At 70.3% G+C, this 112913-nt stretch carries 109 protein-coding genes and 1 tRNA gene (2 of these 110 running past the window's edge); 67 read left to right on the top strand and 43 right to left on the bottom strand.

What is annotated here, in order from left to right:
• A protein-coding gene (locus tag A4R43_RS29070) for a glycosyltransferase family 39 protein (protein WP_162788640.1) crosses the window boundary here: on the top strand, positions 1-1519 show its 3' portion. Its footprint begins 131 nt before the window's first position; the window shows 1519 of its 1650 coding nt (coding positions 132-1650); the start codon falls outside the window, past its left edge; its stop codon occupies positions 1517-1519.
• A gap of 10 nt (positions 1520-1529) precedes the next feature.
• On the opposite strand, the gene A4R43_RS29065 is transcribed toward A4R43_RS29070, so the two are convergent.
• From A4R43_RS29065 to A4R43_RS29050, 4 genes are read right to left on the bottom strand one after another with little or no spacing between them, the layout of a single operon-like run.
• Positions 1530-2735 carry a hypothetical protein gene (locus tag A4R43_RS29065; protein WP_113695205.1) on the bottom strand — a complete coding sequence of 402 codons (1206 nt, stop codon included), beginning with the start codon at positions 2733-2735 and terminating at the stop codon, positions 1530-1532.
• Between the two features lie 53 nt (positions 2736-2788).
• Positions 2789-3922, bottom strand: a complete 1134-nt coding sequence (locus A4R43_RS29060; protein ID WP_113695204.1) for an acyltransferase family protein — start codon at positions 3920-3922, stop codon at positions 2789-2791.
• The gene (locus A4R43_RS29055; RefSeq protein WP_113695203.1) at positions 3919-4806 is read right to left on the bottom strand and encodes a hypothetical protein; all 888 of its coding nucleotides are present in this window, start codon (positions 4804-4806) and stop codon (positions 3919-3921) included. Before A4R43_RS29055 ends, A4R43_RS29060 begins: the two co-directional genes overlap by 4 nt.
• Entirely contained in the window at positions 4803-5423 is a 621-nt protein-coding gene (locus A4R43_RS29050; RefSeq protein WP_113695202.1) for a hypothetical protein, read from the bottom strand. Before A4R43_RS29050 ends, A4R43_RS29055 begins: the two co-directional genes overlap by 4 nt.
• A 91-nt stretch (positions 5424-5514) precedes the next feature.
• On the opposite strand from A4R43_RS29050, the gene msrA reads away from it, so the two are divergent.
• Entirely contained in the window at positions 5515-6132 is a 618-nt protein-coding gene (gene msrA / locus A4R43_RS29045; RefSeq protein WP_113695201.1) for a peptide-methionine (S)-S-oxide reductase MsrA, read from the top strand.
• A 4-nt stretch (positions 6133-6136) separates the two neighbouring features.
• Here the strand turns inward: msrA and A4R43_RS29040 are convergent, their stop codons facing one another.
• Positions 6137-7507, bottom strand: coding sequence for a M28 family metallopeptidase (locus tag A4R43_RS29040; protein WP_113695200.1), 1371 nt, complete (start codon positions 7505-7507; stop codon positions 6137-6139).
• A 221-nt stretch (positions 7508-7728) separates the two neighbouring features.
• Here A4R43_RS29040 and A4R43_RS29035 point away from each other — a divergent pair, with 221 nt between their 5' ends.
• The 3 genes from A4R43_RS29035 (at position 7729) to A4R43_RS29025 (ending at position 9135) form a co-directional block, all read left to right on the top strand.
• Complete coding sequence (locus tag A4R43_RS29035) at positions 7729-8337, top strand: hypothetical protein (RefSeq protein WP_113695199.1); 609 nt, start codon at positions 7729-7731, stop codon at positions 8335-8337.
• Positions 8338-8408: 71 nt separating this feature from the next.
• Positions 8409-8702, top strand: a complete 294-nt coding sequence (locus A4R43_RS29030; RefSeq protein ID WP_113695198.1) for a YiaA/YiaB family inner membrane protein — start codon at positions 8409-8411, stop codon at positions 8700-8702.
• 22 nt (positions 8703-8724) lie between these two features.
• On the top strand, positions 8725-9135 hold the full coding sequence (locus A4R43_RS29025) for an Imm7 family immunity protein (protein WP_113695197.1): 411 nt from the start codon (positions 8725-8727) through the stop codon (positions 9133-9135).
• A gap of 61 nt (positions 9136-9196) precedes the next feature.
• Here the strand turns inward: A4R43_RS29025 and A4R43_RS29020 are convergent, their stop codons facing one another.
• Positions 9197-9790 carry a lytic polysaccharide monooxygenase auxiliary activity family 9 protein gene (locus tag A4R43_RS29020; RefSeq protein ID WP_113695196.1) on the bottom strand — a complete coding sequence of 198 codons (594 nt, stop codon included), beginning with the start codon at positions 9788-9790 and terminating at the stop codon, positions 9197-9199.
• Positions 9791-10390: 600 nt separating this feature from the next.
• Positions 10391-10463 (bottom strand) — tRNA-Gly (locus tag A4R43_RS29015).
• A 187-nt stretch (positions 10464-10650) separates the two neighbouring features.
• On the opposite strand from A4R43_RS29015, the gene A4R43_RS29010 reads away from it, so the two are divergent.
• The 3 genes from A4R43_RS29010 (at position 10651) to A4R43_RS29000 (ending at position 13472) form a co-directional block, all read left to right on the top strand.
• On the top strand, positions 10651-12096 hold the full coding sequence (locus A4R43_RS29010) for a sigma-70 family RNA polymerase sigma factor (protein ID WP_113695195.1): 1446 nt from the start codon (positions 10651-10653) through the stop codon (positions 12094-12096).
• 80 nt (positions 12097-12176) lie between these two features.
• The gene (locus A4R43_RS29005) at positions 12177-12617 is read left to right on the top strand and encodes a DUF983 domain-containing protein (RefSeq protein ID WP_113695194.1); all 441 of its coding nucleotides are present in this window, start codon (positions 12177-12179) and stop codon (positions 12615-12617) included.
• Between the two features lie 3 nt (positions 12618-12620).
• A complete protein-coding gene (locus A4R43_RS29000) occupies positions 12621-13472 on the top strand; it encodes a DNA-formamidopyrimidine glycosylase family protein (protein WP_113695193.1) in 852 nt (283 codons plus the stop codon).
• Here A4R43_RS29000 and A4R43_RS28995 read toward each other — a convergent pair.
• Positions 13465-14550, bottom strand: coding sequence for a serine hydrolase domain-containing protein (locus A4R43_RS28995; protein ID WP_113695192.1), 1086 nt, complete (start codon positions 14548-14550; stop codon positions 13465-13467). The genes A4R43_RS29000 and A4R43_RS28995 overlap by 8 nt on opposite strands.
• A gap of 161 nt (positions 14551-14711) precedes the next feature.
• Here A4R43_RS28995 and A4R43_RS28990 point away from each other — a divergent pair, with 161 nt between their 5' ends.
• The 10 genes from A4R43_RS28990 to A4R43_RS28945 all read left to right on the top strand — a co-directional run bounded on the left by A4R43_RS28990 (position 14712) and on the right by A4R43_RS28945 (position 25232).
• Entirely contained in the window at positions 14712-16076 is a 1365-nt protein-coding gene (locus A4R43_RS28990) for a sensor histidine kinase (protein ID WP_113697967.1), read from the top strand.
• A gap of 19 nt (positions 16077-16095) precedes the next feature.
• On the top strand, positions 16096-16935 hold the full coding sequence (locus A4R43_RS28985; protein ID WP_113695191.1) for a S49 family peptidase: 840 nt from the start codon (positions 16096-16098) through the stop codon (positions 16933-16935).
• A gap of 195 nt (positions 16936-17130) precedes the next feature.
• On the top strand, positions 17131-18543 hold the full coding sequence (locus tag A4R43_RS28980; protein ID WP_113695190.1) for a glycoside hydrolase family 16 protein: 1413 nt from the start codon (positions 17131-17133) through the stop codon (positions 18541-18543).
• Positions 18544-18628: 85 nt separating this feature from the next.
• Positions 18629-19459: a LytR/AlgR family response regulator transcription factor gene (locus A4R43_RS28975; RefSeq protein ID WP_162788639.1), complete on the top strand. Its 831-nt coding sequence runs from the start codon at positions 18629-18631 to the stop codon at positions 19457-19459.
• Positions 19460-19461: 2 nt separating this feature from the next.
• On the top strand, positions 19462-19989 hold the full coding sequence (locus A4R43_RS28970) for a hypothetical protein (RefSeq protein WP_113695189.1): 528 nt from the start codon (positions 19462-19464) through the stop codon (positions 19987-19989).
• 30 nt (positions 19990-20019) lie between these two features.
• Positions 20020-21810: a sodium/solute symporter gene (locus tag A4R43_RS28965; RefSeq protein ID WP_113695188.1), complete on the top strand. Its 1791-nt coding sequence runs from the start codon at positions 20020-20022 to the stop codon at positions 21808-21810.
• A gap of 104 nt (positions 21811-21914) precedes the next feature.
• A complete protein-coding gene (locus tag A4R43_RS28960) occupies positions 21915-22256 on the top strand; it encodes a DUF485 domain-containing protein (protein WP_236808347.1) in 342 nt (113 codons plus the stop codon).
• On the top strand, positions 22253-23854 hold the full coding sequence (locus A4R43_RS28955) for a solute symporter family protein (RefSeq protein ID WP_113695186.1): 1602 nt from the start codon (positions 22253-22255) through the stop codon (positions 23852-23854). The genes A4R43_RS28960 and A4R43_RS28955 overlap by 4 nt, the downstream gene beginning before the upstream one ends.
• Positions 23855-23916: 62 nt before the next feature.
• Positions 23917-24252, top strand: coding sequence for a rhodanese-like domain-containing protein (locus tag A4R43_RS28950; RefSeq protein WP_162788638.1), 336 nt, complete (start codon positions 23917-23919; stop codon positions 24250-24252).
• Positions 24253-24332: 80 nt separating this feature from the next.
• Entirely contained in the window at positions 24333-25232 is a 900-nt protein-coding gene (locus A4R43_RS28945; RefSeq protein WP_113695184.1) for a DUF4328 domain-containing protein, read from the top strand.
• Here the strand turns inward: A4R43_RS28945 and A4R43_RS28940 are convergent.
• Positions 25216-26394 carry a cytochrome P450 gene (locus tag A4R43_RS28940; protein WP_113695183.1) on the bottom strand — a complete coding sequence of 393 codons (1179 nt, stop codon included), beginning with the start codon at positions 26392-26394 and terminating at the stop codon, positions 25216-25218. The genes A4R43_RS28945 and A4R43_RS28940 overlap by 17 nt on opposite strands.
• A gap of 54 nt (positions 26395-26448) precedes the next feature.
• Here A4R43_RS28940 and A4R43_RS28935 point away from each other — a divergent pair, with 54 nt between their 5' ends.
• The 4 genes from A4R43_RS28935 (at position 26449) to A4R43_RS28920 (ending at position 29245) form a co-directional block, all read left to right on the top strand.
• Positions 26449-27330 carry a DUF5926 family protein gene (locus A4R43_RS28935; protein WP_113695182.1) on the top strand — a complete coding sequence of 294 codons (882 nt, stop codon included), beginning with the start codon at positions 26449-26451 and terminating at the stop codon, positions 27328-27330.
• Positions 27331-27678, top strand: a complete 348-nt coding sequence (locus A4R43_RS28930; protein ID WP_113695181.1) for a DUF952 domain-containing protein — start codon at positions 27331-27333, stop codon at positions 27676-27678. It begins immediately after the preceding gene.
• 212 nt (positions 27679-27890) lie between these two features.
• The gene (locus A4R43_RS28925; protein WP_113695180.1) at positions 27891-28403 is read left to right on the top strand and encodes a SigE family RNA polymerase sigma factor; all 513 of its coding nucleotides are present in this window, start codon (positions 27891-27893) and stop codon (positions 28401-28403) included.
• Positions 28400-29245, top strand: a complete 846-nt coding sequence (locus A4R43_RS28920) for a hypothetical protein (protein ID WP_113695179.1) — start codon at positions 28400-28402, stop codon at positions 29243-29245. Before A4R43_RS28925 ends, A4R43_RS28920 begins: the two co-directional genes overlap by 4 nt.
• A gap of 55 nt (positions 29246-29300) precedes the next feature.
• On the opposite strand, the gene A4R43_RS28915 is transcribed toward A4R43_RS28920, so the two are convergent.
• Together A4R43_RS28915 and A4R43_RS28910 are read right to left on the bottom strand one after the other, a co-directional pair.
• A complete protein-coding gene (locus tag A4R43_RS28915) occupies positions 29301-29852 on the bottom strand; it encodes a ferritin (protein ID WP_113695178.1) in 552 nt (183 codons plus the stop codon).
• A 139-nt stretch (positions 29853-29991) separates the two neighbouring features.
• The gene (locus A4R43_RS28910; protein WP_113697965.1) at positions 29992-31179 is read right to left on the bottom strand and encodes an arginine deiminase; all 1188 of its coding nucleotides are present in this window, start codon (positions 31177-31179) and stop codon (positions 29992-29994) included.
• A gap of 145 nt (positions 31180-31324) precedes the next feature.
• Here A4R43_RS28910 and A4R43_RS28905 point away from each other — a divergent pair, with 145 nt between their 5' ends.
• Together A4R43_RS28905 and A4R43_RS28900 are read left to right on the top strand one after the other, a co-directional pair.
• A complete protein-coding gene (locus A4R43_RS28905) occupies positions 31325-31876 on the top strand; it encodes a DM13 domain-containing protein (RefSeq protein WP_113695177.1) in 552 nt (183 codons plus the stop codon).
• A 106-nt stretch (positions 31877-31982) separates the two neighbouring features.
• Positions 31983-32735 (top strand): DUF899 family protein, encoded by a 753-nt coding sequence (locus tag A4R43_RS28900; protein WP_113695176.1) that lies wholly within the window; start codon positions 31983-31985, stop codon positions 32733-32735.
• On the opposite strand, the gene A4R43_RS28895 is transcribed toward A4R43_RS28900, so the two are convergent.
• Positions 32732-33532 (bottom strand): CPBP family intramembrane glutamic endopeptidase, encoded by an 801-nt coding sequence (locus A4R43_RS28895; protein ID WP_113695175.1) that lies wholly within the window; start codon positions 33530-33532, stop codon positions 32732-32734. The genes A4R43_RS28900 and A4R43_RS28895 overlap by 4 nt on opposite strands.
• 37 nt (positions 33533-33569) lie before the next feature.
• On the opposite strand from A4R43_RS28895, the gene A4R43_RS28890 reads away from it, so the two are divergent.
• Positions 33570-34031 (top strand): PPOX class F420-dependent oxidoreductase, encoded by a 462-nt coding sequence (locus tag A4R43_RS28890; RefSeq protein WP_113697964.1) that lies wholly within the window; start codon positions 33570-33572, stop codon positions 34029-34031.
• Here A4R43_RS28890 and A4R43_RS28885 read toward each other — a convergent pair.
• Together A4R43_RS28885 and A4R43_RS28880 are read right to left on the bottom strand one after the other, a co-directional pair.
• Positions 34028-34816 (bottom strand): DUF2470 domain-containing protein, encoded by a 789-nt coding sequence (locus A4R43_RS28885; RefSeq protein ID WP_113695174.1) that lies wholly within the window; start codon positions 34814-34816, stop codon positions 34028-34030. The two genes, A4R43_RS28890 and A4R43_RS28885, sit on opposite strands and share 4 nt — an antisense overlap.
• Before the next feature lie 59 nt (positions 34817-34875).
• Entirely contained in the window at positions 34876-36048 is a 1173-nt protein-coding gene (locus A4R43_RS28880; protein WP_113695173.1) for a homogentisate 1,2-dioxygenase, read from the bottom strand.
• Between the two features lie 93 nt (positions 36049-36141).
• On the opposite strand from A4R43_RS28880, the gene A4R43_RS28875 reads away from it, so the two are divergent.
• The gene (locus tag A4R43_RS28875; protein ID WP_265737443.1) at positions 36142-36996 is read left to right on the top strand and encodes a hypothetical protein; all 855 of its coding nucleotides are present in this window, start codon (positions 36142-36144) and stop codon (positions 36994-36996) included.
• A 7-nt stretch (positions 36997-37003) separates the two neighbouring features.
• The gene (locus tag A4R43_RS28870) at positions 37004-37630 is read left to right on the top strand and encodes an IclR family transcriptional regulator (protein WP_113695172.1); all 627 of its coding nucleotides are present in this window, start codon (positions 37004-37006) and stop codon (positions 37628-37630) included.
• Here A4R43_RS28870 and A4R43_RS28865 read toward each other — a convergent pair.
• Entirely contained in the window at positions 37611-38195 is a 585-nt protein-coding gene (locus A4R43_RS28865) for a DUF998 domain-containing protein (protein ID WP_113697962.1), read from the bottom strand. The two genes, A4R43_RS28870 and A4R43_RS28865, sit on opposite strands and share 20 nt — an antisense overlap.
• 134 nt (positions 38196-38329) lie before the next feature.
• Positions 38330-38929, bottom strand: a complete 600-nt coding sequence (locus A4R43_RS28860; RefSeq protein WP_113695171.1) for a TMEM165/GDT1 family protein — start codon at positions 38927-38929, stop codon at positions 38330-38332.
• 149 nt (positions 38930-39078) lie between these two features.
• Here A4R43_RS28860 and cutA point away from each other — a divergent pair, with 149 nt between their 5' ends.
• The 5 genes from cutA to A4R43_RS28835 all read left to right on the top strand — a co-directional run bounded on the left by cutA (position 39079) and on the right by A4R43_RS28835 (position 46938).
• Positions 39079-39399, top strand: coding sequence for a divalent-cation tolerance protein CutA (gene cutA, locus A4R43_RS28855; RefSeq protein ID WP_113695170.1), 321 nt, complete (start codon positions 39079-39081; stop codon positions 39397-39399).
• A 75-nt stretch (positions 39400-39474) separates the two neighbouring features.
• Entirely contained in the window at positions 39475-40965 is a 1491-nt protein-coding gene (locus A4R43_RS28850; RefSeq protein WP_113695169.1) for a cytochrome ubiquinol oxidase subunit I, read from the top strand.
• Between the two features lie 552 nt (positions 40966-41517).
• On the top strand, positions 41518-42525 hold the full coding sequence (gene cydB / locus A4R43_RS28845; RefSeq protein ID WP_113695168.1) for a cytochrome d ubiquinol oxidase subunit II: 1008 nt from the start codon (positions 41518-41520) through the stop codon (positions 42523-42525).
• Positions 42522-45791 (top strand): thiol reductant ABC exporter subunit CydD, encoded by a 3270-nt coding sequence (cydD, locus tag A4R43_RS28840; RefSeq protein WP_113695167.1) that lies wholly within the window; start codon positions 42522-42524, stop codon positions 45789-45791. The genes cydB and cydD overlap by 4 nt, the downstream gene beginning before the upstream one ends.
• 13 nt (positions 45792-45804) lie before the next feature.
• Positions 45805-46938, top strand: a complete 1134-nt coding sequence (locus tag A4R43_RS28835; protein ID WP_113697961.1) for a GAF domain-containing sensor histidine kinase — start codon at positions 45805-45807, stop codon at positions 46936-46938.
• On the opposite strand, the gene A4R43_RS28830 is transcribed toward A4R43_RS28835, so the two are convergent.
• The 6 genes from A4R43_RS28830 to A4R43_RS28805 all read right to left on the bottom strand — a co-directional run bounded on the left by A4R43_RS28830 (position 46935) and on the right by A4R43_RS28805 (position 52782).
• Positions 46935-47564, bottom strand: coding sequence for a response regulator (locus A4R43_RS28830; RefSeq protein WP_113695166.1), 630 nt, complete (start codon positions 47562-47564; stop codon positions 46935-46937). The two genes, A4R43_RS28835 and A4R43_RS28830, sit on opposite strands and share 4 nt — an antisense overlap.
• Positions 47565-47612: 48 nt before the next feature.
• Entirely contained in the window at positions 47613-48563 is a 951-nt protein-coding gene (locus A4R43_RS28825) for a hypothetical protein (protein ID WP_113695165.1), read from the bottom strand.
• Positions 48556-50535: a hypothetical protein gene (locus tag A4R43_RS28820; protein WP_162788636.1), complete on the bottom strand. Its 1980-nt coding sequence runs from the start codon at positions 50533-50535 to the stop codon at positions 48556-48558. The genes A4R43_RS28825 and A4R43_RS28820 overlap by 8 nt, the downstream gene beginning before the upstream one ends.
• Complete coding sequence (locus A4R43_RS28815) at positions 50528-51244, bottom strand: nucleotidyl cyclase domain-containing protein (RefSeq protein WP_113695163.1); 717 nt, start codon at positions 51242-51244, stop codon at positions 50528-50530. Before A4R43_RS28815 ends, A4R43_RS28820 begins: the two co-directional genes overlap by 8 nt.
• Before the next feature lie 106 nt (positions 51245-51350).
• Positions 51351-52043, bottom strand: a complete 693-nt coding sequence (locus A4R43_RS28810) for a Crp/Fnr family transcriptional regulator (protein WP_113695162.1) — start codon at positions 52041-52043, stop codon at positions 51351-51353.
• 94 nt (positions 52044-52137) lie between these two features.
• Entirely contained in the window at positions 52138-52782 is a 645-nt protein-coding gene (locus tag A4R43_RS28805) for a DUF4328 domain-containing protein (protein WP_113695161.1), read from the bottom strand.
• A 157-nt stretch (positions 52783-52939) separates the two neighbouring features.
• On the opposite strand from A4R43_RS28805, the gene A4R43_RS28800 reads away from it, so the two are divergent.
• Complete coding sequence (locus tag A4R43_RS28800) at positions 52940-55603, top strand: AAA family ATPase (protein ID WP_113695160.1); 2664 nt, start codon at positions 52940-52942, stop codon at positions 55601-55603.
• Here A4R43_RS28800 and A4R43_RS28795 read toward each other — a convergent pair.
• The gene (locus A4R43_RS28795) at positions 55600-55917 is read right to left on the bottom strand and encodes a nucleotide pyrophosphohydrolase (protein ID WP_113697960.1); all 318 of its coding nucleotides are present in this window, start codon (positions 55915-55917) and stop codon (positions 55600-55602) included. The genes A4R43_RS28800 and A4R43_RS28795 overlap by 4 nt on opposite strands.
• A gap of 104 nt (positions 55918-56021) precedes the next feature.
• Between A4R43_RS28795 and A4R43_RS28790 the strand changes: the two genes are divergently transcribed.
• From A4R43_RS28790 to A4R43_RS28775, 4 genes are read left to right on the top strand one after another with little or no spacing between them, the layout of a single operon-like run.
• A complete protein-coding gene (locus A4R43_RS28790) occupies positions 56022-56501 on the top strand; it encodes an excalibur calcium-binding domain-containing protein (protein WP_113695159.1) in 480 nt (159 codons plus the stop codon).
• Between the two features lies 1 nt (position 56502).
• On the top strand, positions 56503-57222 hold the full coding sequence (locus tag A4R43_RS28785; RefSeq protein WP_113695158.1) for a class F sortase: 720 nt from the start codon (positions 56503-56505) through the stop codon (positions 57220-57222).
• 43 nt (positions 57223-57265) lie between these two features.
• A complete protein-coding gene (locus tag A4R43_RS28780; RefSeq protein ID WP_113695157.1) occupies positions 57266-58408 on the top strand; it encodes a hypothetical protein in 1143 nt (380 codons plus the stop codon).
• Between the two features lie 19 nt (positions 58409-58427).
• Positions 58428-59897, top strand: a complete 1470-nt coding sequence (locus A4R43_RS28775; RefSeq protein WP_162788635.1) for a hypothetical protein — start codon at positions 58428-58430, stop codon at positions 59895-59897.
• Between the two features lie 3 nt (positions 59898-59900).
• On the opposite strand, the gene A4R43_RS44470 is transcribed toward A4R43_RS28775, so the two are convergent.
• From A4R43_RS44470 to A4R43_RS28765, 3 genes are all read right to left on the bottom strand, one after another.
• On the bottom strand, positions 59901-60035 hold the full coding sequence (locus A4R43_RS44470; RefSeq protein ID WP_257791780.1) for a hypothetical protein: 135 nt from the start codon (positions 60033-60035) through the stop codon (positions 59901-59903).
• A 662-nt stretch (positions 60036-60697) separates the two neighbouring features.
• Positions 60698-61630: a type I pantothenate kinase gene (gene coaA, locus A4R43_RS28770; RefSeq protein ID WP_113695155.1), complete on the bottom strand. Its 933-nt coding sequence runs from the start codon at positions 61628-61630 to the stop codon at positions 60698-60700.
• Between the two features lie 139 nt (positions 61631-61769).
• A complete protein-coding gene (locus A4R43_RS28765; protein WP_113697959.1) occupies positions 61770-62396 on the bottom strand; it encodes a macro domain-containing protein in 627 nt (208 codons plus the stop codon).
• Positions 62397-62482: 86 nt separating this feature from the next.
• Here A4R43_RS28765 and pheA point away from each other — a divergent pair, with 86 nt between their 5' ends.
• Positions 62483-63391: a prephenate dehydratase gene (gene pheA, locus A4R43_RS28760; protein WP_113695154.1), complete on the top strand. Its 909-nt coding sequence runs from the start codon at positions 62483-62485 to the stop codon at positions 63389-63391.
• The gene (locus tag A4R43_RS28755) at positions 63388-64002 is read left to right on the top strand and encodes a histidine phosphatase family protein (protein WP_113695153.1); all 615 of its coding nucleotides are present in this window, start codon (positions 63388-63390) and stop codon (positions 64000-64002) included. Before pheA ends, A4R43_RS28755 begins: the two co-directional genes overlap by 4 nt.
• Positions 64003-64005: 3 nt before the next feature.
• Here the strand turns inward: A4R43_RS28755 and tenA are convergent, their stop codons facing one another.
• The gene (gene tenA / locus A4R43_RS28750; RefSeq protein ID WP_113695152.1) at positions 64006-64689 is read right to left on the bottom strand and encodes a thiaminase II; all 684 of its coding nucleotides are present in this window, start codon (positions 64687-64689) and stop codon (positions 64006-64008) included.
• Between the two features lie 81 nt (positions 64690-64770).
• Here tenA and A4R43_RS28745 point away from each other — a divergent pair, with 81 nt between their 5' ends.
• Entirely contained in the window at positions 64771-65406 is a 636-nt protein-coding gene (locus tag A4R43_RS28745) for a DUF4232 domain-containing protein (RefSeq protein WP_113695151.1), read from the top strand.
• A 3-nt stretch (positions 65407-65409) separates the two neighbouring features.
• Here the strand turns inward: A4R43_RS28745 and A4R43_RS28740 are convergent, their stop codons facing one another.
• The 7 genes from A4R43_RS28740 to A4R43_RS28710 all read right to left on the bottom strand — a co-directional run bounded on the left by A4R43_RS28740 (position 65410) and on the right by A4R43_RS28710 (position 71816).
• Positions 65410-65817, bottom strand: coding sequence for a hypothetical protein (locus tag A4R43_RS28740; RefSeq protein ID WP_113695150.1), 408 nt, complete (start codon positions 65815-65817; stop codon positions 65410-65412).
• 68 nt (positions 65818-65885) lie between these two features.
• A complete protein-coding gene (locus A4R43_RS28735) occupies positions 65886-67124 on the bottom strand; it encodes a DUF2252 domain-containing protein (protein WP_113697958.1) in 1239 nt (412 codons plus the stop codon).
• A gap of 109 nt (positions 67125-67233) precedes the next feature.
• A complete protein-coding gene (locus A4R43_RS28730; protein ID WP_113695149.1) occupies positions 67234-68829 on the bottom strand; it encodes an alkaline phosphatase D family protein in 1596 nt (531 codons plus the stop codon).
• Complete coding sequence (locus A4R43_RS28725; RefSeq protein WP_113695148.1) at positions 68826-69776, bottom strand: SDR family NAD(P)-dependent oxidoreductase; 951 nt, start codon at positions 69774-69776, stop codon at positions 68826-68828. The genes A4R43_RS28730 and A4R43_RS28725 overlap by 4 nt, the downstream gene beginning before the upstream one ends.
• Positions 69777-69820: 44 nt before the next feature.
• The gene (locus tag A4R43_RS28720) at positions 69821-70291 is read right to left on the bottom strand and encodes a YkvA family protein (RefSeq protein ID WP_113695147.1); all 471 of its coding nucleotides are present in this window, start codon (positions 70289-70291) and stop codon (positions 69821-69823) included.
• A gap of 77 nt (positions 70292-70368) precedes the next feature.
• Positions 70369-70719, bottom strand: a complete 351-nt coding sequence (locus tag A4R43_RS28715; protein WP_113695146.1) for a metallopeptidase family protein — start codon at positions 70717-70719, stop codon at positions 70369-70371.
• Entirely contained in the window at positions 70719-71816 is a 1098-nt protein-coding gene (locus A4R43_RS28710) for a septum formation family protein (protein WP_113695145.1), read from the bottom strand. The genes A4R43_RS28715 and A4R43_RS28710 overlap by 1 nt, the downstream gene beginning before the upstream one ends.
• Before the next feature lie 97 nt (positions 71817-71913).
• Here A4R43_RS28710 and A4R43_RS28705 point away from each other — a divergent pair, with 97 nt between their 5' ends.
• From A4R43_RS28705 to A4R43_RS28675, 7 genes are all read left to right on the top strand, one after another.
• Positions 71914-72522 (top strand): hypothetical protein, encoded by a 609-nt coding sequence (locus A4R43_RS28705; RefSeq protein WP_113695144.1) that lies wholly within the window; start codon positions 71914-71916, stop codon positions 72520-72522.
• A gap of 1 nt (position 72523) precedes the next feature.
• Complete coding sequence (locus A4R43_RS28700) at positions 72524-73687, top strand: glutathionylspermidine synthase family protein (RefSeq protein ID WP_113695143.1); 1164 nt, start codon at positions 72524-72526, stop codon at positions 73685-73687.
• A 64-nt stretch (positions 73688-73751) separates the two neighbouring features.
• Positions 73752-74204: a DUF350 domain-containing protein gene (locus A4R43_RS28695; RefSeq protein WP_113695142.1), complete on the top strand. Its 453-nt coding sequence runs from the start codon at positions 73752-73754 to the stop codon at positions 74202-74204.
• Between the two features lie 201 nt (positions 74205-74405).
• Entirely contained in the window at positions 74406-75335 is a 930-nt protein-coding gene (locus A4R43_RS28690) for a haloalkane dehalogenase (RefSeq protein ID WP_113695141.1), read from the top strand.
• Positions 75328-76593 carry a serine--tRNA ligase gene (gene serS, locus A4R43_RS28685; protein WP_113695140.1) on the top strand — a complete coding sequence of 422 codons (1266 nt, stop codon included), beginning with the start codon at positions 75328-75330 and terminating at the stop codon, positions 76591-76593. Before A4R43_RS28690 ends, serS begins: the two co-directional genes overlap by 8 nt.
• A 48-nt stretch (positions 76594-76641) precedes the next feature.
• Positions 76642-77604, top strand: a complete 963-nt coding sequence (locus A4R43_RS28680; RefSeq protein WP_113695139.1) for a DUF3558 family protein — start codon at positions 76642-76644, stop codon at positions 77602-77604.
• Positions 77601-78548, top strand: a complete 948-nt coding sequence (locus A4R43_RS28675) for a DUF3558 family protein (protein WP_162788634.1) — start codon at positions 77601-77603, stop codon at positions 78546-78548. Before A4R43_RS28680 ends, A4R43_RS28675 begins: the two co-directional genes overlap by 4 nt.
• Before the next feature lie 24 nt (positions 78549-78572).
• Here the strand turns inward: A4R43_RS28675 and lhgO are convergent, their stop codons facing one another.
• Positions 78573-79754 carry an L-2-hydroxyglutarate oxidase gene (gene lhgO, locus A4R43_RS28670; RefSeq protein ID WP_113695137.1) on the bottom strand — a complete coding sequence of 394 codons (1182 nt, stop codon included), beginning with the start codon at positions 79752-79754 and terminating at the stop codon, positions 78573-78575.
• A gap of 78 nt (positions 79755-79832) precedes the next feature.
• Here lhgO and A4R43_RS28665 point away from each other — a divergent pair, with 78 nt between their 5' ends.
• Positions 79833-80435 carry a TetR/AcrR family transcriptional regulator gene (locus tag A4R43_RS28665; RefSeq protein ID WP_113695136.1) on the top strand — a complete coding sequence of 201 codons (603 nt, stop codon included), beginning with the start codon at positions 79833-79835 and terminating at the stop codon, positions 80433-80435.
• The gene (locus A4R43_RS28660) at positions 80432-80938 is read left to right on the top strand and encodes a nuclear transport factor 2 family protein (protein ID WP_113695135.1); all 507 of its coding nucleotides are present in this window, start codon (positions 80432-80434) and stop codon (positions 80936-80938) included. Before A4R43_RS28665 ends, A4R43_RS28660 begins: the two co-directional genes overlap by 4 nt.
• On the opposite strand, the gene A4R43_RS28655 is transcribed toward A4R43_RS28660, so the two are convergent.
• From A4R43_RS28655 to A4R43_RS28645, 3 genes are all read right to left on the bottom strand, one after another.
• Positions 80901-83981, bottom strand: coding sequence for an AfsR/SARP family transcriptional regulator (locus A4R43_RS28655; RefSeq protein ID WP_113697957.1), 3081 nt, complete (start codon positions 83979-83981; stop codon positions 80901-80903). The two genes, A4R43_RS28660 and A4R43_RS28655, sit on opposite strands and share 38 nt — an antisense overlap.
• An 83-nt stretch (positions 83982-84064) precedes the next feature.
• Positions 84065-84697: a DUF4360 domain-containing protein gene (locus A4R43_RS28650; RefSeq protein ID WP_113695134.1), complete on the bottom strand. Its 633-nt coding sequence runs from the start codon at positions 84695-84697 to the stop codon at positions 84065-84067.
• A 160-nt stretch (positions 84698-84857) separates the two neighbouring features.
• Positions 84858-85487, bottom strand: a complete 630-nt coding sequence (locus tag A4R43_RS28645; RefSeq protein ID WP_113695133.1) for a DUF4360 domain-containing protein — start codon at positions 85485-85487, stop codon at positions 84858-84860.
• Positions 85488-85926: 439 nt separating this feature from the next.
• Here A4R43_RS28645 and A4R43_RS28640 point away from each other — a divergent pair, with 439 nt between their 5' ends.
• The 8 genes from A4R43_RS28640 (at position 85927) to A4R43_RS28605 (ending at position 96875) form a co-directional block, all read left to right on the top strand.
• On the top strand, positions 85927-87066 hold the full coding sequence (locus A4R43_RS28640; RefSeq protein WP_113695132.1) for a DegT/DnrJ/EryC1/StrS family aminotransferase: 1140 nt from the start codon (positions 85927-85929) through the stop codon (positions 87064-87066).
• Positions 87067-87103: 37 nt separating this feature from the next.
• The gene (locus A4R43_RS28635) at positions 87104-88051 is read left to right on the top strand and encodes an NAD-dependent epimerase/dehydratase family protein (RefSeq protein WP_113695131.1); all 948 of its coding nucleotides are present in this window, start codon (positions 87104-87106) and stop codon (positions 88049-88051) included.
• 38 nt (positions 88052-88089) lie between these two features.
• Positions 88090-89292, top strand: coding sequence for a glycosyltransferase family 4 protein (locus A4R43_RS28630; RefSeq protein WP_113695130.1), 1203 nt, complete (start codon positions 88090-88092; stop codon positions 89290-89292).
• On the top strand, positions 89292-89942 hold the full coding sequence (locus tag A4R43_RS28625) for an acyltransferase (RefSeq protein WP_113695129.1): 651 nt from the start codon (positions 89292-89294) through the stop codon (positions 89940-89942). Before A4R43_RS28630 ends, A4R43_RS28625 begins: the two co-directional genes overlap by 1 nt.
• An 85-nt stretch (positions 89943-90027) precedes the next feature.
• A complete protein-coding gene (locus A4R43_RS28620; protein WP_236808345.1) occupies positions 90028-94704 on the top strand; it encodes a DUF7507 domain-containing protein in 4677 nt (1558 codons plus the stop codon).
• Positions 94705-94786: 82 nt separating this feature from the next.
• A complete protein-coding gene (locus A4R43_RS43455) occupies positions 94787-95731 on the top strand; it encodes a hypothetical protein (RefSeq protein WP_205215103.1) in 945 nt (314 codons plus the stop codon).
• On the top strand, positions 95728-96153 hold the full coding sequence (locus A4R43_RS28610) for a hypothetical protein (RefSeq protein WP_113695127.1): 426 nt from the start codon (positions 95728-95730) through the stop codon (positions 96151-96153). The genes A4R43_RS43455 and A4R43_RS28610 overlap by 4 nt, the downstream gene beginning before the upstream one ends.
• Positions 96150-96875, top strand: a complete 726-nt coding sequence (locus tag A4R43_RS28605; RefSeq protein WP_113695126.1) for a hypothetical protein — start codon at positions 96150-96152, stop codon at positions 96873-96875. Before A4R43_RS28610 ends, A4R43_RS28605 begins: the two co-directional genes overlap by 4 nt.
• 41 nt (positions 96876-96916) lie before the next feature.
• On the opposite strand, the gene A4R43_RS28600 is transcribed toward A4R43_RS28605, so the two are convergent.
• Positions 96917-97303 (bottom strand): hypothetical protein, encoded by a 387-nt coding sequence (locus A4R43_RS28600; RefSeq protein ID WP_162788633.1) that lies wholly within the window; start codon positions 97301-97303, stop codon positions 96917-96919.
• Positions 97304-97502: 199 nt separating this feature from the next.
• Between A4R43_RS28600 and A4R43_RS28595 the strand changes: the two genes are divergently transcribed.
• Together A4R43_RS28595 and A4R43_RS28590 are read left to right on the top strand one after the other, a co-directional pair.
• A complete protein-coding gene (locus A4R43_RS28595) occupies positions 97503-99320 on the top strand; it encodes a hypothetical protein (protein ID WP_162788632.1) in 1818 nt (605 codons plus the stop codon).
• 2 nt (positions 99321-99322) lie between these two features.
• Positions 99323-99652, top strand: coding sequence for a hypothetical protein (locus A4R43_RS28590; protein WP_113695123.1), 330 nt, complete (start codon positions 99323-99325; stop codon positions 99650-99652).
• 64 nt (positions 99653-99716) lie between these two features.
• Here the strand turns inward: A4R43_RS28590 and A4R43_RS28585 are convergent, their stop codons facing one another.
• Positions 99717-100679, bottom strand: coding sequence for a Gfo/Idh/MocA family protein (locus A4R43_RS28585; protein WP_113695122.1), 963 nt, complete (start codon positions 100677-100679; stop codon positions 99717-99719).
• Positions 100676-101782 (bottom strand): DegT/DnrJ/EryC1/StrS family aminotransferase, encoded by a 1107-nt coding sequence (locus tag A4R43_RS28580; protein WP_113697956.1) that lies wholly within the window; start codon positions 101780-101782, stop codon positions 100676-100678. The genes A4R43_RS28585 and A4R43_RS28580 overlap by 4 nt, the downstream gene beginning before the upstream one ends.
• Before the next feature lie 209 nt (positions 101783-101991).
• Between A4R43_RS28580 and A4R43_RS28575 the strand changes: the two genes are divergently transcribed.
• The 8 genes from A4R43_RS28575 (at position 101992) to A4R43_RS28540 (ending at position 109344) form a co-directional block, all read left to right on the top strand.
• A complete protein-coding gene (locus tag A4R43_RS28575; RefSeq protein WP_113695121.1) occupies positions 101992-103062 on the top strand; it encodes an ATP-grasp domain-containing protein in 1071 nt (356 codons plus the stop codon).
• A complete protein-coding gene (locus A4R43_RS28570) occupies positions 103041-103625 on the top strand; it encodes an HAD family hydrolase (protein WP_113695120.1) in 585 nt (194 codons plus the stop codon). The genes A4R43_RS28575 and A4R43_RS28570 overlap by 22 nt, the downstream gene beginning before the upstream one ends.
• A 66-nt stretch (positions 103626-103691) precedes the next feature.
• Positions 103692-103931 (top strand): acyl carrier protein, encoded by a 240-nt coding sequence (locus tag A4R43_RS28565; RefSeq protein WP_113695119.1) that lies wholly within the window; start codon positions 103692-103694, stop codon positions 103929-103931.
• Complete coding sequence (locus A4R43_RS28560; RefSeq protein WP_113695118.1) at positions 103928-104662, top strand: SDR family NAD(P)-dependent oxidoreductase; 735 nt, start codon at positions 103928-103930, stop codon at positions 104660-104662. Before A4R43_RS28565 ends, A4R43_RS28560 begins: the two co-directional genes overlap by 4 nt.
• Positions 104659-106056: an AMP-binding protein gene (locus A4R43_RS28555; protein WP_113695117.1), complete on the top strand. Its 1398-nt coding sequence runs from the start codon at positions 104659-104661 to the stop codon at positions 106054-106056. The genes A4R43_RS28560 and A4R43_RS28555 overlap by 4 nt, the downstream gene beginning before the upstream one ends.
• On the top strand, positions 106053-107105 hold the full coding sequence (locus tag A4R43_RS28550; RefSeq protein WP_113695116.1) for a LuxE/PaaK family acyltransferase: 1053 nt from the start codon (positions 106053-106055) through the stop codon (positions 107103-107105). The genes A4R43_RS28555 and A4R43_RS28550 overlap by 4 nt, the downstream gene beginning before the upstream one ends.
• Positions 107102-108343: an acyl-CoA reductase gene (locus tag A4R43_RS28545; RefSeq protein WP_113695115.1), complete on the top strand. Its 1242-nt coding sequence runs from the start codon at positions 107102-107104 to the stop codon at positions 108341-108343. The genes A4R43_RS28550 and A4R43_RS28545 overlap by 4 nt, the downstream gene beginning before the upstream one ends.
• Positions 108344-108372: 29 nt before the next feature.
• Positions 108373-109344 (top strand): lysylphosphatidylglycerol synthase transmembrane domain-containing protein, encoded by a 972-nt coding sequence (locus tag A4R43_RS28540; RefSeq protein WP_113695114.1) that lies wholly within the window; start codon positions 108373-108375, stop codon positions 109342-109344.
• Positions 109345-109996: 652 nt separating this feature from the next.
• Here A4R43_RS28540 and A4R43_RS28535 read toward each other — a convergent pair.
• Positions 109997-111919, bottom strand: coding sequence for a DUF6541 family protein (locus A4R43_RS28535; RefSeq protein ID WP_236808341.1), 1923 nt, complete (start codon positions 111917-111919; stop codon positions 109997-109999).
• Between the two features lie 110 nt (positions 111920-112029).
• Positions 112030-112913 carry the final stretch of a DUF6541 family protein gene (locus tag A4R43_RS28530; RefSeq protein ID WP_236808339.1) on the bottom strand. It continues 1057 nt past the right edge of the window, so only the last 884 of its 1941 coding nucleotides appear in the window; its start codon lies beyond the right edge, outside the window; it ends in the stop codon at positions 112030-112032.

The following is a 112913-nucleotide window of genomic DNA, read 5'->3' as shown; positions in this document are numbered from 1 at the left end:
TGACATCGCCGACGGCTTCGGCCCGGTGCTGCAGCCGGGCGGTGATCGGGTGGAGGGTTTCTCGAACCCGGCCTGGCTGGCTTTGTTGATCTTCGGCAAACTGCTCGGCGTTTTCGACACCGGTTCGCTGTTCGGCGTTCCGGACTACGTGTTCTTCCCGAAACTGCTGGGGCTGCTCGCCACCGCGGGTGTGCTCGCCGCGCTGCACCACGCGGCGAAGGGCTTCAGCAAGCGGCCGGGCCCGCTCACCTTCGGCGCCGGGGCGCTGCTCGCGCTTGTCCCGTCGTACGTGATGTGGGCGGTGTCCGGGCTGGAGAACTCGCTCTACGCGCTGGCGGTCTGCTGGCTCATGGCGCTCGTCCTGCGTGCGGTGCCGCGCAACGAGCTGACCCGCGCGCGGCTCGCGGTGGCCGCCGGGCTGCTGGCCGCGCTCGCCGCGCTGACCCGGCCGGACGGCGCGCTGTACGTGGTGGCGTACCCGTTGGCGCTGCTGATGTTCGTGCGCCGGTACCGGGTGCCGGACGTGCTGCGCGCCGGTGCGGTGTCGGTGGCCGTGTTCGCCGTGCCGTACGGCGGTTACCTGGTCTGGCGGTACCTGGAGTTCGGCAGGCTCGTGCCGAACACCGCGATCGCGAAGGGGCAGGAGTTCCCGGGGCTGGAGACCTTCGCCCTCGCCGGTGACCTGCTGGCCTACGCCGGGGCGTGGCTGTCGCTGGTGCTGGCCGCGGGCGTCGGCGTGCTGCTGGCGAAGGGGTCGGCGCGGCGGGACGTGCTGGCCGTGCTGCTGGTGTTCCTCGGGCTGGCGGCGGTGGTGTTCTCCGTGCTCGGCCCGGAGCCGGGCGGCGAACTCCGGTTCGCCACGCCGTTCTGGCCCATCGCCGCGCTGCTGGTGGTGTTCGTGCTCGCCGAGGTGAGCGCGTTCGTGCGCGGGATCCGCCGGGTGGCGGTGATCGCGGTTGTGGTGGTCGCCGCGCTGCCCACCTTCGCCGCCTTCGCCGAGTCCACCCGCGACCACGTCGAGTCGCCGATCGTGCCCGCGTGCCTGGTCGCCGACCGCTACGGCCGGGTGTTCAACGGGTACGCGGACGTGCTCGGCCTCCGCGACGGCACGCTGCTCGTGCCGGACGTCGGCGGCACCGCGCTGACCAGCAGGCTGCGCGTGGTCGACCTGGTCGGCCTGACGCACGCGCGCATCGCCGACCTGGCCGGGGCCGGGGAGCACGGCCAGCTGCGGGACTACCTGTTCGACGAGGTGAAGCCGACCTTCGTGCACTCGCACGAGCCGTGGTCGCAGATCAGCGGCATCACCGCCGACGCGCGCCTCGACCGCGACTACTTCCCGCTGTACGAAGGCGGTCCGAAGGGCGACTGGGTCCGCAAGGACGCCGTGCCGTCGATGGCCAAGCTGCAGGAACTCCGCGACTACGCCGAGGTGGTGACCAGCCGGGTCAACCGCGAGCGCCACGCCGAGCCGCGTGCTGCCTGCGGTGACCGGCTGCGGCCCGGCCAGACACCGTGAACAGCGCCGGTCAGTCGGGCGGCAGGGCGGCTTCGACCTTGGCGAGCGTGCCCTTGAGCCGCTCACCCAGCGCGAACTGCTGCTTGTCGAAACCCTGCGAGACCCAGACCGCGACGGCGAGATTGTCCGAGGTGTACCAGGTCGCGTTCATCCGGCCGACCGTGTTCGAGCCGGCGAGCGCGCTCTTGCCCGGCGGCATGCCCAGGTTGAGCTGGGTGAAGCCGGTGTCGGCGGCCGCCTTGCGCAGCTCGTCCGCGATGTTCTTGGCGCCCTCCGGTGAACCCGCGGGCACCACCATCACCAGGTACCCGTCGGTGCCGTCGGAGCTGGACCGGTAGACCACCTCGCTGGCGCCGTTCTGCTTGAACATGTTCGCCGTCTCCGGCGCGTACAGCTTCAGCTCGGTGCCCCTGTCCACGGGCATCGTCGAGTTGTTCGCGTTCTGCGTGCCGGGCAGCTCGGGCAGCCGCTGCTCGAGCGGCAGATTCGCGGGTGGTGGCGGCAGCTGCTCGCTCGACTGCGCGGGAGCCGACGGCGGCGGGGCGGCGGTGCTGGCCGCGGGCTCGTCCTTCGACAGCAACCACACCCCACCGGCCAGCAGGCCACCGGCGAGCAGCACCCCGAGCGCGAGGAACAGCCAGGTCGAGCCGGTGCGCCGCGGGCTGTGGTCGTCCTGGGCGTAGTCCGGGGGCGGCGGCGGATCGGTCCAGCTGCGCTGCGCTTCGGTGGCGTACGGCCGGGTCGGCTGGTGGGCGGCCACCGGCGAGAGCACGCTGCGCCCGCGCGAGAGCCCGCGCGGCGGCACCGCCATCGACTCGGTGGCGCGCTGGTCGGCCGGGCTCGGCGCGGTGGTCGGGCGGTCACCGGCCAGCAGCGCCGCCGCGTTCGGCGGCTGCTTGTGGTCGGGATTGCCCAGCGGCAGCGTCGGCCTGCTCTCCACCACCTTGGGCGCCGGGCGGGCTTCGCCGACCGCGTTCGGCGGCGGCTTGACCTGGCCCGCGGGCATCGGCTGGCCGGCCACCGGGATCCGGGGCAGCACCGCCGTCTCCTGCATCGCCGGATCGGTCTCGCGGCGCGGCGCGGCCACCGGGGAGGTCGAACCACCGCCCGACGCCGCGGCCAGCAGCTCGTCACGCATCTTGCGGTGCTGGGCGGGGGTCAGGCTGCCGTCGGCCAGCTTGGCGTCGAGCAGCCGCAGCTCTTCCTGCCAGCCCATCGCATGCTCCATGGTCGGTCTGTTCGGCGGGACCAGTGTGCCCTATCGGGAGATTACCGGTCGCTGGATCGGGTGAATTCCGTCTTGCGCGCCGCCCGCCGGGCCTCCCAGCGGCGGAAACCCCGCGCCAGGGGCCGTTCGACGAACCGGTGCAGCAGTTCCGTTGTGATCGCGAGCACAATAAGGCCGATGCCGAGCGCGGGCCAGAAGCCGAGCGGATCGGCCAGCAGGTTCAGCGTGCCCAGCACCACCGCGAAGTGCAGCAGGTAGACCGCGTAGGTGCGGTCCGCCAGCACCTTGATCACCCGCGACCGCGCGATCCGGCCGTTCGCCCTGGTGCACAGCAGCAGGAGCAGCAGGATCAACACGAGCGTGCGGACGTAGGCCGGTCCGTCCGGCGTTCCGCTCCAGGTGGCCGCCGCCCGCGCGGCGAGCCACAGGTGCACCAGCCCGAGCGCGATCGCGGGCAGCGGGGCGAGCCGCTTGCCGCGCACCAGCATCACCAGTTGCCCGAGGAACAGCACCGGCAGGAACGACGCGATGATCCGAAGGCTCGCCGGACCGCCTTCGGTGGGGTTGTTGGTGACCGAGATCAGCACCGAGACCAGCGCCGCCCCGATCGCCGGCGGCAGCCACGGCCATCGGCGCAGCAGCGGGATGGTCGCCGCCGCGAGCAGGTAGAACACCACCTGCACGGTCAGCGTCCAGGTGACCGCGAGCAGCGTGGACGCGTCCGCCACGCTGTAGTTGAGCAGGCCGAGGTTGAGCAGCAGGTCGCCGAACTCCGGCGGGTGGTTCACGCCGAGCACCCCGGTCAGCGCCAGCACCCAGGCCAACAGGATCGCCACCCACAGCGCCGGGAACAGCCGGACCGCCCGGCGCGCGAGGAACTGCCCGGGCGCCTCGCGGGTGCTGACGTGCGTCACCACCACCCCGCTGATCACCAGGAACGTGCCGACGCCGACGAAGCCGAGCAGCTCGTTGAGGTGCAGCGACTCGACCACGCCGCCCTCGATCAGGTCCGCCAGCCAGAAGTCGTCCGAGCCGCGCATCTTCGCCCAGCCCGCGACGTGGTTGTAGAGCACCGCGACCGAGCAGATCACGCGCAGCACGTCGAGCCCGTGCATGTAGTGCGAGCCGCGGGCGGGCGCACCGGCGGGAGCCGGTCGCTCGGCGGTCTGGGTCACACCGCCTCCTTGGTGCGCTGGAACAACAGCCGGGAACCGCGGTGCCCGGCCTCGGCGAGCAGTCCGACGCCCACCGCGGCCACCAGGATCCCGGCCGGGTGGGGGAGCAGGCCGGCCAGCGGGTGGCCGACCGCGGCGTAGAGCGGGACCAGCCACCACACCCGCTCGGCGAGCCAGCGGGGCACGGGGTTCGCCGCGATCCGGTCCGCGGTGGGCCCGGCCAGCAGGAAGGCCACCGCACCCAGCAGCATCGCGTAGGTCGCGGCCAGCGGGTACCACCAGCCGTCCAGTTCGGGCACCACCCGGTCGGCGATCGAGACCACCGCGAGCGCGGCGGCGATCAGCAGCCCGCACCCCCACGCGGGCAGCAGCCCGGCCCGGTTGGCGTGCAGCAGCTGACCGGCCACGAACAGCGGGAAGAAGGCGGCCGCGGCGGACAGGTCGGGCACGAAGTCGGCCAGCGCGACGGCGTTCAGCGCGAGCACCAGTTGCGCCAGCTGCCCGGTCCATCGGTACCGCGCCGGGAGCAGCGCGGTGCCCCTGGCCAGCAGGAACCCGGCGAGGGCGAGCACCGGGACCCAGCCGAGCGGCACCAGCCCGGCGGTCGGCGGCAGCAGGTGCGCGACCACCACCAGCACGGCCAGCGGGTACAGCTCACCGGGCGCGCGCCCGGCCGCCGCCGCGTACCCGGCGGCGACCAGCAGCAGCATCAACCCGAGCGGCCCGAAGTCCTCGCCGAGGCCGAGCGGGCGCGCGATCCACTCCCTGGTCACGTCGAGCACGGCGAAGCGCTGGTCGTGCCGGTCGGCCCACTGCCCGAAGAGATAGCCGTACGCGGTGAGCACGGCCGCGCTCGCGGACAGCAGCACGACCGGGGTCCTCATCGCGGTTCCCCGGCGGGGAAGGCCTCGGTCTGCTCGCCGAGCAGCGAGCCGAAGGCCTGGTCGATCTTCTCGCCGAGGACGCCCGCCTCACCGCTGGCGTCGATGCGCAGCACGTCACGGCCGCGGACGTAGTGGGCGTGGTAGGAGACGGTCGGGGCGTCGGGTGCCTCGCTGAACCGGCGGACGGTCACCCCGGCCGGTGCCGGGTCGACGCGCTGGTGCCCGCCGGCGGCGTAGATGCCGTCGAGCGCTTCCTTGGTTTTCTCCGGTTCGGCGTCGTCGCGCGAAGTGAACCGGCTGAGCAGCAGGTTCACCCCGTTCTCGCGGGTCATCCGCAGATGCGCGGCGGCGACGCCGGTGGCCACCAGCTCGTCGAGTTCCTCCTGGCTGAACAGCTGGTAGGAGACCAGCGCGGAGATCCGGCTGGCACGGTCGATCAGCAGGTCGCCGGGCGGGGTGACCAGCGGCAGCGGCGGCGGGCCCGGCCGTCGCGGTTCGGGGTCGGCCAGCGCGGTGGGCTGGACCTCGCGGTCCGGGTTCGCGCCACTGCCCCAAGCCAGCCAGGCGGCCGTGGGCGGGATCGCGAGTACGGCGAGGAGCGCGGCCGTGACGACCACGCTGCGTTTCCCTCCCCGGTTACCCATAGTGGCTCACATGGTGCGTGATCACTGGTCCGGGGGCCGGGGCAGGGGTGCGTACAGTGGACGCATGTCGCTTCCCGGACGCGCCGAACCCCTGGTCACCCCCGATTTCCACGCGGTGTTCCCGGACCGCCGGATCAAGCCGCCGTTTCCCGAAGGCCTGCGCGCCGCGGTGTTCGGCATGGGCTGCTTCTGGGGTGCCGAGCGGTTGTTCTGGCAGACCTCCGGCGTGTACTCGACCGCGGTCGGCTACGCGGGCGGCGAAACCCCGAACCCGACGTACGAAGAGGTGTGCAGCGGGCTGACCGGGCACGCCGAAGTCGTGCTGGTGGTCTTCGACCCGGCGCGGGTCTCGTACGGGCAGCTGCTGAAGGTCTTCTGGGAAGGCCACGACCCGACGCAGGGCATGCGGCAGGGCAACGACGTCGGCACGCAGTACCGCTCGGCGGCCTACTTCGCGGACGACTCGCAGCGCGCCGAGATCGAGTCGTCGCGCGCGAGCTTCCAGCCCGCTTTGACCGCGGCTGGCCACGGCGCCATCACCACCGAAGTCGCCCCGCTGGGCGCGTTCTACTACGCCGAGGACTACCACCAGCAATACCTGCACAAGGTTCCGAACGGCTACTGCGGCCTGGGCGGCACGGGCGTCTCCTGCCCGATCGGCCTCGGCGTCGCCGACAGCTGACCGCTCACTCCCGCCGGAGGAGGTCGTAGGCGGCGGCGCCGATCAGTTCCAGCGAAACCTGCAGCCGCTCCAGGCTGACGTTGTCGGCGATGGTGTCCTCCGGCGTGTGGTAGGTCGGCTCGAGCGCCGCCGGGCCGGTTTCGCCGCGCCAGCTGAAGTTGCCCGAGGCGATGCCCCGCTCGAAGAACGGCACGTGGTCGCTGGAGCCGCGTGCCACCGGGCCCTGCACACGCGGGTCGTAGCCGAGGCGCTGCGCGGCCGCGCCGACGGCCTGCGTGACCGCGTTGTCGGCCCCGTCCACCGAAAGCAGCCAGTACACCGTCGCCGGGTCGTAGCTGGTGGCGACCATGTCGTTCTGGAAGCAGCCCGCGATCCGCCGCGCTTCGGCGTCGGGCAGGTTGTTGACGTAGTACCGGCTGCCGATCAGCCCGTACTCCTCCGAACCCCACAGCGCGAAGCGCACCGCCTTGCGCGTGGGCAGGTACCGCAGCACGCGGGCGAGTTCGAGGCACAGCACGGTGCCGCTGCCGTCGTCGTTCGCGCCGGGCGAGCCGGGCACGCTGTCGTAGTGCGCGCTGATCATGACCACGCCCTGGTCGCCGCCGGGCACCGTGGCCGGCCGCTCGGCGAGCACGTTGTACGAGGTCAGGTTCGTGTAGTGGTCCGACGACACCTCGAGCCGCGTGGTGCCCGACCGCAGCCGGTCGCGCAGCTTTTCGGCCTGCACCTGCGCCACGCCGAGCACCGGGATCCCTACCGGGGCGGGCAGCGTCGGGGAGAACGCCGAGAGCTTGCGGTCGGCGCTCGCGCTCAGCCGCCCGATCAGCACCGCGGCCGCCCCGCGTTGCGCGGCGAGCTGGTAGGCGTTGGCGTCGTTCGTGATGCCCGCGTAGAAGACGATCTTGCCGGTGACGTCGGCGGGGAAGCTGTCCGCCGCGCCACTGCCGACGTCGACCACCTCGCCGGAGAAGGTGGTGTTCTGCGCGCCCTGCGGTGACGAGCCGGTCTGCCAGTTCTCGTCACCGATCCGGATCCGCCCGAGGAACTTGTCGGCGATCGGGAACGGCTGCACGGTCACCTGGTACCGCAGTTTCCGCAGCGTGCTCGCGATGTGGTCGCGGGCCTTCAGCTCACCGGGGGTGCCCGCGATGCGCGGGCCGATCTGGTCGCTGAGCACCTTGAGGTGCTCGAGCGCGCGCTGCGCGCGGACCCTGGCGACCACCGGGTAGTCGCCGAAGGCCAGGTCCGGCTTGGCGGCCGCGCCGGGGCGCTGCCTGCCCGCCGCCGCGGCGGTCGCGGGGTTCAGCCCGATGGCGGCGGCACCGGCCAGCGCCACCGCGCCCGTCATCACGTCGCGACGTCGAATCCCAGCCATGTGCGTACCCCATCGGTCGGATGTTTCCCCAGCATTGGCCGAACCTTATGAAACCGGTCGAAATCCGGACAACCGCCGAACGTCGGCATACGCCGCTCGCCCGAGCGCGGCCCGAGGTGCGCTCGTGGCTGTTCGAACCCGGTAAATCCGCAGCTTGAGGGGCATTTTTCGAACATATGTTCTATACTGGAGGCAGTCGCGCGGGAGAGCTGGAGGGCGCTGTGGCCTATGTAACCTTGCCCACCTTCGTCAGCTGCAGCAGCAGTGCGGGCGCCAAGCGCGCCACGCTGGTGCGGCGGCAACGGCGGATGTACGACAACCCGGAGCCGTCCGGCTTCGACTTCTACCGGCGGGCCGCGGCGGCGATCCGCACCGGCCGGGAGGCCGACATGGATGCCACCGCGATGGACATCCTGGTCGCGAACGCCACGCCGCGTTCGGCACCGCACTACCGCGCGGTCGCCGACGGCTGGCTGCGGTACCTCGGCCGCCGGAAACCCGCCGTGCTGAACGTCGGGCGAGCACGCTGGCGCTGCGGCGCGCTGGAGGTCGGCATCACCCCGCAGTTCGGCCTGCGCTCGGCCGCCGGGGACCACGCCGTGCACCTGTACTTCAAGGAAGAGCCGCTCACCCGGGACGCCGCACACCTGGCGCTGCGCCTGATGGAGTTGCGGATGAAGGACCTGCTGCCCAGCGGCGGCGCCCCCTTGGTCCTCGACGTCCGGCGGTCGAAGGCGTACACGCTGGGCCGCCGGGACCGGGACCGCCTGGACCACTGGATCCGCAGCGAAGCCGCCGCCTTCCTCGCCCTCTGGGAACCGGTCGCCTGACCCGAGCTGTGACCCTGTCTTGAGTAGCCGTACTCAAGACAGGGTCGCGGCGTTCACCGACGCTTCGGGGTATGAGCAAACCGGTGTCTTCCTCGTCCCCGACCACGGGGGCGTTTTTCGCGCAGGCGGCCATCTCGTTCGGCTCGGCGGTGCTGGCCGTCGGGCTGGGGGTGGCGTTCCTCCCGGTGGATCCGTGGATCAGGGCCTTTCTCGGCGTCGCCATGCTCTACGCGATCACGTCCGCGTTCACCCTCGCCAAGGTGGTCCGCGACCGCCAGGAGGACAGCTACCTCCTCAGCCGCGTCGACCAGGCGCGCCTGGACAAGCTGCTGGCCGGGCACGACCCCTTCAAGGAGCCGGCGTGACCGCGGGAATTAGGCTTCGGCCATGTTCGAATACCACGGGTGGGTGACGATCCAGGTCAGTGCGGACGGCGACGAACCGGACGGGCTGCTGGACCGTGCGGTCGACCGCGTGGGGCGGGTGGTGCGCGAGTTCGGCAACGCCCAGCTGGTGGACCTGCGCTACGCCAACGACGTGCCGGTGCTGCACCTCGGCGGGGTGCTGAAGCGGCCGAGCACGGTGGGCGCCTCGCTGCTGCACCTGTTCATCCGCGTGGGGGAGCTGGCGCCGGCCTCCTACGGCCTGCTGCACGTCCACGACGACGAGGATTTCGCGCACGGCAACGAATTCCGGGTGTACCGGATGGTGCGCGGGCAGGTCACCGAATGCGCCGACCCGTTCCTGTCGCCGGTGGTGCCGACGGTGGCGGACGCGGACGCGTACGCCGAATTCTGAAACCGGGGCGGACCGGCCGCCGCAGGGAAGCAGGACGGCCCGCCCCGGAGTCTTCACCGGATCAGAACTGCACGTCCGCGCACTGGTAGAAGGCGTTGCCGGTGTCGGCGATGTCCCACACGGCGAGGATCAGGTGCCTGCCGGACTTCGCGGGCAGCTTGCCGGTGTGCGTGACGGTCCAGCCGGGCCGCTGGCCGCCGAACGGCACCGAGTAGAACGGCTGGCTCTCCAGCTGGTCGCGGGTCAGCGGCGCGGCCGGGTTCCAGCCGTTCTTGGTGATGAAGTAGCGGAACGACGTGGTGGCGTGCGCCGCGGTGAGCGTCCAGCTGAAGGTCATGTTGGACCCGCTGCTCACCTGCTTGGCCGGCCAGTTGCCGCCGCGCGGGTCGTCGAGCTGGGCGAACTGCCCGAGCCCGCCGGCGCAGATCTTGCCGTTGGCTGGACCGGCCGCCGGGAAGCCCTTCGGTCCCTCGACGCTCTGCGGTTCCCACTGGATCGGGCCGCAGTTGGTGACCGCCCCGGTCTTGCAGAGGTACGCGCGACTCGGGGCGTTGGTGGTGTATCCGTGGCCCTGCGCCACACCGGCGAGCACCACCGGCAACGCGACGCAGCCTGCCGCGATCGCGGCGATTCTGCCCAGGATTTTCTTGGCCATGCTTACTCCTTGGTGGATAAGCGAAGCGAAAACGGGGAGCTGGGTCCACCGAGTCTAAGTGACCACCGTCACCATGGTCTAGACCAAAACCCAATTGGACTAGACCAACGTCCCGCCGGCCACCACCAGTGACGCCACCCCTCGGCGCGCCCCCTCAATCGGACGCACCACGGCCAGCAAAACGGACACTCAGCACATACCGTGATCAACCCACCACGCGAACCGGGGAGAAGCGGCTCGGCTGAGGTGTTCGGTTGCCGCGGCCTGGTTCGGACGGGCGCAGGGCATGGCGCCGCACCATCGGGCTCCGCCGAACCGGAACAGGGCGCGGCAGCAGCCAGGCACGGCAACCAACGGGATCAGCCGAGCGGAAGCCAAGCCCCGGCAATCAACGGCCTCAGCCGAACCGGAGCCTGGGCTTCGACCACAACCGGCGCCCAGCCGAACAAAAGCCAAGCCCCGGCAATCAACGGAACCAGCCGAGATGGGGGCTCCGGGGGCATCCCCCGGCCGGGGGTGTGGGGGCTCGGCCCCCACAAAACATTGCGAGAATCGCCGCCGGGAAGGCGGCACGCCGACCACGCGGCACCACAAGATGCGAGCGGACGACGGGACTCGAACCCGCGACCCTCACCTTGGCAAGGTGATGCGCTACCAGCTGCGCTACGTCCGCATTGCCCCGGCGGTTCCCGCCGGTGCGGTGCACACTATACAACGGCCCGGAGGGGCAGTTTTACCCACCCGGACGGTGGCTCTTTGGTTACCCTTGGCGCACGAGGGGTGACGGCCACGAGTTCGCTCCGTATGGTGTCCACATTCAACCGAACGGGTTAGCGTTTGGCGGGGAGGTGCCTGGCTGGATGACCGAGCAGAGTACGGCGCCGCCTCCGCTGAGCGGGGAGCCCGAGCTCCTGCAGCGACTCCGCGACGGCGAGGATGCGGCGTTCGGCGAGCTGTTCGAGCTGCATGCGGCCGCGGTGCGCCGGTTGGCGCTGGGGTTGGCGGCGGACCGGTCGGAGGCCGAGGACATCACCGCGGAGACCTTCTTCCGCGTGTTGCAGGCGCTGCGCCGCGGTTCCGGCCCGCGGGACAACGTGCGCGCGTACCTGCTGACGGTCGCGCGGCGCGTGTCGTGGGAGTGGCACGGCGCCAAGCGCGACGTGCCGGTGTCCGAGGACGAGCTGAACCACCGCGCCGGTGCCGGTGCCGACGCGCACGCCCGTACCGCCGAGCACACGCTGATCACCCGCGCCTTCACCAGTCTCCCGGAGCGCTGGCGAACCGTGCTCTGGCAGACCGAAGTGGAGGGTGAGCAGCCCGCGGTGGTGGCTCCCCACTTCGGACTGAGCGCGAACGCGACCGCCGCGCTGGCTCGCCGTGCCCGCCAGGGCCTGCGCGCGGCCTACCTCCAAGCCCACCTGTCGGTGCACCGCGGCTCGGACGGCTGCCGCGCGGTGATCGAGAAGCTCGGCGGGTACACCGCGGGCAGCGTCACCGGCACCGAGGCCCGCCGAATCCAGGCGCACCTGCTGGGCTGCGCGTCGTGCCGGGCGACCGCCGACGAGCTGCGGGAGGTCTGTTCCTCGCTGCGGGCTCATTCCGGGGTGATCGTGCTGCTGCTGCCCGCATCCGCGCTCACCCTGGACGGTCTGCAGGCGGGCGGGTTGCTGGCCGGGCTGAAGGGGCTGTTGGTCGGCTCGAAGATGAAGGTCGGCATGGCCGTGGCGTCGACGGCGGCGGCCGGTGTGGTCGGGGTCGCGGTCGGCCCGATGGTGGACGAGTCGGCGCAGCCGTTCCGGCTGGGGCTGCCGGGACTCGCCGGGCAGGAGCTGATCGCCGCCGAGCCCGCGGTGGTGCCGCCGCCGGCGCCGGCGCGGCCGCCGGTGATCGCCACCGGCTCGCTGGTCAACGAAGTGCCGCCGTCGCCGGGTCCGCAACAGCCGCCGCACGAGCCAGGGCTCGGCCCGGCTGAGCTGCCCGCGCTGCCGGAGGGCGGCGCCGGTGGCGTGGTGCTGCCGGGCGAGCGCGACCTGCCCGGCACCGGCGACCAGCCCGGCGACGAGCCGATGGTCACCGACCCGAACAACCCGGACCCGAGCAACTCCCCGCGTGACGACGTCGAGCCGTACCCGGACGAGACCCTCAGCACCACCGACACCCCGCCGGAAACCAGCGAGCCCGCGACCTCCGAGGTGCCCGCGCCGAGCAGCAGCATCAAGCCCACGAGCACCAGCGACACCAGTGCGCCGGAGGACCAGCCCAGCGAGGAAGTGACCGCGTCGGCACCGAGCGCAACCACCGGGTGACTTTCCGATCTCGCGCCGGACGAGCGGCTCGCGGTACCGTGGTCGGGCTCATACCGCGCTGCTCGCCTGGAGGCTGAGGGATGAACCGCCTGGTACATGGTGCCGACGGTCGTGAATGGGTGCTCCGGAGCCAGCTGGAGTGGCGGCCCCCTGCCACCGCGGACGACTTCGAGCACGACGTCGCGGGCAGCCACACGCCCGGTATCGCGATGCTCTTCGTCACCGTGGTGCTCGCGGTGGTCCTGGTGGTGTGGATGCCGGAGGACGTGGTGGTGCCCAGCTGGGTGCTGCTGGCCCTGCTGCTGATCGTGATCTTCTTCCCGCTGCGCTGGATCCTGCGGCGGCCGTGGACGGTGGTCGCCGAGACCGAGGGCGACCCCACCGGCGAGCGCCCGTCGGAGCGCTGGGTGGGCACCGTGCGCGGCATGTTCACCGTGCGCGGGGAGATGAGCCGGATCGCCAAGACCATCCAGAAGCACTCGCTGCCCGATTTCGACGGGCCGCTGCACCCGGTGGAGTAGCTCATGCCCGAACTGCCCGAGGTCGAAGCGCTGGCGCACCACCTGCGTGAGTTCGCCGTCGGCCGGGTGGTCAGCCGGGTCGACGTGGCGTCGATGACGGTGCTCAAGACGGTCAGCCCGGCGTGGACCGAGCTGCACGGCCGCGAGGTCACCGGCGCCGGCCGGTTCGGCAAGCACCTCGACCTCGACTGCGACGGCATCCACCTGGTCACGCACCTGGCCAGGGCGGGCTGGCTGCGCTGGTCGGACTCGCTTTCGCCGACGCCGCCCAAGCCCGGCAAGGGACCGCTGGCGCTGCGGGTGCACCTGTCCGGTCCCGGGTTCGACCTGACCGAGGCGGGCACGAAGAAGGGGCTCGCGGTGTGGATCACCCGCGACCCCACCGAGATCCCGAGCATCGCGCGGCTGGGGCCGGACGCGCTGACCGTGGACCGGACGAAGCTGGCCGAGCTGTTCCACGGCCGGACCGAGCGGTTGAAGACCGCGCTCACCGACCAGTCCCTGATCGCCGGCATCGGCAACGCCTACTCCGACGAGATCCTGCACACCGCGAAGCTTTCCCCGTACGCCACCACCGGCAAGCTTTCCGAGGAGGCGCTGGACCGGCTGTCCGGCGCGATCTCCGGGGTGCTCACCGACGCCGTGGAGCGCTCGGTCGGCCAGGCGGCCGCGCGGCTGAAGGGCGAGAAGCGCTCTGGCCTGCGAGTGCACGCCCGCGCCGGGCTGCCGTGCCCGGTCTGCGGGGACACCGTGCGGGAGATCTCCTTCGCGGACAAGGCCTTCCAGTACTGCCCGACCTGCCAGACCGGCGGCAAGCCGCTGGCCGACCGGCGGCTGTCGCGGCTGCTCAAGTAGCCGGCTGGCAGAGTGCCGCGGACAAGGCGGGCAGCGGTCCCTCCCGCGGTCCCGGATACGGCTGCTTGCCCTGCCCGCCGACGTCGGCGCCCAGGTCGTAGCTGTTGAGCACGACCACGATCTGCCGCGACCGGTCTTCGCTGGTGTAGGCGAAGCTGAAGTACCCGGGTCCGGATCCCTGACTGCCCTGGACGCGTTGCGTGCCGCCCTCGCACGGCAGGGCGAACGGTTCGAGGCCGAGGCCCAGCGCGGTCAGCTCCGGCGGCAGCAGCTCGCCGCCGAGCAGCGCCCGCTGGAACTTCGCCACGTCGTCCACAGTGGACACGATGGCGCCCGCGGTCCAGTCGTAGGACGGGCTGAACGTGGTGTGGTCCTCGCGGGCGAGGTTGTACCCGTGCAGGTGGGGGCCGTGCAGCCGGGGATCCGTCAGCGGCAGCTCGGTGTGGTGCAGGCGCAGCGGCGCCAGGATGCGGTTCCGCAGCTCGGTGCCGAAGTCGTGCCCGGTGACGCGCTCCACGACCAGCCCGGCGAGCAGGTAGTTCGTGTTCGAGTACGCCGGCTCGGGATACGGCCCGTGCGCGACCGCGCGCCGGATCACCTCGGCCGGGGTGATCACGTGGCCCCAGTCCTGGTGCTCCAGGTAGGGCGCGAAGAACTCCGGCGTGGACGCCGGGTCGTAGACGCGGCTGGTGTGGTCGAGCAGCTGCCGCACGGTGACACCGCGGTCGGGGAGCACGCCGGGCAGCCAGCGCTCGACCGGGTCGTCCAGGCCCAGCTCACCCTCGGCGACCAGCTGCAGCAGGACCGTCGCGGTGAACGACTTGGTGATGCTGGCGGTGCGGAACCGCTGGTGCGGCCGGGCGCGCTCGCCGGTGGCCAGGTTCGCCACGCCGACGCCGAACCGCCGTTCGCGCTCGCCTTCGCGCACGTACGCGAGCGCGCCGGGGAACCCGTTCGTGACGTTGGCGCGCAACTCTAAGTGAACTGGGTCCGCCGCCGCGGTGACCGGGCTCACGCCCGCCGCGAGCACTCCGGCGACCAGCGCGCCCACCAGGAGCTTCCGTGATCGGTTCGTCATGCACCGAGCGTGCTGCCCGGCCCGGCACCGGGCCAGCCGGTGAACCACCAGGTCAGCGGTGGGGGCTCCCCCACCGGTGTAACAATGGGTAGCACCGTGTTGCTGATCATGCACAGAAAGTGGAGGAAAGCCCCTTGCACCCGGATGCCGGAGCGCAGAGCATAAACGCCGTGTCCGGGTTGCCCCTCGCGCAGATCATCCCGTGGAGCGTCGCCGCCGTCGCGGTGATCCTGCTGATCGTCGTGCTCGTCCGGAGCCGCCGTCCGGCGAGCTTCGTCGACGACGCGGTGCTCGAAGCCGTCCGCCGGATGTCCAAGGCGACCCCGGACCTGCGGCGCGGTCTCGACGAGAGCTCCGCCGACCGGATCACCACGCAGATGCTGGAGACGCTCAAGTGCGTGGCGGTCGGCATCACCGACGCCGACGGCACGCTGCTGTCCTGGGACGGCGAGGCCAACGAGCACTACGACGACCTGCGCGACGCGATCGCGGTGACCATCCGGCGGCACCGGCGCGAGGTGGTCGGCCACGAGAAGCTGCCCTGCAACCACCGCGGCAACTGCCTGATGCGCACCGCGGTGATCGTGCCGCTGATCGTCGAGGAGCAGACCCAGGCGGTGCTGATCGTGGTCGGCCGGACGCGCGGCAAGCGGCTGGTCGAGATGGCCGACGCGGTTTCGCAGTTCGTCTGCACGCAGTTCGAGCTGGCGCGGCTGGAGGATTCCAAGCTCCAGCTGCAGCAGGCCGAGGTGAAGGCGCTGCGGGCGCAGATCTCACCGCACTTCGTCTACAACGCGCTGAACACCATCTCGTCGCTGATCCGCACCGACCCGGAGGAAGCCCGCGAGCTGCTGCAGGAGTTCGCCGACTTCACGCGGTACATCTTCCGCAGTTCCGGCATGTTCACCTCGCTCGCCGAGGAACTGCGGAACATCGACCGCTACCTGACCATCGAGAGCGCGCGGTTCGCCGGGAAGCTCAACGTCCGGCTGAAGATCGCGCCCGAGGTGCTCTCGGTGGTGGTGCCGTTCCTGATCATCCAGCCGCTGGTGGAGAACGCGGTCAAGCACGGGCTGTGGAACAAGCCGAACGGCGGCACGGTCACCGTGATCGCGCAGGACCACGGCAACGAGGCGCTGATCAGCGTGGAGGACGACGGCGTCGGCATGGACCCGGCGCGGTTGTCCGAACTGCACGACTCGCACCAGACCGGCGCGCACGTCGGGCTCGGCAACATCAACCAGCGCATGCGGCAGCTCTTCGGTGACGAGTACGCGCTGACCGTGGAGACCGCGCCGGGCGCGGGCATGAAGGTGACGCTGCGCGTGCCGAAGTACGCGCGCGGGGTGCGCGCCAGCGTGCCGGAGTACACCGAGTCGCCGGACCGCGAGCCCGCCGCCGACTCGGTGCCCGCCGCGGTGGTGCACCAGCCGGTGGTGCAGCCGCAGCGGGGCCGCAGCCACGCCGCGCGGCACCGCCCGCAGGCCACGCGCGAGGGCAGGCCGACGGCGGCGGGACCCCGCTGACCGCCGGTAGGGTGGCGCCATGAGCGTGACGGACAAGCTGACCTCCCGGATCCCCGGCCTCGCCGACCGCGGTGACCGCAAGGACGTGGTCTCGGTGGTGAAGCTGCACGGGGTGATCACCCCGCAGGCCTCGCCGCTGACCAGAGGAGCGATCAACCTGTCCGCGGTGGAGAGCGCGCTGACCCGCGCCTTCGACCACGACCGGCTCAAGGCGGTCGCGCTGCTGATCAACTCGCCGGGTGGCGCGCCCACCCAGTCGGGGCTGGTCGCCGAGCGCATCCGGCAGCTCGCGGACAAGAAGGGCGTGCCGGTGCTGGCCTTCGCCGAGGACGTCGCGGCGTCGGGCGGGTACTGGCTGGCCTGCGCGGCCGACGAGATCTTCGCGCACCGCACCTCGCTGGTCGGCTCGATCGGCGTGATCAGCGGCGGGTTCGGGTTCACCGGCCTGCTGGAGCGCTTCGGCGTGGAGCGGCGGCTGCACACCGCGGGGGAGAACAAGTCGCGGCTCGACCCGTTCAGCCCGGAGAAGCCCGAGGACGTCGAGTGGCTGAAGAAGCTCCACTCGCAGCTGCACGAGCTTTTTGTGACGTGGGTGAAGGAGCGCCGCGGCGACCGGCTCAACGCCGGCGACGAGCTGTTCACCGGGGATGTGTGGCTGGGCGCGAAGGCGGTTGAGCTGGGCCTGATCGATGGTGTCGGGAACCTGCGCGAGGTGCTCGCGGAGCGCTACCCGGACGCGGAGATCGCCGTGGCGGAGCCGAAGAAGCCGCTGCTGGCGAAACTCGGCATCGGCGCCCCGGCCGCTTCGCTCCTCGAAGCCGTGTCGGCAAAAGCCACCTGGGCCCGCTTCGGGCTCTAGGCGCTTCGGCTGAGCTGGGCTTTGTCCGGTTGACGGTGGTTTGACCGATCGTCGGTCACGGTTAGTGATTGCGTGTGCTACCTGAACGGGCTACAGACACCGGGTCGGGGCTGGGTTCTCATAGGCGTGTCTTTGTTGTTGGCCACAACAAAACCACTCTCCCCACTGGTACGGGTTGACAAGGAGGTCATCCCCATGCCCGTTCCTCCCCACTCCCCACCTGCCCGGAAACCCCGCAAAGCCCGGAAAAGCCGCCTCACCAGGGCGGCCGTCGCGGCGGCCGCCGCTGCCGCGTTGATCACCGTTCCGCTGACCGTGCCCGCGGGTGCGTCGGTCCCGCCACCGCCCACCGGCTGGACGCAGGTCTGGGCCGACGACTTCGACGGTGCTGCCGGCACCCTGCCCAACGGCAACAACTGGCGGTTCAGCCTCGGCCACGGTTATCCCGGCGGGCCCGCGAACTGGGGCACCGGCGAGATCGCCGCCCACACGAACAACCCGGCCAACGTCAGCCTCGACGGCAGCGGCAACCTGCGCATCACGCCGCTGCGCGACGGCGCCGGGAACTGGACCTCGGCCCGGATCGAGACCAACAAGCAGGACTTCAAGGCACCGGAGAACGGCGTGCTCCGGGTGGAAAGCCGGTTGCAGATGCCGAACGTCACCGGTGACGCCGCACTGGGCTACTGGCCCGCCTTCTGGATGCTCGGCTCGCCCTACCGCGGCAACTGGTGGAACTGGCCCGGCATCGGCGAGTACGACATCATGGAAAACGTCAACGGCCTCAACTCCGTGTGGGGCGTGCTGCACTGCGGCACCGCGCCCGGCGGGCCGTGCAACGAGAACAACGGCATCGGCGCCAGCCGCCCGTGTCCCGGCACCAGCTGCCAGTCCGGGTTCCACACCTACGGCTTCGAGTGGGACCGCAGCACCAGCCCGAACCAGCTGCGCTGGTACGTCGACGGCCAGCAGTTCCACCAGGTCAGCCAGAACCAGCTGGACGCGACCACGTGGCACAACATGACCAGCCACGCTGGCTACTTCATCATCCTCAACGTGGCCATGGGCGGTGCCTTCCCGAACGGCGTGGCCGGGTTCGGCACGCCGACCGCGGCCACCGTGCCCGGTCACCCGATGGTGGTCGACTACGTGGCCGCGTGGACCCGCGGTGGTGGTGGCACCGGAAACCCCGGCGGCACCGACGCCTACGGCACCATCCAGGCCGAGAACTACCAGCAGCAAAGCGGCCTGAGCACGCAGCTCACCACCGACTCGGGTGGCGGCCAGAACGTGGCCACCGCGGCGAACGGCGACTGGGCCAGGTACAACGGCGTCAACTTCGGCTCGCAGACCGCCACCCAGTTCAAGGCGCGGGTGGCTTCCGGGGCGGCCGCGGGGGTGAGCGGGCTGGTCGAAGTGCGGCTGGACAGCCTGTCGAATCCGCCGATCGGGTCGTTCTCGGTGGCCAACACGGGTGGGTGGCAGAGCTGGCGGACCATCCCGGCCAACATCAGCGGGGTCACCGGCACCCACGACGTCTACCTGAGCTTCCGCAGCGGTCAGCCGTCGGACTTCGTCAACGTCAACTGGTTCTCCTTCGCACCGTAACCAATCGGCGACGCGGGGGCAGCAGACATTCCGCCCCCGCGTCGCCTATAACTGAGGCTGGACATCGCCACTTTCACTAGGCAGGATGCTTGTCACTGTGAGTACACACGAAGACACTTCGGGACTCCTGGTGCTGGCCGTCGACGACGAGCCGCACGGGCTGTCGGAACTCGCCCACTGCCTGGAGAACAATCCGCACATCCGGCGGATCTTCACCTGCACCGACGCCACCGACGCGCTGCGCCTGCTCGCCTCCGACGACGCCGAGGTGCGCTACCGCAAGGACCGCGGCATGGCACCGGTGGACGCGGTGTTCGCCGACCTCAACATGCCCGGCCTGTCCGGCATGGAGATGTCGCGGGTGTTCGCCACGCTCAACCCGGCCCCGGTGCTGGTTTTTGTCACCGGGCACCCGGAGGAGGCGGTGAACGCCTTCGACCTCGGCGCGGTCGACTACGTGCTCAAGCCGTGCAAGCAGGAACGGCTGGACAAGGCCATCAAGCGGGTGCTGCAGTCGCTGCAGGCCGCGCCCGCGCCCGCCGCCCCGGCCGGGCAGGAGCCGGTGAAGACCGACGACGAGGTGATCGCGGTCGAGCTGGCGGGCAACACCAAGCTCATCCCGCGCGCCAACGTCCGCTGGGTCGAGGCGCAGGGCGACTACGCCCGGCTGTTCACCACCGACGGCAGCCACCTCGTCCGCATTCCGCTGGCCCAGCTCGAAGAACGGTGGGAGAAGGCGGGTTTTGTCCGCATCCACCGCTCGTACCTGGTCGCGCTGCAGCTGATCACCGAGCTGCGCATGGGCCAGGGCGGCTACCAGGTGGTCATCGGCAACGAGGAGAAGCTGCTGCCGGTGAGCCGCCGTCACACCCGTGAGCTGAAGGATCGGCTGGTCGGCTCCTCGCGGAACGGCTAGCCATGACGCTCGGAGGGGACCCGTACCGCCAGATCGGCGGGGTGCGCGAACCCGACCCGACGCTGGGCAAGAACCTGGGCAGGCAGGCGCGCGCCGAACCGGTGCCCGCCTCGAAGACCGAGCCGGTGCCGTCCGGCCCGCTGCCCGCCGAGCACCGCGAACCCGAGCACCACGCGCGGCCGCGCCGCCAGCGGGTGGTGCTGTCCGGGCCGAAGCAGTCGAACGCGCTGCGCGCCCGCGTCGAGCTGGAGGAGCAGACCAGCTGGGGCGAGCTGCTGATCAAGGACCTGGTCAAGGCGCAGCTGCGCACCGGCGTGCTGCTCGGGCTGCTGGTGGTGGTGCTGCTCGGCGCGCTGCCGCTGGCGTTCTTCCTGTCCCCGGGGTTCGCCGGGTTGCGGGTGATCGGCGTGCCGGTGGCGTGGCTGCTGCTCGGGGTGGCGCCGTTCCCGCTGCTGCTGGGCGTCGGCCTGTGGTACAACCGCCTGGCCGAACGCCATGAGCGGGCCTTCGTCGACATGATCGAGAACTGACTTCCACGTCCCGCGTGCGAGGATCTTCGAGTGCAGCTGAACCCGTGGGCGCTGACCGGCATCGTGCTGGTCGGCATGGTCACGTTCTACCTCGGCCACCGGTCTTCGCGGTTCGCCAGCAGTACGCACGACTTCCTGGTCGCCCGCCGGACCGTGCGGTCCCGGCGCAACGCGGCGGCGATCTCCGGTGAGTACCTGTCGGCGGCCTCGTTCCTCGGCGTCGCGGGCATCGTGCTCAAGGAGGGCGCCGACGCGCTCTGGTTCCCGATCGGGTTCACCGCCGGTTACCTGGCGCTGATGCTCTTCGTGGCGGCGCCGCTGCGGCGGTCCGGTGCCTACACGCTGCCGGACTTTCTCGAGGCCCGGCTCGGTTCGATGGCGCTGCGCCGGTTCTCCACCGCGTTCGTGGTGTTCATCGGCATTCTCTACATGGTCCCGCAGCTGCAGGGCGCCGGGCTCGGGCTGACCACCATTCTCGGCACGCCGGCCTGGGTCGGCGCGGTGGTGGTGACCGTGGTGGTGACCATCAACGTGATCGCCGGTGGCATGCGCGCGATCACCGTGGTCCAGGCGTTCCAGTACTGGCTGAAGCTGTTCGCCATCGCCGCGCCCACTTTTGTGCTGTGCGTGGTGTTCATCGGCGGGGGCGGCGGCCCGACGGCCGGTTCGCTGGGCACGCCGGCGCCGCCGGTGTTCCCCGAGGAAACCACCGTCGACGTGCAGACCCCGGTCACGCTGGAGGTCGCCGTGCCGACCGTGCTCTACGCCGACGGCGTGGTGGACGGTGTGCGGTCCGACGGCGTGGTGTTCTGGTCGCCGGAGGTGCGCCCCGAGGTCGGCGAGGGCACCGAGCTGCGTTTCCCGGCCGGGTCGCCGGTGCCGGTGGTGACCGGCGCGGTCACCGACAACGCGACCTGGCTGCTGCCCGCCTCCGACGACATCACCGACCTGCTCAGCACGTATTCGCTGATGTTCGCGACCTTTCTCGGCACGATGGGCCTGCCGCACGTGCTGGTCCGCTTCTACACCAATCCCGACGGCAAGGCCGCGCGCCGGACCACCGTGCACGTGCTGCTGCTGCTCGGGCTGTTCTACCTGTTCCCGGCGCTGCTCGGCGCGCTGTCCCGGCTGTACGTGCCGCAGCTGCTGGTCACCGGGCAGACCGACGCCGCGGTGCTGATGCTGCCGTCGGCGGTGCTCGGCGGGGTCGGCGGGCAGATCCTTGGCGCGGTCACCGCCGCCGGGGCGTTCGCGGCGTTCCTGTCCACCGCGTCCGGGTTGCTGGTCAGCGTCGCCGGGGTGCTGTCCACCGACGTGCTGCCCGGCCGGGTCCGCGACTTCCGGCTGGCCGCGGTGCTGGTGGCGATGGCCCCGCTCGGCATCGCGCTGGCGTTGCGCCAGGACGACCTGTCGCTGAGCGTGGGCATGACCTTCGCGCTGGCCGCGTCCACCTTCAGCCCGATGCTGCTGCTCGGCATCTGGTGGCGGAAGCTGACCTGGACCGGGGCGATGGCGGGCATGGTGGTCGGCGGCACGCTGGTGCTGGGCGCGCTGGCGATCAACATCATCAGCGGGTACACCGGCGACTGGGCGCCGTGGTTCACCGTGCAGCCCGCGTTGTTCACCGTGCCCGCGGCCTTCGTGGCCACCATGGTGGTCAGCAAGGCGACCGCGCGCCGGGTGCCCGACGATCTGAACGCGGTGATGCTGCGCCTGCACGCGCCGGATCCGCTGGGCTTCATGCGCGACCGGGCGGTGGCCCGGTTCGGCCAGGCGGAGGAGAAGGTGCGTCCCGGGCGCGGTGGCAGGCACCGGAAATAACGATTCTACTCACGGTTACCCCGACCCCCTGATCGTGTGGCCTGCGTAACTCCCCCATCAGGAGGATGATCCTCGGCAAGCCGCTTGATCGAGGGAGGTATCCAGTGAGCACCAGCGAACCGGTAACCGAAGCCGACTGGAAGCGTGTGCAGGCCAGTCCGGAGTTCCGCCAACTCCGCAGGCGCCTGCGGAACTTCGTTTTCCCGATGACCGCGTTGTTCCTCGGCTGGTACCTGCTCTACGTGGTGCTGGCCGACTACGCGCACGGGTTCATGTCCACCAAGCTGGTCGGCAACATCAACGTCGGCCTGGTGCTGGGGCTGCTCCAGTTCGTCTCGACCTTCGTGATCACCGGGCTCTACGTGCGCCACGCCAACCGTCATCTCGACCCGGTCGCGGACCAGATCCGTCACGAAGTCGAGGGCACAGAGGAGGGCGCGAAGTGAACCTGGCGCAGGGAGTCCAGGGGTCCAACCCCGCGCTGAACATCAGCATCTTCGGTGCTTTTGTGGTGGTGACGCTGGTGATCGTGTTCCGCGCGTCGCGGAACACCAAGACCGCGTCGGACTACTACGCCGCCGGTCGCGCGTTCTCCGGTCCGCAGAACGGCGTCGCGATCGCCGGTGACTACCTTTCGGCCGCCTCGTTCCTCGGCATCGCCGGGGCCATCGCGGTCTACGGATACGACGGGTTCCTGTACTCGATCGGGTTCCTGGTCGCCTGGTTGGTGGCGTTGCTGCTGGTGGCGGAACTGCTGCGGAACACCGGCAAGTTCACCATGGGCGACGTGCTGGCCTTCCGCATGAAGCAGCGCCCGGTGCGCGCGGCGGCGGCGACCTCGACGCTGGCGGTGAGCTTTTTCTACCTGCTGGCCCAGATGGCGGGCGCGGGCATCCTGGTGTCGCTGCTGCTCGGCATTTCCAGCACCGCCGGGCAGGCCGTGGTGATCGCCGTGGTCGGCGTGGTGATGATCATCTACGTGCTGGTCGGCGGCATGAAGGGCACCACGTGGGTGCAGATCATCAAGGCCGCGCTGCTGATCACGGGTGCGTTCGCGATGACCGTGTGGGTGCTCGCGCGGTACGGCTTCAACCTGTCGGACCTGCTGGGCAGCGCCGTCGAGCGCGCCGGTTCGGACTCCGTGCTGAACCCCGGCGCGCGGTACGGCGTCTCGGACACCTCGAAGATCGACTTCCTGTCGCTGGGCATCGCGCTGGTGCTCGGTACGGCGGGTCTGCCGCACGTGCTGATGCGCTTCTACACCGTGCCGACCGCGAAGGACGCGCGGAAGTCGGTGGTCTGGGCGATCGGCCTGATCGGGCTGTTCTACCTGTTCACCCTGGTGCTGGGCTACGGCGCGGGCGCCATCGTCGGCAAGGACGCGATCAACAAGGCACCGGGCAAGGAGAACTCGGCGGCACCGCTGCTGGCGCAGGCACTCGGCGGGCCGGTGCTGCTCGGGTTCATCGCGGCGGTGGCCTTCGCGACCATCCTGGCCGTGGTCGCCGGGCTCACCATCACGGCCTCGGCGTCCTTCGCGCACGACGTGTACGCCAACGTGATCAAGAAGGGCAAGGTCTCCGACTCCAACGCCGAGGTCCGCGTCGCGCGGATCACCGCGGTGGTGATCGGGGCGGTGGCCATCGTCGGCGGCATTCTCGCCAAGGACCAGAACGTCGCCTTCCTGGTGGCGCTCGCGTTCGCGGTGGCGGCGTCGGCGAACCTGCCGACCATTCTCTATTCGTTGTTCTGGAAGCGGTTCAACACCTCGGGCGCGTTGTGGTCGATCTACGGCGGCCTCGGCGTCACGGTCGTGTTGATCATCTTCTCGCCCGCGGTGTCCGGGTTGCCGACGTCGATGATCAAGGGCGTGGACTTCCACTGGTTCCCGCTGCAGAACCCCGGGCTCGTCTCGATCCCGGTGTCGTTCTTCCTCGGCTGGCTGGGCACGGTCCTGTCGAAGGAGCACAACGAGGACAAGTACGCCGAAATGGAGGTGCGCTCGCTCACCGGCGCGGGCGCGGAAAAGGCGGTGCCGCACTGAGGTGACCACGCCAGAGGCCCTGTTCACACGCGCTGAACGCGGCTTCGTGCGAGCATGGTGCCGTGGTGAACCCTGCTGAAGTGCCCACTGTGGACGTGACCGAGCTGCCCGGCGAGTTCGCGCTGCTCGACGTCCGCGAGAACTACGAGTGGGCCGCGGGGCACGCGCCCGAAGCCGTGCACATCCCGATGAGCCAGCTGCCCGGCAGGCTCGCCGAACTGCCCGAAGCCACCCCGCTGTACGTGATCTGCCGCAGCGGGGTGCGCTCGGCGAACGTCGCGGCCTGGCTGAACGGCCAGGGCCGCGACGCGGTCAACGTCGCGGGCGGCATGGAGTCCTGGCACGCCAACGGCAGGCCGATGGTCACCGAACAGGGTGCCGAGCCGCAGGTGGTGTGAGCGTGCACCCGCCAAACCCACCGCACCCCCATCCCCAGCACCATCCTCACTACCCCCAGCACTACCAGCAGCGTCCGCACGTGCCGCGGCCACCGCAGCGCGTGCGCTGGGTGGCGACCCCGCCCTACGGCCCGGTGCACCGCCGCCGCGCGGTCGATCACCGGTACCACGGCCCGCCGTCGTACCGGGTGCCGCCGCGCTGGGGCTTTCCGAACGTGGTCTGGCGGCTGCCGACGGCCGTGCCCGGCACCCCGTCCAACGCCCCGCGCCCGGCCCAGCGGCTGCGCGTGCTCTCCCGCAACGCCACCGTGCTGCTGTGGGTCCTGGCCGGGTTCGCCGGGCTGGCCGCGCTGGCCGAGGGCTGGCGGTACGTGCTGCTGCTGATCAGCCGGGACTCCGCGCTCGACGCCGACGTGGTCGGCGCCTCCGACGCGCTCGTGCTCACCGCGTCGCTGCTCACCTTCGCGCTCGCCCTGTTCGCCGCCGGGGTCAGCCTGTGGTGGCTGCTGGTCGCGCGGGTGGTCGCCGCCGACGAGCTGGGGGAGCGCCCGGCCCGGCCGCCGTGGCAGGTGGTCGCGGGGTTCTTCGTGCCCGGCCCGAACCTGGTGGTCGCCGGATCGATCGTCGCGGAGACCGAGCACAGCGTGCTGCGGCGTCCCGGCACCGAGCGCCCGCGCCCGTCACGCCTGGTGCTGGGCTGGTGGGGTGCCTGGGTGCTGAATGGCGTGCTGCTGGTCGTCTCGGTGGTCTGGCGGCTGCGGGACGGCGTGCAGGCGCAGGCCGACGGGGTGTTCCTGGCCGTGCTGACCGACGGCTCGGCGGCCGCGCTGGCCGTGCTCACCGCGTTGCTGGTCCGCCGGATGACCGGCCTGCTGGCGCCGGTCGGCGAGGACAAGCTGCGGCACCTGCGCGTGCTCAGCGTGACCGGCGCGCCCGAGCCCGAACTGCGCCCGGCCCGCCCGGCTACCGCACCCCGGTGACGAGCAGTTCCTGGTAGCCGCGCATCACGAACTCCGGGCGGCGCGGCGGTTCCCCGGCCAGCTCCAGTTCCGGGAGCGTGGTCAGCGCGCGGAACGCGGCGGCGATCTCCACCCTGGCCAGCGGCGCGCCGAGGCAGAAGTGGATGCCCGCGCCGAAGCCGAGGTGCGGGTTGGGCGAGCGCGTGACGTCGAAGGTGTCCGGCTCGGCGAACACCTCCGGGTCGCGCGCGGCGGCCCCGAGCAGCGCGGCGATCTTCTGGCCCTCTTCCACGCGGAACCCGGCGATCTCCACGTCCTCGGTGGCGGTCCGCTCGAACAACTGCAGCGGCGAGTCGAACCGGATCGCCTCCTCCACCGCCGAATCGAGGTGCGACGGGAGCAACGCCCACTGGTCGCGGCGGTCGAGCAGCGCACGCAGGCCGTTGCCCAGCACGTTCACCGTGGCTTCGTGCCCGGCCATCAACAGGAGCACGGCGGTGGCGACCAGTTCGTCGTCGGAGAGCCTGCCGTTGTTGTCGTCGCGGACGCGCACCAGGTCGCTGATCAGGTCGTCGCCCGGGTTCGCGGCCCGCTCGGCCGACAGTTCCCGCAGGTAGGCGACGAACTCACCGGCCGCGGTTTCGGCCGCCACGCGCTTGTCCTCGGGCAGCCCGTACTCGTACATCTTCACGATCTGGTTCGACCACGGCACCAGCCGCGACCGGTCGGCCTCGGGCACCCCGAGCAGTTCGGCGATCACCTCGACCGGCAGCGGCTGCGCGACCTCGGCGAGGAAGTCCGCGGTGCCCTCGTCGCGGACGCGCTCGGCGAGGCGGCCGACCAGCCGACCGGCGATCTCCTCGACACGCGGCCGCAGGCGTTCGACGTGCCCGCGCGCGAAAGCCGAGGACACCAGGCGCCGCAGCCGCGTGTGCGCGGGCGGTTCGTTCTCCAGCAAGGAGTTCCGGTGCAGCAGGTTGAACGAGACGAACTGCTCGGCCGGGGTCGCGTCACGCCAGATGCGGCCGAGCGACCGGTGCCGCAGCACCGCCGAGGCCGCCGGGTGGGCCACCGCGATGGCCAGCCCGAGCCCGTCGTGGCGGTGCACCGGCGCCTTCGCCCGCAGCTCGGCGAACGCCGGATAGGGATCGGTCAGGAACTCGGGGTCGCTCGGGTCGAACACGGCAAGAGCTTATCCGTTCGGTACCGTCGGCCCGACCGATCGCGAGGAGGAACTGTGGGCAAAGCGGCGCGCAAGAGGGGCCCGAAGAAGAAGGACGGCGCTCCCAAGAAGGTTCGCGAAGTCTTTGTCGGCCAGCCGTTCGAAGGGCTCGCCGCGGAGCCGGAGCTGATCGCGCTGCGTGAGTTCGTCCCGTCCGCGACCGTCGAGCTGCCCCTCAAGAACACCGAGGGGCGCAAGGTGGTGCTCGGCACCGTGCTGCCGATGGCCGCCGCCGCGTTCGTCCGTGCCGACGGTCAGGCCTTCGTCGGCCTCCAGGTGCAGACCCGGTCCACCGACGTCAGCCGCGACATCGGCCGGTCGATCCGCTGGGCGCTCGAGGCCAAGGAGGGCGACGTGCTCTCCGTGCCGGACACCATCACGCCCGGCGGTGAGGGCGAGCGGCTGCAGGACCTGCTGGACCCGGCCGCCGAGCTCGACGTCCAGATGCACACCGACTTCTCGTGGTGGCTGCCCGAGGGCACCGAGGCCGAGGGTGAGGTGGCGTTGTCGCTGGAGCGCGCGAACGGCGCGATCATGCCGTCCGAGCGGCTCGGCACCGGCGCGTACTGGGTCGACGCCGGCGAGAAGGCGCACCTGCGCTGGGTGCGGCCGGAGCCGGAGGGCAAGGTGCTGCAGGCGCTGGCCCGCCTCTCCGCCGCCGGTGAGATCGGCCTCGGCGAGGACTCGCGGTACGCCGGTTCGTTCCGCGCGCACGGCCTGCTGGTGCCGGTGTGGGACCTCGACCCCGAGGCGCACGCCCGCGAATGGGCCGAGCCCGCGCAGCAGCTCGGCGAGCGCCTCGACAAGGCGCTGGCCTCGCTCGACGAGGAGCCGCTCAACGCCGCCGAACGCCGCGCGCGCGACGGGCTGATCGGCCGTCAGATCACCATTCGCTAGATGCTGCTGCACATCTGCTCGAAGCAGGACTGGGAGTCGAGCGAGGGCGCCTATCGCGCGCCCTCGCTCGATGACGCCGGCTTCATCCACTGCTCCGACCCGGGGACCGCGCACCTGCCCGCGGACGCCCTCTACGCCGGGCGCACCGACCTCGTGCTGCTGGAGATCGACCCGGCTCGCCTCGACGTGCCGCTGCGCTGGGAGGACGGCGACCCGCCGCACCCGGCCGGCGTCCGGTTCCCGCACGTCTACGGCCCGATCCCGCGCGAAGCCGTGGTCGCGGTGCACGAGTTCCCGCCCGGCCCGGACGGCCGCTTCCACCTGCCACCGGCCATCGCGAACCGGTAACGCCCCGCAACGGCCACCCGTTCGGTGCGTCTGTCCGATCGGGCGGCACCGATGGACAACCTGCGGGGGCGCGGATGCGTGAGTCAGACGGTGGGGAGCGGTCGAGCACCGGGATTGGAGGCGATACGGTGACCGCGTGCGCGCCGGTTGCGCCGGCCCTTTCGCTGGCCGGGAGCCGTGTCGTCGAGGCGCGCCGGGAGAGGGGAACGGCGGTGTCGGGCGACCTCGTTGACTTCGAGGAGTTCGTCACGGCCAACCTGCCCGGGCTGATGCGCTACGGGCACGCGCTGACCGGCAATCCGCACGACGCCGCCGACCTGGTCCAGACGGTGCTGGAGAAGATCGGCTCCCGCTGGACCCACGTGCAGCGCAAGACCGGCGACCCGATGGCCTACATCCGGCGCTCGATGGCCAACGCGCACATCAGCCGGTGGCGGCGGACCAAGCGGGAGAACCTGGTCGCCGACATCCCGGACGCCCGGCCGTACGAGCACGCCGACCCGTTCGAGCACGAGCCGCTGTGGCAGGCGTTGCGCGCGCTGCCGCCGAGGCAACGCGCCGTGGTGGTGCTGCGTTACTACGAGGGACTGTCCGAAGCGGAGATCGCGGCCTCGCTCGGGGTCAGCCAGGGCACGGTGAAAAGCCAGGCCAGCAAGGCTCTCGCGTCCCTGCGCGTGAAGCTGAAGCCGGCGGTGGAAGGCAGCGGAGGGAGGGAAGCGGGATGAGCGACGACGACGAACTGGCCGGTGAACTGCGCCGGTTGTTCGACGACGAACGCCTCGCGCTGCGTCCCTTGCCGGACGCGGGGAAGCTGATCGCCGCCGGGGCCAAGCGCCGCCGGGTCCGCCGTCGCCGGATGTCCGTCGCGGGTGGGGCGCTCGGCGTGGTCGCACTGGTCGCCGGTGGTTTCGCGCTGACCGGCGGCGGGTTCCGCCACGAGGTGCCGTCGCCGGTGGCCCAGCCGCCGGGGATCGACCCCACCCTGCAGATCGGCCCGAGCGTCACGATGATCCCGGCGCCACAGCCGACCAGCCAGCCGCCGGCGCCGCCCGCCGCGCAGCCGCCGCCGATCCACCAGCCCGGCCTGCCGTCGGCGCCGCCGCCGGCCCCGGCGCACTCCACCCCGCCCGAAGCCTCGGCCCAGACGGGGGTGAAGGGGCCGGTCATCGGGCCGGGTGGCTACGGCAAGCTCCAGCTGAACTCGAGCATGGAGCAGGCTTCCTCGGTGGGCATCAACTTCACGCCGGAGAACGCCGGTGGCGTGGACGGCGGGTGCACCACCTACTACTTCAGCGGAACGGGCGTGCCCAGCGGCGGCTCGGTGGTCGTCTCACCGACCCGCGGCGTGGTGTACATCAACCCGTCGGTGCCCGCGACCACCCCGGAGGGCATCGGCGCCGGTGCCACGCGCGAGCAGCTGCGGAAGACCTATCCGGAGGCGACCACCGGGCCCAACGGCGACGTGGTCCCGCTCGGCAACGGTTACCGGTACCGCGTGGTGGTGGGCGGGGCCGAGGTGGTCGAGCACGTCTACCTCGACGACAGCAGGCAGGACTGCTACGAGTGAACCCGGGCCCTCCACTGGAGGACCCGGGTTCGACGAGGTCAGCCCTCGCGGGCCGTCAGATGGCGCCGCCGGCCACCGGGGGCATCAGCGGGTCGTCGCCGCCGTCGCCGACCGATTCGCGGGCGAGCCAGTTCTCCACCTCGAACATGTTCCCGTTGGCGCGCTGGACGATGGTGAGCAGGGTGGACATCGCGGAGATCTCCTCGACCTGCTCCTTGAGGAACCACTGGACGAACTGCTCGGAGATGTAGTCGTCCTCGTCGCGGGCGGCCTTGGCCAGCGTCTTGATGTCGGCCGCGACCTCCTTCTCCTGCGCGAGGGCGAGTTCGATCAGCTCGTGCACCTCGGAGAAGTCGTTGCGGACCTCCCCGGTGCCGGGGATCTCGACGTGGTGGTCGGTGTCCAGCATGTACTGCACGAGCGCGAGGGCGTGGTTGCGCTCCTCGTTCGCCTGCCGGAAGAAGTGCTTCGCCAGCTGCGGCAGGTCCTCGTTCTCGAACCAGACCGCCAGCGCGATGTACTGCTGCGAGGCGTTGAACTCGTTGTGCACCTGCTGCTGGAGCAGCTCGTAGAACTTCGAACGCGGATTCTTCTTGGTGAGGGCCATGTATTCAACGGTAACAAAGCCCGGCAATTTTCTCCAATTCAGGCTGGTGATTCCCGCCCTATTAGGTTACCATTCCCAAAAGTAGGCGGAACTAATTTTGTTTAGCCTTACCTAATTCATTCATGCGTTCCCGTGCATTTCACCGCAGCGAGTCCCGCACCACCGGGCACGACATGCAGCGCGGCCCGCCGCGGCCGGAGCCGAGTTCGGAGCCGGCGATCCGCAGCACCTCGATGCCCGCCGCCTCCAGCCGTTCGTTCGTCTCCACGTTCCGCTCGTAGCCGACCACCACACCCGGCGCCACGGCGAGCGTGTTGTTCCCGTCGTCCCACTGCTCGCGTTCCGCGGTCACCGGGTCGAGGCCGGTGTCGATCACCCGCAGCCGGTCGATGTCCATCGCCTTGGCCGCCGCGGTCAGGAACGGCTCCGGCCCGTCCACCCGCAGCGCGCCGTCGTCGCCGGTGTACAGCGTGTACGCCACCAGCGAATCCCTGGCCAGCGGGTACATCACCACCGCGTCGGTGTTCACCATCGTGCAGACGGTGTCCAGGTGCATGGTGGCGCGCGACTGCTCGATCGGCACCGCCAGCACGGTGTGCGCGAGGTTGTCGGCGAACACCGAGCGCGCCAGCGATTCCGCGCCCGCCGCGGAAGTCCGTTCCCCGACGCCGATCGCCACCACGCCCGGCGCCAGCAGCATCACGTCGCCGCCTTCGATGGGCGCGGAATGCGCGCCGTAGGCACGCGCGGCCTGCCGGAATCGCGGGTGGTAGGCGTAAACCAGGTCGAGCACCGCGGTTTCCCGGCGGCGGGCTGGCATGGTCAGCGAGGAAATGGCGACGCGGTCGGCGATCCACGCCGAAGAATCACGGGTGAATAACAGGTTCGGCAGCGGGTCGACGGCGAAATCACGCGGGTGGTTCATTTTCCGGACCAGCGAAGCGCCCTCGGCGGCGGGCAGTTCCTCGAAGGTCATTCCGGCCATCAGCACCTCGGCCAGCGCCACCGAGTCCACAGAGGACAGATGGGACCGGAGCACGTCGGCCAGCTCGGCGCCGAGCCTGCGGTCGTCCACCGCGGCGTGCACCCCGGCGGCGTGCGCGCGCGGGTCGTCCAGCGCGCTGCGCAGCAGCTCGGGCAGCAGCAGCACCTCGACCCCGCGCCCGCGCAGCACCTCGGCGAAGGCGTCGTGCTCCTCCTGGGCGCGGTCCACCCACGGAATCGAGTCGAACAGGAGCTGGTCGTTGTTGCGCGGCGTGAGGCGCTTCAGCTCGGCGCCCGGGCGGTGCAGCAGGACCGAGCGCAGTGGGCCGACCTCGCTTTCCACCAGCGGCGCGGACAAGGTCTCGGAAGTCGCTTGCTCGACGGTCACGTGCTGAGACTAATCACTGACCAACCACTTCAGTGCCGGTAATGGTTCGGTAAGCGCCCGGAGCCTGGTCACCACGCGGGCGGTGGCCCAGGGTGGACGCATGTCGCGCAAGAAGAAGATCCTGCTGGCCGCGCTCGGGCTCGGGCTGGTGGTGGCCGCCGCCGGGCTGTGGGCGTTCCAGCCGTGGAAGGCGTTCACCCGCAGCACGGTGGACGAGGCGCTGCCCGTGGCGCCGGTGGCCGTGGCCACCGCACCTCCGGCCGAAACCACGTCCGTCGAAACCACGGTGACTCCGCCGAAGCCGCCCGAACCCCGTGACCTGGCCACCGGCGAGTTCGTCAGCCAGGAACACGACACCAGCGGCAAGGCACGCGTGGTGGACCTCGGCGACGGCAACCGCGTGCTGCGCCTGGAGGGCTTCTCCACCTCCGACGGCCCGGACGTGCACGTGTGGCTCAGCCAGGCCACCGCGGGTGGCGAATGGGGCAAGTACGACGACGGTGCCGTGGTCAAGCTCGGCAAGATCAAGGCAACCGACGGCAACCAGAACTACGCCATTCCGGCCGACGCCGAGCTGACCGGCCTGCGCAGCGTGGTCATCTGGTGCGACCGGTTCAACGTCGCGTTCGGCTCCGCGCCACTGGCCCTCTGAAAAATCCCCGGAAAATCCCCCGAAAAGAAGCACCGCGGAGGTCGTTCCGGCGCGCTCCCGTTCGTAGGTTCGGTGCGAGGACAACCCGGACAGAACGGAGACACCCGTGTCGAACGCACGACCGCCCGTGGTCGACCTGGTCACCTGGCAGGCCGCCCGCGACGAGCTGCTGGCCCGCGAGAAGGCCCACACCCGCGAGGGCGACGCCATCGCCGCGGCCCGCCGCCGCCTGCCGATGGTGGAGTTCGACGGCACCGTCGAGGTGGTCGGCGCCAACGGCCCCGTGCCGTTCCTCGACCTGTTCGAAGGCCGTGACGAACTCCTGCTCTACCAGCACATGTGGCACGACGGCGCGCCGCACCAGGGCCAGTGCGAGGGCTGCACCAACATGGCCTGGCACCTGCGGGACGCGGTGTACCTCAACGCCCGCGGCGTCTCGTTCGCCATCGTCACCACCGGCCGCTGGGAGGAGGTGGCGCCCTTCGTGGAGTTCATGGGCTACACCCAGCCCTGGTACTCGGTGCGTGACGTGCCCGCGCCGGTCGGCGGCGAGATGGGCTGCGTCTCCAGCTTCCTGCGCGACGGCGACCGCACCTTCCTCACCTACTCCACCACGGGCCGCGGCCTCGAAGTGGCCAACGGGTCCTTCGGCCTGCTCGACCTGACGCCGTACGGCCGTGGTGAGGCCTGGGAGGACAAGCCGGACGGCTGGCCCGAGGGCGACGTGCCGTGCTGGTACTGGCGTTCGGCCGCGGACGGGACCGCCACCTGGGGCCCGACCAGCCGTCCCGTGGCGCAGTGGACACGACCCGGCGCGACCCCGGTGGAAACGCTCGGCCGCCAGGGCGACTGCCACTAGGGCAGGAAGGAGACCTTGCCCCGGAGCAGCGCGTACCCCACGAAGGCCACCACGTCGAGCAGCGTGTGCGCGACCACCAGCGGCCACAGCCGGTTCGTCTTCTGCCACAGCCTGCCGAACACCAGCCCCATCACCAGGTTCCCGACGAACCCGCCGAGGCCCTGGTACAGGTGGTACGAACCACGCAGCACGGCGGCGGCGAACAGGCTGGAGTTCTCCCGCCAGCCGAGCTGCCGCAGCCGGGTCAGCAGGTAGCCGACCACCAGCACCTCTTCGGCGAAGGCGTTGCCGAACGCCGAAAGCGTCAGGGTGATCGGCCGCCACCACGACTCGGTCAGCGTGGACGGCTGCACGGCCAGGTTGAACCCGAGCTGCCAGCCGACGAAGTACAGCGCGAGCCCCGGGATGCCGATCAGCGCGGTCAGCCCGGCACCCCAGAGCAGGTCGCGGCGCGGGCGCGTCCGGTCGAGGCCGACCTCGGCCAGCTTCATGCCGCCGCGGTAGAGCAGGTAGACGCCGAGCGCGCCCCAGCCGATCAGCTGGGTCGCGCTCAGCACCTGCTTGAGCAGGTCGATCAGCCCGGTCGCGGCCTGCGGCACGTTGAGCGCCACCTGCTGCTCGTTGAGCGGTTCCGGGCGCAGCAGCGAGTCCAGCAGGGACAGCAGGCTCCTCGCCCCGGACAGCCCGAGCGTGATGCCGAAGACGACCAGCAGCTCGAACTTCAGCACCCGGCGTTGGGCCGGGTCGGTGACCACCTCGGGAAAGGCCGGGCGGTCGCTGATCAACCAGGAGCGCATTCGCGCAAGCTACCTCGTGGCGGATAGCGTCGAGGTCATGCCACGGACCATCGCCACGAACACCCCGGTCGAGCGCGCCGGACTGCTCGAATTCCTGCGCCCGCGTCACCACGGCATCCTGACCACGCGCCGCGCCGACGGCAGCCCGCAGCTGTCGCCGGTGACCTGCGGGGTGGACGACGAAGGCCGCATCGTGATCGCCACGTATCCGCAGCGGGCGAAGGTGCGCAACCTCCGCCGCGACCGGCGCGCGTCGATGTGCGTGCTGTCCGACGAGTGGAACGGCGCCTGGGTGCAGGTCGACGGCACGGCCGAGGTGCTCGACCTGCCCGAGTCGGTGGAGCCGCTGGTCGACTACTTCCGCGCGATCTCGGGCGAGCACCCCGACTGGGACGAGTACCGCGAAGCCATGCGCGAGCAGGGCAAGTCGCTGATCCGGCTGACCATCGAGCGCTGGGGCCCGATCGCCACCGGCGGCTTCCCGCCCGAACTCGCCTAGCGCTCGGAGAAGAACGGGCAGCCGACCAGCCGCCGGATTTCCACGGCCAACTGCGGCGGGCTGTCCACTGGCTGCGAGAACGCCAGCCGCACGTCGTGGTCGCCCGCCGGGGACTCGACCCGCAGGCGCAGCCCGTGCCGGTCGAGCCCGAGCGGCCGGATGACCCCGCCGCGCAGCTCCTCCGGCAGGTGCCTGCCCAGCTGCTCGACCACGTCGGCGTGCTCGGTCTCCAGGTGCTGGAGCCAGCGTGCCTCGTAGTCGTGGAACGGATCGGGCGTGGCCGCGCTGAACATGTGCGGCCGCAGCGAGTGCGTGCCGTCGGCGTCGGCGAGCACCAGCGACGCCGGGGTCAGGCGCAGCATGGTGAGCCCGTGGTTGACGTCGAGCAGCCGGTGGTCCGGCCGGTCGGCGGCGATCGCCACCGCCCGCGCCCGCGCGGCGGGCGGGTCCAGCGGGCGCAGGAACCCGGTGATCCAGAGCAGGCCGCGGATCGGCTCGCGCAGCGGCACCGGGGCGTGGTCGGCGAGTTCGAGCATCACCCCGAACTCGCCGCGCTGTGTCTCCGCTGCGGCTTCCACCAGCGGATGTCCGTCGGGCAGGAGCAGGCTGACGCTGCCGCTGGCGTGCACGTGGTGCAGCACCGGCACCACCCGGCCCTCACCGGGCTCGACACGGTCCACCGACGGGACCAGCGTCGCCGGGCAGTCCCGCGACGCGATGGTTTTGGCGCGCTCGGCGGGATTCGGCGCCGGCGGACGGCGCGTGGTCGTCGTGGGCTCGGTCAAGATCCACCTCCTCTTACTTAGGTGAGGCTAACCTGTCCGAGCCCACGACGCCAGGGTGATCAGCGGCCGGGACCGCGTCCCGACCAGGTCCACGCGTAGCCGGGGTCCTCCGACGCTTCCGCCGCCTCGCCGAGGTCCAGTGGCGCGAAGGTGTCCACCATGACCGCGGTCTCGTCGAAGTAGTCCGCGCCGATCGACGCCTCGGCCGCACCCGGCTGCGGCCCGTGCGTGAAGCCGGACGGGTGCAGCGAAAGCGAGCCGATGCCGATGCCGGAGCCCTTGCGTGCCTCGTAGTTGCCGCGCACGTAGAACATCAGCTCGTCGGAGTCGACGTTCGCGTGGTTGTACGGCACCGGGATCGACTCCGGGTGGTAGTCCACCTTCCGCGGGCAGAAGGAGCACACCACGAAGTTCGGCCCCTCGAAGGTCTGGTGCACGGGCGGCGGCTGGTGCACGCGGCCGGTGATCGGCTCGAAGTCGTCGATGTTGAACACCCACGGGTACAGGCAGCCGTCCCAGCCGACCACGTCGAACGGGTGGTTGGCGTAGGTGTAGCGGGTCAGCCCGGCGCGGTGGCGCACCAGCACCTCGACGTCCTCGCCCTCGGCCAGCAGCGGCGCCGACGGGCCGCGGATGTCGCGCTCGCAGTACGGCGAGTGCTCCAGGAACTGCCCCTTGCTCGACAGGTACCGCTTCGGCGGGCCGATGTGCCCGCGTGCCTCGATGGTGAGCAGCTGCAGGGGCTCACGCGGCACCACCCGGTAGGTGCACGAGGTCGGGATGACCACGTAGTCGCCGTCGCCGATCTCCAGCGCGCCGTAGATGGTCTCCAGCGTGCCGCTGCCGCCCTGGACGTAGAACAGCTCGTCGCCGGTCGCGTTGCGGTACAGCGGGCTGGGCACGGTCGCCACGGCGAAGCCGATGGTCACGTCGTTGTTGCCGAACAGCCGGCGCCGGTCGGTCACCGCGTCGGCGTCGGCGGTGAACTTGAGGTCCTGCGTGCGGAAGCTCCGCGGCTTGAGCGGGTGGTTCGGGGTCAGCTGGCCGCGCTCGTCCGGCACCGCGACCGCGTCCACGATCGCCGTCGGCAGGTAGCGGTGGTAGAGCAGCGCGGAATCGGCGGAGAACCCCTCGACGCCCATCAGCTCCTCGGCGTAGAGGCCGCCCTGGGGTGAGCGGAACTGGGTGTGCCGCTTGTGCGGGATCTCCCCGACTCGGCGGTAGTAAGGCACTTGCCCCTCCGGAAAGGTCTCGAACGTGTCCGTTTTACGGACGTGTTTGTCCTGATGTCGTACGCTACTAGCGTGTCAGTCGTGTCAAGCGCAGTGGAACTCACGCCCCCCGGCCCCCGCGGAATTCCGCCCCTGTTCGCCCGGCTCGTCGACGACTCCGCGCTCTTCCCTCCCGGGGACGCCGCGATGCCCGAAGCCCTGCGCTCGTACCTGGAAACCAGGGCGGGTGAGCACGCCGGCCTCGTCGGCCTGTTCCTGTGCCAGGCGTCGCGGCTGCCGGAGCTGATCACCGAGCTGATCAAGATCAAGCCGAAGACCCCGCTGCCGTTGTCGCTGATCATCGACACCGGCCTGGGCGGGGTGCCGAAGGCGATCTCGATCGTGGAATCCCGCGACGAGCTGCTCGACCTGCGCATGGTCGAGATGCCGGCGCCGTCGGACGTGGACGAGGTCTGGCTGGAACGGGTCTCCGAGTTCGTGCCGGAGGACGTCATCCGGGTGGTCGAGCCGCGGCGCGGGGTCGGCTGGCTCGACGGCGTGCGCAAGGTGATCGAGCACGGCAGCCGCCCGAAGATCCGCTGCGGCGGGCTGTCCAGCGAGAACTTCCCCAGCGTGGACGAGGTGGCCGACTTCCTGGCCGTGGTCAGCGCGCACTCCGGCGCCTCGTTCAAGGCCACCAACAGCCTCCACCGCGCCGTCCGGCACGCGGACGCCGAGACCGGCTTCGCCCACCACGGCTTCCTCAACCTGCTGGTCGCCGCGGCCCGCTGCCTGTCCGGCAAGGACGTGCGCGCGGCGCTGGAGGAGACCGACGGTGCCGTGCTGGCCAAGGAGGCCGCCGCGTTGTCCGAGCCCGCCGCGAAGGCGGTTCGTGAGCTGTTCGGGTCCTACGCTTCGGCCTCGCTCGACGAGCCGGTGGGGGACCTGAAGGGCCTGGGCCTGCTGTGAGCCGGAGATGAGCCGCGAGGGCTCGCTGACCCTGGAGCGGGGGCTCGCCCTGCTCCAGGCCGTGGCGGACGCGGGCAGTGAGGCGGCGACCATCTCCGAGCTGGCGGCCGCGATCGGCGCCAGCAGGCCGGCGGTGTACCGGCTGCTGGTGCCGCTGGCCGAGCGCGGGCTGGTCTGGCGCGACGGGTCGAAGGTGCGCCTCGGGGTCGGGTTGCTGCGCTTGTCCGGCCAGGTGCTGCCGCAGCTGCGCCAGGCCGCCCAGCCGGTGCTGCGTGACCTGGCGGAGGCCGTCGGCGCCACCGCGCACCTGTCGGTGGCGGAGGGCGAGCAGGTGCAGGCGATCGCCGTGGTCGAGCCGTCGTGGACGAACTTCCACGTGGCCTACCGCGTGGGCAGCCGCCACCCGGTCACCGCCGGGGCCGCGGGCAAGGCGATCACGCTGCGCGGGGAGCCGGGCTGGGTGGCCACCACCGGCGAGCTGCAGCCGGGCGCCTCCGGCGTGGCGGCGCCGGTGCGCGGACTGCCGGGGCTGCGAGCGAGCATCGGCGTGATCTCACTGGACCCGCTGGACGCGGACGCCGTCGGCCCGAAGGTGGTGGAGGCGGCCGCTCAGCTCACCGGCGTGCTGAGCTGAGCAGCGGGCGGGTCATCGTCAGCAGCAAGGCGAGGTCCACGGCGAACAGCACGCGCTCGAACAGGCCGAGCGTGACCACCGGATCCGCCGGTTCGGTGCTCATGATCCAGGCGAAACTGGCCAGCACCACCACCAGCGTCACCGCGCTGGCCACCGACAACCGCCGGATCGTGGTCCGCCTCGGCTCCCACATGCACTGCATATTCGACCGTCGCGTGAGCAGCCAGCCCGCCATCGGCAGCGAGATGAACGCGAGCACCGCGCCACCGTTGTGCACCTGACCGCTGAGCGTGCGCGCGGCACCGTCCGGATCCACCGGGAACAGCCCGCACACCACCAGCCCCGCGCACCACAGGCCGAGCAGCACCGGCACCGCGCCACCGCGGCGCGCCCTGGCGATGCCGACCAGCAGGGCCAGCGAACCGGCCGCCAGCGCCAGGCACATCACGCCGAAGCTCGGCGCGGCCCCGGCGTTGACGTACTCCGACAGCGTCCGCCACAGCGGGCTGACCTGGCTGGACAGCTGGATGTGCAGGTGGACGGCGATGAGCACGGCGACACCCATGCCGGCGAGCGCGATGCGGCCGTGCGGACCGGCCTCGCGGGTGGGCAGCGTGCTCACTCGTGTTCACCTCGGCTTCGCAGAACAGACACGAGCCAGCCATGTTATGCGAATGAGATCTTCGAGGCGGGAGCGGGTCAGGCGAGGGTCTGCCAGAGCGCCGCGACGCTGAACGCGGCGAAGACGAACCCGGCGACCCGCTGGATCAGCTTCGGCCGGATGCGGTTGCGCACCTTCTGCCCGATGAAAACGGCGATCCCGGCCACCGCGATCAGCGCGCAGAACGCGCCGATGCCGACCGCGACCGGCTGCTCGAGGCGCGCGGCCAGCCCGGCCGTGGCGAGCTGCGACGCGTCACCCCATTCGGCGGCGAACAACACGCCGAACGAGGTCATCGCGGACCGCAGGAACGAGACCGGCCCGGGGCCGATGCGCGCGGCGTCCTCCGCACCGTCCACCGCGGGGGCGAAACCCTCGCGCAGCAGGAAGTAGGCCCCGATGCCGAACATCACCGCGACGATTCCGGACACCAGCGTTTCCGGCAGCAGGGTCAGCACACTGCCGAACAACACCGCGATGGTGCTCTGCACGGCGAATGCGGCGCCCACCCCGGCAAAAACCGGCCAGGCCCGGAAACGGGTGGTCAGCACGAGCGTGGCAACCAGCGTCTTGTCCGGCAGCTCGACGGCGAGCACCAGGCCGAACGTGCTGATCAGTGCCAGTAATGCGGCAGACATCGCGATGGTCGCCCCCTTTCACTTCAACGATAAAGGGGGTATTTGGAAAAGGCCAGCAGATGGGAATCGCGAATCGCCGGTTGAGCGGGGATGACAAATTGTTTTTGGCGTGCCGAAACTAATTCTTGCGGACGGGGTAAAATGAATTCATGACTGCCGAGAACGTCGTGGTGACCACCACAACCGACAGCGAGTCCGCGGCCAGGGCGCTGGCCGCCGGTGCCATCGAAGCCCGGCTCGGGGCCTGCGCGCAGGTGCTCGGCCCGATCACCAGCGTCTACCGCTGGGAAGGCGCGGTGCAGACCGACCAGGAGTGGCGCGTGGAGATCAAGACCGCCGCGCGGCGCACCGAGGAACTGACCGCCCACCTGCTCGAACACCACAGCTACGACACGCCGGAGGTGATCGCCACCCCGATCACCGGCGGCAGCCCGGCCTACCTGAGCTGGCTGGCCGAGGAGACGCGATAGTCAGGACCTAGGTCCCGGGGTGAACGGGACTGTTTGAACTGGCGGGCGCCCGCGCGCGAGACGACGCTTGCTCTCGTGGAGGTCTTGGAACTCGCGCGGTGGCAGTTCGGCATCACCACCGTCTACCACTTCCTGATGGTCCCGCTGACCATCGGGCTCTCGCTGCTGGTCGCCGGGATGCAGACGGCCTGGGTGCGCACCGGCGACGTGCGCTACCTCAAGATGACCAAGTTCTGGGGCAAGCTGCTGCTGGTCAACTTCGCCATGGGCGTGGTGACCGGGATCGTGCAGGAGTTCCAGTTCGGGATGAACTGGAGCGAGTACTCCCGGTTCGTCGGTGACGTGTTCGGCGCGCCGCTGGCGATGGAGGGCCTGGTCGCCTTTTTTGTCGAGTCGACTTTCCTGGGGCTGTGGATCTTCGGCTGGGACCGCCTGCCGAAGAAGGTGCACCTGGCCTGCGTGTGGGCTTTCTCGCTGGCCACCGTCGCCTCGGCGTACTTCATCCTGGCGGCGAACTCGTGGATGCAGCACCCGGTCGGCGTCGAGTTCGTCGACGGCAAGCCGACGATGAACTCGATCTGGGCGGTGCTGACGAACAACACCGCGCTGGCCGCGATCCCGCACACGGTGGCGGGCACCTTCTCGGTGGCGGCGGCGTTCGTGGTCGGCGTCGCGGCCTGGCACCTGTGGCGCAAGCGGTCGGCCGACGACGAGCACCGCGCGGTGTGGCGCTCGTCGATCCGGCTCGGCGGCTGGGTCGGCGTGGTGGCCTTCGCCGCCCTCGCGGTCACCGGTGACGTGCAGGGCAAGCTGATGTTCGAGCAGCAGCCGATGAAGATGGCTTCGGCGGAGGCGCTGTGCCACACCGAGGCGCCGGCGAGCTTCTCGATCCTGGCGATCGGCGACGTGGCGGACGCGCAGTGCGAGGACGTCAAGACCTTCACCGTGCCCGCGCTGCTGTCCTTCTTGGCGCACAACGACTTCAGCACCGAGGTGAAGGGTGTCGAGGACCTGGTCACCGAGTACCAGGCGCGGTACGGGACGAACTATCCCGACGACCCGCGGCTGGGTGAGCTGGCCGGGCAGCCGATCGACTACGTGCCCAGCCTGCCGGTGACCTACTGGGGTTTCCGCGCGATGATCGGCTTCGGCGCGATCTCGGCGGGGCTCGGGGTGCTGGCGCTGTGGCTGACCCGGCGCGGGCGGATCCCGTCGAGCCCCTGGTTCCCGCGGCTGATGCTGGCGGGCATCGTGACGCCGTTCGTGGCGAACAGCGCCGGCTGGATCTTCACGGAGATGGGCCGCCAGCCGTTCGTGGTGGTGCCGAACCCCACCGGCGTCGACGGCGTCTGGATGTTCACCGCGACGGCCGTGTCCAATCTGAGCGCCGGTGAGGTGTGGATCTCGCTGATCGGCCTGACCGCGGTGTACCTGGCGCTGGGTGTGGTCGAGGTGTTCCTGCTGCGGAAGTACATCCGCGGCGGCATCGAAGGCGTGATGCCCCCACCCCCCAAACCCCCCGCCGACGCCGACCCAGACGACACGGCCCTCTCCTTCGCCTACTGAAAGCCACGACCATGCCCGCAACCGCTCCGCGCCCCACCCTTCGCGGTGATGCACCCCTTCGCGGTGACGCGCCCCTTCGTACCCACGCGCCCCGCGGGGCCACCGCGACCCGGCGCACCCACCCAACCCGTCGTGCCGACGCGACCCCGCGCACCCAACGGCTCCGTCGTGCCGATGCCATCCTGCGCACCCAACGGCTCAGGGGCGCCAACGCCATCCTGCGCACCGACCGGACTTGGCACGCCCACTCAACCCAGCGCGCACATTCGACCGGCCCTATCCACCCGGCCCAGCACCCCCACAACATCCAGCGCGCCCACAACCCCCAGCACCCCCAGCACCCCCACCCCACCCGTCCACACCCCACCCGAGTGCAACCCCCGCCGCTCCCAGGGGGGCGTCCCCAGCTCCAGCGTATCGCCCACAAGCCCCCGTCTTGGTTGTCCACAGGTTTCTGTGGACAACTGCGTCCGTTGTGCACAACTTGGGGAAAACAGGTTTCACGTGGCACAAGTCCCCGGAACGCCAGCCGGAAAGCGGAGGTGAGTTGAGATGGACCTGGAGACGGTCTGGTTTGTCATCGTCGCCGTGTTCTGGCTCGGGTACCTGTTCCTCGAGGGCTTCGACTTCGGCGTCGGCATGCTGCTGCCGTGGCTGGGCCGCGACAACACCGAGCGCCGCGTCATGATCAATACGATCGGGCCGGTCTGGGACGGCAACGAGGTGTGGTTGATCGTCGCGATCGGCGCCACCTTCGCCGCGTTCCCCGGCTGGTACGCGACGCTGCTATCCGGCGCCTACCTGCCCGTGCTCGTGGTGCTGCTGGCCCTGATCGGCCGCGGCGTCGCCTTCGAGTACCGCGGCAAGGTCGACTCCGACCGCTGGCGCCGCGCCTGGGACAGGGTGATCGTGCTCGGCTCGTGGCTCCCGCCGCTCGGCGTCGGCCTGCTGCTGGCCACCACCATGCTCGGCCTCCCGCTCGACGCCAACGGCGACCGCATCGGCAGCCCGCTCGAGGCCGTGCGCTGGGACACCCTGCTCGGCGCGCTCGCCTTCGCCGGGTTCTCCCTGGTGCACGGCGCCACCTTCCTCACCCTGAAAACCGAGGGCGAGTTCCGCGAACGCGCCCGCGCCACCGCGCTGAAGCTGATGCCGGTCGCGCTGGTGCCGATGTTCGCCTTCCTGGTGCTCGTCCAGCTCCGCGAAGGTGCACTGTGGACGGTCGTCACGCTCGCCGTCGCGGCGCTGTCGGCGATCGTGGCCTGGCTCCGGCTGGTCGCCGACCGCGACGGGCAGGCCTTCGCCGCGCTCGGCGTGCTGATCGCCACCGCCGCGATCACCCTGTTCGGCGCGCTCTACCCGGACGTGCTGCCCTCCACCGGCGACCCGGCCAACACGCTGACCATCGCCGGTGAGGCCTCCAGCCCGTACACCCTGCAGGTGATGACCTGGGTCGGCGCGTTCGGCGCCCCGGCCGTGCTGGTCTACCAGGGCTGGACGTACTGGGTGTTCCGCAAGCGCATCGGCACCCGCCACATCCCCCCGGTGCACACCCCATGACTCCCGGCCGCACCACCCTTCCCGCCAAGTTGTCCACAGTGGACACAGTGCGGCCGGGACCGGGCCCGCTCGGCGCGCTGCCTTCCCTTTCGCCGGTGGCGCGCCGGGCGCTGGCCTTCGCCGCGGTGCTGGCCGCGGCCAACGCCGCGCTGCTGGTGGCGCAGGCGTTCCTGCTGGCTTCGATCCTCGCCTCGATCGTCGGGGGCGGCGGCGAGGAGATCGGGGGCCGCACCGCCTGGCTGCTCGGCGCCGTGGGAGGACGCGCGCTGGTCGGCTGGGCGGTGCGGGTGGCCTCCGCGCGGGCCGCGGCGGGCGCCAAGGAGGAACTGCGCGCCAAGGTCGTCGACCACGCCGCGGCGCTCGGCCCGGAGTGGATCGCCGCCCGCGGCACCGGCGAGCTGACCGCGCTGACCACCCGCGGCCTCGACGCGCTCGACGCCTACTTCACCACCTACCTGCCCGCGCTGGTCACCGCCGCGGTGGTGCCGGTCGGCGCGGGCGCGGCGGTGCTGTTCGCCGACTGGCCGTCGGCGGTGATCATCGCGGTGACCGTGCCGCTGCTGCCGATGTTCGCGATCCTGGTCGGCAAGTACACCGCGGACCGGGTGAGCGACGCGACCGAAGCCACCCACCGGCTGTCCGGCCGCCTGCTCGAACTGATCCGCGCCCTGCCGGTGCTCGCCGCCTTCCGCCGCGCCGGAGCGCAGGCCGAGGTGGTGCGCCGGGTTTCCGACCGCCACCGCCGCGACACCCTGAAAACCCTGCGCGTGGCGTTTTCCTCGGCCTTCGTGCTCGAACTGGCCGCGACGCTTTCGGTGGCACTGGTCGCGGTGGTGATCGGCGTCCGGCTGGTGTCCGGGGACCTGACCCTGGCCATCGGGCTGGGGGTGCTGATCCTCGCGCCGGAGTGCTTCCAGCCGCTGCGGGCCGCCGGCGCCGCCTTCCACGCCAGCGAGGACGGTGTCGAGGCGGTCCGCCGGGTCACCGAGGTGCTCGCCGAACCCGTGCCGTCGCCCGGCAGCCGGAAACTCCACAAAGGACAGATCGAGGTCCGCGGGCTGCGGGTGCTCCGCCGTGGTGCCTTCGCGCCCGACGGCGAGACCTTCACCGCCCGGCCCGGCGAGCTGACCTGGCTGCGGTCCCCGAGCGGCGCCGGGAAGTCCACCACGCTCGCCGCGCTGCTCGGCTTCGTCCGGCCCGAATCGGGCACGGTCACCGTCGGCGGGCAACCGCTCGCCGAAGCCGATCTCCCGCACTGGCGCCGCCAGGTCGCCTGGGTGCCGCAGTCGCCCGCGTTCACCGGCGGCACGGTCCGCGAGGAACTCCGGCTCGCCCTCGCCGACCAGGGCGTCGAGCCCGAAGAGGATGAGTTGCTCAGTGTCCTGGTGGCTGTGTGGCTGAGTGGCTTAGTGGATCAGCCAGTCAGCCACCTGTCCACTGGCCAGCGGCAGCGGGTGGCGGTGGCCAGGGCGCTGCTGCGGGCCCGGTACGGCGCCTGGCTCCTGCTGCTCGACGAGCCGACCGCACATCTCGACGCGGCCTCGGCGCGACGCGTGATGACGGCGATCAAGGAGGTCGCGCAGGGCGGCGCCACCGTGGTGATCGCCGCGCACGACCGGCTCACCTCGTTCACCGAAGACGAACTGGCCGAACCGATCACCGCCGCCGACGCACCAGCCGAGCGCGAAGCCAAGCCGATCGGCCTGCGCCGCCTCACCGATCGCGCCTTCCTCACCGGGGCCGGACTGGGCGCCGCCGCGCTGCTGTCCGGCATCGCGCTGACCGCCACCTCCGGCTGGCTGATCGCCAAGGCGTCGCAGCAACCACCGATCCTCACCCTGACCGTGGCGGTGGTCGGCGTGCGCACCTTCGGCCTCGCCCGCGCCGGACTCCGCTACCTCGAACGCCTCGCCACCCACGACGGCGCCTTCCGCGTCGCCACCCGGCTGCGCGTGGACCTGTGGCGGGCGCTGGTGCGCAGCGGTCCCGTCGGCACCAGCGCACTGCGCGACGGCGAGGGCCAGCGCCGCCTGGTGTCCGATGTGGACACTGTGCGTGACCTGCTGCCGCGGGTGGTCTCGCCGCCGCTGGTCGCCGTTCTCGTGGTGGCGGGCGCGGTTGCCGTGCAGACCGCCGTGCTCCCGATCGCCGGGCTCTACCTCGCGGTGGCCGCGTTGCTCGCCGGACTGCTCGCGCCCGCACTCGCGCTCCTGCTCGAACGCCGTGCGACTTCGGCGCTCGCCGAAGGCCGCCGTGACGTGTCGGCCCGCGTGCTCACCCTCTTCGAAGGCGCCGCGGAACTGCTCGCGTTCGGTGCTTACCGGCAGCAGCGCCAGGCGCTCGCCCGTGCCGACGAGCGGCTCACCGCGGGCACGCACCGGCAGGCGTTCGGCGCCGGTGCCGCCGAAGCGCTGGTGGTGCTCGCGATGGGCGGCGCGACGGTCGCGGCCACCGTGGCGGCCGCCGCCGACCCCACGCTCAACCCGGTGCTCGCGCCGATCGTCGCCCTGGTTCCGCTGGCGCTCGCCGAGGTGCTGCTGCAACTGCCGCCGGTCGCCCAGCACTGGGACGAACTGCGCCGCGCCCGCACCCGGCTCGCCGCGGTCCTCACCGCCCCGGACGGCCCGAAGCCCGAGCACGCCGACCACATCGAGCTGACCGGCGTGGACGTGCGCTGGCCCGGCGCGCCCGAGCCGGTGCTGCGGGACGTCACGCTGACCGTTCCGCGTGGCGCGAAGGTCGCGATCACCGGACCGTCGGGCGCGGGCAAGTCGAGCCTGCTCGCGCTCCTGCTGGGTTTTCTCGCGCCGGAACGCGGTCGCGTGCGGACGCCGGGCGCGGTGGCCTGGGCGCCGCAGGAACCGGGGCTCGTCGCGACCACGATCGCCGAGAACCTGCGCCTGGCCGACCCGCACGCGACTCCCGAGCAACTGGACCGAGCGCTGGCCACCGCCGGTCTCGCCGACGTGCCCGCCGAAACCCTCCTCGGCAGCGGTGGCGCGGGGCTGTCCGGTGGGCAGGCGCAGCGGGTCGCGCTGGCGAGAGCACTGCTCGCCGCCGAGAGCAGTGATCTCGTTCTGCTCGACGAGCCGACCTCGCACCTCGACGAGCAGACCGCCTTCGAGGTCCGCACCGGACTCGACGAAGCACTGGCAGGCAAAACCGTGGTCTGGGTCACGCACCGCCTGGAGGAGGCCGCCGTCGCCGACCTGCACCTCGACGTGCGGGACGGGCGCGTGCACGTGCTGTCGCGAAGCGGTGTTTAACTTGTTGACGCTGATGGACCCGACACTTGCCGCGCGCGCCCTCGCGGCCGCCACCGAGATCACCACCACCGCCCTGTCCGGCGACGACCCGGCGGCGGTGCTGGGTTCCGTCGTCCGGCACGCCGCCGAACTCGCGCGTGCCGACCTCGGCCTGCTGATGGTCCGCGCCGAGGACGGCAAGGTGGTGGTCGAAGCCGTCGCCGGGGGTGCCGGGGAGAACGTGCTCGGCCTGGAGCTGCCCGCCGAATCCGCGGCGGGCCGGGTCGCGCAGGGCGCCGAGTCCGTGGTCACCGCCGACGTCACCACCGACCCGCGCACCGCCCCGTACGTGCCGCGGGAACTCGCCCGCTTCGGCCCGTTCGCGGCGGCGCCGTTCGGCAGCGGCGGCCGCCGGCTGGGCGTGCTCACCGTCTACCGCGAGCACGGCAGCGAGCCGTTCTCGGAGGAAACCGTCGAGGTGCTGACCGCGTTCGCCACCCAGGCGGGCGTGGTGCTGGCGCTCGCCGAGGGCGCCAACGCCCGGCATCGCGTGACGCTCTACCAGGAACGCGAACGCATCGCCCGCGAGCTGCACGACGTGATCGTGCAACGCCTCTACGCCGCGGGCATGCAGCTCGACCGCGTGCGAAGGCGGATGCACAAGCGGTTCGCGCGAGCCGACGAGGCGCGGCTCGGCGAGGCGATCGACCAGCTCGACGAGACCATCGAGGAGATCCGCGGCACCGTCCGCGCGCTGCGCTCACCCGAGCCGGAGCAGGAGCAGCTGCCCGCCACCGACCTCGCCGAGTCTGCCCGCGCCGAGGTCCGCATCGCCGGTGAACTCCTCGGTTTCCCGCCCACCCTGGAACTTTCCGGCGAACTGGCCGACATCCCGGCCGAACGCGCCGACCACATCCGCGCCGCCCTTCGCGAAGCACTGTCCAATGTGGTCAGGCACTCCGGTGCCAGTGAAACGCGGGTGACCCTGTACCGCGACGCCGACGAGGTCCGGTTGCGCGTGCGGGACAACGGTTCCGGCGTGCCGCAGGACGTGGCAAAGCGCGGCCTGCGTCATCTCGCCGAGCGAGCCGAGGCCTCCGGCGGGAAGTTCTACCTGAACTCGTCGCCGAGCCTGGGCACGCTGGTTGCCTTCGACCTGCCGCTCTAGTGCTTTTCGCGGCGCGCGATCCACGCCGCCGCCTGGGTGCGCCGCTGCATGCCGAGCTTCGCCAGCACCGAGGTGACGTAGTTCTTCACCGTTTTCTCCGCCAGGAACAGGCGTTCCGCGATTTCCCGGTTGGACAGTCCCTCGCCGATCAGCTCGAGAATGCTGCGTTCGCGCTCGGTCAGCTCCGCCAGCTCGTCCGCGGGTGGCTGCCGCATCTGCTCCAGCACCTTCGCCGTGGTCAGCGGGTCGAGCAGCGACCGGCCCGCGGCCACCTCGCGCACCGCGTTGACCACGTCCTGCCCGCGCACCTGCTTGAGCAGGTAACCCGACGCCCCGGCCATGATCGCGCCGACGATCGCCTCCTCGTCGTCGAAGGCGGTGAGCATCAGGCACTGCGGTGGATTCGGCCGCGACCGCAGCTCGCGGCACAGCTCCACGCCGCTGCCTTCGCCGAGCCGCACATCCACCACGGCGACGTCGGGATCAAGGTGCGTCGCGAGGGCGAGGGCCTCGTCCACCCCACCGGCTTCGGCGACCACCTCGATGTCGGGCTCGTCGCCAAGCAGGTCACGCAGCCCGCGGCGAACCACCTCGTGGTCGTCGACAAGCAGGACCTGGATCGGCACCTCCCGAGGATACGTGGCGTCACCCGAACCGGCAGGAGGCGTGCTGTCTCATTGCTGGCTTTGGTGCTTGTCGTAGGTCCCGCTACCCAGTGCGTCTCGAAGAATTCCGAGCGCGTCGTCCTGGTGTTGTGACTGCCATGTGCGCAGCAGGGAACTCCTCATCTGCTGCAACTCGAAGTCATCCGCGGTGCTCATGATCTGGCCGATGGCGTGACGCACGGGGTCTTGGCCGTCCAGCACCGAACTTCCCAACGGGATCTCGTGGAGCTGGATGTAGTCGAGCACCTTCTGGACCTGTTCCTTCTCGTTGCTCAGCATCAGGGCCAGCAAGCTTATCCGTCCTGATTTGATGACATCGCTGTAGAAGTTTATTCTTTCCCGGTCGAGTTCCCGTTGTTCCCGGTCCACGATGCGCGCCCGGCGGATCGATTCCACCGAGTGTCGATGCAACGTGCCCATGCCAGTGAGCCGGAACTGGGTGGCCGCATCACCCCAGGAGATGACCCCGTTCGGCAGTCTCTTCATGGGGGCCAACGCCTGATCGGCCTTGTTCGAGAGGTCACTGACGGATTCGACGTCGGCGTTGAGGGCTATCGCCCGCAGCAGGTCCTCGGCGGCGGATCGAATATCACCGAGATGGTCGAACTTCGGCGTGGTCACCGCCGCTACGGGATCGCTTATCCGCCAGGTCACCACGATGTCTCCTTCGAGCACCTTACCCTCCGTCTCGGTTTCGAACAGGCTCGTGAAGACGAGGGTCTGCGGGCTGGTGTCGACCTCGTACAGCCTCTTGACCTGCCTGTTCAGCGCCATGCCGAGGGTGAGCGCGGTGACCTGAGTGGTGCTGCCGAGCTGAATGTTCGTGCTGGCCCACCGGCCGTCATGTAGTTCCGCGACGAGTACCTGGTCGGTCGCCCGGCGCCGGCGGCGTGAGGCGATCGCACGAACTGGTGAGTGCTTCCGCGTGATGGGCAGCCAATACTCTCGGTTGTCAGTCATGGGTGCCCTCCAGGAGGATTTCTCGCAGTAAGCCGACCAACGGATTCGCGCTGGCCGGGTTGTGCCGAATCGCTTTGTCGAGGTAGTAGCTCAGCCGTCCGGAAGCCTGTTTGTCCGGGTTGTGCAGGAGCGTGGTGAGCATGGCCTTGACGTTGGCGTGGTGCTCGTCAGTCGGCGGCGTCACCCTGGCCCAGCGGATGATGCGCTTGGTGACCAATGTTGAGCGCCTGCCGTCTCGCAACAGGAAATCGAATATGTCGCAGATCATCCACGAGTCGGAATTTACGAACTCAGGTGGATGGGTGCAATTCGTCAGAAAATCCATCGCGGCGTCCATGGTCAGCCTTCGTGTGCTCGACTTCTCGCCGGACAGGATCTTGTGCACAAAGCTCAGCACGAGCGTCTGGTTGCTGGGTTCCTCGAACAAGGAAACCAAGGCTTGGCTGATTTCAATCATCAGCGGGTAATCGGCCGTCCCCGCCAACTTCCTCAATTGATCCAGCGCGAACTGGGGGTTTTGCCTGCCGAGTTCTCCTTGGCAGGTCATGGCGGCCGTGCGGCGATACTGGATGGGCGCGTCTGGTTCGGCCCAGGCTCGGACGAGTGCTCGAATGATAACTGGATCGATTCCATTCAGCAGCAGTCCGCTGAGTGTCTTCGCGGCCATGGTCCGATGCGTGTGCCGGGAGCTGGACGCCCATTCGAAGATCCAGTCTCGCCAGTTTTGGTCGTAACGTTCCGCGAGCAGGCTGCCGTACGCCTCCATGGCCGAATGATTATCGAATACAAGGTTGTTTTCGTAGGCATCCTTGAGCCAGTCGCGAAGATATGTGTGGAGCTTATCGTATTCTCGCCAGATATAGCACCGGAGCCTGCCGGCCCAGGTTGGCCTGCTGAACCGTACTTCCTCTAATTTCCCGTGTTCCAGGCGGGCGGTGATCGAATCCAGCATTTCCTGCCTTGTCCTACTGAAGAGATCTGGCACCTCATAGGGCCATATTTCGCCTTTCTCGGGATTCTCCAGTACCTTGGTCAGCCGTTCGGCCATTGTGGCGATCCGGAAGTATGACTGCTTTTCGAAAAAGGCTGTGGTAATGCACAGTGCCCGCACGGCGGGGCTTTGATTGCGTTCGAACCACTCTTCGATGTCGTGGTCGTCGACTCGGTAGAGGTCGTCTTCGATGTCGCTGAACTCGTAACCCTGCTCCGTCTTGAGCAGTAGGTCCGCGATGGTTGCACCCCGTGCTGGGGCGGTATGCGAAAGCAGCGCTCGTTGCAGGTCGACCTTTTCGAGAAGAGCCAGTGGTCCGTTCTCCTGCGGCGCTTTTGCGGCTATCCGCGCCCTGGCTACTTCCTTGGGGTCCGGCGGAACTAGTTGCGCGGAATAGAGGCGGGCTTTTCCGTGCATGACCGAATCGTTTTCAGCGACAATGACAAGGTGTGCCCTTTTTGCGCTGAGTGTGTCGGACAGTTCGGCGAGTGTCTGGTCGGTGAAGTCGGTCAGACTCTCCTTCGGGTAATCGTCCAGCAGGTATCCGCCGTGTTCTTGTACCTCTTCGGGTAGCAGCGACCCGACTTTTCTTTCCGGATCCAGCATCTCGAGGGGCTCGCTGTTCGTTTCCAATAGCAGCCGAACTCCCGCCAGTGAGCGGCCGGCGCCGACGCCGCAGATCATGACGACGTTTTCGGCGGTGAGTATGTTCAGTGCCTTTCGGAAACCACCTGGTTCACAAAAGGCATTCTGTGCGATGGTTTTTGTTGCATGCGCAACGGGCCGGTCGCGCGGGATCTTCTGCTCGGCTATGATCAACTTGTTGACATTGTTGATCATTGTCCCCGTGTTGTCGCCCGCTACGGCATTTCCTTTTTCGTCGGAATCGGAAGCTTGATCGGCGGGGGACTCCGATGGTTCTTGGCCGTGGCTTTCTGGTTGCTCTTCGTGTTCGTCTTCTGGTCGTTCGTCCTCAGGCATGATACCTGCCCTCATTGACGTTGTTGATCAGTGTTCCACTGTTGTCGCCGTTGACCAGGTTTCCCCTGTTCTTGTTGTTGCGATGCGTCCGCGGTTGTTTCGGCTCGGACGTTGTTTTCAGCTCGACGTCCTGAGTCAGCTCCTTGACGCGCTCCGCGTCCAGGCCGGGCACGTGCACCCAGCAGCGTTCGGTGAATTCCTTGTTCCTGACGACCAGTTCGCCGAAGTTGTGCGGGTGTAGGCGCTCGGTGTATCTGCCCTGCACTGCGACCCGATACGCCTGGTCCGATACGATGAGGGCGATTGTCGGCGGTCGGTACCGCTCGATCTGCTCGGTGATCTTCTTGAACGACCGGGCGTCCAGTCCTCTGGCCAACTCGATCGTGCGCCGCTGGAAAATGTGACTGTCGGTTACCTCAAGTGGTCCAGTATGCACGGAGAGTCGCAGGCGTATGGGCGGCAGGAACTTCCTGTTGTGGATGTGCAGTTGGCCGTCGAGATAGTGTGCGCTGTCGATCAGCGCTGGTAGATCCGTTTCGGGGAAGCTGGCGAACGCGCCGTCGCCAGTCGACGAGTAGTTGGCTCTGTGCGCTGTTTGCACGCCCGAGTGGGCGAAAGCTTCTTCGACATAGCGAGCCGCGTTGCGGCGCATCTCGTCGAGTTCATCGTCTTCGTTGGACGAAGAGCCGACGATGTCGTAGCCGAACATTGATCTGGTAGCTGGCATTCGCCTCATGACGTGCCCTTCCCGTGTGGTGTGGGAAGAGTGTTCGTCGCCGGCGCCGCCGCTACACCCGGGAAACCGGGAGACAGAACTAGACTCGTGACCTAGCCAACGCCCAGGCCACAAGCCCGCCGGGGTTCAGGAGTTCGAAGCGAAGGCGACCGGTCGACAGCAGGCCCTTGTCGCAGAGCTCGGTGAGCACGTCATCGACGGTTTTCTCCGAGGCCGCCACGCTCTGGGCCAGTTCCTTGCGGCTGAACTTGATGATCGTCTGCCGTCCGTCGCTGTGACTCGTGCCATAGCGCCGTGCCCACTCGAGCAACTTGCGTGCGACCCGGGCGCTGACGTCGTCGGAGAGGTAGGACAGGCGTTCTCGGTCTGCCCGGCGAAGTCTCGCCTGGACGATGCTGAGCACGTGCATCATCGCGGCAGGATTCTGGTGCACCAGCGCGCGGAACCGGGCACAGGGAACCGCCGTGACCGAGCCGGTCGTGCGTCCCGTGCCACTCGCGGAACGTGGACCGCGCTCCAGCGCGCTCATCTCGCACAGCAGATCCCCCGGTCCGTAGACCCCCAGGATGAGCTCGTCCCCGTCGGGGGAGTGGACATGCACCTTGACCGAACCCGTTTCGATGTAGAAGACGTTGGCCGGCGCGCTCCCCTCGATGAAGAGCAACTCGCCACGGGTGAACGGCCGCCGCGTGCCAGCCAGGCGGAGTTCGGCGATGAAGTCCTTTCCGATTCGCGTGCCGAACGGCACCTCTGCGTCCTGACCAACAGTCACGATTAACAGCGTCGTTGGTACCCGGCCGGTGCACCAGCAGCCGAACGGCTGGCCTTGGGATCACCGCTTGCCGCGGTCGACGGGTATTGGCCGCCTACGCGGCCTGCGCCGCGGTGATGCGGCGGAGGATCACCAGCGCCATCACCGCGGCGATCAGCTGCAGCCCGCTGGCGACCGTGGTCAGGCCCGCCGCTTCCCGCAGGGTTTCCGCCGAGACGGTCCGCAGCACCACCTGCGTCACGTACTGGTCGAGCAGCAGGCTCACCACCAGCATCACCCACCAGCGGCCGATCAGCGGGTTCGCGCGCAGGTCGGCCGTCGCATCGGGGCGGCTGGCCTTTTCGATGTCCGAGACCACCTGGTACGGGAACCACAACTGCACCACCGGGCAGAACCAGCCGCCGATCACCCAGCCCCGGGTCAGCCGGTGCCGCGCGGGCGAGAGCGCTTCGGCGTTGAGGCGGGCGCGCCAGCACCACAGGATGAACGCCAGTGCGGCGAGCAGCGTGATGCCCAGGTAGCCCCACGAGGCCAGCGCCGCCAGCGCCTCGGCGTCGCGCAGGTCGTCGATGGTGAGTTCGGCTGTGTCCGCGATGTACTCGTCGGCCACCGAGGAGGTGTGCCAGTCGGCGACCGTCACCGCCACCCCGGCCACTGCGGACAGCACGATCAGCGTGCCGGCGGCGCGCGCGGGTCCGTGCAGGGGCAGCACCGGCGCGGGCCACCGCTGTTCGGTCATGTCTTTCTCCCCAGAAAAGGCGCCGGACGCCGAGCCGAATGCCTGCTCATCGCCGCGGACGGCGGTGGTGTTAGCACCATCGGGTTACTCTGTGTAAAACGTTCCGCACTCTTGGTTTACTCGGTGGTCGGACCGGTGATCGCGGAACAGGAGTGGGATGGCGGACTGGCGGGAGGTGGCTGCCCGGGCGGTCGTGGTGGAGCTCGGGCACGCCAGAGACGGGGGCGGCTGGCTGGTGCTGGGCAAGGTGCGGCCGCTGGCCGCGGGCGGCTGGTACGCGGCCGACCTGCGTGGCCGCTGGATCGGCCGCGAGCACCTGGTGCACCTGTGCGTGGCCGGGGCGGCGGGCGGGGTTTCCGTGCCGGTGGAGGAAAGCCGCGTGCACGCCGGGGTGTTGCGCCTGCGGGTCGCCGGCCCGCTGCCCGCCGGGTGCGATCGCGTGTGGGCCGAGGTGCGGTCCCCGCGCGACCTGCGGCGACGCGTGGCCGACGGGCTCCTGGGCCTCGAGGACGCGCCGCTGGCCGACCGTCTCGCCGCCGGTGAACTGGACCCGCTGCCCGAAGTCACGCCGGTGGACGGCCTCGATGACGACCAGGCCGCCGCGTACCGCGCGTGCCTGACCCCGGGTGTCCGGCTGGTCTGGGCGCCGCCGGGCACCGGCAGCACCCGGGTGCTCAAGAAGGCGGTCGAGGACCTCGCCGAGGCGGGCAAGAGCGTGCTGGTGCTCTCCGCCGACGAGGAACTGGCCGCCAAGTTCTCGCCGGAGCGGCCCGCCTCGAACCCGGAACTGACCGCGGTGCTCGACGACCTCGCCGAGCTGGACGGCGTGGCCGCGCGGATGTCCTTTGTGGACGAACAGCTCGCCGATTACGACCACGAGGAGTTCCAGGCGCTGGCCGAGCGCATCGAGCGCGAGGACCGGATCGGCGGGCTGGAGGCCGAACTCGCCGAGACCACCGAACTGCACCGGGCGGCGGCCGTCCGGCTGGAAGAGGCGCAGGCGGCGTTGCGCGCGGCGCGCGTCGAGCGCGGCCAGGTCGAATACGAACGCGGGCAGCTGGCGAAGGCCGCCGAGCTGATCGCCGAGCTGGAGCGGCTCACCCCGGACCGCCACCTGTCCAAGGTGAAGCCCGCCGACCGGCGGCTGCACCGCGAGCAGGCCAGGGTCAGCGAGCTGATCGAGGAGCACATCAGCGCCGCGCACCCGATCACCGAAGCCGACATCACCCGCCTGGACGAGCAGCTGGCCGAGGCCGAGCGGGTCCTGGACGAAGCCGCCCGCGTCGAGAGCGACGCCTACCTCAAGGTGATCGCGTTGCGGCGGCACATTCTCAAGGCCCGTGCCGGCGGGGCGGTGTCCGAAGAGGACAGACAACGGCACGCCGACCAGACCCGCCGCTCATTGCCCGAACTGCACCGCGAACGCGAAACCCTCCGCGCCGGTGCCGAGGAGCGCGCGCGGCGGCGGGCCCGGCTGGAGAAGCGGCTGATGTGGCTGACCGAGCAGGTCCTCCAGCAACACCGGGAGTTCGACGCGGAAACCGCCGCGACCAAGCGCGTCCTGGTCGCTGACGCGGTGCCGGATCGGGAATTCGACGTGGTGCTCGTCGACAGGGCCGCCGCGCTGCGGCTCGCCGACGTGCAGCTCGCGGTGGCCAGAGCCGGGGAAACCGCGGTGCTGTTCGGCGATTTCCGCCTGCCCGGCCCGGAAGTGCGGCCCGCGAAGCTCACCGAGACCACCGTCGTGCGGACCTGGCTGGCCACGAACGTCTTCGCGCACTGCGGCATCAGGACCCCGGAAGACGCGCGCGAGCACGAAGGATGTGTGGTGCTGCGGCGGCAGTACACCGGTGAGCGCGCGCTCGCGAACGCCGTCGCGTACGGCTTTCTCGACGGGGACCACACCGGCCCGGAGGTTGTGCTGGTCGACACGCTGGCCCTGCCCGAGCTGTGCCGTCCGTACCAGCGGTCCGCCGGCTGGTCGCCGATCGGCGGGCTGCTCGCCGGGCGGCTCACCGAAATCCACGGCACACGCGGGGAATCGTTCGGCCTGCTGACCGGCTACCCGCAACGGCTCGGCGTGCAACTGGCCGCGGTCCGCGACGCCGACCCGGCGCTTTCCGCGGCGGCGGGCACCACCCGCACGCTGGCCGGGCCGCGCTTCGACGCGGTCGCCGTCGACCTGCTCAGCGCCACCGACGCCGTTCAGCGCACTCTGCTCACCGCCGGGGCCGCCGCTGCCCGTGACCGGCTCTACCTGCTCGCGGACCTCGGTGCGGTCAAGGCCGCGCCGATCGGCAGCGCGCTGGGCGCGGTCAACGCGCTGCGCCTGCAACAGGAACTGGAGGTTCAGCAGGCGGCCGACCTGCTCGCGCCCGGTGCCGCCGCCGAGGTCGCCGAGCACCTCGGCCGCGCGCGGGAGTCGGTGTGGCTGTGGGCGCCGTGGAGTGAGGAGGAAGTGCCCGAGTTGCTGCCCGCGGTCACCGCCGCCATCGAGCGCGGAGTGGACGTGTACGCGGTGCTGCGGCCCGACGGCAACCCGCTGATCCGCGCGCTGCGCAACCGTGGCGTGACGGTGGTCCGGGCGCGCACGGCACACCGCAAGATCGCCGTGATCGACCGGCGGACCGTGTTGTTCGGCGCCACCCACCTCCCGGTGCAGGGCGAGCGCGAGGAGGTGCTGGTGGTCCGCGAAGGGCGGCGGCTCGCCAGGAAGCTGCTCGCCGACCTGCCCACCGAGGAGCAGCGGCACGAGCAGCCGGCGGAGCCGCCGGTGCCCGCGCCACGTCGCGGCCGGAACCGGGTGAAGGCGGCTCGTTAACTCTTTCGAGGGAATCTGAGTTCGTTGCGCTCGATCTTCGCGGCGGCGGCCTCGTAGAGGTCGATGCCGAGCACGTCGGCCAGCCTGACCAGGTAGAGCGTCACGTCGGCGATTTCGTCGAGCACGTTCGCCTCGAGTTCCGGATCCGACCGCCAGTTCGCCGATTCCTCCGGGGTCAGCCACTGGAACAGCGAGGTCAGCTCGCCCGCCTCCCCGGACAGGGCCATCACCAGGTTCTTCGGGGTGTGGAACTGTTCCCAGTCACGCGCGTCGGCGAACTCGCGGAGTCGCCGGATCAGGTCTTCGAGGGTCACCGGCACTGCCTATCACGCCGCACCCGAGTAACAACCCGGACCGCGCGGCGATAAACGGAACCATCCACCTCCAGCTCCAGACCGCCATCCGGAGGGCCCTTCCGATGCGCTCGTTCCGCTTCGCCGCCGGTGCCGTGCTGACCGCGCTGACCACCCTCGTGCTGACCGCCGGTCCCTCGCTGGCTCAGCAGACGCTTCCGCCCGGCCCGGCCAAACCGTCCGAGTCATCCCAGACGTCCCAGACGTCGAGCAGCAGTAGCAGTCCGCCGTCGTCGTCCAGCTCGGTGACCAGCACCACCAGCGGGGACAAGGACTGTGCCGACTTCCCCACCCAGGCCGCGGCGCAGGCCGAGCTGGCGAAGGACCCGAGCGATCCACACGGGCTCGACGCGGACAAGGACGGTTACGCCTGCGAATCGCAGTTCGGTGAGCCGCAGGTCAAGAAGACGCCGACGGGTGGCGTGGACACCGGTGGTGCCGCGGCCGGTTCCTCGCTCGGCGGGGTCGCCGCGCTCGGCGGGCTGACCCTGCTGGGCGGGGGTGCCGCACTGGTGCTCGCCGGCCGCCGCAGAGCCGGACGCTGAGATGGAGGCGCGCTGGAAGGTCGCCGGAGCGTGCGGATCGGCGCTCGTGGTGGTGATCGCCGTCGGCGTGATCCTGTTCGTGCTGCCGACGCCGGAGCAGCACCCGGCGCCGTTCTCCGCGGCCGCGCCGGTGGCCGAGACGCCGCTGCCGGTGACGTCGTCGTCCACCCTGGCCGCCGCGCCCGCGCCGCCGAGCGTGCCCGAGGTGAGCACCGAACGCCTCGACGTGAAGGTGCTGCCGCCGGGAAAGCCGGCCTCGCTGGAGATCCCGGAGCTGGGTGTCCACACCGGACAGATCATCGATCTCGGCCTGCGGCCGGACGGTTCGCTGCAGGTTCCCCAGGACGCCAGGACCGCCGGCTGGTACACGGAAAGCCCGACACCGGGTGAGGTCGGGCCGTCGGTGATCGCCGGGCACGTCGACTACAACCACGTGCCGGGCGTGTTCTCGCGGCTGGCCGAACTGCGTGTCGGGAGCCGGGTCACCGTGCACCGCGGGGACGGGATCAGCGCGGTGTTCACCGTCTACCGGGTCGAGCGGCACCCGAAGTCGGCGTTCCCGTCGGAGGACGTCTACGGCGACACCGCCCAGCCGGAGCTGCGGCTGATCACCTGCGGTGGCGCGTTCGACCGCGACGCGCGCCAGTACGCGGACAACGTGGTGGCCTACGGCCGGTTCACCGAGGCCTTCCGGCTCAAGCCGACTACGGCATTCCGGTGATGCCTGGCGACGCATTCGGGCTAGTGGCCCAGAATGTGAGCCGATGACTGCGCATCCCGATTCCCCCGGCCTGCTCGAGTACCTGTGCTCGCTGGACGTTCCCACGCTCGCCGCGTTGCTGCACGAACAGGCCGAGCGGGACCCCGACCTGGGCGAACGCCTCCGGAAGCGGGCGGCGGAACTGGACGACGCCCAGAGCGCCGACCCCGCCGAGCACGGGATCGAACCGGTGCTCGACACCCTCCAGCGGTTGCTGGACGCCGGGACCCGCGCGGATCTCGCGCCGCTGGCCAAGCGCGCGATGGACAAGATCGGGGACGCGTTCGCGCGTGGTGAGGACACCGCCGGTCAGCTCCGGCGCGCGGTCGCGCTCTACGCGCGGGCCTGCGTGGCGCACCCGCCGCCGCCCGAAGCGCTCGCCGACTGGATCATCAGCGTTGCCTTCGACCGGCCCGGCTGGCCCGTGCTCGACCTGCGTGCCTTCGCGAAATCACTGGGGGACAAGGGCATCGCCCGGATAAAGTCCTTTGTGGACAAAGTGGGCGACGATGACCAGCGCCACGCGGCGGTGGCCGCCCGGCTGCGTGAGGAACTCGCCGAAATCTCCGGTGACGTGGACGCGCTGGTAGCCATCCTGTCCGCGAAGCTGCCCAGCCGCGAGGTCAGCCTGCGCATCGTCCGGGTGCTGCGTGACGCCGGACGGCACAGCGAGGCGATCGCGCACGCGGCCAAGGCACTGGTGCGCGGCAAGGGCCCGGTGGTCAGCGCGCAGGTGACCGAACCAGCCGAGCTGCCACGCCCGCGTCCGGCCCCCGACACCGAGAACCCGGCGGATCTCGACGAACTGATCGAGACCGAAAAATACGACGACGCCTGGGAAATCGCGCAGCGCGGCTCGCTGGCGGACAGGCTGCGCGTGGCCGAATTCCGCGAACGCGAACACCCGGCCGACGTGCTGCCGGTTTATCGCGAGCACGTCGCCGAACTGATCGCTTACGGCGACGCCGGGCACTATCGGCACGCGGCGAAGCAACTGCGGAAACTGCGCGGGTTGTACCGGCGGGCGGGGATCGCCCAGGAGTTCGGGGAATATCTGGCCGGCCTGCTGGCCGAGCACCGCCGGAAAACGCGGCTCATCGCCGAGATCCGCAACGCGCGGATCGCCCTGCCGAAGGACTGGCGCTGATTCGTGTAACCATGGCGGCATGAGCCCTGTGAGCCGTGGTCGCAAGAAGAAGCCTGCCGGTGGCAAGAAGAAGCCGCAGGCCAGCAGCGCTGCGGAAAACAGCCTGCACAACCGGATACTGGCCGAGTTCGCGGAAATCGAGCCCGACGAGGACCTGCTCGAGATCGAGCTGCGGGCCGCCGAGGTGGCCGCGCCGGGCATGGATCCGCTCAGTGACCGGGCCACCAAGCAACTGCTCGACCTGATCTCCTACGCGCGCCGCCGTCCGGGCCCCGGCACGGCGAACCTGCTCGCCGCGCTGCGGGTGTTCGCCGCCACCGGGCAGCCGGCGGTCAAGGCGGACGAAGCGCTGCGCGAGCTGATGGCCAAGGGTCTGCGGCCGCCGGTGTGGGCGGAGCGGATCGGCCGCGCCGAGCCGGGGGAGTGCTGGCTGTGCCGGGACCGGTTCGACGAGCAGCACATCGTGTTGTGCTCGTTCAGCCGCGAAGGGGAGAGCGACCACGCGATCCTGGCGTTGATCGGCCTCGGCGGTGAGATCGACGAGCTGGAGGTCATCGGGGACCCGGCCGGCGTGCTCGCCGAACTGCGCGAAAACCTCGGCGAGGAAGACGTGCTGGAGCGGATTTCCGGCGACCGGGCGCGGCAGCTGCTCACCGACGCGCTGATCCGCACCGATCCGCTGATGCCGGAGCAGCTCGCCATCGAAAGCCTGGTCATCTCGCGGCTGCGGTTGCTCGGCGAGGTGCCGCCGGACCTGGTGGACGCCGACATCGACGTCGAGGCGGCGGCGAGCCGGTTCCTGGCGGCGAATCCGGAATTCGGTGAGGAGCACCGCGAGCTGGTCGAATGGCTGGTGGGGTTCAGCAAGCAGTTCGAGCCGCGGTGGGAATTGCACATCGGCCCGGAGCTGATGGTGTTCCTGGCCGACGACCTGCCGGAGGAAGCGACGCCGGAGCTGGTCGAGGCGTGGATCCGCTGGTGCGCGGCGGAACGCGGGCTGTCCGAGGACGCGCTCGATGAAGTGCTCGAGGTGGCCGAAGGCCTGTTCGACGAAAGCGACCCGTATCTCGACGGCGTCGGCGAGACCGACGACGTGGCCGAGGTGCTGGAGCGGCGGCGGTTCGCGCTGCCGGACGCGCACACCACGATCGGGGGCGAACCGGTCGACCTGGACCCCGGCGACTTCGACGACCGCGTGCTGCTGGTGCTCGGCGAACACCCCGAACTGCACGAGGCGGTCGCCGGGGAAACCCTGGACCCCGGCGCGGCCGAACTGCTCGGCACCAAGGCGATGGTGGTGCACCAGCTGTGGGACAACGAGCCGCCCGAGGTGTGGGCGGCGGCGCGGACCCTGCGGGAGCAGGGCCTGGACCGGACGGCCGTACTGGACCGGCTGCGGCGGGTATTGCTGCAGAACGCGCACGAATCCGGCGGCGGAATCGCGCTGGACGTCGAAAGCTATCAGCGGGCGCTCAACGCGCTCCGCTGATGGTCACGACTTGCCGTTTTTGACTTTGCGGTCGCCGGCGGTGTCCTCGAAATCCACAAAGAACGCCCCGGCGGCCATCACCAGCAGAACCGCGACACCGAACATCGCGCCGACCCAAGTCATGATGGTCGTGAACATGGCCGCGCCTCCTCCCTGGTCAGAAACTCCGTTTCCCGGTTCCAGGGTCGCCGGGGCGGGTCGCGCCCGGTATCGGCCAACCGGTTAGTGCACCTGCGAACCCCTCGTCCGAACGGCCGAGACGGCAAAACGCTGCGTCAATGCCACGGTTGTAATTACACACGTGTGGTGCTTGGGGTTTGCGGAGCCGCATTCGTCGATGGCGACCCTGCTCCTAGGCGATGCTGCCCCCGTTGCCTACAGGCGCAGCTGCCCCCAGACGAAGTCGCCTACAGACGCAGTTGCCACCAGACGAAGTCGCCTACTGACGAAGTTGCCCACCGGGCGCAGTTGCCCGCCGGGTGCAGTTGCCCACAGGCACACAACTGTCCACAGGGGGCAGCCAAGCCACCCCGCCCCCACCCCCAAGCCGATAGGGTGGTGACAGGGGCCGCCCCCAGGGAGGGTGGGGGGCCGGAGTTCGTCGGGAAGCGCGCCCCCTTGGGGGAATCGTGTGGGGGCGTTGTTGGCTGGGTGTGGTGTCGGAGGCGCGGTTGCCAGCGACGCCTCCTCTGGCGAGGTCTTCTGGTGCGCGGCATTGAGCGTGGCGTGGATGCGCATCGCGGAAAGCCGTCGGTGGTCCTTCGCCAAAACGCGGTCGAGACCGCCTCGCCGGCTGAGCGCTACAGCTTTCGCAGGCGTACTCGGTTGATCGAGTGGTCCGCGTCCTTGCGTAGCACCAGTGTCGCTCTGGGGCGGGTGGGTTTGATGTTGTCGATGAGGTTGGGCTCGTTGATGGTGTGCCACAGGTGCCGGGCTTCGGCGCGGGCTTCGTCGTCTGGGAGGCCCGCGAAGTGGTGGAAGTGCGAAGCCGGGTCGGCAAACGCGGTGTGCCGCAGCTTCAGGAAGCGCTCCACGTACCAGCGCTCGATGTCGTCGGTGTGCGCGTCCACGTAGATGGAGAAGTCGAACAGGTCCGAAACCGTCAGCCGCGGGCCGGGCTGGAGGACGTTCAGGCCCTCGAGGATGAGGATGTCCGGCTGCTCCACCACCTGCTCCTCGCCGGGCAGGATGTCGTACGCCAGGTGCGAGTACACCGGCGCGCTGACCCGCTCGGCCCCCGACTTGACCTCGGTGACAAAACGCAGCAGCGCCCGCCGGTCGTAGCTCTCCGGGAAGCCCTTGCGGTGCATGATGCCGCGCCGCATCAACTCCACGCGCGGGTAGAGGAACCCGTCGGTGGTGACCAGGTCCACGCGCGGGTGGTCCGGCCACCGGGCGAGCAGGGTGCGCAGGATGCGCGCGGTGGTCGACTTGCCGACCGCCACGCTGCCCGCGATGCCGATCACGAACGGCACCTTCGTCCCGCGGCAGTCCTCGCCGAGGAACGTGGTGGTCGCCTCGTAGAGCCGCTGCCGGGCGGCGACCTGCAGGTTGATCAGCCGGGACAGCGGCAGGTAGACCTCCGCCACCTCGGCCAGGTCGACCTGCTCGCCGAGCCCGCGCAGGCGCAGCAGTTCCTCCGCGGTCAGCGGCAGCGGAGTGGATCTGCGCAGCTCCCGCCACTGATCGCGGTGTAGCTCCACATAGGGGCTGAGCTCACGAACCCGTGGCATCCGCACTCCCCTCGGCGTCGAGGCCGGCTGCGCCGCATGAAATCGACGTGGGTTACAACGTCGATCTAACGGTAGGGCTTACCGGGGGCAAACGCCCTGTGACGAAGTCCACCTCGAATCGCGAACCGCTCGAGTTGCGTTACGAACCCGCGTCTGAGCTGGGGAAGACCTCGGACCACGCCGCCGCCACCTGCCGGGCGCACGTGTCGGGGGCCACTCCGCCGACACCGGTGCCGAGCCCGGGCATCGCGATCGTCTCCACGCCGTCGCGGATCTCGCCGCCGTGTTCGAACTGCCCGTCACGCCACAGCCGGAACACCGCGCGCGCGGCCAGGAACGGGTGCACGGTGTCCGGCGGCAGTGGCTCGCCGGGCTCCCGCATGGTCGGCGCGCTGATCAGCCACGCCGGGGACGGCTCACCCGTCGGCACCACCAGCGCCTCGCCGATCGGCAGCTCACCACCGTGGTAGGCGAGCACCGCGCTGCGCACGTTCTGCTCCACCTCGGGAAAGGCCTGCGAATAGACCGCGTCGACGCCGCCGCGCATCCAGCCGTGCGAGTTCGCCGGGCTGACCACGGCCTGGGCCGGCACGTCGAGCACCGAGCCCCGGTGCACCCGGACCGGACCGTCCACTGTGTCCACCACGTGCCGCCAGGCACGGGCGAGCGGTTCGTCGACGGCACACAACACCAGTTCGGGTTTGCCCGCGGTGGAACTGACTGGCGAACTCTGACGGCCGGTGCGTGTGCCCGGATGTGCGGTCACGCCCACAGCATCGCAAAAATCGGCGGTGTGCGTAACCGCCCGGCCTACCGGCTATGCGAGTGAAAGTGAGTGCGTAGCCTTGCCGTGTGTCTCGAATCGCCTATTTCGGCCCGCAGGGGACTTTCACCGAGCAGGCCGCCCGCACGTTGACCGTTGACGACGAACTGCTCCCGGTGGAGACCATTCCGGCGGCGCTGGCCGCGGTGCGCAAGGGCGAGGCCGACGCGGCCTGCGTGCCGGTGGAGAACTCGGTGGAGGGACCGGTCACCGCGACCCTGGACGGGCTCGCCGAGCAGGAACTGCTGGTGGCCGTGGCCGAGGCGCTGCTCCCGGTGCACTTCACCGTGCTGGCCAGGACCGACGGCGAGCCGATCCGCACGGTGGCCAGCCATCCGCACGCGCTCGCGCAGGTGCGGCAGTGGCTGGAGGTCAACCTGCCGGACGCGCGGCCGGTGGCGGCGTCGTCCACCGCGGCCGCCGCGGTCGGCGTGCGGCAGGGCGAGTTCGACGCGGCGGTGACCGCGCCGGTGGCGGCCGAGCACTACCCGCTGCGCGTGCTGGCCACCGAGGTGGCCGACGTGCGGGACGCCAGGACGCGGTTCCTGCTGCTCAAGCCGCCGGGCGAGCTGCCGGAGCCGACCGGGGCCGACCGCACCTCGATCGTGGCCGCCGCCGCGAACCGCACCGGCACGCTGGCCGAGTTGCTCACCGAGCTGGCCACCCGCGGCATCAACCTGACCCGCCTCGACGCGCGGCCGACCAAGGGAAACTTCGGCGAATACCTGTTCTTCATGGACTTCGAAGGGCATATTTCGGAGCCGCGCATCGGCGACGCGCTGGCCGCGCTGCGGCGGCGCTGCTCCGGCCTGCGCTTCCTCGGCTCGCACCCGCGGGCCGACCAGGTGGCGGCGACCATCCAGCCGGGCGCCGCGAACGACGATTTCACCGGAGCCGTGGACTGGGTGGCCGCGGTCCGGAGAGGAGAACTGGCGTGAAGCTGTACCTGATCCGGCATGCGCAGAGCGAGTCGAACGTGCTCAAGACGCTGAACACCGCGCTGCCGGGCCCGCCGCTGACCGAGCTCGGCCGGGAGCAGGCCGCCGCGCTGGCGGACCGGCTGGCCGACGAGCCGGTGCGCGCGGTGTACGCCTCGATGGCGACCAGGGCGCAGCAGACCGCGGCGCCGGTGGCCGAGGTGTTCGGCATGCGGGTGCAGCCGGTCGAAGGGGTGCACGAGATCAACGTCGGTGACCTGGAGGACCGCGCCGACCAGGCGGCGCTGAAGGTGTTCGCCGAGGTCATGCACTCGTGGACGCGGGGAGAGCTGGACGTGCCGCTACCCGGCGGGGAGACCGGCGCGCAGGTGCGTGACCGGTACCGCAAGGCGGTCGGCGACCTGCGTGCCAAGCACGAGGCCGCCGACGCCGACGGGGTGGTGGTGCTGGTCGGGCACGGCGGCTCGATCCGCCTGGCCGCCGAATGGCTGTGCGACAACGTCCGGCCGGAGCTGGCCGACGCCGGCCTGATCCCCAACACCGGCATCGTGCAGCTGGAGTCGGTGGACGGCGGCTGGCGGTGCCTGCGCTGGGTGGACGACCCGGTGTGAGGCTCAGCGCAGGTGCGCGGTGGGCCAGGCCTCCATCCGGTGCGCCGAGTCCCAGAACAGCCATTCGTACTCACACGCGCGGGTGAACGCGGAAAACATGCGCGATCGGGTCACCTCGTCAGCCGATTCGGCGGCGCGGTCCACTGCTTCGCGGCAGCTGGTGACCGCGGCGGCGAACTCGTCGTCGGCGTAGGTGTCGATCCACGCCTGATACGGGTTTTCGGCGTCGCCGCTCTGGTTGGCCAGGATGTGCTCGCCGACGTGCTGGTAGATCCAGAAGCACGGCAGCAGCGCCGCGATCAGCTCCGGATAGCTGCCCGCCTGGGCCACGGCGAGCAGGTACGAGGTGTAGGCGAGGCAGGTCGGGGAGGTCTCGATGGCGTCGAGATCGGCTTCGCTCAGCCCGAACTTCTCGAAGTAGCCCTCGTGCAGCGCGCGTTCGACCACCACGGCTTCGCGGGCCGCACCGGCGAAGAAGCTGAGGTCGGCGGGGTCGGGCGCGCGGGTGGCGGCCACCGCCAGCGCCCGGCCGAACCCGATCAGGTAACGGGCGTCCTGGGCGAGGTAGAACTGGAACCGTTCGGGCGACAACGTGCCCGCCGCCAGCTCTTCGTTGAACGGGTGGGCCAACACGGACTGTTGTAGCTTCGCCGTGCGCCGCCACGCTTCGTCACAGAATCCGGGCATGTGCCCAAGCTACCGGCGCAACCTCGGGTGTGGTCGGCACGTCTACTGGGTAGTCACCTGGTAACGGGGAGGCGGAACAAGATGAAAAATCGTAACTGGGTCACCGTGGCTACCTTCGCGACGCTGGGCCTCGCCCTGGCGGCCTGCGGCGAACAGGCACCGCAGACGGCCTCCCCCGCGGCGAGCACACCGACCAGCTCGGCGTCGCCCACTTCGGAGACGACCACCACACCACCGGCCACCACCACCGAGAGCAGTGCGTCACCAGGGGGAGAAGCACCCGGCGCGAACGGTGACAACCTGTGCAAGGTCGACGACCTGACCATCACGCTCGGTGGCGGCGAAGGCGCGGCGGGCACCGTTTACCGCCAGCTCGAATTCATCAATTCGGGCAAGCGCACCTGCACCATCCAGGGCTTCCCTGGCGTTTCGTACACCGCGGGCGGCGACGAGCACCAGGTCGGCCCGGCCGCCTTCCGCGAGGGCACCAAGGGCGAGCCGATCGAGCTGGCGCCGGGCCAGAAGGCCACCGCCGACGTGGGCTTCGTGCAGGTCCGCAACTACGACCCCGGCACCTGCCAGCCGACGCCGGTCACCGGCATCAAGGTCTACCCGCCCCAGGAGACCGCGTACAAGATCGTGCCGTTCGAGGGCACCGGCTGCGCCAGCGAACAGATCCCGGGCAACCAGCTCACCGTGAAGACCATCCAGCGGTAGTGGCTAGGTTCGCGAGCAGATCTCCGTCGCCTGGTCGAGGTGCCAGCGGCCGCCCGCGTCGAAGTTCAGGCTGACCACCATGCGGTGCACCCCGTCGACGTGGTCGGCGAGCTGTTCGTAGGCGGGCTGCAGTTCGGCCGCGGCCTCGGCCAGCGACTTCGCCGCGGCCAGCCGGTCCAGCGTGCCCGGCGGCAGGCTCCGCCCGCTGACCGGCCCGGACGTGTCCGACAGCCCTTCGATCCGCGCCAGCGCGGCGCAGGCCGCGCGCGCGTCGGAGGCGGGCCCGGTCTCGGACCCGGACAGCGCCCACAGCGCACCGAGCACCGACCCGCCCAGCACGAACCCGATCACCCCGGCCAGCACCTGCCCCTTGGACAGCTGGGTGGTGGGGCCGGCTTCGTCGTCGCCCACGATCGGGTATTTAGCCACCCGCTGACCTGGGTGTACAGGCAACCGGGCGGGTTGAGATCTTCCCGTGCTCAGACGCCGGGGATCTGGCCGTTCCGGAACGCGTCGACGAACAGGCGGTGGTCGTCCCGGGTCAGCTCCGCGTAGGCGGTGCCGAACTCGGTCAGCTCCTTGACGAAGGCGTCCTCTTCGGTGCCGATCGCCGCCGCGATGGCTTCCTCGCACTGGAACTGGACCAGCGTCTGCTCCGAGTCCGAGTCGGCCACGCAGTGCATCTTCGCGGTGGCGCGGCCGAGGTAGTCCAGCACCGGCGCCATGTCCTCCGGCTCGGTCAGCTCCGACCAGTCGAGATCGGTCACGTACGGCGACAGCTCGGCGACCACGAACCCGGTGCCGTCCAGCTCGGTGTAACCCAGCCACGGGTCCGCGTGTGCCTGGAGCGCGCGCTGCGAGACCGCCGTGCGGTGGCCCTCGTGCCGGAAGTACTCGTGGATGCGCTCCTCGTTGACGATCCGGCTCGGCGCGGGCACGTTGCCCTGCTTCATCGACAGCACCACGTCGTTGTCCAGCGCCTGGGTGGGCCCCTCGACCAGGATGTTGTACGCGGGCAGCCCGGCCGAGCCGATGCCGAAGCCCTTGCGCCCCACCACGTCCTTGACCCGGTAGGTGGCGCTGCCGAACCGCTTGCCCGCCGGGATGGTGTCCAAATAGGACTCGTACGCGCGCTCGACCGCGGTGCGCTCGGCCGGGTCCAGCTCGCGCACCCCGGGACCGAGGCGGAACCGGCGGTCGTAGTCCTCCACCACGGTCACCTGGTCGAGCAGGCCGACCCTGGTGGACAGCCGCGCCTGCAGCAGCACGTCGTGCAGCAGGCCCTCGGTGGTGTCCAGTTGCAGCTTGAACATCTCGTCGCCGGGGCGTTCGGCGAACTCGCGCACCTGGCGGACGTAGCTGCGCAGGTAGGTGGCGATCAGCTGCTCGATGTCCACGTCGGAGATCGCCTTGCCCCAGGCCATCAGCGCCACCGACGCGGCCAGCCGCTTGAGGTCCCAGGTGAAGCTGCCGAGATAGGCCTCGTCGAAGTCGTTGATGTCGAAGACCAGCGCGCCGGCGGCGTCCATGTAGGTGCCGAAGTTCTCCGCGTGCAGGTCGCCCTCGATCCACACGCGACTCGTCCGGTCGTCGGCCCAGCGGTCGTGCTCGGCGGCCATGTCGGCGTAGAACAGGCACGCCGAACCGCGGTAGAAGGCGAACGGCGCGGCGGCCATCTTGCGGAACTTGCGGCGGAACGCACCCGCGTCCGCGCGCATCAGCTCGTCGAAGGCGTCCACGAGCACCTCGACGATCTCGGCCTGGCGCTGCTCCGGCGGGGTTTCGCGGATGCGGTCGGCGACACTGGGCAAACTGGCCTCCTGGTGATCAGCGCTCAGTGAGCCGCACCGGGGGCAGCCGCGTCAACCCGGCCTCACCCGACTGTTCCAGGAACGCCACCGCGTCCCGGCCGTCCACGTCGATGGTGGCGATGGCGTTGCCGAAGTGCGGGCCCGAGGTCCGCGTCCAGCGCAGCGGCAGCGGCGGCACCCCGGCCCGCCGCGCCAGCCGGTCGGCCACCGCCTCGGCCGCGCGCCACCAGCCGATCCGGAACACCAGGCGCATGTACCAGGGCACCGTGTTGTGCAACGGCGAGCAGGTCAGCTGGTTGATCGCGGCGGGCACCTCGGGCGCGTAGCCGGCCTTGGCGATGTAGGCGTGGTGCACGTCGCCGGAGAGCACGGAGATCGACGCGGGCCCGCGCTCGGCGCGGCCGGTGCGGGTGATCAGCCCGGAGAGCCGGTCGAACGAGGTGCGGAAGGCCGACCAGTGCTCCAGGTCGCCGGTCTGGCGCACCCATTCGGCGACGCGGCCGCGCAGGCCGGGGCGACGGCAGGCGACTTCGTTGGCGGACTGGAGCTGCGCCAGCGACCGGGGCAGCAGCCACGGCAGCGACGTGCCGATCAGCAGGTGGTCGTATTCACCGTCGGCGTTGCGCTCGATCCAGGTGAACTCGTCCTCGTCGACCATGGACCGGTGGCCGTCGTGCAGCACGCGGCCCGCCCTGGTGTCGATCACCAGCAACCGCACCGGGCCGAAGTCGCGCCGGTACGACCACCGCGCGCCCTTCTTGCCGTCGGCTTCGGCGTCGGCCTCGTGGGCGAACTCGCGCAGCGCGGGCAGATTGTCCACACCGGACTTGGTGACCTGCTGGAAGGTCGGGTCCTCGGCCAGTTCGGCCGGGGAGAGATTGCCGATGTGCTGGTAGATCCAGTACGAAGCGAGCGCGCCCTGGATGCGCTGTGGCCACCAGTCGAGCGCGGCCATCTGCTCGCGCCAGGCCTCGGAGGTGTTCCAGTCGTCGCGCACGTCGTGGTCGTCGAAGATCATCGACGTCGGCACCGTGGACAGCAGCCAGCGCAGCCAGTCGTCGTGCCACGCCTCCTGGTACAGCCGCGCGTACTCCTCGAAGTCGGCCACCTCGGTGCCGGGCGGCTTGCCGGTGTCGCGCCGGGAAGCCAGCCACGCCTGCATCTCGCGGGTGGTCTCGTCGGCGTAGACCTGATCTCCCAGCAGCAGCAAGGATTCCGGCCATTCGGACTCGTCGAGCGTGGCCATCCGGCGGGCGTAGGCGACCAGCGCGTCGTAACCGAGCGAGGGCATTTCGCGCGGTTTGCGGCAGGAACCGAAGACGATCCGGAATCGACCGTCCTTTTCGGACAGCGTGCGGATGCGCGGCGCGGGCCGGGTGTACCCGGGTGGCGGCCAGACCTGCTCACCGTCCAGGCGCACGTCGTACGGCGTGCTGGTGGCCGGTTCGAGCCCGGACAGGACCACCAGCGCGTAGTGGCGCCCGCCGGCGGCGAAGGTGGGCACACTGGTGCCGAGCACGCTGACCGTGCACGGGCCGTCGGTCTCCACCCAGATGGTGGCGGAATTCTCGTCCACGTGCCGCAGTTGCGGGCCCAGCACCAACCCGGTCATCTTCTTGTCCGTTCCTCGCAGAACTGCCAGAGCGCGTCGCGTTGTGCCGCGGTTTCCCGTGTGCGCGGCAGGTAGTGCGCCGGTCGCGGCGCGCGGTCGTGCCAGAACCGGCCGGTGGTCTCCGGGCGTCCGCCCTCCTCGGCCGCGGCGAGCCAGATCACGGTGTCCGCGCCCTGGCCGGCGTCGCGCAGCAGCGGGCCCATCACCTTGGCGAAACCGGGCAGCGAGCCGGTCACGCCCGGCGTGGCCGCCCAGCCCGGGTGCGTGCTGTGCACGGTGATCCCGTCGCATTCCAGCCGCCTGCCCCAGAGCAGCGCGAGCACCACCTGCATGCGCTTGGTCCTGGCGTAGGCCTTGGTGCCGTTGTACTCGCCCTCGCGGTACTGCGGATCGTCGACGCGCAGTGGCTGCGTGTACATCCCGCCGGACGACACGAAGATGACCCGGCCCGGCACGCCCTCGCGCAGGACCGGCACGAGCAGTCCGGTCAGCAGGTGCGGGCCGAGCACGTGCGTGGCGAGGGTGAGTTCGTTGCCCTGCGTGGTTTCGGCGCGTGCGGCCGGCATCGTGCCCGCGTTGTGCACCAGCACGTCCAGCTCGGAGACGGTGGCCGCGAACCGGCGCACATCGTCCAAATCGGACACATCGCAGCGGTCCACGCGCAGCGCGGCGCCGGGCACCTCGGCCAGGATGTCGGCCTTCGCGCGCTCGCCGCGCTGGGGGTCGCGGACCACCAGCCGCACCTCGGCGCCGAGCCGCGCCATGCCGGTGGCGGCGGCCTTGCCGAGGCCCGAGTTCGCGCCGGTGATCACCACCACCTTGCCGCGCAGCGCATCCGGCGGCAACGGATCCCAGAACCGGCGGCGCAGCAGGAAACCCAGCTTCGTGTAGCCGGGAACGACGGCGCGATCCGCGACCACGTCCAGGACTCTCGGGAGCACGCTCACGGCTATTACCGTGCCAGGCCCGTCCCGGTTCCGCAGTGCTCGGTTCAGGGGTACTGGTTCGGCTTCGTGGGCCGTTCGGCGTAGTCCGGCTCGCGGGCGGCGATCACCTCGGGGTCGCAGAGTTCCCGCAGCACGGCGAAACCCTGCGGGCTGCCGGTCCAGTGGCGGTGGATCGGCCCCATGCCGACCTGGCGGGCGATCGAGCGCAGCGCCGCGGTGGCCAGAATGGCGTCGTCCCGCCTGCCGACCGCGGGCACGAAGTCGGGCACCAGGTCGATCGGCGAGGCGAGATAGGCGAACACCAGGCTGATCCGGATCCGCACCCCACCCGGCTGGCTCTTGTCGGCGGCCAGGCCGCGCAGCAGCCGCAGCAGGTCGGGCAGCAGGCGCACGGCCTCGGGCAGCAACCCGCCCTTCGGCCGCCAGACCACCAGAGCGAGCAGCAGCGCGGGCCAGAGCAGCAACAGGCCGAGCACCAGGCCGAACACCATGTCGATCCAGAAAACGCCGGTCATGTCCCCCATTGTCCCGAACCGCGGGGTGTGCGGTCATCCGGCAGATCCCCTAGGTGGAACCGCTCAGCCGGGAAAGCTCAGCCCCAGCCGAGTTCGTGCAGCCGGGCGTCGTCGATGCCGAAGTGGTGGGCGATCTCGTGCACCACGGTGACCAGCACCTCTTCGACCACCTCCGCCTCCGACGAGCACATCGCCAGCAGCGGCTGCCGGTAGATCGAGATGCGGTCCGGCAGCACCCCGCCGTAGTCGGAGTTGCGCTCGGTCAGCGCGATGCCGTGGTAGAGCCCGAGAATGCCCGGCTCCTCCTCGTTGTACTCCTCGACCAGCACCACCACGTTGTCCATCGCGGCGGCGAACTGCGGTGGCACCTCGTCCAGCGCCTCGGCGACCAGTTCCTCGAACCGCGCGAGCGTCATTTCGACCGGCATCAGGTCCCCGGGGGCGGCTGTGGTTGTTCCGGCGGCACCGGCGACTCCACGCCGGACGGCGGAACCTGCTCGTGGTTGTCCGACGGCGGCTCGTTGCCGGCGTTCGGGTCGGCGGGTACCGCGGAGGTGGGCGGCGGCTCCGGGGTGGCGGTGGAGGTCTTCGGGGCCTGCCCGTCGGAGTGCAGGCTGCCGGTCACCGGGGCCAGCCCGCTGCCGTCCTCCAGCTTCGCGCCGACCTTGCAGTTGACCTTGGTGGACCCGGCCTCCCAGCTCTCGGCCTCCCGCAGGTCCCAGGTCAGGATCAGCTTCTTCTCGGTCAGGTCGGTGCCGCCGGTGTACTCCTCGGCGATCTTGCTGCACTCGGTGTCCAGCCAGGTCTTCTGGTCGTCCTCCGAGGGCACCTCGTCGCCGTCGAACTTGTCGGCCAGGTCCAGCAGCCCGATGATCTCGTAGGCGTGCGGCTGGGCGCAGTCGATCGGGTCGCCGACGGTCTTGCCGGTCAGCGCCAGGCAGGTGCCCACCTGCCAGACGTTCGACTGGTCCTCGTCGACCGCGCTGCCGGTCAGCTTCTGCAGCTGCCCGCCGGGCGAGGCCCACTGGAGGCCGCAGCGCAACTGGCGGTCACCTTCGGCCCATTCGGGCTCACTCGGGTGGAGGACGCCGATGGAGAGCTTGCCCACCGGGTCGAGCGGCTTCTTGAGGTAGCTCTCGGCGGTCTCCGCGCAGCGCTCCTGCCCGAGCTGCCGCCACTGCGCCAGATCCGGCGACGGCACGCCCGGCGGGTACTGCGGCGCCACGTCCACCACGCCGATCACCTCGAACAGGTGAGGTTGCTCGCAGCCGACCTTCCTCGCGTCGGCGGCGTCCGGGAGTTCCCAGGTCAGGCAGGTCCCCGGGGGCGAGTGGAAGGCTTCGCGCGCGGCCTTCTCTGCCTCCGACCGGCCGCCACCACCGCCGCCGGTGATGTCGTCGTTCCCCCAGGAGAACAGCACGCTGAGCGAGAGCGCGATGATCGCGCCCAGCGACACCCCGGCCATCAGCAGCCAGGTGCGCACGCGTTCGTTCCGGGAACGGAACCGTTCCGATTCGGCAGGCATCTACTCCATGATGCCTGCGCCGCCCAAATGCGCCAGCGTTCGGGTGACTAGTGTGGGCAGGGCGTAGTGCGGTTGGCCAGCGGTTACGGAGCGCTCGATGACGGAGAACACACCTGGGGGAGCGCAGCCCCCCGACCAGCAGCCCAAGCGCGGTTCCATGCGCTTCCAGGACGCGGAGACCACCACCCCCCGCGAACCCACCCTGGCGGAGCAGCGCGCCCGCAAGCAGGCGCTCGCCGCCGAACGTGACCGGGAGATCGCCGAACAGCAGGCACGGGCCGAGGCCGAGCGCAAGGCTTCCACCAAGCGGAAGGTGCTGATCGGCAGCGGGGTCACCGTCGGACTGGTCGGCCTGGTCGCGGCGTGGTACATCGCGGCGACGCCCGAGGAGGTCACCGCCACCTGCACCACCGCCGACGGCACCGTGGTGGACAACGACGACTATTGCGACGAGAGCTACGTCACCAGCCACGGCGGCCACTACAGCGGTGGCTTCATGTTCATCCCGATCCCCGGCGGCGGTTACAACCAGTACCGCTACAACTACGGCGGCACCGGCGTGCCGGGGCAGAAGATCAGCGGCGGTTCCTACACCGCGCCCTCGAACGCCAACGTGACCACCAAGTCCGGCAAGTCGGTGCAGCGCGGCGGCTTCGGCATCAGCAACAAGGGCTCCAGCGGCACCGGCAAGAGCGGGGGCTCCTGACTTGCACAGGGAATCCAGCACTCCCCGGCGGGACTGGCAGCGCACCGTCGAGGAGCAGGGCCTGGTGTTCGGCACGCCCGCGCGGTACGGCAGCGGGCAGTCGCGGCCCTACTGGGACGAGTCGGTGCACTACGTGCTGCCGATGGACGAGGTGCTCTCCGTCGAAGCCGACGTGGAACTGCTGCACTCGATGTGCCTGGAAGCGGTCGACAACGTCATCCTCACCGAGCGCTACCGCGACTTCGGCATCCCCGAATGGGTCTGGCCGCACATCGCCGAGTCGTGGAAGCGCCGCGATCCGCACGTCTACGGCCGCTTCGACCTGCGTTACGACGGCAAGAGCCCGGCCAAGCTGCTGGAGTACAACGCCGACACCCCGACCTCGCTGCTCGAGGCCGCGGTGATCCAGTGGCACTGGAAAACCGAGGTGTTCCCGGACGACGACCAGTGGAACTCCATCCACGAGAAGCTGGTCGAGCGCTGGGGCGAGATCGGCGACCTGCTGCCGTCGAAGGAACTGCACTTCAGCTGGTCCACCGCGGACCCGACCGGTGAGGACCACATCACCACCTCCTACCTGCAGGAGACCGCCGCCGAGGCGGGCCTGGACACGGTCGGCCTGGCGATCGAGGAGATCGGCTGGGACCCGGTGCTCAAGCGGTTCGTCGACCTCGAAGAGGCCCCGATGAACACCGTGGTGAAGCTCTACCCGTGGGAATGGGTGGTCGAGGAGGAGTTCGGCCGCTACGCGGTGGAGACGCTGCCGCGCACGCTGTGGGTCGAGCCGCTGTGGAAGATGCTGCTGTCGAACAAGGCGCTGCTGGCGATCCTGTGGGAGAACTACCCGGGGCACCCGAACCTGCTGCCCGCCTTCAACGACGACCCCGGCCTGCTCACCGAGTACGTGCGCAAGCCGAAGCTCGGCCGTGAGGGCGCCAACGTGCAGATCGTGGCCACCGGCTACGAAACGCAGACCGGCGGCGTCTACGGCGCGGAGGGTTACGTCTACCAGGCGTTCGACCCGCTGCCCGAGTTCGACGGCTTCCGCCCGGCGCTGGGCGCGTGGATCGTCGGCGACCAGGCGGCCGGGCTCGGCATCCGCGAAACGGCGGGCCTGGTGACCGACGACGGCGCCGCGTTCATCCCCCACCGCATCCCCGAGTGACCCGCGAATCGGATGATCAGGCACAATCCGCGCTGAGCACTCGCCCTAGCACCTGGGAGTACCTGTGACGACGACTCTCGCCCTGTCCGAGACCTTCGGCTCGGACCTGGTCCGCGGCATCGGCGCCATCCTGCTCTACGGCGTGATCGGCCTGCTGCTCATGCTGATCGGGTTCTACGCCATCGACTGGACCACCCCGGGCAAGCTGTCCGACCTGGTCCGCCGCGGGCTGCCGAACGCCGTCATCGTCACCGCCTCCGGGCTGCTGTCGATGGCGTTCATCGTGGTGGTGGCGATCTTCAACTCGGCGAGCGACCTGACCGAGGGCCTGATCACGTCGCTGGTCTACGGCCTGCTTGGCATCGTGGTCCAGGTGCTGGCGGTGCGCCTGCTGGAATGGGCCACCCGGATCGACGTCGGCTCCACCATCGAGAGCGAGAAGTTCGCCCCGGCCAGCATCGTGGTGGCCGCCGCGCACCTCGCCCTCGGTCTTGTGGTGGCCGTCGGCATCAGCTGATAGTCGGTACCGCCTTCCACCCAGTGGTCACGATCGGAAGTCTGCCGGGGGTCTCGGCGGCCCAGCTTCCCGCTGGACGCACGGCCGGAAGACCCGAGTACAACACCGGTACGCGGGTCTCCCGGCCGCACGCCCAGCGAAAACCTGGATCCACCGAATACCCCCAGCGAACTCCCGATCGCAACCACTAGCGTGGGAGGCGTGCGCCTGCTGAGGACACCGGACGACCGGTTCACGGACCTGCCCGACTTCGACTTCCCCGTGTTCTACGCGGACCTGGAAGACCCCGCCTGCGGCATCGTCAGAATGGCGTACGTCGAGGCGGGACCGCCGGACGGACCGCCGGTGCTCCTGCTGCACGGGGAGCCGACCTGGTCGTTCCTCTACCGCAAGGTGCTGCCGGTGCTGGCCGACGCCGGGCTCCGGGCGATCGCGCCCGACCTGGTCGGCTTCGGCCGGTCCGACAAGCCCGCCGACATCGCCGACCACTCCTACGCCCGGCACGTCGAGTGGGTGCGCTCGCTCGTCTTCGACGCGCTCGACCTGCGGCACGTGACCATCGTCGGCCAGGACTGGGGTGGGCTGATCGGGCTGCGCCTGGCCGCGGAGAACCTGGGCCGGGTGGCCGGGGTGGTGGCCGCGAACACCGGCCTGCCCACCGGCGACACCGACATGCCCGCCGAGTGGCACGCCTTCCGCCAGGCGATGGAGACCGCGCAGATCATGGACATCGCGAGGTTCGTCCAGGCCGGGACCAAAACGAAGCTGACCGGCGCCGAGCGCGCCGCCTACGACGCGCCCTTCCCCAACGAGATGTACAAGGCGGGCCCGCGGGCCATGCCGGGCCTGGTGCCGATCACCCCGGACGACCCGGCGAGCGCGGCGAACCGGCTCGCGCTGGCCACGCTGACCACCGCTGACCTGCCGATCCTGTCCGCCTTCTCCGACGGCGACCCGATCACCGCCGGCTGGGAGCCCGAGGTGCGCAAGCTCAAGGGCGCGGCCGGACTCGACCACCCGACCATCCGCGGCGCCGGTCACTTCCTCCAGGAGGACGCGGGCGCCGAGCTGGGGCGGGTGGTGGCGGGCTTTGTCGCCGGGCCTGCGACTACGCTCACCTCTCGTGATTGACCCCAGGACACTCCGCGAAAACCCGGAAGCCGTGCGCGCGTCGCAGCGCGCCCGTGGTGAGGACGAGGGCGTGGTCGGCAAACTGCTCGACCTCGACGCCCGCCGCCGGTCCGCGATCGCGAGTGCCGACTCCTTGCGGGCCGAGCAGAAGCAGCTCGGCAAGCAGATCGGCCGGGCCAAGGGTGAGGAACGGGACGCGCTGCTGGCCAGGGGCAAGGAACTGGCCGCGCAGGTGAAGGCGGCCGAGGCCGAGCAGGCGCAGTCCTCGGAGGAGTTCGAGGAGCTGCACCGGCTGGTGCCGAACGTGGTGCACCCCGACGCGCCGGTCGGCGGTGAAGAGGACTTCACCGTGCTCAAGCACGTCGGCACGCCCGCCGAGTTCGACTTCGAGGTCAAGGACCACCTCGAGCTGTGCGAGGGGCTCGACGCGCTCGACATGGAGCGCGGCGCGAAGGTGTCGGGCTCGCGGTTCTACTTCCTCAAGGGCGTCGGCGCGCAGCTGCAGCTGGCCCTGCTGAACATGGCCTCGGCGCAGGCCGCGGAGAACGGCTTCACGCTGATGATCACCCCGGTGCTGGTGCGCCCGGAGATCATGGCGGGCACCGGGTTCCTCGGCGCGCACTCGTCGGAGGTCTACCGGCTGCGTGACGACGACCTGTACCTGGTCGGCACCTCGGAGGTCTCGCTCGCCGGGTACCACGCGGACGAGATCCTCGACCTGTCGAACGGCCCAGCGCGGTACGCGGGCTGGTCGTCCTGCTTCCGCCGCGAGGCCGGGTCGTACGGCAAGGACACCCGCGGCATCATCCGCGTGCACCAGTTCGACAAGGTGGAGATGTTCACCTACTGCCGTCCCGAGGACGCGGAGGCCGAGCACGCCCGCCTGCTGGACTGGGAGGAGCAGATGCTGGCCAAGATCGAGGTGCCCTACCGGGTGATCGACACCGCCACCGGCGACCTGGGCACCTCGGCCGCGCGGAAGTACGACTGCGAGGCGTGGGTGCCTTCGCAGCAGGCCTACCGCGAGCTGACCTCGACCTCGAACTGCACCACGTTCCAGGCGCGGCGGCTCGGTGTGCGGTACCGCGACGAGAACGGCAGGCCGCAGACCGCGGCCACGCTGAACGGCACGCTGGCCACCACCCGGTGGATCGTCGCGATACTGGAGAACCACCAGCAGCCGGACGGCTCGGTCCGGATTCCCGAGGCACTCCGGCCCTATTTCGCCGGTCGAGAGGTGCTCTCCCCAGTACGGTGATGCCCGGGGGGACGACCCCCCGAACCCCCCGCCAAAAGAGGGTTAAGCATGTTCCACCGGATAGTCCTGCTCGCCGCCGCATTGCTGCTGACCGCCTGCACCACCGAGGTCGGCGGTGTCCCGCGGCCCGCGCAGGACGGTCCGGTGCTCACCGGGCTCGCCGCGCTGCAGCCGTGCGAGATCTTCACGCCGGAGCAGCTGGCGTTCCTGGAGCTGAAGGAGCCGCAGTACTACCCGGCCGAGGTCAACCGCAAGATCCCGCACGGCTGCCGGTGGATCGTCGAGGACGGCGGCTCCGTCGACATCGGCATCAGCACCCCCGAGATCACCGTGCGCGAGTACATGGCGGGCGCGGTGGCGGACACCTCGTTCGAAGCGGGCGGGCTGCCCTGGCAGGTGTACCAGGGCGTGGTCATCGAATCGCTGTGCGACCTGGTGGTCGAGTTCCCGGACCGCAGCTGGGCCCGGGTCGGCAGCAGCGACTTCTCCGGTGACGGCGACCCGTGCCGGGTGGCGAAGCTGGCCGCGCCGTTCGTCGCCGGGAAGCTGCCCGGCGGCGCGCCCGCGCCGCCGCCACCGGCGAAGCAGCAGTCGCCGCTGATCGGGCAGGACCCGTGCGCCACGCTGACCACGGAGGAAGCCGAGCAGATCGGGCTGCGGGCGTCGAGCGTGAAGCCGTTCCCGGCCGGGGAGACCTCGGACGGCTGCCAGTGGTCACCGGCCGACGAGAGCGGTGGCCGGGAGGACATCACCGTCACCTTCGAGTACGAGGAATCGATCGCGGATTCGGCGCCGGGCGAGAAGCCGGACGCCGAGGAGGACCTGGGGGGCCGCCGGTGGCAGATCTTCGACAAGCCAGCCGACATCGACGGCATGTGCCGGGTGGTCACGGCCGTTTCGGAGAGCTCGCACGTGGCGGTCATGTCGAGCAACTTCGTGGCCGCGGACAAGACGTGCGAGCTGGCCAAGGCCGCCGCGCCGCTGGTCGCGCCCAAGCTCCCCGGCTCGTGAGGCGGTTCGCGGCACTGGTCGCGGTGGCGCTGCTCGCCGGGTGCGCGGCGAAGGTGCCCGGGCAGGCGGTCGCCGGGTCCACGCCGGTGCCGAAGGAGGTGGCCGCCGATCCGTGTGCGCTGCTCACCCCGGAGCACGTGCGGCGGCTCGACCTGAAGCCGGGCGTGAGCAAGCCGGCGAACCCCACGCTGAAGCTGCCGCCGACCTGCGACTGGCCGCAGGCGAGCGACGACCGGAAGGACGCGGTCAGCGTCGGGCTGAGCACCGACCTGAGCCTGGCGGAGTACTTCGGCTCGTCGGAGCAGGGCGAGACGGTCGAGCTGGGCGGGTTCACCTGGACCCGGTACAAGGACCAGATCCTCGGCGACAGCTACTGCACCTACGCGACGGAACTGTCCGGGCGGTCCTTCGTCTACGTGGGCTCCGGGGACCGGCGGAACCCGGAGAAGTCCTGCGATTCGGTGCGCGAGGTGGTGCGGCTGGTCGCGTCGCAGCTGCCCGGCGGTGAGCCCGCGCCGCCGCCACCGGCGCCGAGCCCGCTGGCCTCGGTGGACGGTTGCGCGTTGCTGACCCAGGAGCAGGCCGACGAGCTGGGCCTGCGGCCGAACCCGCGCAAGCTGGAGCCGGGCTGGGCGGGCAACCTGCCCGGCGGCTGCGAATGGCGGCTGTCCACCGGGAACAGCGAGTTCGACCTGCTGGCGGTGCTGGTCGCGCCGGACCGGTCGGCCGACGAACTCGACTACCACTACAAGGCGTCCGGCGAGACCTTCGACACGGGCGGTCGGACCTGGGCGCTGCACCCCGGCGGGGACCGCGCGTGCACGGCGATCCTCGCCTACGACGACAGGTCCAGCGTCCTGGTCAACCGCAGCGACAGCGACAACGGCCCCTACTGCGACGAGGTCAAACGCGCGGCGCCCTTGGTAGCCGCGAACCTGCCGTAACTTGGTCTCGGCTCCGCTGCGACCTCACGTGACCTGGTCCGCGACGTGCTTGGCGATCTCCAGTGCGCTCGTCGCCGCCGGGGAGGGGGCGTTGAGCACGTGCACCTGGTTCGGCGCGGTCTCGATCAGGAAGTCGTCGACCATCGAGCCGTCCGGCAGCAGCGCCTGCGCCCGCACGCCCGAACCGTGGCGCACGATGTCCTCCGGCCGCACCGCGGGCACCAGCTTCGCCAGGCTGTTCGCGAACCGCTTCTTCGAGAACGACCGCCGCACCTCGTCCAGGCCGATCGGGTAGGCGTACTTCTTCGCCAGCCGCCAGATGCCGGGGAACCGCGCCACCTCGGCCAGGTCGGCGGGCGAGATGTCACCCCAGCGGTAGCCCTCGCGGCGCAGCGCCAGCACCGCGTTCGGCCCGGCGTGCACGCTGCCGTCGAGCATCCGGGTCAGGTGCACGCCGAGGAACGGCAGTGACGCGTCCGGCACCGGGTAGATCAGCCCGCGCACCAGGTGGCGGCGGTCCTCGCGCAGTTCGTAGTACTCACCGCGGAACGGCACGATGCGTGCCTTCGGCGTCAGCCCGGCCAGCCGCGCGATCCGGTCCGAGTGCAGCCCGGCGCAGTTGACCAGCGCGTCGGCCCGCAGCACGTCGGTGCCGGTGGCGACCTCCACCTTCGAGTTCCGGCTGCGGATGCCCAGCGCGGGCGTGCCCAGCCGCAGGTCGGCCCCGGCTTCTTCGAGCAGGCGCACCAGCGCGCGGCAGACCCCGGGGAAGTCGATGATGCCGGTGGACTCCACCCGCAGCGCGCTGACGCAGGCGACCTCGGGCTCGTAGTCGCGGGCCTCGTCGGCGCTGATCAGCTTCGCCGGCACGCCGTTGGCCTCGGCGCGCTGGGCCAGCACGCCCAGCGCGGGCAGTTCGGCTTCGGAGGTGGCCACCACCAGCTTGCCGCAGACCTCGACGCCGACGCCGTGCTCCTTGGCGAAGTCGATGATGGAGCGGTTGCCCGCCACCGACATCCGCGCCTTGAACGAGCCCGGCTTGTAGTACAACCCGGCGTGCACCACGTTCGAGTTGTGCCCGGTCTGGTGGGCCGCCCAGTGGTCTTCCTTCTCCAGCACGGTGACGTGCTCGCCGCGGCGGGTCAGTTCCCACGCCGTGGCCAGCCCGATGATCCCGCCGCCGATGACAACAACGTTCTTGCGCACGGTCCCGCAGCGTACGTGAGCCGTCCGCGGACCGGGCGGCGCCTCAACCTAACGTCTGTCAGGTACAGTACCTAACAGATGTCAGGTAAGCGGCTGACCCGGGGCGAACGCCGGGAACGCATTCTCGCGGCGGCGGCCGAGGTGTTCGCCGAGCGCGGGTACGACGGCGCGGGCATGCGCGAGGTCGCCACCCGCGCCGGGATCAGCACCCCGGTGCTCTACGACCACTTCCCGGCCAAGGCCCAGCTGTACTCCGGGCTGCTCCAGTCCGAAGTGGACAGCCTGCAGGCGGCCTGGGGCGAGCGGCCGGCGCCGCGTGACGCCGAGGAACTGTTCACCACCACGGTGGACGCCATCTTCGGCTGGATCGAGCGCAACGAACGCGGCTGGCGAATGATCTTCGCCGAATCGCCCGCCGATCCGGAGGTGGCCGAGGTGCACCGCCGCGCGCAGGCCCGCGCCACGGAGAAGCTCGCCGAGCTGTTCGCCGCCGTGCCGCTGGCCACCGACCTCGACCGCACCCGCGCGAACGAGCTGTTCGCCGAGACCTACAAGAGCGCGGTCAACGCGATCGCCGGCTGGTGGTGGCACCACCGCGACCTGCCGCGCGCACGAGTTGTCGCGCTGACCACCGATCTGCTGTGGCACGGGCTGCGGCGGCTTACCGAGGAGGCTCCATGACGGCAACCGAGCGGTACCGCGAAGGCGGCGAGAAGGCAGACCTGGACCTGGTGCTCAGCGCGTTCGCCGAGGACGCGGTGCTGATCTCACCGCTGACCGACCGCGCGCGGTTCACCGGCAAGGCGGAGATCGCGAAGATCGTCGCGGTCGCCTTCGCCCGGATCGAGGGCATGCGGTTCCACACCGACACCGGCGACGAGCACACCCGCGCGCTGGTCTACACCGGGCGGATCAACGGCGTGCCGATCGAGGAGGCCGCGGTGGCGCGGCTGAACGAGGACGGGCTGATCCAGGAGCTGACGTTGTTCGTCCGGCCGCTGCCCGCGCTGGTCGAGCTGATGGGCGCGTTCGGCCCCGAACTGGCCCGGCGCAACGACCGCCCCGGCGCGGCGAAGGCGCTGGGCCTGCTGGTCAAGCCGCTGATCGGCATGGTCCGCGGTGGGGACCGCTTCGCGCTGCCGCTGGTCATGCCCCGGCGGCGTCGAGCGCCAGCGGCGGACTGAGCGCCTGCCCGCGCGCGTAGGCCCGGTCGAAGGCGTCGTCGCCCAGGTTTTCGCGGACCGCGGTGGTGATCCGGGTGACGTCGGCGTCCCCGGCGCGCACCCCGCGCAGCGCGACCGCCGCGCCGAGCAGGAACGCGGCCCGTTTCGGTTCACCGTGGTGCAGCGCGATCCCGGCGAGCCCGTCCACCGCGTCGGCGGCGGCGGTGTGGTCGCGGGCGCTGACCGGCGCGGCCAGCGCCTCGCGGTACCGCCGCTCGGCCGCCTCCACGGCACCGGTCGCCTCGTCGATCCGGCCCTCGGTGACCAGCAACTGCGCCTGGATCATCTCCTGGGTGAACCCGCCGGTCGAGCATTCCGCGCGCGACCGGCCGAGCAGTTCGCGGGCCAGCGCGTATCGCCCGCGCAGGCGCGCGATCTCGGCGAGGCCGTGGAACGCCGACGCCAGCGCCTCCGGCGTGCCCGCCCGCCTGGCCAGGTGGATCGCGCGCTCGTAGTCGGCCTCCGCCCCGGCGAGGTCACCGTGCACGCGCCGCCGGTCGGCCCGCTGGTACAGCAGTTCGGTGGTGTCGTCGGTGGCGCCGATCAGCTCGGTCAGCGCGAGCGCCTCGTCCGAGAGCGTCACCGAGGCCGCCAGCTCCCCGCGTCTGCCGAGCAGCAGCGCGTAGTGGCTCAGCGCGAGCGAAAGACCCCAGCGCTCGCCCAGTTCGCGGTAGGCGTCCACGGCGTCGCGCAGCAGCCGCTCGGCGCCGTTGTTGTCGCCCTGCAGCATGTGCTTGAGCCCGGTGCCCATCAACGCGAGGCCCTGGCTCCACGGATCCCGCGCGAAACCCTCGGGCCCGCGGCGGTCGGCGGGCGTGCCGGGATCGGGCGGCCCGGCGACCAGGCCGACCACCATCGCGACCATCGGGTACCGCGGCGGCCGGGTCCAGTCGCGCGCGAACCGGCGGACGACGGCCAGGTGCTCGTCGAGCGGTTCGTGCGCCGGCGTGCCCGCCACCGCGTTGGCCACGCACAGCACGAACTCGTCGTGCAGTCCCGGCGGCGGTTCGGGGCCGACACGCAACGCGACGTCCCGGCAGAGCATCGAGCCTTCGAAGCGGCGGCCGCGCATCCACCAGTACGTGCACAGCGGCGCCACCAGGCGCAGCGCGAGTTCCGGCTCGGCTTCGGTGGCCCAGCGCAACGCGGCCAGCAGGTTCTCGTAGTCGGCGTCCAGCGCGGCGAGCCAGTCCAGCTGCTCCGCGCTGCGGATCTGGGGCTCGGCGGCTTGGGCGAAGGCGAGGAAGTGCTCGGCGTGGGCCCGCCGCAGCCGTTCGGTTTCGCCCGCCTCCGCCAGCTTCTCCGCGCCGAACGCGCGGATGGTTTCGAGCATCCGGTACCGGCCGTCGGCGCCGAGTTCGACCAGGGACTTCTCGGCCAGCTCGCCGATCTCACCGGCCCCGCAGACCGCCGCGACCGCCGCCGCGGTCGCCCCGCCCGCGAACACCGACAGCCGCCGCGCAAGCGTTTGCTCCTCGGGGTCCAGCAGGTCCCAGCTCCATTCGACGACCGCGCGGAGCGTGCGGTGGCGTGGTGCCGCGGTCCGGTCGCCACGCGAGAGCAGGGTGAATCGGTCGTCCAGCCGGACGGCGATCTCGCCGAGGGGGAGCGACCGGACGCGGGCCGCGGCGAGTTCGACGGCCAGCGGCAGCCCGTCCAGTGCCGCGCAGATGCGCTGCACGTCGCCGACGGTCCGCTCGTCGACGGTGAAGCCGGGGCGCACGGCGGCCGCCCGCTCGGCGAACAACCGGACGGCCGGATACGTCACCGCGTCGGCGGGTGGTGCGCCCGGAGGCGCCACCGGCAGCGGCGCCACCGGCCAGGTGGCCTCGCCGGTGATCGCCAGCGGCTCGCGGCTGGTCGCCAGCACCCGCAACGCCGGGCAGGCGGCCAGCAGGCGGGCGGTGAGCGCGGCGGCCTCGTCCACCAGGTGCTCGCAGTTGTCCAGCACCAGCAGCAGGTTCCGGGTGGCCAGCGCCGCGACCAGCCGGTCGGCGGGCGGGGTGGCCGGGCGGTCCGCGGGAAAGGTGCTCTCCCGCAGGCCCAGCGCGCTGAGCACGGCCTGCGCGACGTCGGTGTCGATCGGGGCCAGCTCGACCAGGCAGGTCTCGCCGGGCCAGTGCCGCGCCGCCTCCACGGCCAGCCGGGTCTTGCCCGCGCCGCCGGGGCCGGTGAGCGTGACCAGCCTGCCGTCGCCGAGCAGCGCGCTCACCTGACGCAGGTCACCGGACCGGCCGAGAAAGCTGGTCAGCGCGGTCGGCAGGGTCGAGCGCGGGGCTTCGGGCCGTGCCTCGGCACGCAGCACGTCCAGGTGGATCGCGGCGAGTTCCGGTGACGGGTCGACGCCCAGCTCGTCGGCGAGGGTCCGGCGCGCGTCCTCGAACGCGGACAGCGCCTCGGCCCGCCTGCCACCGGCGTGCAGCGCGCGGACCAGCTGACCACGCAGGCGTTCGCGCAGCGGGTGCGCGGCGACCAGCTCCCCGAGTTCGGCGACCAGCGCCTGGTGCTCACCGCGGCCCAGGTCGGCGTCGATCCGGTCCTCCAGCGCCGCCAGCCGCAGTTCTTCGAGCCGGGCCGCGGCGGCCCCGGCGTTGGGTGCGTCGGCCAGCGCGGGACCACGCCAGAGCGCCAGCGCCTCGGTCAGCCGGGCGGCGGCACCCGCGTGGTCACCGGCGGCCAGCGCGCGGCGGCCGCTGTCCGCGAGCCGTTCGAACCGGTGCGCGTCCACCTGCTCCGGGGCCACGTCCAGCCGGTACCCGGCGGGCAGCAGCTCCACCGCGATCCCGGCCTGACGCAGCCGCGACACCTGCGACTGCAGCGCGTTCACCGGGTTGGCCGGCGGCTCGCCGCCGTAGAGGCCGTCGAGCAGCCGTTCGGCAGGCACCACCCGGCCCGCGTCCAGCAGGAGCAGGGTGAGCAGCGCGCGCACCCGCGGCCCGCCCACCGGGAGCGGCTCGCCGGTGGCGGTGAGGACCTCCGCCGGGCCGAGGATGCCGTACCGCACCGGCACATCCTCTCCCGGACGGCCGGGTGGGTGCTGGGGGGACGGGAAACGCCGCCGATATCCCGCCCCCCAGCGGCTCTAGGTCATGGACAGGTCTTCCAGGCGAAGTGGTACGTGGTGGAGAAGTTGCCGTCGGTCGAGTCCATGGTCATGAAGCTGGTTGTGGTCTTGGGGTCCGAGGTGCCCGCGTTGACCCGCAGCTCGGTGTTGATGTTGAAGTGCCGTTTCTCGCCGCACGGGGCGTAGACGACCGAAACGAGTTCGGTCTGGTCGGTCGCCTGCCAGTTGTCCTCGAGCGGCCCGTTGTAGGTGTGGCTGATGTAGGCGGTCGGGGACATGCCCTGGAAATAGTAGTTCGCCCGCTCGGTACCGGAGGCTCCCTTCGCCAGTGCCGCGAAACCGCGGTAGTCGGCCTGCGCGATTCCGTAGGTGAACCCGGACGGCGCGTTGATGCGGAGGTTGAGCTGGCAGTTCTTGCGGAAGTCGGTCGGGCTGGCGCCCACGCCGACCTGGGCCAGGAAATCGCTGTAGGTCACGGTGAATGCTTTGTTGTCCGGGGACACCGCGACGGCGGCGGTACCCGCTGGACAGCCGGAACCGTTGACGGTGACCACGTCGATCGTGAAATGGTCGGGCGGCGGCGTGGTGCCGGGGGCACCACCCGGCGGAAACACGATGGACATTGCCAATGCGGTAGCGGCCAGCGCGCTGAACATGTGCACACCTTTCCGGGGTTTTTACTCCAGGTGGCGGCGGTTCCTGAATGTTAGCGTGCCGTCCGCTACCGCAATTCCGCTAAACGGGTGCCTTTTTTTGTTCTGGTTTATCGTCGGCGGAAAAGGGCAGGGTAGGGCGTTGGCCGTGAATGGTGGATTCTCAACACTTCTTCCATGAGAAATGGTACTTGGTGTCCACGTTGCCGTCGGTCGAGTCCATCGACATGAAGCTGGTGGTGGTCTTGGGATCCGAGGTCCCGACGTTCACCCGCAGCTCGGTGTTCACGTTGAGGTGGCGCACCTCGCCGCACGGCGCGTACACAATGGAGGCGAAATCCGTTTTGTCGGTGGCCTGCCAGTTGTCGCTGTACGGCCCGTTGTACGGGTGGACCGCGGTGGCATTGGCCGATTGGCCCTGGAAGTAGTAGTTCGCCCGCTGGGAGCCGTAGGCGCCCTTGGCCAGGTGGGCGAAGCCGCGGTAATCGGCCTGCGCGATGCCGAAGGTGAAGCCCTGCGGATAGTTCACCCGCAGGTTCAGCTGGCAGTTCTTCCTGAATTCGATCGGGGACGAGCCGGCGCCGGTCTGCGCGAGGTAATCGCTGTAGGTCACGGTGAAGTTCGTGTTGTCGGGTGACACCGCGACCGCGGCCGTTCCCGCGGGACAGCCCGAGCCGTTCACCGTGACGATGCTGATCGTCACCTGTTCCGGTGGGGCCTCCGCCGGTGCCACGGAACCGGGGGTGGTTATCGCCGACAGGGCAAGGGCACTGGCAGCCAGCGCAGTGAACATGATGCACCCTTCTGATGCGTCGTGAACAACTAATCGTGGCGGCGGTGGTTCAGGGTATCCGGGCTGGTTCGCCGGGGACTCCGCTGAACGGGCTCATGTTTTGCACTTGGTGCATTGAAATCATGCACACCGCGTCCGTTCGGGTGCGCGGCCGTAGTCCGCGCGGTTATTCTTGATCTTTGTGCCTGCTGTTACGTAGTGGATTCGCCGGTCACAAAATGGGTTTACTAATGCATAACACGAGTTTTGCGGTAATGGCGTGATCACTGGCGGTGGCCGCGTGGCCCCGCCGGGTGCCTCGGGCGGGCGCCCGCGTCGCGGCGCGACCTCCGCCACGCGGGGCAACCTTCGCCCTGGTCGGTGCGTCGAGGTACGGGGCTGCCAAGAGCGCGGCGGCGCTCTAATACACTGCGACCCGTCCTCATGCAATGGGAGAGGTATGTCTGACAGCTCCAAGCCGATCGTCCTGGGCCAGCCGACCGTCGGGGAGGAAGAGCTCGCCGCCGTGGCGGAGGTCTTCCGGTCCGGATGGCTGGCCGGAGCTGGCCCCACCTGCCGCAAGTTCGAAGAGCGCTTCGCCACCGCGGTCGGGACCCAGCACGCGCTGGCGACCAGCAACTGCGGCACCGCGCTGTTCCTCGGGCTCAAGGTGCTCGGGGTCCAGCCCGGCGACGAGGTCATCGTCGGCGACTACACCTTCCCGGCCAGCGGCCACGCCGTGCTCCAGGCCGGCGCGACCCCGGTCTTCGCCGACATCCGCCCGGACATCTGGAGCGCGGACCCGGCCTCGATCGAGGCGCTGATCACGCCGAAGACCGTCGGCATCCTGGCGGTGGACGTGTTCGGCCAGCCCGGCGACTTCGACGAGTACCGCGCGATCGCCGACCAGCACGGCCTGTGGCTGTTCGAGGACGCCGCCTGCTCCGCGGGCGCCACCTACAAGACCCGCCCGGCGGGCAGCCTGGCCGACCTGGCCGCCTTCTCCTTCCACGGTCGCAAGGGCATCACCGCTGGTGAGGGCGGCGCGCTGGTCTCCGACCGCGAGGACCTCATCGCGCACGCGCGCAAGCTGCACACCTACGGCATCGAGCCCGCGTTCAGCCGCGAAGGCAGCGACGAGCTGCCCATCCCGAGCTTCCACGAGCTGGGTTACAACTTCCGCATGTCGGACGTGCAGGCCGCGATCATGAACGTCCAGCTGGACCGCCTGCCGAACCTGCTGTCCGTGCGCCGGTCGGCGGCGAAGACCTACCACGAGGGCTTCGCCTCGCTCGACGGCGTCGAGGTGCCGGTCGCGCTGCCGGACCGCGAGCACCCGTGGCAGGCCTACGTGCTGACCATCGCGCCCGAGATCAGCCGCGACAAGGTGGCCCTCCGGCTGCGTGAGCGCGGCATCGGCTGCAACTTCGGCACCTACGCTTCGCACGTCCAGCCGATCTACGGGCAGCGCCAGCAGCTGCCGGTGTCGGCCGACGCGTTCAAGCGGCACCTGGCCATCCCGATGCACTCGAACCTGACCGAAGACGAGGTCGGCCGGGTGGTCGAGGCGGTCACCGAAGTCGTCACCGAGCTTTCCTGATCCAGCGGACGAACCAGCACAGGAGAAAACGCACACCATGTCCGAAAAGAAGACGGTCCTGTTCACCGGCGCCGGCGGCTTCATCGCGGGGCACGTGATCCCGATGCTGATGGAGCGCGGCTACTTCGTCCGCGCCTTCGACAACATGACCCGCGGCGACCGCCCGCGGATGGAGGAGTGGGCCGCCACCGGCAACCTCGAGCTGGTCGAGAAGGACGTCCGCTACGGCGGTGCGGTGCGCGAGGCCATGCGCGGCTGCACGCACGTGGTGCACTTCGCCACCGTGTCGATCAACAAGTCGATCGCCGACCCGCACGAGTCGGTCGACATCAACATGACCGGCAACCACAACGTCTTCGCCGCCGCCGCGGACGAGGGCGTGCAGCGCCTGGTGTTCGCCTCCACCGCCTCGGTTTACGGCGACCCGGAGCGGCTGCCGATGCACGAGGACGACAAGCTCCGCCCGCTCACCCCGTACTGCATCACCAAGCGCGCCGGTGAGGACCTGCTCGGCTTCTACGAGCGGCAGAAGGGCCTGTCCTGGAACGCGCTGCGCTTCTTCAACGTGTACGGCCCCGGCCAGAAGAGCGAGGCGTACTACACCTCGGTGATCAACCACTTCATCACCCGCCTGCGCAACGGCCAGCCGCCGATCATCGACGGCAAGGGCGAGCAGTCGATGGACTTCGTGCACGTGCACGACCTGGCCCGGGCCGTGGTCGCCGCGCTCGAGTCGGAGAAGGCGAACCTGCCGATCAACATCGGCACCGGTATCGACACCTCCATCGCCACCCTGGCCAAGATCCTCATCGACGCCGTCGGCGTGCAGGTCGAGCCGCAGTTCAACGAGCGTGACGTGCTGGTCTCGCGCCGGGCCGCGGACATCACCCGGGCCAAGGAGGTCCTCGGCTGGGAGCCGACCATCCCGGTCGAGCAGGGCATGCACGACCTGGTCAAGCTGCACATGAGCCAGGCCGCCGGCTGATGGGCTTACCACCGGCCGGATCGGCAGAGGGGCGCTCGATGAACATCGTCGTGGTCAACAACTTCTTCCCGCCGCGGGTGGGGGGCAGCGCGCACATGTCGGCGTCGCTGGCCGAGCAGTACGCGGCCGGCGGCAACAACGTGCTCGCCATCACCGCCGCCTACGCCGACGCACCGGCGGAGGAGGAGCGCGACGGCTACCGGGTGGTCCGGCTGCCGGCGATGAAGATGCCGCAGCTGGGCCTGTCGATCGACTTCGACATGACCTTCGCGTCGGTCCGGCCGGGCAACTGGCGCAGGCTGTTCAAGATGCTGGACGCCTTCGCGCCGGACGTGATCCACCTGCACGGGCAGTTCTTCGACCTGTCCTGGATGGTGGGGCTGTACGCGCGCCGCCGCGGCATCCCGGTGGTCGTCACCATCCACACCCTGCTGATCAGCGACAAGAAGCTGTACAGCTCGGTGTTCCGGATGCTCGACGCGGTGCTGGTGCGCCCGATCCTGAGCGTGATCAAGCCGCGGTACGTGATCCTGGACAAGCTGGGCGTGGACTACTGCGTCAAGCGCTACGGCACCAGCGACGCGAACTCGGACTACTTCCCGATCGCGGTGGACACCGCGCACTTCGACAAGCCGCTGACCAAGGACGTGCGCGAGGAGAACGGCATCGGCGACGCGCCGCTGATCGTCTCCCTCGGCCACGTGATCCCGCTGCGCGACCGGATGCCGCTGGTCAACGCGATGCCGGCGATCCTGGAGAAGCACCCGGACACCAAGGTGATCGTGGTCGGCCGGGTCTACCACGACGCGTTCATCAAGCGCGCCGAGGAACTCGGCATCGCGGACAGGTTCATCGTCAAGGGCGCGGTGCCGAAGGCCGACGTGCCGTCGTACTTCGCGGCCGCGGACATCGTCACGCACGACCTCAACGGCGGCTGCGGCACGGCTTCGCTGGAGGCCATGCTGTCCGGCACGGCGACGATCACCTCGACCACGCTGGACAACTACCCCGGCATCGAGCTGCGCAACGGCGACAACATCCTGATCGTGCCGCCGGACGACGCCGAAGCCGTCGGCGAAGCGGTGATCGACCTGCTCGACCACCCGGAGAAGCGCGCCGAGCTGGCCAAGCGGCAGAGCGCGATGGTGCGCGACAACTTCGGCCTCGACGTGGTCACCGACGAGCACCTGCGCACCTTCGAGAAGCTGATCGCCGAGTCGAGCGGGAAGAAGAAGTCCTGATGTTCTTCGACGACGAGCGCAGCAACCGGCTCCGCCCGCAGATCCTGACCGAGCTGGTCGGGGAGTACATGAACGACGCCGAGCGGGCGAAGCTGTTCGGCCTGCCGGAGACCACCCGGATCCGGCAGCGGGCGAAGATCGTCAGCCCGGAGAACCTGAAGATCGGCGAGCACTGCTGGATCGGCGAGGGCGCGGTGCTCGACGCCAGCGGCGGGCTGGAGATCGGCGAGCACACCAGCATCGGGCTGAACACGCTGATCTTCACCCATTCCAGCTGGCTGGCGAACATGACGCTGCAGAACCACTCGGGCAGCGACCTGATCGAGCGCAAGCCGGTCAAGATCGGCAAGGGCTGCTTCATCGGCGGCCTGGTGGTGATCATGGCCGGGGTGACCATCGGGGACTTCGCCACCGTGCAGCCGAACTCGGTGGTGGCCAAGGACGTGCCGCCGCGCTCGCTGGTGGCGGGCAACCCGGCGCGCGTGTTCCAGCGCTACGACGACGAGTACATCGAGAATGAGGTCAAGCGCGTACGCGAGGACAACGAGCGGCGGCGCAAGCTGGCCGCCGAGCGCGGCATGGAGGTCGGCCCGTGGGGCGCGCCGGCCGGTGACTTCAGCGAGCCGGGGGACACCGACCCGGCCGGGTGATCTCCTCACCCTGACAGGTGAACCCTGTTCAAGACCCCTGTCGGGGTGATTGAGTCCACTGTGGATCACAACAAGAGTGATCCGCGTGCCCACAGTGAGCCGGTTCGGCCGGATAGCGCTCGCGCCCGCCTTCGCCGTCGCGAGCCTCGTCGTGTTCACCACCCCGGCCGCCGCCGCGGTGGTGAAGCCGTTCGCGTTGAACTTCAACGAGGCCGTCTACGGCGACTTCCTCTACGCGGGGAACGGGTCGCTGCGCTGCCCGGTCCCGGCGGACGGGGCGCCGACCACCGGCTCCGGCAACACCCCGGCGGCCTGCGCGAGCAGCGCGAACCGCACGACCACGCAGGTCAACGACAACTTCTTCATGCAGTGGGCCGACGTGGACGCGGACGCGGGCACCTTCGACTCCAGCCGGGCGTCGGTGACCATTCCGCCGGGTGCCGCGGTGAAGTTCGCCCGGCTGAACTGGGCGGGCAACACCGGCGTCTACAACACCTCGGCCGGCAACCCGTCGCCGGTGAAGATGTGCCAGGTCCGCAACGGCAACCAGCCCGCGGTGCTGCCGCCGGGCAGCCCGGCCGGGCAGGCGGTCCGGCTGTCCGTGGGCGGCGCGCCGTCCGTCGACGTGAGCCCGGCGTCCTACACCGAGGACCCGTCGGCCTCCCACACCGGCGGTCAGTACTACTCCGCCTACGCCGACGTGACCGCTGCCTTCGCCGGGGCGCCGACCGGATCGCCGCTCGACCTGACCGTCGGCAACGTGTGGGCGCCGAAGGGCTTCGGCTGCATGGGCGGCTGGTCGATCGCGGTGGTCTACGCCTATCCCGAGCGCAATCCCGCGTATGCCCCGGCCAAGCGCGAGGTGTTCGTTTACGACGGGCACGTGCGGCAGAACAGCTCGGACCCGACCACCAGCGTGAACATCACCGGGTTCCGCGCCACCTCCCCGGAGTCCAGGGTCGGGGTGACCGCCTACGAGGGCGACTGGGGCCTGCCGCGCGACACCTTCGCGATCAACGACCAGCCGCAGTTCGAACCGGACACCGGCGACGCGTCGAACTTCTTCATCTCCAACGGCCAGGGCGCCACCGAGCCCGCGGTGGGCAACAACTTCAGCGTGGACGCGAAGTCGTTCACCACGACCGACATCCCGGCCGGGGCGACCAGCGCGAAGATGAGCTTCGGCACCGGCGGGGACGCCTACCTGGCGCAGAACCTCGCCTTCTCCACGCCGGTGCCCGAGCTGCAAATCACCAAGACCGCCGAGCCGGCCGCCGTGCACGCCGGTGACCAGGTCACCTTCACCATCACGGTGACCAATCCCAGTGGGGCGCCGGCGTCCAGCGTGCGGGTCGCCGATCCGCTGTTCCCGTCCTGCGCGCGGACCATCGGCGCGCTCGGCGGCGGGCAGAGCACCAGCTACACCTGCACCGGGACCGCGGGTGACGCCGATTTCACCAACACCGCGACGGTGACCGGCACGAGCGCGCTCGACGATCCGCTCGAAGGCACCGCGACCGCGGACGTGGACGTGCTGAACCCGGCCGTCGAACTGACCAAGACCACGGACAAGGCCGTCTACCAGCCGGGCGAGCGGGTGGTGTTCACCATCCGGGTGACCAACACCGGGGACGCGCCGCTGTCGTCGCTGATGGTGACCGATCCGAAGACCGCGGACTGCGCGCGCACGCTGCCCGGCCCGCTCGCTCCGGGCGCCTCGGCCGAGTTCACCTGCGCCGGGACCGCGCCGGTGCCGGAGAACGTCAACACCGCGATGGTCACCGCCAGTGACCAGCTCGGGAAGCAGGTCACCGACTCCGCCGACGCGCCGGTGCCGATCGCGGCGCCCGCCATCGAGGTGCGGAAGTCGGCCGAGCCGCCGGTTGTCCACGCCGGTGCGCCGGTGACCTGGACGATCAGCGTGACCAACACCGGCGGCAGCACGCTGGACCCGGTGGTGATCGGCGACGACACCACGCCCGCCTGCGCCAGGACGTTCGGCGCGCTGGCCCCGGGTGCCGAGCAGACCTGGACGTGCTCCGGGAATCCCGCGACGACCACCACGAACACGGTGACCGCGACCGGCACCGACGCGGTGGGGCAGCGGGCCACGGACTCCGCGAGCGCCACGGTCACGGTGATCGAGCCGGGCGTCCGGATCGAGAAGGCGGCGGCGCCGACTTCGGTCCGCGAGGGCGACGAGGTCACCTTCACCATCACCGTGACGAACACCGGTGACGTGCCGCTGACTTCGGTCGCGGTCGCCGATGGGATGGCGCCTTCGTGTGCTCGTTCGATCGGTGCCCTGGCGGTGGGCGGGGTGGAGACCTACCAGTGCGTGATGGCGGCACCGGCGGACGATTTCACCAACACCGCAACGGTTTCCGGCACCGATCCGATCGGCGGCGCGGTCTCGGACTCGGCTGACGCGGCGGTGGACGTGATCCACCCGGCGGTGTCGATCACCAAGGTCGCGACGCCGACGGCGGTTCGTGCAGGCGACCAGGTCACCTTTTCCATCACGGTGACCAACACCGGGGACGTGCCGTTGACCGGAGTGTCCGTTGTGGACGATCAGACGCCGTCCTGCGCGCGCACGCTCGGGGAACTGGCGGCGAACGGCTCGACTTCCTACACCTGCTCGGTGACGGCCGGGGCGGCCGGGTTCACGAACACGGCGACGGTGACCGGCACCGATCCGACGGACCGCCCGGTGGCCGATGCCGACGACGCCACCTTTGTGGTGCAGCAGCCGGGGATTTCGATCACCAAGACCACCGAGGGTGGCCCGTTCCGCGCCGGTGACCCGGTGTCGTTCACCATCACGGTGACCAACACCGGTGACGTCGCGCTGACGAACGTCGAGGTCACCGACCCGATCGCGGCCGGCTGCGCCCGCGAAATCGGGTACCTCGGCATCTCCGGCGCGACGAGCTTCACCTGCACGATGACCGCGCCGGACGACGACGTCACCAACGTCGCCACCGTGACGGGCACCCCGCCGACCGGCCCTGATGTGTCCACTCAGGACGATGCGCTGGTCGACGTGGTCCATCCGGCGGTGACGATCACGAAGGACGTGTCACCGGCGGCGGTGCGCGAGGGCGATCGGGTCACCTTCACCCTCACCGTGACGAACACGGGTGACGTGCCGCTGACCGGCGTCCAGGTCGCCGACCCGCTGGCGGCGGAGTGCGCGCGCACGATCGGCTCGCTGGCCCCATCGGCCACGACCACGTTCACCTGCCAGGTCACCGCGGGGCAGGAGGGCTTCACGAACACGGCGTCGGTCACCGGCACCGATCCGACCGATCGCCCGGTGACCGACACCGACGACGCCACCTTTGTGGTGCAGCATCCGGGGATCAGCATCGAGAAGACCGCCGACGAGGGCCCGTTCCACGCGGGTGACCAGGTGACCTTCACGATCAAGGTGACGAACACCGGTGACGTGCCGCTGACCGGCGTCGAGGTCACGGATCCGATCGCGGCGCGGTGCGCCCGCACGATCGGCGACCTCGAACCGGGCGGCAGCAGCACGTACACCTGCACGATGACCGCGCCGGACGACGACGTCACCAACGTCGCCACCGTGACGGGCACCCCGCCGACGGGCCCTGATGTGTCCACTCAGGACGATGCCGTCGTCGACGTGGTCCACCCGGGCGTGCAAATCGACAAGTCGGCCGAGCCCGGTCAGGTGCGTCCCGGCGACGAGGTCACCTACACCATCACCGTGACCAACACCGGCGACGTGCCGCTCACCGCGGTCACCGTCACCGACGACAAGGCGCCTGGCTGCGGCTTCACCCTCGCCCAGCTCGGCGCGGGCGCCACCGAGACGCGGACCTGCACGGTCGTGGTCAGCGAGGACGTGACCAACACGGCGTCGGTCACCGGCACCGACCCGACCGGCCGCCAGGTCACCGGCACCGACGAGGCCGAGGTCGACGTGATCGGCCCCGGCATCACCGTCACCAAAACCGGCCCGGCCAAGCCGGTGCTCCCCGGGCAGAAGGTCACCTTCACCGTGGTCGTCGAGAACACCGGGGACGTGCCGCTGACCGACGTCCGGCTGACCGACGAGGTGGCGCCCGGCTGCGCGGTGGCGATCGGCTCGCTCGCGGTCGGCGAACGGGCCGAGCCGGTCACCTGCGAGGTGACCATGGCCGAGCGGGACATCGAGAACACCGTCATCGCGACCGGGACCGACCCGACCGGCAAGCCCGTGGACAGCTCCGACGACGCGGTCGCGAAGGTCGCGAAGCCGGGGCTCGACGTCACGAAGACGGTGTCGGCCGAGCGGGTGGCGCCGGGGGCGACGGTGACCTTCACGCTCACCGCGACGAACACCGGCAACGTCGCGCTGGCGCCGGTGGTGGTCACCGACCGCACGCTGCCGGACTGCGCCCGCACCTTCGAGCGGCTGGATCCGGGCGCGAGCCGCGAGTGGACCTGCACCACCACCGCCCCGTCGTCGGGTGACCTGGTGAACGTCGCGACCGGCACGGGCACGCCCGACACCGAGCAGCCCGGCAAGCCGGTCACGGACACCGGCACCGCGAAGGTCACCGTGGACGGCGACACCGACAGCGGCGGCGGGGACCATGACACCGGCACCACAACGCCGGTCCCGCCAGGGCCGAAGCCGCCGCTGGCGAAGACGGGTGCCCAGGTGTGGACGCCGCTGTTCATCGGGATCGGGCTGCTGCTGGCGGGTGCCGGACTGCTGATCGCGGGGAGGCGCACGGACCGGGGCTAGCCGGTGTACCGCTGCTGTACCTCCGCTGGACCGGCCTGGTCCAGGCTCACTTCGTCACTGGTGGATCGACGAGGTGGGACCGATGAACAAGTCGAGCAATCTGAAGCGAGCCGCGGTCTACGGGGTGGCCGGTCTGGTCACCGCGGCGATCGGCGCGTCCACGGTCAACGCGATGACCGCGGAGGACGAAACCCCGGAGTCCGGTGCCACGCAGGCGGCACCGGCACCGGCGGCGAACCAGGCACCGGCGCCCGCGCCCGCACCCGCTCCTGGGGCGAAGGTGGCGCCGGCTCCGGCCGCGCAGCCGCCAGCCGCCCAGCCCGCGGCGCCCGTTCCGCAGGCCGCGCCCGCCCCGGCCGCCAAACCCGCTCCGGCCGCGCAGCCCGCTCCGGCCGCGCAGCCCGCTCCGGCTGCCCAGCCCGCTCCGGTCAAGCAGGCCGAGCCGGTGCAGCAGGTCAAGAAGGCCGAGCCGAAGGTCCGCCAGGCGGCTGAGCGGCCGCGCAAGGTGGTCGAGAAGGTGGTCCGGAAGCCGGTCATCGTGCAGGCCGCCGCGCAGCCGTCGGTCAGCGCGACCTCGACCGGCCCGTCGGCGAAGTCGTACGCGGTGGTCAGCGACGGCACCAAAACCGTGATCGCGGAGTCCGGCAAGCCGATCGTGGTGAAGGAGCACAAGCCGGCCGAGGCCAAGAAGCCGGAAACCAAGACCGAGCACAAGGCCGAGAAGAAGGCCGACGAGAAAACCAAGAAGCTGGACAAGGCCGTCGCCAAGCTCAACGAGGCCGAGAAGTCGGTGACCGAAGCGGAGAAGTCGCTTTCCAACGCGAAGACCAAGCTCAAGGAAGCCAAGGGCGAGGTCGAGTCGATCCGCAAGGACATCGCCGAGGACAAGAAGAAGCGCGAAGCGAAGAAGGCCGAGAAGAAGGAAAAGAAGACCGAGGGCAAGGTCGTCAAGATCAAGCTGCCCGGCAAGGTCGACGTCTCGCCGGAGGTCGCCAAGAAGCTGCGCGACCTCGCCCCGCAGAAATGACCGCGATGCTGGCGGCCCCGCGCACGATGAACGACGTCGTGCGGGCCGCGGTCGAGCGGGCCGGGTTGCGCCGCAAGGCCGACACCGCGCGCTTCATGGTCATTCCCGACGACGCGTGGCGCCACCAGCGCGCCCCGGAACCGGAGCCCGCGCCGGAGCCGGTCGAGGAATATCCCGAGGACTACTACTACCTCGACCACGAGCGCAAGCCGATGAGCCGGGCCACCGCCACCGGCTTGGGCGGGTTCGCCGCCTCGGTGGTTTCGGGGGTGCTGCCGAGCCTGGTGGTCAGCCCGGTCGCGGGCATGGTCGCCGGGGTGGCGGCCGGGGTGTTCGGCGGGCTGATGGGCCGGTCGCTGGCCGAAGAGGCCTACGACCGGAAGGCAGGTCGAAATGGGGAACTGGAGATGAGTGAACGATGACGCAGCAGTTCGGCAAGGTGCAGCGAATCGCCGTCGCGGGAGCGGCCGGACTGGCCGGCGTGGCCATCGGGGTGACCGCCGTCAACCTGATGAGCGACGACGACCCAGCACCGAGTAAAACCGCCGCCGCGCAACCAGCCACCCCGAAACCGGCCGCGGTCCCGGTCGTGCCACCGCCCGCCGCCACTCCGGTTGTGCCACCGCCGGCTGCCGCCGCGGTGCCGCAGCCAGCCGCCGCCCCGGTGGCGCGCCCGGTTGCCGCCCCGAAGGCGGTGACCAAGCCCGCCGCGAAACCGGCGGCCAAGGCGGTGAAGGTGAAGCAGCCGCAGCGGTCCCCGGTGGTGCGCGCGCCGCAGGTGCACAAGCTCGCCGTGGTGCAGCCGGAACAGCCGGCGGTGCAGCCGACCCCGCCGGAACAGTCCAAACTGGACAAGGCGAAAGCCGCCGTCACCGAGGCCGAGAAGGGCGTCGACCAGGCCGAGAAGTCCCTCGGCCAGGCGAAGTCCAAGCTCAAGGAAGCCAAGAGCGAACTGACCAAGGCCCGCAAGGAATCTCGCGACTTCCAGCAGAAACTCCGCGAAAAGCACGGCGAGCACAAGAAGAAGCCCGAAAAGGTCGAGGTCAAGCTCAGCTCTTCGAACCTGAAGCCCGGCGAGAGCCGCACCGTCACCAAGAAGACCCCGACCGGTTCCGTTTCGGTCTCCGTCACGAACGGTGCGTGAACCATGAGTTCCCACATGACTGCCGTCCAGCGCACCATTCTCTACACCGCGTCGGGTGGTTTCCTCGCCATTGTTTTCAGCCTGCTGGGCACGGCGAGCGCCCAGGCCGCCGCCGCTGACAAGGGGGCGCCGGCCAAGATCGCCGGCGTCGGCAAGTCCAACGACAAGAAGACGCCGGCCGCGCCCCAGCGCAAAACCGCCCCCGCGCCGACGGCCAGCAAGAACGAGGGCAAGTCCGAGAAGAAGTCGGGTGTGACGAGGGCGAGTGGTACGGGTTCTTCGGCGAACGGTCCGCGTTCGGGGCCGGGTGCCGGTTTGTCGAGGAAGTCGGATTCGGGCAAGCAGGAGAGCGGTTCGGCTCGTAAGAAGGAGTCGTCGTCGGAGAAGAAGTCGGGTGTGACGAGGGCGAGCGGTACGGGTTCGGGCAAGCAGGAGAGCACTTCGACTCGAAAGAAGGAGTCCTCGGAGAAGAAGGACGTTTCGTCTTCGTTGGCGAATTCGCCGGGTCGTCATCGTGTGTCGGTGGGTTCGGGTGAGTCGGGTGAGAAGAAGAAGTCGGAGGTGAAGAGGTCGACGGGGAGTTCGTCGGCTTCGAGTGGTCCGCGGTCTGGTTCGGGTGCTGGTTTGGTGCGGACGGCGGTGGATTCGCGGAAGAAGGAGTCCTCGGAGAAGAAGGAGGTTTCGTCTTCGTTGGCGAATTCGCCGGGTCGTCATCGTGTGTCGGTGGGGTCGAGCGACTCGGGTGAGAAGAAGAAGGCGGGGGTGTCGCGGTCGGCTGACGGGGCCGGTCCGAGTGCGGGATCGGGCGCCGGCTTGAAGCGGGTTTCGACGCATTCGAAGGACGATCGCTCCCGGACCGCCGAGTCTCGCCCGGAAAGCCAGGCGGAGCGCAAGAAGCGGGACGACGCGCTACGCGACCTGCAGCGGACCGCGCCGGGCCGGGCCGACTACGCGGATGCGCAGAAGGGCGGCAACCCCGGTACCGGTCTGAAGCGTCAGCTCGAACGGGCCAAGGAGGATGCGGCCGAGGCTCGCCGCGACGCGGGTCAGGGGTCTGCGCAGCGAGTCACGAAGACCGAGGCGGAGGTGAAACGCCTGGAGGTGCGGCAGGCTCGCGAGGCTGAGGCCACAAAGAAGCAGCGGGAGAAGTACGGGCCGCCGATGCCCGGCCCTCGTGATCCTGAGCGGACTTCACCGAAGGAGGTTCGCGGCAAGACACCCATCGAGGAGGCGTTGAAGTCCCTGGGGCAGCCGCGGCCCGTTTCGGTCGAGGACAGGATGCTGTCGCCGCGTCCGGAAAGCCAGGCGGAGCGCAAGAAGCGGGACGACGCGCTACGCGACCTGCAGCGGACCGCGCCGGGCCGGGCCGACTACGCGGAAGCCCAGAAGGGCGGCAACCCCGGCACCGGCTTGACGCGCCAACTCGGGCAAGCCAGGGAGGACGCGGCCGAAGCCCAGCGGAAGGCAGACGCCACGGGCTTCGGCTTTTCGGAGCAGGTCAGGAATACCCGGGCCGAGGTGAAACGCCTGGAAGAACGGCAAGCACCGGCCGCGCGGCACGGTGGCCCGGCGGCCCAGCCAGGGCAAGCGCCGGTGAGCGCGCTTCCCGCGTCACGAACCATGCGGTCCGCGGCGACGCTCGGCTCGCTCGATCCGGCGGACAAGCAGAACACCATCCGCCCCGCGAGTACGCGGACCCGGCCCGCCCAGCACACCCCGGACCTCGACGGAGGTATCGGCGACCTGATCGGCCCCGGCGGCGGAATGGGTGTGGAGTTCTTGCGCCAGCGTGTGCCCGGCGCGGTGGTCAACGGGCCGACTCACGGTTTCGAGCCCATCCCACCCGACGGCAAGGGTGGTTTCGGCGGGTTCAAGGCCCACGCCAACGTCGGCGACGTCACCTTCCTCAACCCGCCGATCAACCGTCATGGCGGACCGGCCACGACGATCGGCGAGGCCAGTTACGGGGCCGACATCGAAGTGACGGGCGGCATCTCCCCGAAGGACGGCGCCAAGCTCGAGGCCCAGACCTTCCTCGGCTTGCGGGGCGCGGGAGCCGAGCAGAACTACCAGTCCGGGCCGCTGAACGTGGGCGGCCAGGCGGAGACGAAGCTGGGGCTGCACCTCGGCGGCACCGTCGGGGCCACGCCGCGGGACGGCCTCGAGGCCGAGGTCGAAGCCCTGGCCGGGTCCAAGGTCCAGCTCAACGAATACAAGGACGACTTCGGGCCGCTGACCCTCTCGGCGCAGCCCGAGGCATGGTCGGGTTTCGGCGGGACGGCCGGGCTCGGCGTGGAAAAGGGCGAGGACGGCAATTGGCACCTCAAAGGCCGGGCCGGTGTCTCCCCTGGCATCGGTGGCGCGATGAACTTCGACGTCGGTGTTGACCTGAAACCGGTCGAGGACGTGTTCAACCAGGCCGCGGCCCTGCTCGGCGGGGGGTGATCATGGGGCTGCCGGACGGCATCACCGTCGACCACTTCCACACCGGCGCGTCCTTGCTCGACTGTGCCGAGGAATCGGTGCTCCGGCTGCGCACCGCGGCCTTGTTCGTGGGCGTCACGCGACGCGACGAGCTGTCCGGTGCGCAGGGCACCGGCCTGGTGCAGACGCTGCGCCTGGTGAAGTGGCCGCACCGGTTGTTCCGGGCCGAGGCGTACTTCCGGCTGAAACCGGGAGGTGTGCTGCGGGTGGTGGGGGACGCCCCCGAAGACCGGGAAGCCGAAATGCGGGCCGAGCTGGCCGATTTCCTCACCGGGCTCCAGGTCACCCGCTGAAAGATCACTCACGAAAAAAGGAGTGCGCAGGGCTGCCGACGCGGCCCTGCGCACTCCTCACTGTTCACGCCGGGGTCGAAGCGGTTTCCTTCACGGTGGCCACCACCTGGTGCGACGGCAGGATCGAGGCGCGTTCCTCCGCCGCGTCGATCTTGCCTTCGAGCAGGTCCACGAACCGGTCCAGCTGGGTGGCCAGCGGTTCTCGCGCGGTGACCAGCTCCGGGATTTCGATCACCGTCTGCTGGCGGTAGCCGAGCCCGTCCGGGGTGACGGCGTCGTGCGAAACGTGGCGGTAGATGGTCACGTCCCGCCGCAGCAGGTCGATTTCGATCAGGCGGTCCAGTTCGGACACCACCAGCGAGCGCACCTTGCGCTGGCCCAGCCGCGAGGCCGACACCGTGGCCAGCCCGGTCGGGAAGGTCAGCACCGTCTCGATGGTGTCCTCGGCCCCCTCCACCGACGACGGGTGGAAGTACCCGGCACCCGAGGTGACGCGCGCCGGGGTCTGCCCGCCGAAGAACTGGATGGCGATGTCCACGTCGTGCACCAGCAGGTCCCACGCCACGCCGGTCTTGATGCGCGGGGCGTACGGGCCGTGCCGCCGCGCCATCAGGTGGATGGGCTCGCTGACCAGCGCCCGCGCGGTCATCACCGCCGGGTTGTAGCGCTCGAGCAGCCCGCACATCAGCGGGATGTCCTTCGCCGCGGACAGCTCGACGATCTCCTGCGAGGCCTCCAAGCTGTTCGAGACCGGCTTCTCCACCAGCAGCGGCTTGCCCTGCGCCAGCACCTCCAGCGCCAGCGGGTGGTGCACCTCGGTGGCCGCCGCCAGCACCACGGCGTCCACATCGGACAGTTCGCCGATCTCCGGGGTCCACCGCGTCTCGAACCGCTCGGCCGCGGCGCGGCCCGCCTCCTCACGCGGGTCGATCACGCGGGTCAGCTCCACGCGCTCGTTCTGCGACAGCACCCGGGCGTGCAGCGAGCCCATGGTGCCGGTGCCCACCAGTGCGATGCGGTGCGTCATGCGCCGAGTACCTCGCGAACCGTCTCGATGATCTTGTCCAGGTCGTCTTCGGTGAGCTTCGGGTGCACCGGCAGCGAAAGCGCCTGCGCGGCCACCGAGCGCGCCACCGGCACGCTGTCCAGGCTCGCGTCCGGGATCAGCTCGTGCCCGCGGTAGCAGTCGTAGTCGAAGACCACCTTGGGGTAGTAGATGCCGTTGCCGATGCCGCGCTCGGTCAGCGCGGCGGCCAGCTCGTCACGCGAGAGGAAGGCGTGCGGGCCGACCAGCACGGTGTACTGGTGCCACACGTGCTCACGGCCGGGCAGCACCTGCGGCAGGTCGAGCCCCGGCGTGCCGGCCAGGCCCTCGGTCAGCCGCTTGGCGTTGCGCTGGCGGGCCGCGGTGATGGTGTCCAGCTTCGCCAGCTGAGGGATGCCGACCGCGGCGTGCAGGTCGGTCATCCGGTAGTTGTGCCCGGCGACCTCGTACTGGTAGCGGGCGCGCATGCCCTGGTTGCGCAGCACGCGCAGCCGGTCGGCCAGCTCGTCGTCGTCGGTGGTGATCACGCCGCCTTCGGCGGTGGTGATGTTCTTGGTGGCGTAGAGCGAGAAGCAGCCGAGGCCGAACGAACCGGAGCGGCGCCCGTCGAAGGTCGCGCCGACCGCCTGCGCCGAGTCCTCCACCAGGTGCAGCCCGCGCTCGGCGGCGAGCGGGGCCAGCTTGCCCATGTCCGCGGTCTGGCCGTACAGGTGCACCGGCATGAGCACCTTGGTGCGCGGGCCGATGGCCGCGGCCACCGCGTCGGGGTCGACCGCGAAGTCGTCGCGCCGGATGTCGGCGAAGCGCACGGTCGCGCCCGCTTCGAGGATCGCGTTGAGCGTCGCGACGAAGGTGAACGGCGAGGTGATCACCTCGTCACCCGGCTTCAGGTCGAGGACCTGCAGCGAGGCGACCAGCGCGGTCGTGCCGTTGTTCACCGCCACCGCGTGCTTGGTGCCGGAAACGGCCGCGAAGGCTTCCTCGAATCGCTTCACCATCGGGCCCTGCGCGATGGCGCCGGATCGCAGCACTTCGACGACCAGGTCCTCCGCATCGCGGACGTCGACCACGGTAATGGGGATCATGCAGCAGTCTTTCACCTCGGCGGACACTTCCGGCGCGTCAGGTACAGTCGTGCCTCGGCATGGCTAGTAGCCCCCTGGGTCGGCACCGGTGCTGGCACTGACGCGGGCGTCACGATACCCGCCGGTCGCAAGTGGCTTCCCGCTGCCGCCTCGGCCCTGGTGCGCGGGCCTGAAAGCGGGCCTCAACAATAAGGGCGAAGACACACAAAATGAGCAGTGCACGCATTCTGATCACCGGCGCCGGTGGTTCGGCCGCCTACAACTTCCGGGACGCGCTCGCGGTCTCGCCGAACGAGTACTCGGTGGTCGGCACGGACATCAAGCCGTACCACCTCGAGCTGCTCGACGTGGAGGCGAAGTACCTGGTGCCGCCGGTCTCCGACCCCGGATACACCGACGCGATCAACCGCGTCATCGAGGCCGAGCGAATCGATTTCGTGCACCCGCAGCCGGACGTCGAGGTCGGTTTCCTGGCCGAGAACCGGGACAGGCTGAACGCCCCCACGTTCCTGCCGGACGCCGGTGCCATCGCACTGTGCCACGACAAGATGGCCTTCAACGCGCACATGAAGGCCAACGGCGTTTCGGTGCCGGAAGCCATCAAGATCGATTCCCAGGCCGATCTGAAGGGCGCGCTGGAGGAACTGCTCAAGATCAATCCCCGGGTGTGGCTGCGGGCCATTCGCGGCGCCGGGTCCCGTGGCAGCCTGCCGATCAACTCCTACTACCAGGGCGACGCCTGGATCGACTACTGGCGCGGCTTCCGCGGCCTCGACTACGGCGACTTCATGGCCAGCGAGTACCTGCCCGGCGAGGAGTTCGCCTGGCAGAGCCTGTGGCACGAGGGCGAGCTGATCACCTCGCAGGCCCGCTCGCGGATCGAGTACATCTTCGGCAACCTCACCCCCAGCGGGCAGAGCTCGTCGCCGTCGGTGGCCAAGACGGTCAACCGCGACGACGTGAACAAGATCGGCGAGGCGGCCGTCCGCGCGGTCTCGGCCAAGCCGAGCGGCGTGTTCTGCGTGGACATGAAGGAGAACGCCGGCGGCGTGCCGATGGTCACCGAGATCAACGTCGGCCGGTTCTTCACCACCAGCAACTTCTTCGCGCACGCCGGGCTGAACATGCCCGACATGTACATCCAGCTCGGCCTGGGCAAGCAGCTCACCGAGAAGCCCGCCGTGTACAACCCGCTGCCGGACGACCTGTACTGGGTCCGCATGATCGACATGGGGTACAAGCTGGTCAAGGAAGGCGAATGGACCGCCAAGCAGATCTGAGGGTGCTCGCCTTCGATTTCGACGGCACGCTCTTCCGGCTGCCGGTCGACTTCGCGGGCCTCAAGGCCGATCTCGGGCTCGCGCCGGACGCGAAGCTGGGCCCGCTGTTCCAGCAGTACCTCGACGAAGGCAACACCGAGGGGCTGGACGTGGTGACCCGCTACGAACGCGAGTCGGTGCCGCGCGGCGAGTTCACCACCGGCGCCCGCGAGCTGCTCGAAGCGCTCACCGGCCGGTACCAGCTCGCGATCGTGACGCGCAACTCACGGCACTGCGTGTTCGACGCGCTGGGCAACCTCGCGGACGGCTTGTTCGTGATCGGACGGGAGGACGTCGCCCGGCTCAAACCGGACCCCGAAGGCGTGCACGCGGTGCTCAAGCACTTCGGCGTCACGGCGGAGGAGGCCGTGCTGGTCGGCGACACCTACCACGACGTGGAGGCCGCGCACGCCGCCGGAGCACGCAGCGTGATCGTGCGCAACGAGTCGCTGAAATTCCGGCCGGAGGGCGCGGACACCTACATCGAAACGCTCAGTGAGCTGCTGCCCGCGCTCGAAGGCTGACCCGCCGGGGTTGGTACCGTCGTCGGTGGTCATCGGCCCCATCTGATAAGGAAGTGCCAGGTAGACATGGCTGTGCAGGAAAAGCTGAAGGAAGTCTTCGTCGAGGCTCTCCAGCTCGAGGACGGGGTCGACGTCGAGAACCTGAAGTACCGCGACATCGAGGCGTGGGACTCGGTCGGCCACATGGCGCTGGTCGCCGCCATCGAGGACGAGTTCGACGTGCAGTTCGACACCGACCAGGTGATCGACATGAGCAGCTTCAAGGTGGCCGTGGACATGGTCAAGGAGCTGCAGGAGCAGGCGTGAGCACGCTCTCGGGAAAGGTCGCACTGGTCACCGGCGGTACCCGCGGGATCGGCCTGGCCACGGTACGGGCGCTCGCCGAGGCGGGCGCCACCGTGGTGCTCACCGGTCGTGACGAAGCGGCCGCCAAAGAGGTCGCGGAGTCGATCGACGGTCAGGTGAGCGGTCTCGCGCTGGACGTCACCGACCCGAAGGCGGTCGCGTCGCTGGTGCGCGGGGTCGCCAAGGAACACGGGCAGCTCGACATCGCGGTGGCCAACGCCGGGATCATGGAGGGCGGCCTGCTCGGCATGATCCGCGCCGAGGACGTCGACCGCACGCTGGCCACGAACGTGGCGGGCACGCTGCACACGGTGCAGGCGGCCGCGCGCGCGATGATGCGGAAGAAGACCGGCTCGATCGTGGTGCTGGCCTCGGTGGTCGGCGAGTACGGCAGCGCCGGGCAGACCGTGTACGCGGCGTCCAAGGCCGCGGTGGCGAACATCGCCAGGTCCGCGGCGAAGGAGCTGGGGCGCTCCGGCATCCGGGTGAACGCGGTGGCGCCGGGCGTGATCGAGACCGCGCTGACCGAGAGCCTGAGCGACGAGGTGCGCGCGTCGAACGCGGAGAGCACCCCGCTGGGCAGGCTCGGCAAGCCGGAGGAGGTCGCCGCGGCGATCCGCTTCCTGGCCGGCGACGAGGCTTCGTTCATCACCGGTCAGGTGCTCGGCATCGATGGAGGCTTGGTTCTGTGACGCTGCTGGGTGCGGGTGCTCGGCTGATCGACGCGGCCGGGGGCCGCACGCTAGCCGGGACGGAACTCGAGGAGGAGGTCGCGCGGCTCGCGGCCGGGTTGCAGCTGCTGCCGCCGGGGGTGCTGTTCGCGCGCACCTCGGTCGACCTGGACAGCGTGCTGCGCTACCTGGCCGCCTTCGAGGCAGGCCGGGCCGTCGCGCTGATCGACCCGGCGCTGGACGCCGACGTGCTGGCCGGGCTGATCGAACGCTTCCGGCCCGCGGCCGTGCTGCAGGCGCCGGACGCGCCCGCGCCCGCAGGTTACGACCTCACCGACGGGCACTGGGTGCGTGCGGCGCTCGACGGCGTCGAACCGCACCCGCACCTGGCCGTGTTGCTGCCGACCAGCGGCTCCACCGGCAATCCCAAGCTCGTCCGGCTCTCGCGCTCGGCGATCCTGTCCAACGCCGACGCCATCGCCGAGGTGCTGGAGATCGACGCCGACGAGGTCGCGCCGACCAGCCTCCCGCTGCACTACAGCTACGGGCTGTCGGTGCTGAACTCGCACCTGGTGCGGGGCGCGACCGTGGTCGTCGAGCCGTCCGGCGTGCTCGGCCGCGGCTTCTGGGACGCCGTCGACGAGTACAAGTGCACGTCGCTGGCCGGTGTGCCCTACCACTACGAGATGCTCCGGCGGCTCAAGTTCGATCCGGAGAAGTACCCGAGCCTGCGCACGCTGACCCAGGCGGGCGGCAAGCTCCGCAGCGAGCTGATCACCGAGTTCAACGACAAGATCCGCGCGGTCGGCGGCCGGATGTACGTGATGTACGGCCAGACCGAGGCCGCGCCCCGGATCTCCACCGTGCCCGCTGACCGGCTCGCCGAGAAGCTCGGTTCGGTCGGTCCCGCGCTGCCCGGCGGGCGGTTCACCATCCGCCGCGACGACGGCGAGGAGACCACGCACCCGAAGATCGTCGGTGAGGTCCTCTACCGCGGGCCGAACGTGATGATGGGGTACGCGGAGAACGAGGGCGAGCTGGCCGCCGGTGACGAATACGGCGGCGAGCTGGCCACCGGCGACCTCGGTTACCTCGACGAGGACGGCTACCTGTTCATCACCGGCAGGCTCAAGCGGATCGGCAAGGTCTTCGGCAACCGGGTCAGCCTGGATGATCTCGAGCAGGCCGTGCGTTCTGCTTCGGTGGGGATCGACGTGGTGGCGGCGGTCGCGGCCGGGGACAAGGTCGTGCTCTTCGCCGAAGGCGCTGATCGGGAGGCCTGCAAGGCGGCTTCCCGCGCCCTGTCGGAGCGGCTGCACCTGCACACCAGCGGCTTCGACGTGCGTCCTCTGGACACCGTGCCGCTGCTGGCCAGCGGCAAGATCGACTATCGGACGCTGGAGAGCCAGGTATGACCGTGTTCACCCTGTCGCAGGCGGAGCGGGAGGCCACGCTGCTGCCGCAGCTGGCCGAGCTGACCGCCCACCACCGCGCCAACTCGCCCGGCTACGACCGGATCCTGTCCTCGCTGGGCATCGCGCGTGACGCCGAGTTCGGCTCGATCGCCGAGCTGCCGTGGCTGCCGGTCCGCATGTTCAAGACGCACGACCTGAAGAGCGTGCCGGACGACGAGGTGTTCAAGACGCTGACCTCGTCCGGCACCACCGGCTCCGGCGCGTCGCGGATCTACCTGGACAAGGAGGCCGCCGGCGCGCAGACCAGGCAGCTCGGCGCCACCCTGCAGACCGTGCTCGGCGGTGAGCGGCTGCCGATGCTGATGGTGGACACCGTCGGCATCATCAAGAACCGCCGGTCGTTCTCCGCGCGCGGCGCCGGGGTGCTGGGCATGGCCAACTTCGGCCGCAAGCACGTCTACGTGCTCGACGAGCACGACAAGCCGGACGTCGAGGCGGTCAAGGGCTTCCTGGAGCGCCACGGCGACCAGCCGTTCCTGATCTTCGGCTTCACCTTCATGGTCTGGCTGTACCTGTACGAGGTGGCCAGGGACAACGGGCTCGACCTGTCGAACGGCATCCTGATCCACTCGGGCGGCTGGAAGAAGCTGATCGACCGGTCCGTGGACAACGACGAGTTCCGCCGGCGCTTCCGCGAGGACACCGGCCTGCACCAGATCTACAACTACTACGGGATGATCGAGCAGATCGGCACGGTGTTCCTGGAGGGGCCGTCCGGTGGTTCGCTGTACTGCCCCGACTTCGCCGACGTGGTGATCCGCGACCCGGAGACCTGGGCCGAGCAACCGGTCGGCAAGCCCGGCGTCATCGAGGTGGTGAGCACCCTGCCGCGGTCCTACCCCGGTCACGTGCTGCTGACCGAGGACCTCGGCGTGTACAACGGCATCGACGACGGGGACTGGCCGGGCAAGCACTTCTCGGTGCTGGGCAGGCTGCCCAAGGCCGAGGCCCGCGGCTGCTCGGACACCTTCTCGGGGCAGGCGGCATGAGCCTCACCCAGCGTTTCCCGGTGGGTCCGGAAGTGCCGGTGACCGAGCTGGTCTCGCGGCTGCAGTCCGAACCGGACGGTGGCAGGCTCAAGGTCGGCGACCCGCGCATCGTCGAGTTCCTGACCAAGTTCGCGCGCAAGCTGCTCGCGCCCGCGGTGGCCCGGCGCTACCCGGAACTGGCTTCGCTGGGCTTTTTCCTGCGCAAGGGGGAAATCCAGAAGGCCCTTTCCGGGTTGTCGGACACCGGCGACGCGCTGCGGTTCCCGCGTGGCTTGGTCTTCCACGTGCCACCGGCCAATGTGGACACCATTTTCGTCTATTCGTGGGCGTTGTCCGCGCTTGCCGGAAACCACAACGTGGTGCGGGTTTCCTCGCGTTCGGCGGGTGCCGCCGAAGAAGTGCTCGCCGCGCTGAACGCCGCACTGTCCGAAGTGGACTCGGAAACCGCGCGGGTGATCACGCAGACCCAGCGGATGATCACCTACGACCGCAGCGACGAGATCAGCGGCGCGCTGTCGCTGGCCGCCGACCTGCGGGTGATCTGGGGCGGTGACGGTTCGGTGAAGGCGCTGCGGCAGTACCCGCTCGCACCGCACGCGCGGGACCTGACCTTTCCCGACCGGTCCTCGTTCGCGGTGGTCTCGGTCGCCGGGTGGCAGGCCGCGTCCGAAGCCGAGCGCCGGGGTGCCGCCGAGGGCTTCTACAACGACTCGTACTGGTTCGACCAGGCCGCCTGCTCGTCGCCGCGCGCGATTTTCTGGGTCGGCGACGCCGACGCGGCGGCCTCGGCCGGGGTCGAGTTCCGGCGCCTGCTCGGCGAGGTGCTCGCCGCGAAGCAGCATGTCACCGAACCGGCGATGGCCGTGCAGAAGCGCGTGTCGGCCTACGGTGCCGCGGTCGACGGCCTGGTCACTTCGATGACCTTCGACGGGAACGCGGTCGCCACCCTGGAACTGACCGAGCCGGCGGCGTTGCCGCGGGAATGGCTGGGGGCGGGCACCTTCGCCTCGGCGAGTGTGCGTACCCTTTCGGACTTGGTGCCGATCGTGGTGCGCAAAGATCAAACCGTCAGCCAATTCGGGTTCGGCCGCGAGGAATTGGTTGAGTTCGCGACCGAACTGGCGGGGCGCGGGGTGGACCGAATCGTTCCGTTCGGTTCGGCGCTCAGTTTCTCCGCCGTCTGGGACGGTTACGACCTGCTGGCCGAGTTCAGCCGCTTGGTGAGTGTTCCGGTGTGAGCACGCCCGACGAGGAGACACGACGACCGATGACGACCGTCGAGCCCGAACAGACCGCCGTCGAGGTGGCCAAGGGGCCGAAGTCGACCAAGGCGAAGCTCATCGACGCCGCCCGCTGGCTGGCGATCGCCGTGGTCATCTTCTTCGCCGCCCGCTCGCTGATCACCAGCTGGGACGAGTTCTGGGTGACCATGAAGGGCATCCCGTGGCTGTCCTCGGCGTTGTCGCTGGTGGCGCTGGTCGGCAGCATCGCGGTCGGGGTGTACGCCTGGCAGATCATCGTCGACGAGCTGGGGAAGCCGATCGGGTACGCGCGGGGCGCGCAGATCAACCTGGTCGGCTCGCTCGGCAAGTACATCCCCGGTTCGGTGTGGGCGTACCTGCTGCAGATGGAGCTGGGCCGCAAGGCGGGCCTGGCGCGGGCGAGGATCTTCACGGCGTCGCTGATCCACCTCGGGGTGGGCGTGGTGGCGGCGCTGGTGCTGTCGATCCTGGCGATGCCCGCGGTGTTCGCGAACAGCCCGCACGCCTGGTGGCTGCTGGTGCTGCTGCCGATCGGCTTCACCGCGCTGCACCCGCGGGTGCTGACCTGGGGCACTTCGCTGGTGCTGAAGATCCTGCGCAGGCCGCCGCTGGACCACCGGCTGTCGTACAAGCTGATCGGCAAGGTGTTCGGCGCGCTGGTGCTGGTCTACGCGCTGCAGGGCACGCACCTGTGGCTGCTGGCGAACTCGGTCGGCGCGCCCGGTTTCGGCGGTTTTGTGCTGTGCATCGGCGCGATGGCGATCGCGATGACGTCGGGTACCTTCGCCTTCATCCTGCCGAGCGGGGTGGGCGCGCGGGAGTTCGCCATGGTCGCCGTGCTGACCGCCACCGCGATCTCGGGCCCGCAGGCACTGGCGTTCGCGGTGGCCTCGCGGGTCATGTTCACCGTGGCGGACCTGATCACCGCCGGTGGCGCCGCGCTGACCGCCCGGCTGCAAGCGCGCCGCGCGGCCTGACCCCCTGTGGGGTACTACCCGGTCGGTACGCGGTTGTAGAGCGGCTGACCTGGGGAAACGTGGTTATCCCCAAGTGTCCCCACCCCTGTGGACAACTCGCGCTTCTGGGGTGGTGGGGCACCCCGGTTTTTCAGTGTGACTACGGCGAAGACCTCGTTGTCAAGGCTGGGGGGCTTACCTTGACAACGAGGTCTTCGCCGTGTTCTGGGCTTGGGACCGGGGTGAGGTGGGGACTGGGTGCTTCTTGGCTGGCTATGGGTGCCCGGCCGCCGGTTCCCGCGCGCCGGGGCTCACGGGATGGACACGAATGTGGCTTTCGGGGCGAAATCCGCCCCGAAAGCCACATTCGTATCCAACGTCCCCTTGGGTGCAGGCGAGCCAGCGGGTTCAGGAGAGCCAGCAGGTTCCGGCGAGCCAGCTGAATCCGCGTTCATCCACACCCGCCCACTTGTCCACAGCCGCCGCGCACATCCGCCCCACCGCCCAAGGGCGGGACTACGCTGGACTTGGGGACGCCCCCCTGGGAGTGGCGGGGGTGTATTGATTTGGGTGTATTCGGGTGGACGTACGAGTGGGCAGGGCGTCGGTGTCACGAATGTGGCTTTCGAGACGCTGAACGTCTCGAAAGCCACATTCGTGACAACCAAGCCGCTTAAGGCACCAGTTGGTAGAGCGAAGCGTCCGCGTTTCGGTAGACCAGCCGCAGGAAAGGTTGCCCGTCCAGACCGACGAGGCCTTTCTGCCGCGTGGCTTCCGGCGGGTAGCCGTACTGGCCGACGAGGACCCAGCGGATGTTCAGCCGCTGCACGGCGGCCCGCACGGCCGGGTCCGTCTCGTAGTCGCGGAAGCGGTCGGCCAGCAGGAGCGCGTCTGCCGGGGGCAGCGCCTGGTCGTAGTGGCCCGCCACGCCGCGCACCCCGCTGATCGCGTACACCCACGCACCGCCGTCGAAGCGGTCGTTCATCACCCAGTCGCCCGGTTGCGCGCGCTTCTCCAGCTCCAGCATCGCCTGCGCCTCGTCCGGGCTGACCGGCAGCTTGTGCTTGTCCACCCCGGGCCCGTTGCCGTACCCCGGCGTCACCCAGCCGGTGTTCGTGCCCGTGTACAGGCCGTTCGTGATCCCGACGAACCCGGCCAGAACCACCACCGCGGTCACCGGAGCCAGCCACGAGGGCGAGCGCCACCGCGAGATGCCGTCCTTCAGCCACGTGGCCAGCTCGGCCAGGCCGTGCGCGGCGATCACGCACAGCGGCACCATCGCCATCGACACGAACCGGTACGGGTCGTCCCACCACGGCCGCGAAATCGCCATCACCAGCGGGTGGTTCGACGAGGACACCGCGATGTACAGCAGCCCGGACACCAGCGCGGTCCCGCCGATCCAGCGCAGCCCGTTCAGCTTCCGGAAGAACACAAAACCCAGGAACAACGCGGCGGCCAGCCAGATCTGCGGCCGCGGCATGTCGTGCTGGAAGCTCAGCAGCGTGCCCAGTGCCGAGCCGGTGGTGCCCTGGCTCGGCCACCCCCAGTACGGCACGTCCCCGCTGGCCAGCCCGATCGCGCCGAACAACTGCATCGCGGCGACCACCACGCTCGCCACGCCGATTGGCAGCAGCGCCAGCAGGTCGCGCCCGACCGCCTTCCACTTCGCGGCCGACAGCCACCGCTGGACGATCATCGGCAGCGCGAACACGATCCCGGCGAACAACGTCGACGAGTGCACGGTCAGCAGCCCGACCGCGGCGAGCACAAAAACCAGCCCGGTGTCGAGCGCGGGCCGCACCAGGTACCGGTGCAGCGCGACCGTGCCGAGCGGGGTCAGCGCCAGCCCGAGCAGGAACGGCAGCAGCGGCCCCCGCGACATCGACTGGTACATCACCGCGGTCGGCGCGATCGCCACCAGCGCCACCGCGCCCGCCAGCACCGCCCGCCCGCGGAACTCGCGGACCACGGCGACCAGCGACAACGCCAGCAGCCCCGGCAGCAGCAGCGTGTTCGTGTTCATGATGGCCGGGATGGTGGCGCCGCTGAGCTGGTAGGCCACCGTGCCGACCAGGTGGTACGCGTTCGGGTAGAACAGCCCGCCGCGCTCGGCGTACCAGTTCGTCAGGCTGGTGCCGAACAGGCTGCCGTCGCCGGTGTCGGCGATGTACCGGATCGCGTTCGCGTGGTACACCGCGTCGAAGCCCTGCGAGATCGCGTCCAGCTCGACCAGCCCGCGCCACACGGTGAAGATGCCGACCGCCGCCGCGAACAGCAGGCAGGCCAGCACGGAAAGGTGCCCGGTGCGCGCCCACAGCGGGGCATCCGGTTCCGGACGCGAGCGCCGCGTGACCAGCCAGCGCAGGCCGAACGCCACCCCGGTGAACACGATCGTGGCGATCACGAACGTGAGCACGTTGAACGGCAGCCCGATGGCCGCCAGCCACGGCCCGGCCAGCCCGCCGATCGCGTAGGTGAACAGCGGCGCCATGCCCGCCAGCACCCAGCCGCGCAGCCCGGCCGCGAACCCGGTGAGCAGACCCGGGAGGAAGATGACCAGCGCGTACAGCGCGATGGTGAGGGCGTCGAACACTGGGCTGGTACTGGTGGGCACACTTCCCCCGGGCTAGGTGGTTCCGCGCGGAATCTCGGGTGAGCCTAACGATGGCCGAGTTCACCCGATTCGGGGCCTGGCTCAGCCGATCACCCCGGCGCGGCTACGACGTTCGTCTCGTCCGGTGCCTCCGCACGGAGGATTCGGTACAGCGTCGCGTCCGGATTGCGGTAGACGACTTCGAGGAACGGCAGGCCGTCCAGCGCGGCCATGCCCGGGGATCGCTTGGTGGAGTTGACCTCGCCGCTTTTCGCGGTGACCAGTACCCAGTGCAGGTTGCGGCGCTCGACCGCGTCGCGCACCGCGGAACTGGTGCCGTACTCGGCGAAGTGCTGCGTGAGCAACTCGGTGTCGGCCTGCCTGCCCGCGCGCTCGTCGTGCGCGATGATCGTGCGGACGCCGCCGATCGCGTAGGTCCACACGCTGCCGTCGAACCAGTCGTTCATCGCCCATTCACCGGGCTTGGCGCGCTTGCCCAGCTCCAGCATGGCCGCCGCTTCGTGCGGTGTGACCACCACGGCCGCATCCGGCGCACGCGCGGTGTTTCCCCAGGTCAGCGCGACGTAATCGGCGTTGTCGCGCAGGTAGGAGCCCTGTGAAAGGACGAGGAAACCGCCGAAGGCGAGCACCGCGGCGAGCGCACCCGCCACCCGCGGCGCGAACCGGCCGCCGAGGTCGCGCAGCACCCGCTGGACCTCCGCGATGCCGTGCCCGGCGAGCACGCACATGGCCAGCCCGGCCATCGCGACCAGCCGGAACTTGTCGTCCCACCACGGGCGCGCGATCGCCATCACCAGCGGGTGGTCCGAGGTCGCGACGGCGAGGTAGAGCAGGCCGAACAACGCGGCCGAACCGGCGGTCCAGCGCAGCTCGCCGAGCCGCCGGAAGCCGATCAGCCCGAGCACCACGGCACCGGCCAGCAGCAGCTGCGGATCGAGTGAATTGTGCGAGAACAACAGGAGTTCGCCGACGG

Origin of the sequence: Amycolatopsis albispora, from assembly GCF_003312875.1 — a bacterium.
Classification (GTDB): Bacteria; Actinomycetota; Actinomycetes; order Mycobacteriales; family Pseudonocardiaceae; genus Amycolatopsis; species Amycolatopsis albispora.
Note: the sequence above shows the minus strand (reverse complement) of the source record. Positions and strands in the feature narration are given on the sequence as shown.

What these genes read in the sequence shown, in the direction of transcription:
- msrA (WP_113695201.1), top strand. Translation starts at nt 5,515, where the DNA reads ATGTCGCTTCCCGGACGCGCCGAACCCCTGGTCACCCCCGATTTCCAC.
- cydB (WP_113695168.1), top strand. Translation starts at nt 41,518, where the DNA reads ATGGACCTGGAGACGGTCTGGTTTGTCATCGTCGCCGTGTTCTGGCTC.
- A4R43_RS28570 (WP_113695120.1), top strand. Translation starts at nt 103,041, where the DNA reads ATGGACCGCCAAGCAGATCTGAGGGTGCTCGCCTTCGATTTCGACGGC.
- A4R43_RS44470 (WP_257791780.1), bottom strand. Translation starts at nt 60,035, where the DNA reads ATGTTCACGACCATCATGACTTGGGTCGGCGCGATGTTCGGTGTCGCG.
- A4R43_RS28650 (WP_113695134.1), bottom strand. Translation starts at nt 84,697, where the DNA reads ATGTTCAGCGCGCTGGCCGCTACCGCATTGGCAATGTCCATCGTGTTT.
- A4R43_RS28590 (WP_113695123.1), top strand. Translation starts at nt 99,323, where the DNA reads ATGGGGCTGCCGGACGGCATCACCGTCGACCACTTCCACACCGGCGCG.
- A4R43_RS43455 (WP_205215103.1), top strand. Translation starts at nt 94,787, where the DNA reads ATGAACAAGTCGAGCAATCTGAAGCGAGCCGCGGTCTACGGGGTGGCC.
- A4R43_RS28745 (WP_113695151.1), top strand. Translation starts at nt 64,771, where the DNA reads ATGAAAAATCGTAACTGGGTCACCGTGGCTACCTTCGCGACGCTGGGC.
- A4R43_RS28720 (WP_113695147.1), bottom strand. Translation starts at nt 70,291, where the DNA reads ATGACCGGCGTTTTCTGGATCGACATGGTGTTCGGCCTGGTGCTCGGC.
- A4R43_RS28705 (WP_113695144.1), top strand. Translation starts at nt 71,914, where the DNA reads ATGACGGAGAACACACCTGGGGGAGCGCAGCCCCCCGACCAGCAGCCC.
- A4R43_RS28575 (WP_113695121.1), top strand. Translation starts at nt 101,992, where the DNA reads ATGAGCAGTGCACGCATTCTGATCACCGGCGCCGGTGGTTCGGCCGCC.
- A4R43_RS28580 (WP_113697956.1), bottom strand. Translation starts at nt 101,782, where the DNA reads ATGATCCCCATTACCGTGGTCGACGTCCGCGATGCGGAGGACCTGGTC.
- A4R43_RS28790 (WP_113695159.1), top strand. Translation starts at nt 56,022, where the DNA reads ATGCGCTCGTTCCGCTTCGCCGCCGGTGCCGTGCTGACCGCGCTGACC.
- tenA (WP_113695152.1), bottom strand. Translation starts at nt 64,689, where the DNA reads ATGCCCGGATTCTGTGACGAAGCGTGGCGGCGCACGGCGAAGCTACAA.
- A4R43_RS28780 (WP_113695157.1), top strand. Translation starts at nt 57,266, where the DNA reads ATGACTGCGCATCCCGATTCCCCCGGCCTGCTCGAGTACCTGTGCTCG.
- A4R43_RS28710 (WP_113695145.1), bottom strand. Translation starts at nt 71,816, where the DNA reads ATGCCTGCCGAATCGGAACGGTTCCGTTCCCGGAACGAACGCGTGCGC.
- A4R43_RS28815 (WP_113695163.1), bottom strand. Translation starts at nt 51,244, where the DNA reads ATGTTCGGCTACGACATCGTCGGCTCTTCGTCCAACGAAGACGATGAA.
- A4R43_RS29020 (WP_113695196.1), bottom strand. Translation starts at nt 9,790, where the DNA reads ATGGCCAAGAAAATCCTGGGCAGAATCGCCGCGATCGCGGCAGGCTGC.
- cutA (WP_113695170.1), top strand. Translation starts at nt 39,079, where the DNA reads ATGACTGCCGAGAACGTCGTGGTGACCACCACAACCGACAGCGAGTCC.
- A4R43_RS28605 (WP_113695126.1), top strand. Translation starts at nt 96,150, where the DNA reads ATGACGCAGCAGTTCGGCAAGGTGCAGCGAATCGCCGTCGCGGGAGCG.
- A4R43_RS29065 (WP_113695205.1), bottom strand. Translation starts at nt 2,735, where the DNA reads ATGGGCTGGCAGGAAGAGCTGCGGCTGCTCGACGCCAAGCTGGCCGAC.
- A4R43_RS28645 (WP_113695133.1), bottom strand. Translation starts at nt 85,487, where the DNA reads ATGTTCACTGCGCTGGCTGCCAGTGCCCTTGCCCTGTCGGCGATAACC.
- cydD (WP_113695167.1), top strand. Translation starts at nt 42,522, where the DNA reads ATGACTCCCGGCCGCACCACCCTTCCCGCCAAGTTGTCCACAGTGGAC.
- A4R43_RS28825 (WP_113695165.1), bottom strand. Translation starts at nt 48,563, where the DNA reads ATGACTGACAACCGAGAGTATTGGCTGCCCATCACGCGGAAGCACTCA.
- A4R43_RS28625 (WP_113695129.1), top strand. Translation starts at nt 89,292, where the DNA reads ATGTTCTTCGACGACGAGCGCAGCAACCGGCTCCGCCCGCAGATCCTG.
- A4R43_RS29040 (WP_113695200.1), bottom strand. Translation starts at nt 7,507, where the DNA reads ATGGCTGGGATTCGACGTCGCGACGTGATGACGGGCGCGGTGGCGCTG.
- A4R43_RS28970 (WP_113695189.1), top strand. Translation starts at nt 19,462, where the DNA reads ATGACGCTCGGAGGGGACCCGTACCGCCAGATCGGCGGGGTGCGCGAA.
- A4R43_RS28610 (WP_113695127.1), top strand. Translation starts at nt 95,728, where the DNA reads ATGACCGCGATGCTGGCGGCCCCGCGCACGATGAACGACGTCGTGCGG.
- A4R43_RS28800 (WP_113695160.1), top strand. Translation starts at nt 52,940, where the DNA reads ATGGCGGACTGGCGGGAGGTGGCTGCCCGGGCGGTCGTGGTGGAGCTC.
- A4R43_RS29030 (WP_113695198.1), top strand. Translation starts at nt 8,409, where the DNA reads ATGAGCAAACCGGTGTCTTCCTCGTCCCCGACCACGGGGGCGTTTTTC.
- A4R43_RS28635 (WP_113695131.1), top strand. Translation starts at nt 87,104, where the DNA reads ATGTCCGAAAAGAAGACGGTCCTGTTCACCGGCGCCGGCGGCTTCATC.
- A4R43_RS28890 (WP_113697964.1), top strand. Translation starts at nt 33,570, where the DNA reads ATGCCACGGACCATCGCCACGAACACCCCGGTCGAGCGCGCCGGACTG.
- A4R43_RS28585 (WP_113695122.1), bottom strand. Translation starts at nt 100,679, where the DNA reads ATGACGCACCGCATCGCACTGGTGGGCACCGGCACCATGGGCTCGCTG.
- A4R43_RS28715 (WP_113695146.1), bottom strand. Translation starts at nt 70,719, where the DNA reads ATGCCGGTCGAAATGACGCTCGCGCGGTTCGAGGAACTGGTCGCCGAG.
- A4R43_RS28895 (WP_113695175.1), bottom strand. Translation starts at nt 33,532, where the DNA reads ATGCGCTCCTGGTTGATCAGCGACCGCCCGGCCTTTCCCGAGGTGGTC.
- A4R43_RS28775 (WP_162788635.1), top strand. Translation starts at nt 58,428, where the DNA reads ATGAGCCCTGTGAGCCGTGGTCGCAAGAAGAAGCCTGCCGGTGGCAAG.
- A4R43_RS29025 (WP_113695197.1), top strand. Translation starts at nt 8,725, where the DNA reads ATGTTCGAATACCACGGGTGGGTGACGATCCAGGTCAGTGCGGACGGC.
- A4R43_RS28785 (WP_113695158.1), top strand. Translation starts at nt 56,503, where the DNA reads ATGGAGGCGCGCTGGAAGGTCGCCGGAGCGTGCGGATCGGCGCTCGTG.
- A4R43_RS28820 (WP_162788636.1), bottom strand. Translation starts at nt 50,535, where the DNA reads ATGCCTGAGGACGAACGACCAGAAGACGAACACGAAGAGCAACCAGAA.
- A4R43_RS28975 (WP_162788639.1), top strand. Translation starts at nt 18,629, where the DNA reads ATGCTTGTCACTGTGAGTACACACGAAGACACTTCGGGACTCCTGGTG.
- A4R43_RS29010 (WP_113695195.1), top strand. Translation starts at nt 10,651, where the DNA reads ATGACCGAGCAGAGTACGGCGCCGCCTCCGCTGAGCGGGGAGCCCGAG.
- A4R43_RS28930 (WP_113695181.1), top strand. Translation starts at nt 27,331, where the DNA reads ATGCTGCTGCACATCTGCTCGAAGCAGGACTGGGAGTCGAGCGAGGGC.
- A4R43_RS28805 (WP_113695161.1), bottom strand. Translation starts at nt 52,782, where the DNA reads ATGACCGAACAGCGGTGGCCCGCGCCGGTGCTGCCCCTGCACGGACCC.
- A4R43_RS28835 (WP_113697961.1), top strand. Translation starts at nt 45,805, where the DNA reads ATGGACCCGACACTTGCCGCGCGCGCCCTCGCGGCCGCCACCGAGATC.
- A4R43_RS28915 (WP_113695178.1), bottom strand. Translation starts at nt 29,852, where the DNA reads ATGGCCCTCACCAAGAAGAATCCGCGTTCGAAGTTCTACGAGCTGCTC.
- A4R43_RS28540 (WP_113695114.1), top strand. Translation starts at nt 108,373, where the DNA reads ATGACGACCGTCGAGCCCGAACAGACCGCCGTCGAGGTGGCCAAGGGG.
- A4R43_RS28550 (WP_113695116.1), top strand. Translation starts at nt 106,053, where the DNA reads ATGACCGTGTTCACCCTGTCGCAGGCGGAGCGGGAGGCCACGCTGCTG.
- coaA (WP_113695155.1), bottom strand. Translation starts at nt 61,630, where the DNA reads ATGCCACGGGTTCGTGAGCTCAGCCCCTATGTGGAGCTACACCGCGAT.
- A4R43_RS29000 (WP_113695193.1), top strand. Translation starts at nt 12,621, where the DNA reads ATGCCCGAACTGCCCGAGGTCGAAGCGCTGGCGCACCACCTGCGTGAG.
- A4R43_RS28640 (WP_113695132.1), top strand. Translation starts at nt 85,927, where the DNA reads ATGTCTGACAGCTCCAAGCCGATCGTCCTGGGCCAGCCGACCGTCGGG.
- A4R43_RS28660 (WP_113695135.1), top strand. Translation starts at nt 80,432, where the DNA reads ATGACGGCAACCGAGCGGTACCGCGAAGGCGGCGAGAAGGCAGACCTG.
- A4R43_RS28995 (WP_113695192.1), bottom strand. Translation starts at nt 14,550, where the DNA reads ATGACGAACCGATCACGGAAGCTCCTGGTGGGCGCGCTGGTCGCCGGA.
- A4R43_RS28565 (WP_113695119.1), top strand. Translation starts at nt 103,692, where the DNA reads ATGGCTGTGCAGGAAAAGCTGAAGGAAGTCTTCGTCGAGGCTCTCCAG.
- A4R43_RS28665 (WP_113695136.1), top strand. Translation starts at nt 79,833, where the DNA reads ATGTCAGGTAAGCGGCTGACCCGGGGCGAACGCCGGGAACGCATTCTC.
- A4R43_RS28985 (WP_113695191.1), top strand. Translation starts at nt 16,096, where the DNA reads ATGAGCGTGACGGACAAGCTGACCTCCCGGATCCCCGGCCTCGCCGAC.
- A4R43_RS28920 (WP_113695179.1), top strand. Translation starts at nt 28,400, where the DNA reads ATGAGCGACGACGACGAACTGGCCGGTGAACTGCGCCGGTTGTTCGAC.
- A4R43_RS28630 (WP_113695130.1), top strand. Translation starts at nt 88,090, where the DNA reads ATGAACATCGTCGTGGTCAACAACTTCTTCCCGCCGCGGGTGGGGGGC.
- A4R43_RS28680 (WP_113695139.1), top strand. Translation starts at nt 76,642, where the DNA reads ATGTTCCACCGGATAGTCCTGCTCGCCGCCGCATTGCTGCTGACCGCC.
- A4R43_RS28865 (WP_113697962.1), bottom strand. Translation starts at nt 38,195, where the DNA reads ATGGGTGTCGCCGTGCTCATCGCCGTCCACCTGCACATCCAGCTGTCC.
- A4R43_RS28730 (WP_113695149.1), bottom strand. Translation starts at nt 68,829, where the DNA reads ATGACCGGGTTGGTGCTGGGCCCGCAACTGCGGCACGTGGACGAGAAT.
- A4R43_RS28870 (WP_113695172.1), top strand. Translation starts at nt 37,004, where the DNA reads ATGAGCCGCGAGGGCTCGCTGACCCTGGAGCGGGGGCTCGCCCTGCTC.
- A4R43_RS29005 (WP_113695194.1), top strand. Translation starts at nt 12,177, where the DNA reads ATGAACCGCCTGGTACATGGTGCCGACGGTCGTGAATGGGTGCTCCGG.
- A4R43_RS28905 (WP_113695177.1), top strand. Translation starts at nt 31,325, where the DNA reads ATGTCGCGCAAGAAGAAGATCCTGCTGGCCGCGCTCGGGCTCGGGCTG.
- A4R43_RS28860 (WP_113695171.1), bottom strand. Translation starts at nt 38,929, where the DNA reads ATGTCTGCCGCATTACTGGCACTGATCAGCACGTTCGGCCTGGTGCTC.
- A4R43_RS28980 (WP_113695190.1), top strand. Translation starts at nt 17,131, where the DNA reads ATGCCCGTTCCTCCCCACTCCCCACCTGCCCGGAAACCCCGCAAAGCC.
- A4R43_RS28735 (WP_113697958.1), bottom strand. Translation starts at nt 67,124, where the DNA reads ATGCGCGCGGACGCGGGTGCGTTCCGCCGCAAGTTCCGCAAGATGGCC.
- A4R43_RS28545 (WP_113695115.1), top strand. Translation starts at nt 107,102, where the DNA reads ATGAGCCTCACCCAGCGTTTCCCGGTGGGTCCGGAAGTGCCGGTGACC.
- A4R43_RS29055 (WP_113695203.1), bottom strand. Translation starts at nt 4,806, where the DNA reads ATGAGGACCCCGGTCGTGCTGCTGTCCGCGAGCGCGGCCGTGCTCACC.